Below are 81,497 nucleotides of genomic sequence, written 5' to 3' on the forward strand. Positions count from 1 at the left end.
TGCCGCGCACCGAGAGCTGGCGCAGTTGCGCAGCGCGCAGATGAGGCGGCAGCGGCGGGTTGGCATCGAAGGCCGGCGGGCGGTCGATCACGGTCTGGCCGTTGGCCAGATTGACGATGGCATCGGCCTTGATCACGCCGGCCGCTTCAGCCTGGCCGAAGATGCGCACCGACTGGCCCGGCTTGACCGCGTTCTGCAGCGTCTGCGACAGGTGCGGCGGGAACTTGATCACGGTGCGCTCGCCCACCATCAGGCCATCGACTTCGCCATAGGGATTGATCAGGAAGCGGCTTACGCGGCCCTCGGTGATGGGAGCCTGCGCGGTCATGGCGGCGTCATAGGTGGCGGGCGGGGCCGGCGGGGCCATCGGGCCGGCGACCGGCGCGGCACCCGGCGGAGGCAGAGCAGGCGGCAAGGCCTGGGCTTGCGCCGCCATCATCGAACCCAACAGGGCCAGGGCCGAGAGCGCGGCCAGCGAACGGGGGAGGAAGGTGGAACGGTTCATGACAACTCCTTTGAGGTGAGAGGGGTACACCCTCTTTTGCAAACCCCGTGCCTGCCACGAATCCCTTTTAAATCAATGACTTGCGAACTTCCCCTCAGGCACATGTGTCCGTTCCCGTGACACCTTGGCGTCCGCTGCCGGACACTCTCCGCGCCGCCGTCACATGTCTTCGCCCAGCACCGCCTGTCCCTGGCTGCTCAGCAACTGGCCGAAGCGCTCGCCTATCCATTGCGCGGTACTCCCCAGCGGGCGGCCCGGCAGCCATAGCATCTGCACCGACAGCAGCGGCAGGGCCAGCGCCGGACAGCGCAGCGGCACCAGTGCCTTGGCATGATCGAAATATTCGGCGACGTTGACCGGCAGGATGGCCCAGCCCAGGTTGTCGGCCACCATCTCGGCGATGCTGTAGTGATTGTCGGAGCGCCACAGCTTGGGGCTGTAGACCGGTTCTTCGACGCCATCGGCCTGCAGGATCAGTTGCCGGTATTGCGCCAGGTCGGTCTTGCGCAGGCGTTCGCGTGCGGCCAGCGGATGGCGCGGCGAGACGAAGATGCCTTGCGCCACCGAGCCGATGTGGCGCTGGTCGAAGCCGCTGGCCACGCGTCCCCGGTCGAAGTGAAAGCCGATGTCGGCGCGGCGCTGCTGCACGGCTGCCACCACTTCGGCCGGGGTGCCATCGAGCAAGGTCAGTTCCAGCGCCGGCGCGCGCGCCGACAATTCCCGCAGCAGCACGCGCAGGGCGGCATAGGGCAAGGCCTCGTCCAGCACCATGGTCAGGCAGGCTTGATCGCCCAGCGAAAAGGACCGGGCCCGTTCGTCCAGCGCATCGGCCTGGCGCAGCACCTCGCGCGCTTCCTGCAGCATGGCCGCGCCGACCTCGGTGAGGCCGGCCTTGTGGGCCGAACGGTCAAAGAGCGTGACGCCGAGATCGACTTCCAGCAGCGCGATGGCCGTACTGACCGCCGATTGGGCCCGGCCCAGGTGGCGTGCGGCGGCGCTGATGGAGCCCTGTTCGGCTGCAGCGACGAACTGGCGCAGTTGATCGAGATTCCATTGCATGTGGCACTCCATCTGAATTATCGATAGATATTATCTTTGTCGATCTGCCCTGACGGTGGATCATACTGGTTTTCCCACAAGGAGATTCCATGCAGAAATCACATGACCTCACCCGGACCGTGCGCCTGCGTCCGCTGGAGCGCGAAGACCTGCGCTTCGTCCATCACCTGAACAACAATGCGACGGTGATGCGCTACTGGTTCGAAGAACCTTATGAAACCTTCGCCGAACTCTCGGCCCTGTTCGAGGCGCACATCCACGAGCAGAACGAGCGCCGCTTCATCGTCGATGCCGATGGCGACAGCAGCGGCCTGGTGGAACTGGTGGAAATCAACACCGTCCACCGCAGTGCCGAATTCCAGATCATCATCGCGCCCGCCTGCCAGGGGCGCGGGCTGGCGGTGCAAGCCACGCGGCTCGCGCTGGACTATGGCTTTTCAGTGCTGAACCTGCACAAGATCTACCTCATCGTCGACCGCGAAAACGAGAAGGCCGTGCATGTCTACGCCAAGGCCGGCTTCCGGCAGGAGGGTGTGCTGAAGGAGGAATTCTTCATGAACGGCCAGTACCGCGACGTGATCCGCATGGGCATCTTCCAGCGCGATCACCTGGCCCGCATGCAGGCCGAACCGGCACAGCAACACGCCGCACCCGCCACCGTAGAGACGGCGGTGCATTGAACCGCGCGCACTGAACTCAATGAGTGCGTCGAATTGATTTATCCACAGGAGAATCCAGCATGTCCGCTTACCTGACCCTGGCGGTGGCCATCGTGGCCGAGGTGATTGCCACCACCGCCCTCAAATCCTCACAGGGATTCACACGGCTGTTGCCGGGCATCATCGTGGTGCTGGGCTATGGAGTGTCCTTCTATTGCCTGTCGCTGACCCTGCGCACCATGCCGACCAGCGTGGCCTATGCCATCTGGTCGGGCGTGGGGCTGGTGCTCATCACGCTGGCCGCCTGGCTGATCCATCAGCAACGGCTGGACTGGCCGGCCGTGGCCGGCATCGCGCTCATCGTCGCCGGCGTGATGGTGATCAACCTGTTCTCGTCCAGCGCGGCGCACTAGCGCGCATCAAGCGCCCATCAGGCGCGCACTTCGCGCCGCATCGATTGCGGTGCCACGCCAAAGCCGCGCAGGAAGACTTCGCGCATGTGGCGGCGATCCCGGAAACCGGTCTCGCGCGCCACCACTTCCAGCGGATGGCGGCTTTGCTCGATCATCAGCCGTGCCGCTTCCAGCCGCAGCCCCTCGATGGCCTTGGCCGGGGATTGCCCGGTCTCGGCCGTGAACACGCGGGTGAACTGGCGCGCACTCAGGTTGGCCTGCTCGGCCAGTTCCTCCACCGTCAGCGCGCGCTTGAGATGGCGGCGCGCATAGTTCAGTGCATCCTGGATGCGATCCGTCTTGGGGGCCAGCGCCAGCATTTCCGAATGCTGCGACTGGCCACCGGCGCGATGCTGGTGCATTACCAGCTTGTGCGCCACGCTGCGCGCCACTTCCTCGCCCAGGTCCTTGCCGACCATGGCCAGCGCCAGGTCCAGCCCGGCAGTCATGCCGGCCGAGGTCCACAGCGGGCCATCGACGATGTAGATGCGATCGTCTTCGATCTGGATGTCGGGAAAGCGCGCACGCATCGCCGCAGCAAACGCCCAGTGCGTGGTGGCGCGGCGGCGTGCCAGCAGCCCCGACTCGGCCAGTACGAAACCGCCGGTACAGATGCCGGCGATGCGCCTGGCCTTCTTTGCCGCCCGTTGCAGGAAGGCGCGCTCCTCCTGGCTCGCCGGCGACTCAAGCGGATTGCCCACCCCGCACACCACCCAGGTATCGATGGTGGCCGTGGCAGCCGCCCTGGTGGTGCTCACGCGCATGCCCAGGGATGACGTGATCTCGCCACCCGCGACCGAATAGTTGTGCATGCGGTAGAAGTCGTGGCCCACGACCTTGTTGGCATATTCAAAGACCGACTGGGTGGCCAGGCCCATGACCTGGAAACCTTCGGTGAGCAGGTAGCCGATGTGGTGCATGTCCGGACTCCGTGATGATGTCTCAAAACACTACCATATACGTCATTCAGGAAGTCCGCAAGCGGCCTAAGATGCACTCCATCGACAACCCACACCGAAGGAGAACAGCATGAACCAGCCGCACACCCAAGTCCGTCGTGGTACCGCCCTCGTCACCGGTGCCTCATCCGGCATCGGTGCCATCTACGCCGACCGTCTGGCCCGCCTGGGCTACGACCTGATCCTGGTGGCCCGCAACCGCGACCGCCTCAATACCCTGGCCGCGCGCATCACCACCGAAACCGCCCGTAACGTTGAAGTGCTGGAAGCCGATCTTGGCCAGGCTGCATCGCTGGCCCAGGTGGAAGAAAAGCTGCGCAGCGATGCCAGCATCACCCTGCTGGTCAACAACGCCGGCATCGGTACCCACACGCCGCTGCTGCAAAGCAAGGTCGAGCACATGACCGACATGATCGCGCTCAACGTCACCGCACCGACCCGCCTGACCTATGCCGCCGTGCCCGGTTTCGTGGCCCGTGGCCGGGGCGCCGTGATCAACATCTCCTCCATCGTGGCCGTGGCGCCGGAAGTGCTCAATGGCGTCTATGGCGGCAGCAAGGCCTTCGTGCTGGCCTTCTCGCAATCACTGCATCATGAACTGGCTACCCAGGGCGTGCAGGTCCAGGCCGTGCTGCCGGGTGCCACCGCCACCGATTTCTGGGCCATCGGCGGCCTGCCGGTGGAACACCTGGACCCGGCCATCGTGATGTCGGCCGAGCAGATGGTGGATGCGGCGCTGGTCGGCTTCCAGCGCGGCGAGCTGGTCACCATCCCCTCGCTGCATGACGAAACGGCCTGGACCCGTTTCGACAGCGCGCGCCAGCAGATGGCGACCCAGCTCTCTGCCAATACCCCGGCACCGCGCTATGCCGGTAGCGATCTCCACTGAGCAGCCCCCAAGGCCCCCGGTTCCTGCCTTTTTTGCCCTGATATGAAGCTTGCCGCCACGGCCCCCTGCGGGCGGGTGTGTGCGGCCTCACTCTACTGACCTAGTGAAGGAAAATCATGAAACTCACCGACAACACCCTCTTCATCACCGGTGGCACCTCCGGCATTGGCCGCGCACTGGCCGAAGCCTTCCACCGGCTGGGCAACCAGGTCATCATCGGCGGCCGCCGCAAGGCCCTGCTCGATGAAGTGACCGCCGCCAATCCCGGCATGCAGGCCATCGAGTTCGACGTCTCCAGCCTGGCCAGCATCGAGTCCGCCGCCGCCACGCTCAAGGCGCGCTTCCCCACGCTGAACGTGCTGATCAACAATGCCGGCATCATGCCCTTCGACGACGCCGGCGGCACCATCGACGACCAGGTCAGCCGCAGCATCCTCGACACCAACCTGCTCGGCCCGATCCGCCTGACGTCGGCCCTGATCGACCTGCTCAAGGCCCAGCCGCGCGCCACCATCATCCACAACACCTCGGTGCTGGCCTATGTACCGCTGGCGGTGACCGCCGTCTATTCGGCCAGCAAGGCGGCGCTGCATTCGTATGCGATGTCGCAGCGCTTCATGCTGCGCGACACCTCGGTGCGGGTGCAGGAGATCGCCCCGCCCTGGGTCGATACCGATCTGGTCAAGAAGAGCGGCGACCCGCGCGCCATGCCGCTGGAGGCCTTCGTCGCCGAGACCATGGCCAAGCTGGCCGGCGATGAGGAAGAGATCATCGTCGAGTCCGTCAAGCCGCTGCGTGACAACCCCGGTGCCAATGAACACGCGCTGGTCAACGGCTTCAATGCGGCGCTGATCGCCAATCCGATTCCGGTCTGATCGTCTTGCGGTGCGCTGTCATGCAGCGCACCGCACCGTAGCCATCGTCGAGGACAGCATGACATCCACTCCACTGGAGCCTGCGCCGGCTCCCTCTGCATCGCCTTCGCCGTCGGGCTCGCTGCTCACGGCGGGCTTCCTGGCCCTGGGCACCTTCGCCATCGGCACCGAAGGCTTCATGATCGCGCCCCTGCTGCCGCGCATGGCGGCCGATTTCGGCATGAGCGTGTCGACCGTGGCCAGCCTGGTGATCGTCTTCACGCTGGTGCTGGCGATCAGTTCACCCATCGCCACCGTCCTGTCGGCGCACATCAACCGCCGCCGCGTGCTGATGGGTGCAATGGGGGTCTTCACGGCGGCCAATCTGGTGGCGGCCCTCTCCAGCGGCTTTGGCGGTCTGCTGGCATCGCGCCTGCTGATGGCCGTGGCCGCCGGGCTCTACACACCCAATGCCAGTGCCCTGGCCGGGGCCATCGTCAAACCCGAACAGCGCGGACGGGCGCTGGCCATCGTCAGCGGCGGCATGACCATTGCCATCGCGCTGGGACTGCCACTGGGGTCGGTAGTCGGACATGCCTTTGGCTGGCGCGCCACGTTCGGGGCCGTGGCCGTGATGGGCGCGGTGGCGGTGGCCGGCATTTGGCTGGGGGTCGGGCGCGATGCCGGCGGGCAGATGCGGGTGGCCGGGCTGCGCGAGCGGCTGGCCGTGGTCGGGCAGCCGCTGATCCGGCGTCTGCTCGGGGTGACGCTGTTCTGGTCGGTCGGCGCGTATGCGGCCTATCCCTATGTGGCACCGTATCTGGCGCACACCCTGTCCTTCGCTGATCGCGGCATCGGCCTGACGGTCAGCCTGTGGGGCGCTGCGGCCGCCGCAGGCGTGACCGTGGGCGGCCATCTCAATGATCGCTTCGGCTCGCCGCGCGTGGTCAGGCTGTCGCTGCTGCTGCTGATGCTGGCCTTCTGGAGCTTGAGTGCGGCCACGCTGCTGTCGCCCCGGGCGGCACTGATCCCGGTGCTGGTAGCGGTGGTGGTTTGGGGCTTTGCGGTATGGGCCTTCTTCCCGGCGCAGATGGCACGGCTCATCGCCTCAGGCGCAGCGGCGCAGGCACCGGTGGCCTTGTCGCTCAACACCTCGACCATGTATCTCGGCTTTTCATTGGGCAGCGCGGCGGGCGCGGGCATTCTGGCACAGGGATGGATGGCTGGCATCGGCCTGTTCGCCGGCACCTGCGCACTGGCGGGCCTGCTGCTGGAGCAGCGCCTGCACCGGACCTAAGCGACTGCGCCGCCCTGCTCTTCCAGCTTGCGATACAACTGCTGCCGCGAAATGCCCAGCCGGCGGGCGGCTTCGGCACGATTGCCGTTGGCCGCTGCCAGCGCGCGCTGCAGCATCACGCGTTCGACCTGCGCTATGGCCACGGCCAGCTCGCCGTCCCAATCGATGGCGACGTCGCTGGCATTTTCCGTGACGCTGCGGTCGGCCAGGGCGATGTCTTCCGGTTCGATGCAGGCACCATGGCTCATCACCGCCGCGCGTTCCATGGTATTGCGCAACTCGCGCACATTGCCCGGCCAGGCGTGCTGCAACAGGCGACGCGCGGCGGCAGGACTGATGCGCTTGGGGGCATCGCCGCCCTGCTGGCGCAGGAAGTGTTCGGCAATGGCGAGGATATCGCCGGGACGCTCGCGCAGCGGCGGCACCTTGATCGGCAAGACCTGCAGGCGATACCACAGATCTTCGCGGAAACGTCCCTCGCTGATTTCCTCCGGCAGGTCGCGGTGCGTGGCGGCGATCACCCGCACGTCCACCTTGACCGCCTGCTGGCCGCCGACCGGCGTCAGTTCGCGTTCCTGCAGGACACGCAGGATCTTGGCCTGGGTCGGCAGGGCCATGTCGCCGATCTCATCCAGGAACAGGGTCCCGCCATGGGCCTCCTGGAAACGTCCCAGACGCGCGGCGGTGGCCCCGCTGAACGCGCCCTTGACGTGGCCGAACAGTTCGCTCTCGATCAGCTCCGCCGGAATGGCCGCGCAATTGATGGCCACGAAGGGACGTGCGGCACGCAAGCCATTGCGATGCAGGGCACGCGCCACCAGCTCCTTGCCGGTGCCGGTCTCGCCCAGGATCAGCACGGTGGCGTCGCTGGTGGCAGCGCGCCCGATCTGCTTGAAGACCTGGCGCATGGCTTCGCTGTCGCCGACCAGGGCATTGCGCTCGTCACCGGTTGCGCTCTGCGTGACGCTGGCGTCTTCGGTTGCGGCCGGGCTCTGGCGCAGTGCGCGCTCCAGCGTTTCCACCAGGGCCGCGCGCGGCACCGGCTTGGTCAGGTGATCGAAGGCCCCCAGGCGGATGGCTTCGATGGTGTTGTCGCCGCTGGCGTAGGCGGTCAGCATGATGCAGGGGATGGCGGCGATGGCCGGGGCGCGCTGCAGGAAGACCAGGCCGTCTTCCTCGGGCATGCGCAGATCGACGATGGCGGCATCGACCGCATGCGCGGCCAGCAGGGTCAGGCCGGCAGCCGTACTGCCGGCTTCAAGGACTTCGTGGCCGAGGTCGCCGACGGTCTCGGCCAGGCTGCCGCGAAAGGCAGCATCGTCATCGACGATCAGGATGCGCGCCATGGCAACTCCATTTCAAAACGGGCACCGCGTTCGCTCGCGGCCAGGTGGATGACGCCGCCATGCGCATGCACGATCTCGCGCACCAGCACCAGGCCCAGGCCGGTGCCGCCAGTACGCTGGCTGACGAAGGGGTCGAACAGACTATCACGCAATTCCGCCGGCACGCCCGGACCATCATCGGCCACCCACAGCAGCAGCCGCCCGTCCTCGCGCAAGCGCGCACCCAATGCGATGTGGCCGCCTGCGGTGCAATGCGCCAGGGCGTTGAGCAGCAGGTTGTCCACCGCGCGCGCCATCTGCACCGGGTCCAGTGCGCTGGTGGCAAGACTGCCGCCAAAGCTGGCGGCATCGATGGCCGGGGCCAAGCGCACCTGCTGGCGCTCGGCCAGTTCGGCATGGGCCTGGCAGCGGGCCTCGATCCAGCTGGCCAGATCGACGGCCTGGCGCTGCACCTGGAACGGTTGCGCCAGTGCCAGCAGGCTGGCCACCAGCGTATCGAGTCGCTCGGTCTGGCTGACCACCATTTCGAGCGCGCCGGTCACGCGCGTCTCGCGCACCTGGGCGGGGGCGGCCAGGGCATTCTCGGCTTTCATGCGCATGGCCCCGATGGGATTGCGGATTTCATGGGCCATGCCGGCCGCCACCCGGCCCAGCGTGGCCAGCCGTTCGGCGTGGGCCAGCTGGCTGGCCAGGCGTTCGGACTGGCTGCGCCAGCGCGTGAGCGTGGCCCCCAGCCACACCCCGCTGATGATGACGAAGGCCAGCAGCAAGGCGCTGGCCACCAGCAACTGGTTGAGCACGCTGGCGCTCATCACCGGCACGCGCTTGAGGGTCCACGCCGCCAGCGCCACCTTGCCCAGCGGCACCGGGCAGGCGGCGAACACCACCGCCTCGCGCAAGCCGGGCCGCACGTCGGTGACGGTCGTGCCGCCATCGAGGGCGCGCTGCGCAGTCGAGACGATGCGTTCCATTTCCGCTCCCGGCGGATCACGTTTGATTCCGCTGCCGTCATAGGTCGGGAAGGCATAGGCCACGACGTCGCGCTGGGGATGCCAGAAACCGCCCTCCACCCCGGCCTGATCGCGCAGGGACAAGTCGATCACCGCCTGCATGATGGAGCTGCCGGGCAGGCCATCGCCACCGGCCGCCGTGCGGGACGCGCCGCTGCCGGAAGAGAGCGCATGGGCCAGGCCCGCGCTCATGGTGGCGCAGCTGACGGCGGCCTGGCCGGTGGCCTGGCTGATCTGCGAAGACGCGCCCTGGCGGCTCAGCTGCAGCAGCAGGAAGGCGAGAATGAGAGCGATCAGGGCGATGAAGGCCCACAGGATGACGAGGTCGCGCTTGATGGTGTTCTTGATGTTCAGGGAGCCTCCGGGTGCGGCACAGATTCGGTTGACGACGCTCGCATTTGAACACGAAGCGGGCCACGCATTCTGCGATCAGACCGGCAGGGCTGCGCGGCGGTTCATCTTTTGTTGCAAGACAATCACGTTGCCGGCGATCAAGATGGAAGCGCTTTTTGCTTTATGCGTTAATTGCGCCTGGGGATTCGTGGGGGAACAAAAATCAAGCAGTTGAAGAAATACCTGGTCGTCGTATTGGGTATCGCCATGCTGATGGTGGTGGCCATGTGCGCCAGTACGCTTTATCAGAGCTATCGCCAGACTCGTCTTTCGGCGGTGGCCAACGCCGGCAACGTGACGCTGATCTCCCAGCGCGCCATTTCGCGCAACCTGGAGGTGCTGTCGCTGTCGCTGGATACGCTGGCCTACCGCTACCAGCATCCGCTGGGCGCACGCCGGCTGGAAGAGGCGCAGCGCTATGCCTATCTGTTCGGCAGCGCCGCCAGCGTCAGCCATATCGCAGTGATGGCCGTGATCGGCCCCAGAGGCGAGGTGCTGGCCAGTTCACGCCGCCGCCCGGGCGAACCCGCTCCCAACTATGGCGACCGTGCCTATTTCACCGCGCACCGCGATGCGGACAATGTCGGCCTGTATGTCTCGCGGCCGATCCAGGCCAGCTTGGGCAATGAGCTGCAGGTGGTGGTGCTGTCCAAGCGGCTGTTCAATGACGATGGCAGCTTTGGCGGTGTCGTCGTGATGGCGCTGGACCTGGCCTATTTCCGCGATCTGTTCGAGGGGCTGTCGCTGGGTGCCGATGGCGTCATCTCGCTGTATTCGGATGATGGTGTGGCCTACATGCGGGTGCCGTACCGGGACGACATCATCGGCCGCGATCTCAGTGGCAGTGCCAATTTTCAGCGCATCAAGAGTTCTCTCCAGCATGAGGAAGGCAGTTTCTTCGCGCGCGCCAACAGTGATGGCGTGGAGCGGCTCTATACCTTCCGGCGCATTCCCGACTCGCCGCTGATCGTCTTTGTCGGCTATTCGCAGGAGGCGATTTTCAAGAGCTGGCGCAAGACGCTCTATGCGGTGATCCTCTCGCTGTTCATCTTCACGCTGCTGCTGGCCTATCTGCTTTCGCACGTACGCCACGAGTTGCGCCGCCGCGTGAGCATCGAACGGCGGCTGGAAGAACTGGCCCTCACCGACGGCCTGACCGGCCTGCTCAACCGGCGCGCACTGGACGACGCCTTGCAGGCCACCTGGGAGCGCTGCCGGCGCAATCTCAATTCCACCTTCTCGGTGCTGTTCATCGATGTGGACTACTTCAAGCTCTACAACGACAGCTATGGCCACAAGCTGGGTGATGAGGTGCTGCGCGAAGTGGCGCAGGCCATCAACGAAAACCTGCCGCGCAATACTGACTGCGCCGGCCGTTACGGCGGCGAGGAATTCGTGGTGCTGCTGGAGCTGACCGAGGAACAGGGCGCGCTCCTGATGGCCCAGCGCCTGTGCGATGCGGTCTATAGCCGGCTGATCGTGCATGCTACCAGTCCCCTGCGCGTGGTCACCATCAGCGTGGGCGTGGCCACCCTGCAGCGCGGCCACCACCGCCGCGTGGAGGACGTGCTCAATGCCGCCGATGCCGCCCTGTACCGGGCCAAGCGGGATGGGAGAAATGCGGTGAGGGTCAGCGGGGTGGAGTGAGGCAAGCCGGACCCGGCTCAAACCAAAAAGGGCACCACTTCCATGGTGCCCTTCGTTCATCCGACACGGCAGTGACTGCCGCCTCCGGTCTTTCAAACGATCAGACCTCGCTCACATCCAGCGGCGCTTCGGTCTTCTCGATCACTTCTTCCTTGGTCACGCCGGAAGCCAGTTCGATCAGCTTCAGGCCGCCCGGGGTCACGTCGATCACGCCCAGGTCGGTGATGATGCGGTTGACCACGCCCACGCCGGTCAGCGGCAGGTTGCAGTCGTTCAGGATCTTCTTCGAGGTGCTGCCATCCTTGGCCTTGGCCACGTGCTCCATCAGCACCACCACGCGGCCCACGCCGGCCACCAGGTCCATCGCGCCGCCCATGCCCTTGACCATCTTGCCGGGGATCATCCAGTTGGCCAGGTCGCCCTTGGCCGAGACCTGCATCGCCCCCAGGATGGCGATGTTGATCTTGCCGCCGCGAATCATGCCGAAGGAGTCCGCCGAGCTGAAGAAGGACGAACCGGGAATGGTCGTCACGGTCTGCTTGCCGGCGTTGATCAGGTCAGGGTCGACCTGGTCTTCGGTGGGGAAGGGGCCGATGCCCAGCAAGCCGTTCTCGGATTGCAGCCACACTTCGATATCGTTCGGAACGTGGTTGGCTACCAGGGTCGGCAAGCCGATACCCAGGTTCACGTAGAAGCCGTCCTGCAGTTCCTTGGCTGCGCGCGCAGCCATTTCATCTCTGGTCCATGCCATTTTGTGTGTCTCCTTATGCGCGCACGGTGCGTTGTTCGATGCGCTTCTCGGGCGTGGCATTGACCACGATGCGATGCACGAAGATGCCGGGGGTGTGGATCTGGTCCGGGTCGAGCTGGCCAACTTCCACCAGTTCTTCCACTTCCACCACGGTGACCTTGCCGGCCATGGCGACGTTGGGGTTGAAGTTGCGCGCGGTCTTGTTGAAGACCAGGTTGCCGGCCTTGTCGGCCTTGTGCGCCTTCACCAGCGACACGTCGGCCACCAGCGAGCGTTCCATCACGTAGCGCTCGCCGTCGAACTCGCGCACTTCCTTGCCTTCGGCCACCAGCGTGCCCACACCGGTCTTGGTGAAGAACGCGGGGATGCCGGCGCCACCGGCGCGCAGCTTTTCGGCCAGGGTCCCTTGCGGGGTGAACTCCAGTTCCAGTTCGCCGGCCAGGTACTGGCGCTCGAACTCCTTGTTCTCGCCCACGTAGGAAGCGATCATCTTCTTGATCTGGCGGGTGGTCAGCAACTGACCCAGGCCGAAACCATCGACGCCGGCGTTGTTGGAAATGGCGGTCAGGTTCTGCACGCCCGAATCACGCAGGGCGGCGATCAACGCCTCGGGGATGCCACACAGGCCAAAGCCGCCGACCGCAATGGTCTGACCGTCCTTGACGATGTCTTTCAACGCGGTGGCCGCGTCTGGATACACTTTGTTCACGAGTCTCCTTTCGGCTCTTGTCTTGCGAGCAGGGTTGCAAGCGGGCCGGCGGACATGCCGGCTTCAACAGGGATGGGCGCAGGGGCTTCTCTTGCGCAACGTCCGCAGACGTCGCCGGGCCCCGTTCGGCTCCAAATAGCGCCAATTATCATAGGGCAGCTGAAATAGGCCATACAATACGGTAAAAATACCTGGCGCAATGCAGCATGGTACCGTCAGACAGACGGTCCCGCCAGTTGCGAGGGACCAGCCAACCATTGCAGCAACTCATGACCCAGCCACTCCCCATCGATTTCGAACAGGTTTTCATGCACGCGCCCATCGGCATGTGCGTCTCGCACAATCGCGTGATCCAGCAGGCCAACCTGGCCATGGCCGACATGTTCGGCTATGAGGTCGATGCGCTGCGCCAGACTTCCTTCCAGGAGATCTACCCCACCGCCGACGAATTCGAACGCACCGGCCTGCGCCTGGTGCCCATCCTCAACGAAAAAGGTTTTTATTCGGACGAGCGCATCATGAAGCGCTCCAACGATGAAATGTTCTGGTGCCACGTCACCGGCCATGCGCTCAACCGCGACAACCCGCACGCGGCCGGTATCTGGACCTTTGAGGATGTCAGTGCAAAACGTCCCATCGCGCCCGGCCTGACCCCGCGCGAACGCGAGATCGCCGCACTGCTGGTGGAAGGCAAGACCAGCAAGCTCATCGCCCGCCAGGTCGAACTGAGCCCGCGCACGGTGGAAATGCATCGCGCCCGCCTGATGCGCAAGTTCGCCGCTTCCACCTCCTCCGAACTGGTGCACAAGCTGCTGAGCATCACGCCCTGATCACCCTTGATCAGAACGGCAGGCCCGCAAAACGCTGCGCCAGGAAATCGAGCATCGTGCGCAAGGTCGCCGGCATGTGCTTGCGCGAGGCATAGACGCCATAGATGCCCAACTGCAAAGGCTCGTAATCGGGCAGCAATTGCACCAGCTGGCCGCTGGCTACCAGCGGCGCCACCGTATAGGCCGGCATGTGGCCGATGCCCACACCGGCCAGCACCGCCTGCAGCAACACCGTCACCTCATTGGCGCTGATCGTGCCGCCCACCGCCACGCTTTGCGTCTGCGTCTTCATCTTCGCGGCGGCAGCGCCCTTGCCCGCCCGGGCTTTTTTCTTTTTCGGATCGAACTGCCACAGGCTGCGCCCCACATAGGAATGCGTCAGGCAATTGTGCAAGGCCAGGTCTTCCACCTTGCGCGGCATGCCATGGCGCGCAAGGTAATCCGGCGTGGCGCAGATGACCGAGTGGCAGACCCCCAGCGGACGCGCAATCAGATTGGGTTCCAGCCGGTTGGTCATGCGGATGGCCAGGTCGATGCGTTCTTCCACCAGGTTCACGGTGCGGTCCAGCGCCAGCAGGTCCACTGCCACCCCCGGATAGCGGCGGCCATACTCGACCACGGCCTGGATCAGCTGGGTCTGCGCAAAGGAGGTACTGGTCGTGATGCGCAGGAGCCCGCGCGGCGTTTCATCGGGCGTATCGAGAACATGGCGCATGTCCTCGGAATACTCCAGCATCTGGCGGCAGCGCGGCAGCAATTCATTGCCGGCGGGGGTGAGCGAGAGCCGCCGCGTGGTCCGATGCAGCAGGCGCGCACCGACCCAGTCTTCCAGCTCGGCCACGTAGCGCGACACCACCGGCCGCGACAAATCCAGCTGCTCGGCCGCCGCCGACAGGCTGCCGCCATCCACCACCGTCACGAAAACCTGCATGGCCATCAGGCGATCCATCGGGGCCCCTTTTTCATTTGAACGATTTCAGAAACAAACTGTGATCGATTATGCTGTTTTTCGAAATCAAAAGCGATCCTATGATGGCGGCTCCTGACACCCATCCACCTCTTTCCGGAGTCGCCATGTTTTCCACCCGTCGCCTGCTGCGTCCCCTGCTGGCCATCGCTGTCACCGGCCTGCTGGCCTTCTCGGGCGCGGCCGTCCAGGCTGCCGCACCGCTCAAGCTCGACATCTACAATCCCGGCAAGGAAGCCATCTTCCCGGTCAGCTCGGTGCTGGTCACGGGTGAGCGCGAAGCGATCCTGGTCGATGCGCAATTCGGCCAGCGCGAAGCGCAGCAGGTCGTGGACAAGATCCGCGCCAGTGGCAAGAAGCTGACCACCATCTACATCAGCCACGGCGACCCGGATTACTACTTCGGCCTGGAAACCCTGCACGCCGCCTACCCGGACGCCAAGATCGCGGCCTCCGCGCCGACCGTGGAACACATCAAGGAAACGGCTGCCGGCAAGCTGGCCTACTGGGGCCCCAAGCTGGGTGACAACGCGCCCCGCGCCACCATCACGCCGGAAGTGCTCAAGGGCAAGACGCTGACGCTGGAAGGCCGCAAGCTGGAAATCGTCGGCCTGGACGGCCCGCAGCCGGATCGCAGCTTCGTCTGGATTCCCTCGCTCAAGGCCGTGGTTGGCGGCGTGGTGGTGGCCGGCAACATCCACGTATGGGTGGCCGATACGCAAAGCATGAAGTCGCGCCTGGACTGGCTCGGCACGCTGGGCCGCATCGAGAAGCTCAAGCCGGCCATCGTCGTGCCCGGCCACTATGCCGCCGGTGCGCCGCTGGATATCGCCTCGGTGCGTTTCACCCGCGACTACCTGAAGGCCTTCGACCAGGAAGCCGCCAAGGCCGCCGATGGCAATGCCCTGATCGCCACCATGAAGCAGCGTTATCCTGACCTGGGCGATACCAGCTCGCTGGAGCTGTCGGCCAAGGTCATCAAGGGTGAAATGAAGTGGCCCTGATCTGAACTGCATTGCATTGATACGAAGCTGTTTGTCTTCCCTCCCCACCCGAAAGGAAACATCATGAAAATCGCACTCATCGGCGCCTCCGGCAACGTCGGCACCCGCATCGTGGACGAAGCCCTGCGCCGCGGCCACAACCTCATCGCCATTGCCCGCGACGCCGGCAAGATCGCCCAGCGCACCGGCGTGACTGCCGTCTCGGCCGACGTCAAGGACGCAGCTGCCCTGGCCACCGCCATCAAGGGCGCGGACGTGGTCGTCTCCAGTGGCCGCTTTACTGCCTTCGGTGCGGACGACCTCCTGCCGGCCCTGAAGGCAGCCGGCGTCAAGCGCCTGGCCGTGGTGGGCGGTGCCGGCAGCCTGGAGATCGCACCGGGCAAGGCGCTCATCGATACCCCGGAATTCCCGGCTGAATACATGCCCGAGGCGTCCGGTGGCCGTGACTTCCTCAATGCCCTGCGTGAAGAGACCGAACTGGAATGGACCTTCCTGTCGCCCTCGGCGCTGTTCACTGCAGGCGAGCGCACCGGCCAGTTCCGCCTGGGCCAGGATGCACTGCTGGTCGGTGCCGATGGCAAGAGCTGGATCTCCTACGAGGACTACGCCGTGGCCCTGCTGGACGAGCTGGAACAGCCGAAGCACGTGCGTGCCCGTTTCACGGTAGGCTACTGATCCACTACGCTTGCCGGGCCTGACGGTGCAGAAAACGTCAGGCCCTGTGCCGATTCATTCAAGAGGAAATTGCATCATGACCACCCCCGCTGCCCCGCACGAGACCGTGCTTCACTACATCCACGATCCGCTGTGCGGCTGGTGCTACGGTGCCGCGCCGCTGGTGGCGGCGGCCCGCGCAGTGCTGCCGGTGCAGGCGCACGGCGGCGGCATGATGGCCGGCCGCAACCGTCGACGCGTGGATGCGCAACTGCGCGATTACGTGATGCCGCACGATCAGCGCATCGCGCAGATGACCGGACAGGCGTTTGGCGAACCCTACTTCAATGGCTTGCTGCGCGATACCGAAGCGGTCTTCGACTCGGCCCCGCCGATTGCGGCCGTGCTGGCGGTACAGGCGCTCAAGGGCGAGGCCGCAGGACTGGACATGCTGGCAGCGATCCAGCGTGCGCATTACCAGCAAGGGCGGCGCATCTCCGAAGTGGCGACGCTGACCGAACTGGCGCAGACGCTGGGCATCGAGCCCGCTGCCTTCACTGGCGAAATGCAGCGGATCGAACAGGAAGAGCTGGCCAATCATATCGAGGCCAGCCGTGAACTGCTCAACTATGTAGGCGGACGCGGCTTCCCGACCTTCGTGCTGCAGCGGGGCGATACGCTGGAAGTGCTCGATACCGGGCGCTGGCTGGGGCAGCCGGAAGAGTGGGCGAGTTATCTGCGTGAAGAAACGGCCTCGTCGGGCGCGGCCGTTGCGGCAGCCGACAACGGGCTGGCGCAATGTGATCTGCAGACCGGCCGCTGCGACTGACCCGGCGTTCGTCCAGTCCTCCGACAAAACCTGCCGCACGCAAGCCTGCGCGGCAGGCACCTTCTGTCTCTCCTCGCCCCCTCCTCTGGTTGCCGATCCGCCGTGTCACGGCGCAATCGCATCCTTCTTCTGCCCCCGTCCAATCTTGTCCTGGCACACATCCCTGCTTCACGCAGCCCATCCATTGGGCGGTTTTTCTGAAGACTGCCGTTAAGTTTTCGGTGCTAATCAAACAAGCGCGTTTGCTCTACAGTGTGCGGTTTTCCCGGGGAAGGCGGCCGGCCCGCCGGGAAAAGAACAGCATCCCTTGTCTTCATCCTTAGTTCACGGCGGGCGGCGTTCCCACAGGAATCGCCCAACTCCACTGAATCAAGATCCGCACTTCCCGACGTTGCCTGTGGCATCAGAACGCCACTTGGTCCACCCTTGCCTGCATCGGGGTGGCGTCGGGAACGTACTACGAATAACTGCAAGTGTTCACTGGAGTGTGTATGGATTTCACCCGTCTGACGGTTTCTTCGCGCCTCAAGTTCGGCTTTGGCGGCGTGCTCGTGCTGATGCTTCTGATCGTCGGCATCTCGCTGAAAAAACTGGATGATGTGAACCAGCAACTGCTGTCCATCACCGAAGTCAACAATGTGGAGATCCTCCATCTCTCGACCATGCGTGCTGCGGCCTATGAACAGTCGCTCGCCTCGCGCGGGATCGGCCTGGCGACGACTCCGGACGACCTGAAACTCAACGCCGACAACCTGCAGCGGCAGATGAGCGTCTATGTGCAAGCGGAGGCCGCACTGGCCAAGCTCTTTGCAGAACTGAAAGAAACCACCGAGACCGAAAAGAAATCCCTCGTTGCAATCCAGAAGATGAGCAAGGAAATCCTGCCCGTCGTCTCTGGCCTGGTTGAGTTGGCCAAGGCGCAAAGAACTGAAGAAATCAAACCTATCCTGGACGGTCCGCTGGGCAAGATGCAGGCAGAACGCCGCAAGGCGCTGGCCGAGCTGTCCGCGTTCGAGGACAAGCTCAACGACGATGCCAAGAACGAGGCGCTGGCCGTCTATGCGGCCGCGCGCAGGCTGTTGATCGCACTTGGTGTGCTGGCCCTGGCAAGCGGCATCGTGGCTGCCGTGCTCATCACCAGAAGCGTCCTGCGCCAGCTGGGTGGAGAACCGGCAGTGGCCTCGACGCTGGCGGCGCGGATCGCGCAAGGCGACCTGCGCAGCGAGGTGGATGCCGACAGCCGTCTTCCCAACAGCCTGATGATGTCGATGAAGAGCATGAACGCCGGCTTGCGCGAGATCGTGCGGGAAGTCCGCTCCGGCACGGATGCCATTGCAACGGCCAGCAGCCAGATCGCTGCGGGCAATCTCGACCTTTCCTCGCGCACCGAAGAGCAAGCCAGCTCGCTGGAAGAGACGGCCTCGGCGATGGAACAGCTGACGGCGACGGTGCAACAGAACGCCGACAGCGCCGGCGAAGCCAACCGGCTTGCCACCGCAGCCTCGGTGGTGGCCGCCGAGAGCGGACAGCTGGTCAAGGATGTGGTGATGACGATGGCGGCCATCGAGGACTCGTCCAAAAAGATCGTGGACATCATCAGCGTCATCGACGGCATTTCCTTCCAGACCAACATCCTTGCCCTGAATGCAGCCGTGGAAGCCGCGCGCGCGGGCGAGCAAGGTCGTGGCTTCGCGGTGGTGGCGTCGGAAGTGCGCAGCCTCGCGCAACGCAGTTCGTCGGCTGCCAAGGAGATCAAGACGCTCATCGACGACTCGGTGGACAAGGTCGCCAGCGGCAGTGCGCTGGTCAACCGGGCGGGAGAGAGCATGAGCAATGTTGTCTCCAGCGTCGACCGGGTGGTGTCAGTGATCGGGGCCATCAGCGATTCCAGCGCCGAGCAGAGCAAGGGGATCCACGAGATCAACCATGCGATCTCGCAAATGGATCAGGTCACGCAACAGAATGCGGCGCTGGTGGAACAGGCCGCAGCAGCGTCGCAGGCACTGCAGGCGCAGGCGCGGCGGCTCAGTGGTGTGGTGGAAGTGTTTGCGATTGCCTGATGGCCCCGACACCGCACCTGCGAAAAGAAATCGATCTGGCGGAAGCGTTCTTGCAGCACGCCTCCGCAGGACTCAGATGTGCGAAATCGCTGCCTTGGCTGTATGGCGCAAGATGTGAACCTTGCTCTGCGCGGCCCAATGCATCGCTTTTTCCTCTATGCCCGGGGTCACGAAAAAGAAGTGGCAAGTGTGGTCCCAGCCTTCGAGGAACGCGCACTCCAGCTCCGGCGACACGACATGCCACTCACGATGTCCCAACGACTTGGCCCCGTTCGGCCTGCAGTAGTTCGTCAGCGCATCGCTTGAGTTGAAGGTGCGAAAAACGAGCCTGTCCTTTTTCCGTCCCCGCAACGCGTACGACAGCACCTCCGTCTCGGCGATCATCCTCTTGCAGAAGCTTTCCATGAGCGTATCCCTGCGCTTGCGCTCGTCGGGAGAGACCGCCTCCAGCAATTGGCAAGCTTCTTCGGGCGAGAGCCAATGGTCGAAGACTGACACCGAGATCACCTGGACTTCCGGGCCTTTCTCGTTTTCATGAACGCGCGGCAACCACGCAAAACGGGCGGCCAGTTCCTGTTGGCGATGACGAGGAACATTAAGGAGGCGACGGTGAGACATCGGTTTTCCTGAACCGCGGATCAGGCCTCGCACGGTACGCCAAGCGCACGCAATGCAGCCCGTGTAGCAGTCACATCCACGTGATGAATACCGCGCCATCCCAGCGCCCGGCACCCATCGATATTCTTTTGCACATCATCGATGAAGACCAGCTCTTCGGGCTTGAGGCCCGGCAGGTGCCGTGCATAGCGCTCCAGCGCGATCTGGTAGATGCGCGGCTCGGGCTTGATGCAGCGCTCCTCGCCCGAGACCACGATATCGCGGAACAGCTGCATGAAATCGTGGTGGTCGCGCGCATGCGGATAGGTTTCCGACGACCAGTTGGTGAGGCCGAATACCGGCACCTGCTGCGCATGCAGTTCGCGCAAGAGCGCTACGCCCTCCGGCAACGGACCGCGCAGCATCTCGGTCCAGCGACCGTAGAAGGCACGGATCAGTGCTTCGTATTCGGGATGCTGCCGGACCAGATCCGCCGTCCCGTCCGCCAGCGTGCGGCCACCGTCCTGCTGTACGTTCCAGTCGGGCGAACAGATGTGCGTGAGGAAATGGTTGCGCTGCTGCTCGTCGGCGATCAGCTGCTGATACAGGTGCTGCGGGTTCCAGTCGAAGAGCACGCCGCCGAAATCGAAGACGACGGCGCGGATGGGGCTTGGTGCAGAAAACGTCATGGTGAAAATCCTTGGCAACGGCCGGAAATGTGATGTCAAAACTCCCCTGGAACCATCAGGTCTTCGGGCAAGGGGCCCGGTACGGCAGCCAGCAATTGCTTGGGAATGAATTCCACCAAGTGCCTTTCATCAGCGGCCAGACAATCGTAAGCAAGGATGAACTGCGCCACATGCGCAAGATAATCATGCACCAGCCCGCGATAAGGTTCGCTGACTCGCTCCGGTGTGCTCCTGCCGAGTTGCTCGTACGCCCGCTGCAGGAATAAAGGAATGACGCAGTAATTCTTGCTCAGGTAGAGTGCCGTGACCTGATTCACGTGGCACACCAGCGGGTACGTCGCGCTGGACATGCGGTAGCACTGATCGGGCACCAGGCGTGGCGAATTGAGATAGTGCTGAAACTGCTTGATCGTTCGGCGAGCCTCTTTGGCTCCTTCATTCAGCGTTGGCATGGGGCTGGGTCTGCGAAAATGGATGGCCGTCATCTTATCGAAAATCCCCGGCAAGGTAAGCACCGGCTTCCAAAACAGTTCTCACTGCGCCTGCAGTAGTGATGAATCAGCATCAGGACAGGGAGAGTGCCCGGGCAATGAAGGCTGCTTTGGCCTGCCGATAAGCCTGCATGGGTTGTCCATCCCACTGTCTCTTGAGCTGATTGTAATCAGCTCTGAGCACCGCATCTTGCCTGAGCAGACCGAGGAAGGCATCGAACATGTCGTAAGCGCTGTCGCGGACGATCAGTTGCAGCGCAAGATCCACGGAAGACGCCACTTTGTACCCCTGGATACAGTCGTCAGATAGCTGATCGGGATTGCGGGCGAAATGCTTGTCGAGCGTGGTCCTCGCCTCCTCGAACTTGTCCGCCGTCACCTTGACGGCAAAATCCAGATCCTGCTTTCCAATCACACCTGGCACCGCCGTACTGCCGACTTCTCGCACCTCGGCATCGGGGAGCCATTCCCGAAGCCAACGCACGATGCGCACGCGTTCGCGCCGCAGGCCGCGCAGGTCCGGGGCTTGAAGACGAAAGACAGCGTCCTCTTCGGCCGTGGCCCGCTCCTCCTGCACAAGATTGAATGCTTCGTCCAAAATCTGTATCGCAGCAAACCCTTCCGCCAGCAACGGCGGCTCGAAAAGATGGAAGACGTTGGCAATCGCGTCCTCCGGTATCACTTCGTCCTTGGGGCGATTCGCGTTGCGGGCCAGCGCAGTAGCCAGGCTGACGCGCACCCATACCGCCGAGACAGGTACGCCGGCCGCCTGCGCCACACCGATCACGCGCGCACGGCGCTGCGCGGTAGCAAACGTGGCGTCGACATGAATGCACTGCTGCGGCGATGCGAGCCGTCCGCCGACCCACGTTGATTTTCCCGAGCCCTGAACGCCCATCACCATGACGATCTCGCGGGATGCTGCCTTGAGCGACTCTGCCAGCTCGCTGTAAAGGCGCTCCCAGGCAGCGGCATTGCGTTCCATCGTGAAATGGCGCCCGGCCTCGGACTGCAGGTAATGATCGGGATTGAAGTGCCGCCGGTCCGCCGGATTGATCAGGGAATGCAAGACATGATCCCGCCATTGGCCATCAATCTTCAGATAGTCACGCGCATGCCCTTCCTGCTGGAATCCCAGGCGCTGCAGCAGGGCCTGACTGCGCCTGTTCTCGGTGCGCGTGTTGGCCATGATGCGATGCAGGCCAAGCTGCGAAAAGACATGGCCGATGGCCTGCGACAGGGCTTCCTGCATCAGGCCCCGGCCTTGCGCTGCGTGATCAAGCGAAAAGCCGAGATGGCAGGCCTGGAAGGGGCCGCGGACGATATTGGTGAATCCGCACTCGCCCACCATGGCACCGGTCGCGTTGTCGCGCAGGAGCAGGTGAAATGCATGTCCGGCGTCCATTGCGCAGGCCATGTCGTGGATGCGTCTTTCCATGCTGTCCAGGGTAAAGAAGCTGCCGGATTTTTCCGGCTCCCACGGTTTCAGGTGGAGTCTGTTGCGCACATAGTAGGCAAGCAATTCGGGCGCATCCTGATGCGACGGTGAACTCAGGGTCAGGCGAGATGTCCGGAGCATGATCGCGGTGTCCATTCAAGCCGTCTCCTGATCCGTGGCGCGCGCCTGCAACGCCTCCACCAAATAATCAATGAGCACCCGCATCTTGGGCGCGATATGGCGCGACGCCGGAAAGAGCAAATAGGCCACGCCCTGATAGTTGCTATCGACAGTCCACTCCGGCAAAAGGCGGACGACACGCCCGGCCGCCAGGGACTCCCTGGCCACGAAGTCCGGCACACACCCCACGCCCAAGCCGGCTTCAATGGCCGCCAGACGCATTTCGCTGTGATTGACCGCACATCGTCCAGTCACGATGATCTCTGCCGCCTGGGTGCCGGAAAGGAAGCGCCAGCGATTATCGCGTTCCTCCTCCCCCAGCGTGAGGCAACTATGGCTCATCAGGTCTTCCGGGTGATGGATCGCGCCACGGCTTGCAAGATAATCCGGGCTCGCCAGCAGGCACTGGCTGACCGGCAGCAATGGCCGCGCCACCATCCCTGGCGGCGGCGTATCGGTCAGGCGGATGACCAGGTCGACACCTTCACGCAGCGGATCGACCAGCCGGTCCACCACCATCAGGTGCACATCCACGTCCGGATAGCGGGCCAGGAATTGCAGCAGCACCGGCTGCAGCAGATGGCGTGAGACGGCCTTGGGGGCGCTCATCCTGACCAGCCCCCTGGGCGTGCCGGCATGGCCTTCGGCCGCCAGCATGGTGGCGCGTGCGGCGGCCACCATCTTGCGTCCGTGCTCCAGCACGTCCAGTCCGGCTTCGGTCAGGCGCAACTGGCGGGTGGTGCGCTGGAACAGCGCCACGCCCATCATCTTTTCCAGACGGGCCACCTGGCGGCTCACGGCCGAGGGCGTCATGCCCTGCAGACGGGCCGCTGCCGAAAAACTGCCGGCGTCCACCACTTGCACGAACGTGACCAGCTCATGCAGTACCTCGGCCAACTCATTTGTTCTCATGCGGCACAACTCCTGTTCTTCGTTCCTGGCTAGTCAGGTCTCATCGGTCCCAAGACAATACACCAGCTCCGCCCAACGCCACGATGAGACCTCATGAACAAGTCCTCCCTGCTGCACGCCCCCGCCCGGCCGGCAACCCTGCTGCGACTCAATCCTGTTGAATGGGCGCTGCTGCTGGTCGCCGTGATCTGGGGCGGAAGCTACAGCGCCGCGAAAATCGCCACGGAGCAATTGCCGGTGCTGCAGTTTCTGGTGCTGCGGTTTGGCCTGACGTTTCTCCTGCTGGCACCTGCCTTGCGCAGCATCACTTCCGTTCCCGCGTGGAAGAGATCGCTGGCGGGGGCGCTCGTGTTGGGTATGGTCCTGCTGGCCATCTTCATCTGCGAGACTGTCGGCGTCTCGTTGACGACGGCCTCCGATGCCGCCTTCCTGATCAGCCTGTGCGTCGTCTTCACACCATGGTGCGAGTGGCTGCTGCTGGGCCAGCGGCCCGAGCGTTCGGCGCTGATTGCGTACGCATTGTCGTTTGTGGGCGCTGCCTTGCTGGCATTCCAGGATGGCATCACGCTCTCGCACCTGAGCTGGGGCGACGCGCTGATGGTGCTGGCCGCACTGCTGCGCGGCGTGATGGTGTGCCTGACACGCCGCCAGGGCCTGCGATTCGGCTTGCCCGCACTCACGCTGACGGCGGTGCAGATGGGTGTCATGACGGCGGGATCACTGGTACTCATGGCGGTGCTGCCGGGTCAGCGCTGGATGCCCCTTCCGGCCAGCGCCTCCTTCTGGTGGGCGATGGCGTTTCTGGTCTTGCTGTGTACCATCGTGGCCTTCTTCGTACAGAACCATGCGGCCGCACGCACCAGTGCGTCACGGGTGGCCCTGCTGATGGGCAGCGAGCCGCTGTGGGGGGCGCTCATCGCGGTGGTGTGGATGAAGGAACAGATGTCCCTGCAGGGCTGGATGGGTGGCTTGCTGATCGTGGGGGCCACGGGGTGGGTGCTGCGGCCGCGTACCCATTCCACCTAGCGCAGCCTACAACCCCCGCAAAAAATCAAACAACTCCGGCACATCCGCATACCCCACATTGAAGCGGAAGCTGGTCTTGTGCGGTGCCGACAGGTGGAAGAAATCCCCCGGTGCCAGCCAGATGCCCTTCTGCCGCGCCCGGTCCGCGATCTCGCGCGCTGACAGTTCGCAGCCCTCGATGGTGGCCCAGCTGAACATGCCGCCGCGCGCCGCCGTGAAGGGCGTCAGGCCCACTTCAGTGAGCTTGGCGTTCAGGGTGGACTGTGCATTGAGCAGGGTCGCATTGAGCGTCTGCACATGGCGCCGGTGATGGCCTTCGGTGAGCACGTTGTGCACCAGCCGCTCGTTGATCTCCGAATTGGTCAGCGTCAGGACCATCTTGGTATGCACGATCTGCCGCGCCAGTTCACGCTGGCAGGCGATGTAGCCCACACGCAGCGAAGGGGCGATGGTCTTGGAATAACTGCCCACGTAGATCACCCGCTGCAGTCCATCCAGCGCAGCCAGCATGGGATCGGTGGCCTGCCCCAGTTCACGGAAGATGTCGTCCTCCACCACCCAGAAACCATAGCGCTCGGCCGTCTGCAGCACGCGCATGGCGCAGGCCGGCGTGTAGGACGTGCCGGTCGGGTTCTGCAGCACGCTGGTGGTGAAGAACATCTTGGGATGATGCTGGCGCGCCAGCGTCTCCAGCATGTCCGTGTCCACCCCGCCAGGCGTACGCGGCACGCCGATCACGTTCAAGCCCGCCAGACGCAGCATCGCAATCAGGTTGCAATAGCCGGGATCATCGATCATCACCGTATCGCCCGGCTGGGTCATGGTGCGAATGATCAAATCCAGCGCCTGCGTGGCGCCATGCGTGGTCAGCACCTGCTCGATGCCCAGCTCCAGCGCCCAGTGGCCAAGAAACTGCGTGATGAGCTGGCGCAGCGGGGCGTAGCCATAGGGATGACCATAGCCGACCTGCTGCGCACCGGGCGAGCGGATGATGCGGCGCTCGGCCTGGTGCAGGCCTTCGTCGTTGAGCCACTTGCCGGGCAGCCAGCCGCAGCCAGCCTTGATGGGCACGCGCTCATCGGCAAACATTTCCGAGAGCAGCCAGGCCGAGTCGATCACCGGCTCGGGCGGGACGAACACCGCACGCGCCCCGGATTGCCCGGGCCGCGCGGCCACGAAGAACCCCGCCCCGCGCCGGGCCTGCAGCATGCCGCGCGCCACCAGCTGCTCATAAGCCTCCACCACGGTGGAAGAGCCGATGTCGTGATGCTGCGCGAACTGGCGCACCGAGGGCAGGCGCTCGCCGGAGCGCAATTCGCCGGACTCGATCAGGCCAGCCAGGCCATCGGTCACCTGCTCCACCAAGCGGGCGGCTGTCTTGCGTTTCAAATCCAGTTGCAGTGGCGCGCTGGCGGGCTTGGCCATGTCGTTCTTTCTGAGAGTGTATCCGGCTGGCGAGTGACTGCATTGCTCCCGACAGCCAAAGTGTAAGCGGAAATACTAAACTGTATTGGTCACTGTAGTGCTGCTTGCAAATTCCCTGAATCAAGGCGAATCCCCTATGGGTACAGGGATACCCAAGAACTAGCCAGCGTGATCGAAGCACACGCTTCTCACCGGACGGAGCAATACAGTTTGCCCCACAGACCAATACAGTTTCCAGCGAAAATCAAAAGTGTAGCTAACAATACGGGCGCTGTCTGGCAATAATCAAGCACTCCCGATTTTTTCCAGAAATTTCCCTTTACACGGTGCCTGCCATGTCCAGCCAAGACCAAACGCATCCCTCCAGCCTGTCGGCCTACTGGATGCCCTTCACTGCCAACCGCAACTTCAAGGCCGCGCCGCGCATGCTGGTGTCCGCCGAAGGCATGCACTACCGCGACGATGCCGGCAACAGCATCTTGGACGGCACTGCGGGCCTGTGGTGCGTGCCGCTGGGCCACGCCCATCCCAAGATCGTGTCGGCCGTGCAGAAGTCCGTGGCCACGCTGGACTACGCGCCCTCCTTCCAGCTCGGCCACCCGAGCGCCTTCGAACTGGCCGAGCGCCTCAAGGCCTATACCGGCAACCGCTTCGCCAACGTGTTCTACACCGGCTCCGGCTCGGAAGCGGTGGATACGGCCCTCAAGATCGCCCTGGCCTATCATCGCGCCAAGGGCAACGCCACTCGCACCCGCCTGATCGGCCGCGAGCGCGGCTATCACGGCGTGGGCTTCGGCGGCATGTCGGTGGGCGGCATCGGCGGCAACCGCAAGACCTTCAGCACAGCATTGCTGCCGGGCGTGGACCACCTGCCGCATACCCACAACCTGGAAAAGAACGCCTTCACCAAGGGCGAGCCGGAATACGGCGCGCACCTGGCCGATGAGCTGGAACGCCTGGTCACCCTGCACGACGCCTCCAACATCGCCGCCGTGATCGTGGAACCGGTGGCCGGCTCCACCGGCGTGCTGATCCCGCCCAAGGGCTACCTGAAGCGCCTGCGCGAAATCTGCACCAAGCACGGCATCCTGTTGATCTTCGATGAAGTCATCACCGGCTTCGGCCGCCTGGGCACGCCCTTTGCGTCCGACTACTTCGATGTCGAACCGGATATCTTCACCACCGCCAAGGGCCTCACCAATGGCGTGGTGCCGATGGGCGCGGTGTTCGTGAAAAAGGAGATCCACGACGCCTTCATGAACGGTCCGGACGGCATCGAGCTCTTCCACGGCTACACCTACTCCGGCCACCCGCTGGCCTGCGCCGCCGGCCTGGCCTCGCTGGAAGTGTTCCAGACCGAAGGCGTGCTGGAGAATGCGCAAGCCGTGTCGGACTATTTCCAAGAAGCGGCGCATGCCCTGCGCGGCCTGCCGCATGTGATCGACGTGCGCACCATTGGCCTCATCGCCGGCATCGAGCTGTCCTCCATTCCCGGCCGCGTCGGTGCCCGCGCCTATGACGCCTTCGTGCGCGCCTTCAATGACGGCATCCTGATCCGCGTCACCGGCGACATCATCGCCCTGTCGCCGCCGCTGATCATCAACAAGCAGCAGATCGACGAACTGTTCGGCAAGCTGGCGGCCATCCTCAAGACCCTGGCCTGATCCCCTTCACCCAAGCAATGACGCAAGAAAGATTCATGGAAAAGATTGCACACTACATCGGCGGCAAGCGCGTCGATACCCAAAGCGGGCGCTACGCCGATGTCTTCAACCCGGCGCAGGGCGTGCCAGTGGCGCAGGTTGCGCTGGGCACGGCCGACGAGGTCGATGCGGCGGTGAAGGCCGGTGTGGCCGCCTTCCCGGCCTGGTCCAACACCCCGCCGCTGACCCGCGCCCGCGTGCTGTTCCGCTTCCTGCACCTGATCCAGCAGCGCGCCGACGACTTCGCCCGCATCATCGTGCGCGAGCACGGCAAGACCTTCTCGGATGCCCAGGGTGAAGTGGCGCGCGGCATCGAGATCGTCGAGTTCGCCGCCGGTATCCCGCAGATGCTCAAGGGGGAATACACCGACCAGATCGCCCGTGGCATCGATGCCTGGTCGATGCGCCAGGCGCTGGGCGTGGTGGCCGGCATCACGCCGTTCAACTTCCCGGCCATGGTGCCGATGTGGATGTTCCCCATCGCCATTGCCTGTGGCAACTGCTTCGTGTTGAAGCCCTCCGAGCGCGATCCCTCGGCTGCGCTGCTGATCGCCGACCTGCTGCAGGAAGCCGGCCTGCCCGATGGCGTCTTCAACGTCATCCAGGGCGACAAGGTGACCGTCGATGCCCTGCTCGATCATCCGCAGGTCAAGGCCATCAGCTTCGTCGGTTCGACCCCGATTGCCGAATACATCTATGCCCGTGGCTCGGCCAAGGGCAAGCGCGTGCAAGCCCTGGGCGGTGCCAAGAACCACATGGTGGTCATGCCCGACGCCGACATGCAGCTGGCCGTGGATGCCCTGATGGGCGCGGCTTACGGCTCGGCCGGCGAGCGCTGCATGGCGATCTCGGTGGCGGTGGCCGTGGGCAGCGCCGGTGATGAACTGGTGGCCGCACTGGCCGAGCGTGCGCGCAAGCTGAAGATCAACGAAGGCATGGCGGCCGGTGCCGAGATGGGTCCGGTGGTGACCGCGGCTGCCAAGGAACGCATCGAAGGCCTCATCGGCCGTGGTGTGGAAGAAGGCGCGACCCTGGTGGTGGATGGCCGTGGCTATCAGGTGCCTGGTTTCGAGAAGGGCTTCTTCGTCGGCGGCACGCTGCTCGACCATGTGACGCCCGAGATGACAGTGTACAAGGAAGAGATTTTCGGACCGGTGCTGTGCGTGCTGCGCTGCCCCGACATCGCCAGCGCAGTCGAACTGATCAATGCACATGAGTACGGCAACGGCGTGGCGGTCTATACCCGTGACGGCGGCGTGGCGCGCGAGTTCGTGCGCCAGATCGAAGTGGGCATGGTGGGGGTCAACGTGCCGCTGCCGGTGCCGATGGCCTTCAGCAGCTTCGGCGGCTGGAAGCGCAGTCTCTTCGGCGACCATCACATGTACGGACCGGAAGGCGTACGGTTCTACACCCGGGCCAAGGCGGTGATGCAGCGCTGGCCCAATACGGCCAGTGCCGGTGCGGAATTCGCGTTCCCGCAGATGAAATAAACAGGATCAACGGCATGAAATTTTCATGCCGTTTTTCTTTGGCGGGTGCGTATCATGAAGGGCCTGTCCCGCCCTGCCCAGACGGTGTTGGTGCAGAAAACGTCAGGCAAGGTGCAGAAACGATCAGCCATCCCCAGCCCGCAGGAAGTCAAATGCGGGCTTGCACCAAAAGCAGCAAACCTTAGAAAACCAGACCGTCGTGGACGACCGGTGGAGACACACCGGCAGCACGGGAGAACGGCAAACCACATTTGGAGACACGCTCTGCGGAGCGGCAGGAGGAGCCCCATGACGGCTCACGCCATGCGGCGCAAAGGCGCGCCGCAACAGCGCTTATGGCTTGTCACGTCCCGTATTGCAGCGACTGCGCAAGACGGTGCGACCCTGTTGACCCACCCTTTTCCGCCGGTTCGTGGCGGAGGATTCCACACGTCCATGCAAATCATCCCTGCCCGGCTTTCCTTAGTTTTTCGGGAAGCACGGGCATGGAACTTGCGTTGACGGGCAGTACTGCAGCATTGCGCAATTCCATGGATGTCATCTGTCAATCGTAAGCTTCGAGGGAGAAACAAGCATGATCAGCCGTCGCAATTTCCTGAAACTGTCCGCACTGGCCGCACCCGGCGCACTGAGCTACCACGATGTGTTTGCCCAGGCCGAGAGCATTGCCTTCGGCTGTCCGGTGCCGATGTCCGGCCCCTTCGCCGCCAACGGCAAGTTCGCCGACATGGGCATGAAGCTGGCCCTGCAGAAGTACGGCAAGGTACTGGGCAAGAGCACCAGCTACGTGACTCTGGACACCGAAGGCAAGCCCGCCACGGCGGTGCGCAAGATGCAGGAAACCATCGAGAAGGGCACGCGCTTCTTCGCCGGCGGCATCCTCTCCGGCGAAGCGCTGGCCATGGGCAAGGAAGCCGACAAGGCCGGCGCAGTCTTCATCACCACCGCAGGCGCCGACGAGATCACCGGCAGCGATTGCAACCGCGCCACCTTCCGCTGGTCGGTACCGACCTTCGGGGCCATCGAACAGACCGTGCGTCCGCTGCTGGAGAAGCTGCCCAATGCCAAGCGCTGGTACACCATCACGCCGCAATACGTGTTCGGCGAAGGCCTGCTGTCGGCGGCCAAGAACATCTTCAAGGAAAAGGGCATCGAACATGTGGGCAACAGCTACCACTCGCTGACCGAAAAGGAATTCTCCGGCTATCTCACCAATGCCATGGCGGCCAAGCCGGACGTGCTGCTGCTGCTCAACTTCGGTTCGCAATCCTCGGATACGCTGCGCCAGGCGGTCAGCTTCGGCATGAAGAACAACTGCACCATCCTCATGGCCTGGGCCTCGGGACTGGAACAGTTCGAGACCCTGGGGGCCGATATCTGCGATGGCGTCTACTTCGGCGCGCAGTACTGGCACGCCATCGATTCGCCCTTCAACAAGGAGTTCGTCAAGCTGGTCAACGACAATCTCAAGATCGATCCCAACTACAGCCTGGCCGGTTCCTACATCTGTACCAAGATCATCCTGGACGCCATCATCAAGGCCAACAGCACCGATCCCAAGGCGGTGATCGCGGCCATGGAAGGCATGAAGTACGAGGGCCTGACCGGCACCGAGGAAATCCGCAAGGGCGACCACCAGGTCATCAAGAACTACTACCTGCTCAAGGGCAAGGCCAAGGCGAAGATGGCCAACAAGAATGACTATGCCGACATCGTTTCCTCCGGCAAGTCCTTCCTGCCGCTGGAGAAGACGCAGTGCAAGCTGTGATGTGCCTGGCTTGAGGTTCAGGGCCTGTCCTCCGCTTGCGGGGACAGGCCGCATTTGCTGCATCATCGTCACGAGGTTCCATGAACATCTATCTGCTGCAGATCGCCAATGGCGTGGGCATCGGCATGCTCTACTTCCTGCTGGCAGTGGGCTTGTCGATCGTCTTCGGCCTGCTGCGCTTCGTCAATTTCTCGCATGGCGCCTTCTTCCTGCTGGGCGCCTATCTCTGTTACGAGGCCACCAGCCGCGGTCTGGATTTCTGGTGGTCGCTCTTCATTGCCCCCGCCGCCGTGGGCCTGTTCGCCTGGGTGGTGGAGCGCTTCGTGCTGCGCCACGTGTATGCCCTGCCGCATCACTTCCACATCCTCTTCACGGTCGGCATGGCGCTGGTGATCCAGGAAGCGGTGATCTCGGTCTGGGGACCGCTGGGCAACAATGTCTCGCCGCCGGATCTGCTGCAGGGCGTGGTGATGTGGGGCGGCTTCGTCTATCCCAAGTACCGCCTCTTCGTCATCGGCCTGACCGCCGTCATGGCGCTGCTCCTGTGGTGGGTGCTGGAAGGCACGCGCCTGGGCTCGATCGTGCGGGCCGGGTCGGAATCGACCGAAATGGTCAGCCTGCTGGGCCTGAACATCCAGCGCATCTTCAGCCTGGTCTTCGCCCTGGGGGCGGCCACCGCCGGACTGGCCGGGGCGCTGGCCGCACCGATACGCGGGGCTGATCCCTTCATGGGGGTCGAGGCCCTGGGCATCGCCTTCGTGGTGGTGGTGGTCGGCGGGCTGGGCAGCTTCTGGGGCGCGCTCATCGGCGGCATCCTGGTCGGCATCGTGCAGAGCGTGATGAGCACGGTCTGGTCCGAAGGGGCGCACCTGATGATCTACGTGGCCATGGCGGCGGTGATGCTGCTGCGTCCGAATGGCTTGCTGGGCCGGCCCGGCGCGGCCTGAAGCCGCATTACGTCACCTGACGCCACCTGACGTTTTCTGCACAGAGGCTTTCATGAAACAGATTGCGCATTTCCGTTACACCCTGCTGGCCGCCGCCGTGGTGCTGTTGCTGCCGCTGCTGCTGCCTTCCGGCACGCTGGCCACCGAAGTGCTGGTGTTCGCCCTGGCCGCGCTGGGCTGCAACCTGCTGCTGGGCTATACCGGCCTGATGTCCTTTGGCCAGGGCATCTTCTTTGGCGTGGGCAGCTATACCACCGGCGTGGTGCTGCTGCAGCTGAAACTCGCGCTGCTGCCCGCATTGGCCCTGGCGGCCGTGGGCGGCGCGCTGGTAGCGCTGCTGGTGGGCTGGTTCTCGATCCGCCAGCGCGGCACCTACTTCGTGATGCTCACGCTGGCCTTCGCCCAGATGTTTTATTTCCTCGCCTATACGTTGAAGGACGTGACCGGCGGCGACAACGGCCTGCTGGACATCCCGCGCCCGCCGCTATCGCTGTTCGGGATCACGCTGCTGCCGACCACTTCCTCGTGGCAGTACTACACGGTGGTGGCCATCCTGTTCGTGCTGGTGTTCTGGCTGCTGCAGCGCGTGGTCGATTCGGTGCTGGGCAAGACCCTGCTGGCGGTGCGCGAGAACGAAGCGCGCGCCTCGGCGCTGGGCTATGACGTACGGCTGCTGAAGCTGGCGGCCTTCGTCATCTCGGGCGCGGTCACTGGTCTGGCCGGTGGTCTGCACGCGATGATGACCGGCGTGGCACCGCTGTCCAACATCGAATATCACACCAGTGAAGCGATTCTCGTGATGACCGTCATCGGCGGCACCGGCAACCTGTTTGCCTCGGTGCTGGGCGCGAGCTTCTATGTGCTGGTGGGCAACTGGCTCTCCACGCTGTGGCCGCGCTGGCTGATGCTGCTGGGGCTGCTGTTGATTGCGGTCAGCCTCTACATGCAGAAGGGCCTGTTCGGCCTGGCCATGAAGTTGATCGATGCCGCGCGCGGCCGCAAGGATGACGCGCCACAGGCCGCCACCGTGAACAAGGAGAAGCACTCATGAGCCGCCCCATCCTGCAAGCGCTCAACGTCACCAAGCGCTACGGCAAGTTCACCGCCGTCAACGGCATCACGCTGGACATCGAGGCCGGCACCGTGCATTCGGTGATCGGTCCCAATGGCGCGGGCAAGACCACGCTGTTCCATACCCTGACCGGCACCACGCCCATCACCGAGGGCAGCATCCTGGTCGAGGGCGAGGAAGTGGCGCACCTGCCGGGCAATCGCCGGGTGCAGAAGGGATTGGCGCGCTCCTTCCAGGTGACCAGCCTGTTCCCCAACCTGAGCGTGCGCGAGAACCTGCGGCTGGCTGCGCAGGGCCGTTCCCCGCTGGCCGCACTCAATCCCTGGAAACGTGCCGAACAGTTCACTGCCGCATGCACACTGGCCGATGAGCTGGTGGCGCGCCTGTCCCTGCAGGCGGTGGCGGAGCGGGCCTGTGCAGAACTTTCACATGGACAGCAACGCAGGCTGGAGGTGGGCATGGCCATGGCCGGACGGCCCAAGGTGATCTTCCTGGACGAGCCGACCTCGGGCATGGGCATCGACGACATCGCCGAGATGAAACAGCTCATCCATGGACTGCGGCGCGACTATACGGTGGTGCTGATCGAACACAACATGGATATCGTGATGGATATCTCGGACCGCATCACGGTGATGCAGCTGGGCCAGATCCTGGCGCAGGGCAAGCCGGCCGAGATCCGCAGCGATGAACGCGTGCGCCGGGCCTATCTCGGCAGCATGATCACGGGAGGCAAAGCATGATCCTGCAAGTGGAAGACGTTCACGGCTACTATGGCAAGAGCCACATCCTGCAGGGCGTGTCGCTGCAGGTCGATGCCGGGGAAGTGGTGACCCTGCTGGGACGCAATGGCGCGGGCAAGACCACGACCTTGAAAAGCATCGTCGGCGTGGTGCCGCCGGCGCAGGGACGCGTGCTGTTTGAAGGCCAGGTCATCAGCGGCCTGCCCTCCTACAGGATCGCGGCCCGCGGCGTGTGCCTGGTGCCGGAGCATCGCGGCATCTTCAAGCTGCTGACCGTGGAAGAGAACCTGACCATGGCCGCGCGCAAGGAATCCGCATGGGGGCTGGACGAGGTCTACACCATCTTCCCGCGCCTGAAGGAGCGCCGCAGGAATGGCGGCGGCCAGCTCTCCGGCGGCGAGCAGCAGATGCTGGCCATTGCACGCGCGCTGATGACGCATCCGCGCGTGCTGATGCTGGACGAACCGGTCGAAGGCCTGGCCCCGGTAATCGTGGACGAGATCGTGGCGCAGCTGCGGCAGATCAAGGCGACCGGGATGTCCATCATCCTGGTGGAACAGAATCTGGAAGTGTGTACGCAACTGGCGGACCGGCATTACATCGTCGAACAGGGACGCATCGTCTACAGCGGCAGCAATGCCGCCTTCCTGGCCGATGATGGCGTGAAGGACCGTTATCTGGGCGTGAATCTGGCGGCATGATGGCTGCCGCGCACCAACCCGAACAAGGACTCGATATGGACATGAAAACACAAGCCTCCACCCTGCGCATCGACGGCACGCGCCTGTGGGATTCACTGATGGAACTGGCCCGCATCGGCGGCACCGCCAAGGGCGGCGTCTGCCGCCTGGCCCTGACCGACCTCGACAAGCAGGGCCGCGACCTGGTCACGTCATGGGCGCGCGCTGAAGGCATGAGCGTGGTGGTGGACCAGATCGGCAACATCTTCATGCGCCGCCCGGGCCGCAACAATGCGCTGCCGCCGGTGATGACGGGCTCGCACATCGATACGCAGCCCACTGGCGGCAAGTTCGACGGCAACTACGGCGTGCTCTCCGGCATCGAGGTGATCCGTACGCTGAACCAGCACAACATCCAGACCGAGGCTCCCATCGAAGTGGCGGTATGGACCAACGAAGAAGGCTCGCGCTTCGTGCCGGTGATGATGGGCTCGGGGGTCTTCTGCGGGGCCTTCACGCTGGAGCATGCCTACAACGCCACCGATATCGACGGCAAGAAGGTGCGCGACGAACTGGAACGCATCGGCTACATCGGTGAGCAGGTCTGCGGCGACCATCCCATCGGTGCGTATTACGAGGCGCACATCGAACAGGGACCGGTACTGGAAAATGCCGATACCGTCATCGGCGTGGTGCCGGCGGTGCTGGGGCTGTCGTGGTACGACTGTACGGTGACCGGTTTTGAATCGCATGCCGGGCCGACCCCGATGGAGATCCGCAAGGACGCGCTGCAGGTATCGACCACCATCATGCAGGAGGTGGTGGCCATCGCCAACCGCTATCCGCCTTACGGACGCGGCACGGTGGGCCAGGTGCAGGTGATGCCCAACAGCCGCAACGTGATTCCGGGGCAGGTGAAATTTTCCATCGACCTGCGCAACGTCAGCGAGGACTCGCTCACGCGCATGCATGAAGACCTGCTGGCCTACCTGGAAGCGATGCGCAAGAAGACCGGGCTGTCCATCGAACTGGAGCGGGTCTCGTACTTCCCGCCCTGCCCCTTCCATCCGGATTGCGTGGACAACGTGCGCGCGGCCTCGGCCGCACTGGGCTACAAGACCATGGACGTGGTCTCCGGCGCGGGGCACGACGCCATCTATGCAGCACGCCTGGCACCGGCAGGCATGATCTTCGTGCCCTGCAAGGATGGGGTCTCCCACAACGAGATCGAAGACGCCCGCCCCGAACACCTCGAAGCCGGCTGCAACGTGCTGTTGCAGGCCATGCTGGCCAGCGCGGGCGTGGTCGCCGACTGATCATTGCATGAATTTGGATTGATGCAAAAAACTGAACATGAAACCGAAAATCGTCATTGCACGCATGAATCACGAGACCAATACCTTCTCGCCGATTCCCACCCCCCTTGAAGCCTTCGCCCCGCAATGGGATGCCGAAGCGTATCGCGACCAGAAGGGTGCGCGCACCGCGATGGGCGCCTTCCTCGAACTGGCCGAACAGACCGGCACCGAGATCGTCACGCCGCTGGCTGCATGGGCCAATCCCAGTGCGGCGGTGGCGGCCGATGCCTACACGGTGATGTGCGACGCCATCGTGCGTGCCATTGAAGGTGGCTGCGATGCCATCCTGCTGGACCTGCATGGCGCCATGGTGGCCGAGAACGCCGAGGATGGCGAAGGCACGCTGCTCGAACGCATCCGCCGCATCGCGCCCGATACGCCCATGGCGGTGGCGCTGGACCTGCATGGCAACGTCACGCAGAAGATGGTCACGCATGCCGATGTGATCGTCAGCTTCAAGACCTATCCGCACATCGACATGTTCGAGACCGGCGAGCATGCCGGCCGCCTGCTGCTGGCACGGCTGCAGGGCAAGTCGCGGCCAACGATGGCCTGGCGCCAGGTACCGGTACTCTCGGCCACGCTGACCAGCAATACCTCGGCCTCGGCCATGCAGCGCGCTGTGGAAGCGGCCAAAGCCGCCGAGCAGGAAGCGGGCGTGCTGGCGGTGTCAGTGCTGGCGGGCTTCCCGCTGTCGGATTTCCGCGATGCGGGGATGTCCGTAGTGGTGGTGACCGAGAACGACACCGCACTGGCCGATGCCGTGGCCGAGCGCATCGCGCGGCAGATCTGGAATGAACGTGACGACTTCGTCTATGACAGCCTGCCGCTGGCCGAATCGCTGGCGCAGGCCCGTGCACTGAGCGAGGGACCGGGACAAGGGCCGGTGCTGCTGCTGGATCACAGCGACAACGTCATGTCGGGCGGTACTTGCAACACTATGGACGTGCTGGAAGCCGCTCTGCAGGCGGGTCTCACGGGCATTGCCGTTGGCCCGGTGAGCGACCCGGAAGCGGTGGCGCAGCTGGTGCAGGCCGGGGTGGGTGCGACCGTCACGCTGGCCGTGGGCAACAAGGTGGACCTGGCTGCGCAGGGCATCAGCAAGACGCCGCCGGTTTATACCGGAAAGGTATCGGCCATCAGCGATGGCCGTTTCACCGTCACCGGGCCGATCTACACCGGCTCGACCTTGCAGATGGGGCGCAGCGTGCTGCTGGACATCGGTGCAGCGCGCATCGTCATCACTGAAGAGCGGGTCGAACCGTATGACCTTGGCGTCTTCGCCAGCCTGGGCCTGGACCCGGCGCTGCAAGCCTTCCTGATCCTGAAGTCGCGCATGTATTGCCGTCCGGTCTTCGTGCCCATCAGCCGCGCGTTGGTAGAGTGCGACTCCGACAGCGGCGGCCCGACCAGCGCCAATTTCCGGCTGTTCCCGATCAAGAAGGTGCGCCGTCCGATCTATCCGCTGGATCCGGCCATGGACTGGTAACACGCACCGGGCTTGCGCTGCGGGCCGATGGGCTTTGCCGTAATACAACACCCCGGTATCGGGATATTCCCGAGTTGTGCCGTGCCGGGGAGGGCCTGTGTTAGCCTGCAAAGACAGCAAGGATGGGCTGCCCGTCCTTGCTGCCAGCGCCCGGCTCACGATCACAACAGAAAAACAGCACACCAGCCGCCGGTCGCATCACTCAATCAGGGGAGACGGAATGAAAAACCTCAAGATCGGCGTACGCCTGGCCATCGGCTTCATTGCCTTGCTGATGTTGATGGCCGTGATGGTCGGCCTGGGCGTGTGGCGACTGGGCAATATCGGGGACGCCACCGACGAGATGACCCAGATCGCGCTGAAGAAGGAACGCGATGCCGTACAGTGGCATGCGGCCATCAAGGAAAACGGCGTGCGCACCTTCGCCGTCATGAAGAGTGATGACGATGCCTTCCAGCAATACTTCCAGAAGCAGATCGATGCGCAATCGGCCAAGATCAGCCAGCTGCAAAAGCAGGTAGAGGCGGCCATCACCGATCCCGAGGAAAAGCGTCTCTTCGCGGAAGTCGGCAAGCTGCGTGCCGCCTATCGCGATACGCGGCAAAAGATCTTCGACATCAAGACCGCCGGCGACGATGCACGCGCCCGCGAGATGACCGATACCACGCTGGTGAAGATGATGGATGAGTACGCCGACAGCGTACTGCGCTACGCCGATTACCAGAAGAAGGTGATCGACCAGGCCGCCAGCGAGATCAACGGCGACTATCGTTCCGGCCGCAGCATGCTGCTGATGCTGGGTGCGCTGGAAATCGTGCTGGGCGCGGCACTGGCCTGGCTGCTCACGCGCAGCATCACGCGCCCGCTGAACCAGGCGGTGAGCATCGCAGAAACGGTGGCCGCAGGCGACCTCACCTCGCGCATCGAGGCCAATAGCCGCGACGAAACCGGCCAACTGCTGGCCGCGCTCAAGTCCATGAATGGCAACCTGCAGGACATCGTGGGGCGGGTGCGTTCCGGCACCGAGACCATCAACGTCGCCTCGCGCGAGATTGCCACCGGCAACCTCGACCTGTCGGCGCGCACGGAACAGCAGGCCGGTTCGCTCGAAGAAACCGCATCGGCCATGGAACAGCTCACCTCCACCGTCAAGCAGAACGCCGACAATGCGCGCCAGGCCAATGCGCTGGCCGCATCGGCCTCACAGGTGGCCAGCCAGGGTGGTGCGGTGGTGGAGCAGGTGGTGGCGACCATGGGCGAGATCCACGCTTCGTCGCAGAAGATCGCCGACATCATCGGCGTGATCGATGGCATCGCCTTCCAGACCAACATCCTCGCGCTCAATGCGGCAGTGGAAGCGGCGCGCGCCGGTGAGCAGGGACGCGGCTTCGCAGTGGTGGCCTCCGAAGTGCGCTCGCTGGCGCAGCGTTCAGCGTCGGCGGCCAAGGAGATCAAGCAGCTGATCGGGGATTCCGTGGAAAAGGTCGGCGATGGCAGCCGCCTGGTGGCGCAGGCTGGTGACACCATGCAGGAGGTGGTGCACAGCGTGGCGCGCGTGACCGAGATCGTGCGCGAGATCACGCTGGCCAGCCAGGAACAGAGCGATGGCATCGAACAGGTCAACCTGGCCATCACCCATATCGATGAAGCCACGCAGCAGAATGCGGCGCTGGTGGAAGAAGCGGCGGCGGCGGCACGCTCCATGCAGGATCAGGCGGCCTCGCTGACCGAAGCGGTCAGCGTGTTTCGTCTTGATACCGCCCTGGTAGCAGACGCGCCGCTGCGCCCTCAGTGATCGCTCAGCGCGGCACGTCGCCTTCGACAGTGGTGCGATAGAGCGTGCGGCGCAGGTGTTGCGGGGTAATCGCGGCGTAGTGCTGGGTGCTACGGTTGTCCCAGAACACCATGTCATGCGCCTGCCATTGGTGCGTGTAGACATTCTCCGGACGCGTGATGTGGGCGTGCAGTTCCTTGAGGAGCGCATCGCTTTCGTCACGCGGGATGCCGATGATGTGCGAGGTAAAGCCTTCGCTCACGAACAGGATCTTGCGGCCGCTTTCCGGATGGGTGATGACCACCGGATGCTCCACCGGCGGCACTTCATCGATCTGTTGCTGGGTCAGCGGCTGACGCCACGGCGAGAGCTTGCGCAGGCGCTCGTAGCGGTAGACGTAGGAGTGCACGGCGCGCTTGCCTTCGAGCTGGGTCTTGAGCGCTGCGGGCAGGCTGTCCCAGGCGGCAGCGGTATTGGCGTAGAGCGTATCACCGCGTTCAGCGGGCAATTCTTGCGAATGCAGCAGCGCACCCAGGCTGGGCTTGGGCATGTAGGACAGGTCCGAATGCCAGTCCGCGCCGGCATCGACCAGGCCGATGGGCTTGCCGTTCTCGACCACGTTGGAGACGATCAGGATCTCCGGATGCCCGGCCAGGTGGAAGCGGTTGAGCACGTGCACCTGCAGCGGACCAAAGCGGCGGCTGAAATCGATGTGCTGCTGCGGCGTGATGCGCTGCTCGCGGAACACCACCACGCCATGCTCGACCAGCGCGCCGCGAATGCGCGCCAGCTGTTGCGCCGAGACCGGCAGGTTCAGGTCCAGGCCAACGATTTCCGCGCCCAGCGGGGCGTCGAAAGGACGGATCTCGAAGTGTTGTTGCGTCTGCTGCGTGCGTTCCAGTGTGGCGACCGACATGGGGGCTCCTGTGTAGGCGGTGCCAGCCCGGCGCATGTCCGGCTGGCCAAACGCTTATTACACTCCCCCGGCTACCCCGGAACAAGGAAGAAGAATTCATATCCTTATGCGGCAATCGAGATAGGGACTGCCGCAACCCCTTTAAAATGGCGAGGATGAAACCGTCCGAGCCTTCTCCTTCACTTCACCCCGGAACCGCCCATTCTGCGGCCAGGTCCCTGCCGCCACGCCCCGACGTCAGCGGCCTGAGCGCGGAGGAAGCTGCGGCACGCAAGGCGGCGCGCGACCAGCGCGATGCCAAGGTGCGTGGCGTGAGTTCGGTGGCCGAGATGCGTGAGGCCATCCGTGCGGCGAGTGCGTCGTTGCCCGAGGTGCATGAGATCGCGCGCATCGGTCCGCAGAAGACGGCGGCCTTCCGTGAACGGGCGCGGGCGGGGTTGCCCTTCATCATGACGGGCATGGCCGGCCGCTGGCCGCTCTCGGCGATGTCGGTGCAAGCGCTGCGGGAACACTTCGGCCAGTTGCCGGTGCGGGCCCGCGTGGGCGACTACATCAACACTGCCTTTGCGCCGGACCGGGCCATGCAGGACATGACGCTGGTCGATTACCTGGAACAGGCGCTGGCCGATGAGAGCGGGCTGCCGCCCTATCTGGGCAACCTGGAATTGCGGGAATTGAATCGCCTGTGCCACTGGCCCAACTTCTTCGAGAAGATGGGACCACCGCGTTTCTGGATCGGGCCGGCCGGCTGCATCACGCCGCTGCATTGCGACTATGACGACAATGTCTTCGCGCAGGTATGGGGCAGCAAGCGCGTCTGGCTGGCACCGCCCCATCATGACCAGTATCTCTATCCGAAGGAGGCCAACGCCATCCTGTTCGGTTCTCCCTTCGACCCCGATCATCCGGACCTGGAGCGTTTTCCGCTGGCGCGCCAGGCGGCACTGGTGTGCTGCGAAGTGCAGCCGGGAGAGATGCTCTACATCCCGGCGGGTTGGTATCACCAGGTCAGCTCATTGACCTTCTCGCTGTCGAGCAATCGCTGGGCACGGGGGCGGCCATTGGTGTTGGCCGCATAAGAAAAAACCCCGCGTCCGTTGCGGGACGCAGGGTTCATTGCGCTGCTGCTTTATCAGGCAAGGGCCTTGTATCAGCCCGCCAGCTTCTTGCGCAGCAGTTCCGTCAATTGCGCCGGATTGGCCTTGCCGCGCGTGGCCTTCATGGCCTGGCCGATCAGGGCGTTGATGGCCTGTTCCTTGCCGGCGCGGAATTCCGCCACCGACTTTTCATTGGCAGCCAGCACCTGGTCCACGATGGCTTCCAGCGCACCGCTGTCCGAAATCTGCTTCAGGCCCTTGGCTTCGATGATGTCATCGGCCAGCGAATCCTTGTCGGACCTGGCTTCCCACATGCCCGCAAAGACTTCCTTGGCGATCTTGTTGGAGATGGTGCCATCGGCGATGCGCTTCAACAGCAGCGCCAGTTGTGCGGCCTTCACGGGCGCATCGGCGATGTCGGTGTCTTCGCGATTGAGCGTGGAGGCCACGTCACCCATGAGCCAGTTGGCGGCCGGCTTGGCCTGGTCCTTGCCCGCGGCAGCCACCACAGCTTCGAAGTAGGAGGCCATGCCCTTGGATTGCGTAAGCACCATGGCATCGTATTCCGGCAGCGCATACTCGGCCACGAAGCGCTCGCGCATCGCGGCGGGCAGCTCGGGCATGGTGGTCCTGACGCGCTCGATCCACTCCTGCGAGATGGCCAGCGGCGGCAGGTCGGGGTCGGGGAAGTAACGGTAATCCTGCGCGTCTTCCTTGCTGCGCATGGAACGGGTTTCCTTCTTGTCCGGATCGTAGAGGCGGGTTTCCTGGACCACGGTGCCACCGTCCTCGATCAGCTCGATCTGGCGGCGCACTTCGTAGTTGATGGCCTCTTCCAGGAAGCGGAAGGAGTTCAGGTTCTTGATCTCGCAACGGGTGCCGAATTTCTCCTGGCCGACCGGACGCACCGAGACGTTGGCGTCGCAGCGGAAGGAACCTTCCTGCATGTTGCCGTCGCAGATGCCCAGCCACACCACCAGCGAATGCAGGGCCTTGGCGTAGCCGACGGCTTCGGCGGCGCTGCGCATCTCGGGTTCGGTGACGATTTCCAGCAAGGGTGTACCGGCGCGGTTCAAGTCGATGCCGGTCATGCCCTGGTAGTCTTCGTGCAGGGACTTGCCGGCGTCTTCTTCGAGGTGGGCGCGGGTCAGGTTGATGGTCTTGATCTCGGTCTTGCCGTCCTTCTCCACGGCGAAGGACATGGTGCCGCCTTGCACCACGGGGATCTCGAACTGGCTGATCTGGTAGCCCTTGGGCAGGTCAGGATAGAAGTAATTCTTGCGCGCGAACACCGAGCGCGGCGCGATGGTGGCGCCGATGGCCAGACCGAACTGGATCGCACGTTCCACCGCGCCCTTGTTGAGCACCGGCAGCACGCCCGGCAAGGCCAGGTCCACCGGGCTGGCCTGGGTGTTGGGCTCGGCACCGAAGCGGGTCGAGCTGCCGCTGAAGATCTTGGATTGGGTCGAAAGCTGCGTGTGCGTTTCGAGGCCGATGACGACTTCCCACTGCATGATGTTGTCCTTGCGAATGCTGTTGTAGTTGACGAGAGCCAGCGATCAGGCCGGTTCGCGCAGGTGCCAGTCGGTGGCCTGCTGGAACTGGTGCGCCACGTTCAAGAGGCGCGCTTCGTCGAAATAATTGCCGATGATCTGCAGGCCGACCGGACGCTTGCCGTTCTTCTCGCCCTGTCCGAATCCGCAAGGAATGGACATGCCCGGCAAACCGGCCAGGCTGGTGGAGAGCGTGAAGATGTCGGCCAGGTAGTTGGCCACCGGATCGTCGGTCTTGTCGCCCAGGTCCCAGGCGACGGTGGGCGAGACCGGGCCCATGATGACGTCGCACTGGCGGTTCTCGCCAGCCAGCGCGCGCTGGAAGTCCTCGGCGATCAGGCGGCGGATCTTCTGGGCCTGCAGGTAGTAGGCGTCGTAGTAGCCATGCGAGAGTACGTAGGAACCCACCAGGATGCGGCGCTTGACCTCGTCGCCAAAGCCTTCGGCGCGCGACTTCTTGTACATGTCGGCCAGGTCCTTGTAGTCCGCCGCACGGTGGCCGTAGCGCACGCCATCGAAACGCGACAGGTTCGACGAGGCTTCGGCCGGGGCGATCACGTAATACACGGGGATCGACAGCTCGGTCTTGGGCAGCGAGATCTCGACCAGGGTCGCACCGAGCTTCTCGAACTCGGCCAGGGCAGCGCGCACGGCCGCTTCCACGTCAGCGGCCAGGCCGGCACCGAAGAATTCCTTGGGCACGCCGATGCGCAGGCCTTGCAGGCTCTGGTTCAGCGAGCGGGTGAAATCTTCCTTGGGGCGTTGCAGGCTGGTGGAGTCGCGTTCATCGAAGCCGGTCATGGCGTTCAACAGCAGGCCGCAGTCTTCGGCCGTCTTGGCGATCGGGCCGCCCTGGTCCAGCGAGGAGGCGAAGGCGATCATGCCGTAGCGCGACACGCTGCCATAGGTCGGCTTGATGCCGGTGACGCCGCACAGCGAGGCCGGCTGGCGGATCGAGCCGCCGGTGTCGGTGGCGGTAGCGGCCGGCGCCAGGCGCGCGGCCACGGCAGCGGCCGAGCCGCCGGAGGAGCCGCCGGGGATGGCGGTTTTGTCCCAGGGGTTCTTGACCGCACCGTAGAACGAGTTCTCGTTGCTGGAGCCCATGGCGAACTCGTCACAGTTGAGCTTGCCCAAGGTGACGGTACCGGCCGCGTTGAACTGCTCCACCACGGTGGCATCGAAGGGGCTCACATAGTCATGCAACATGCGCGAGCCCGCTGTGGTGCGCCAGTTGCGGGTGACGAAGATGTCCTTATGTGCAATGGGCACGCCGGTCAAAGGACCGGCATCATTGCCTGCCAGGCGCACGTCGGCAGCCTTGGCCTGCGCCAGGGTCAGATCGCGGTCCACATGCAGGAAGGCATTGAGGTCGCTGGCCGCGATGCGGTCCAGGAACAGGGTCGCCAGTTCAGTGGCGGAAATCTTGCGCGCTTGCAGTTGCGCGGACAGTTCTTTGAGGGTGAGCTTGTGCATGGAGTCGGTTACGCTGCGGTCTTGCGGGCCGGCTGGGCCGGAAGCGGACGGTGGCTGGCGCGAAGCGCCGGATTCATTCAATGACCTTGGGCACCAGGTACAGGCCATCCTGGGTGGCCGGGGCCGGTTGCTGGTAGTCCTCGCGGCGATTGGATTCGGTCACGGCATCTTCGCGCAGGCGCAGTGCCAGCGCGGGTTCGATGGCGGCGATGGGGTGCGACAGCGGTTCCACGCCGGAGGTGTCGATGGCCCGCATCTGTTCCACCAGGGCGAAGATGCCATTGAGCTTGTCCAGGGTGGCATCGGCCTCGGCCGGGGTCAGCTCCAGTTGGGACAGTTTGGCGATGCGTTGGACGTCGGAAAGGACTAGAGACATGGTCGAAAGGACGCGCAGGGCGCGCCGCGTGATGTTGAAATTGGAAGACCCGTAGCCGCTGCGGCCGCAAGGCGTTTTCCGCAGCCTCGTTGCCGGGGGCAAGTTCGCTTGCGCGGCAGGTCGGCCAGGTCATGGCGTGGTGGGCGTAAAAAACGGCAAACCCGCGCCAGATGGCGGCCGGAAGGTCCCGGAATGCTGACATTTTTGGCAAACCGGCTTGCTGGTTTCTCGAGAATTATAAGGTAGAATGTCGGATTAATGCCTTGCAGGCGCCTGATTTTCGCGTCGCCGCAGCATGAACGGACACCTCCCCCTATCAAAAAGCTAGGCGCCCCCTCGCGGGCGCATCAGGACAACTCATGTTTGGATTTCTCCGCAGTTACTTCTCCAACGATCTGGCGATCGACCTCGGCACCGCGAACACGCTGATCTACGCGCGCGGCCATGGCATCGTGCTGGACGAGCCGTCGGTGGTGGCGATCCGCCAGCAAGGCGGCCCCAACGGCAAGAAGACCATCCAGGCGGTCGGCAAGGAAGCAAAGCAGATGCTGGGCAAGGTGCCCGGCAACATCGAGGCGATCCGCCCGATGAAGGATGGCGTGATCGCCGATTTCACCGTCACCGAGCAGATGTTGAAGCAATTCATCCGCATGGTGCATGACTCCAAGCTGTTCCGCCCCTCCCCGCGCATCATCATCTGCGTCCCCTGCGGTTCGACCCAGGTGGAACGCCGCGCCATCCGCGAATCCGCACTGGGCGCGGGCGCATCCCAGGTCTACCTGATCGAGGAACCGATGGCCGCCGCCATCGGCTCGGGCCTGCCGGTCTCCGACGCAACCGGCTCGATGGTGGTCGACATCGGCGGCGGCACCACCGAAGTGGGCATCATCTCGCTGGGCGGCATGGTCTACAAGGGTTCGGTGCGCGTGGGCGGCGACAAGTTCGACGAAGCCATCGTCAACTACATCCGCCGCAACTACGGCATGCTCATCGGCGAACAGACCGCCGAAGCGATCAAGAAGGAAATCGGCTCGGCCTTCCCCGGCTCGGAAGTCAAGGAAATGGAAGTCAAGGGCCGCAACCTGTCCGAAGGCATCCCGCGTTCCTTCACCATCTCCAGCAATGAAATCCTGGAAGCCCTGACCGATCCGCTGAACAACATCGTCTCGGCCGTCAAGAACGCGCTGGAACAGACCCCGCCGGAACTGGGTGCCGACATCGCCGAAAAGGGCATGATGCTGACCGGTGGCGGTGCGCTGCTGCGCGACCTGGACCGCCTGCTGATGGAAGAAACCGGCCTGCCGGTGATCGTGGCCGAAGATCCGCTGACCTGCGTGGTGCGCGGCTCGGGCATGGCGCTGGACCGCATGGACAAGCTGGGTTCGATCTTCTCGGCCGAATAAGCCGGCCGGAAGTCGCAGAACAGCCACAGCAGAAAGTACAGCAGCATCAAAGTACATGGGCCTGCCGGACAGCAGGCCCGGGCAGCAAGCATGAACCGGCAGCGATGTACTGCCGGATGAGTGGGGAACCGAACCGTTCGATATGACGCCGTTCACACCGACCAGCCACAGGATGCGCACCCCGCGTGCGCACCCGATGCAGCGTCGGCGGGTGCGGGGTCGCCAGAGCGCCTCGGCTCCCCTTTTTGTTACCGTTTTCGACGCAGGAAGTGAGTTATCCGCCTGCAGCCGGTCATCTGGTGTGACCCTGCAGTCGGCCTGACGCCATGGAAATCCCACCACTCTTCAAGCAGGGCGCTTCGGCCCGGGTGCGCGTGACCGTCTTTGCATTGATCTCGGTCGTGATGCTGGTGGTCGACGCCCGCATGCACGTGCTGGGCACGCTGCGCCAGGCGCTGGGCACGGCCCTCTATCCGTTCCAGACGGTGGCCATGGTGCCGCGCGACGCCTTCACCAATTCGTCCGAATACTTCTCTTCGCTGGCCTCGCTGCAGAAGGAAAACCGCGAGCTGCGCCAGCAGCAGATCGTCAACGCCCAGCTGATGCAGCAGGAACGCCTGCTGGCGGCCGAGAACGTGCAGCTGCGCAAGCTGCTGGACATGCAGCAGAAGGTGCCGGTCAAGTCCATCGTCGGCGAGATCCTCTACGATGCGCGCGATCCCTTCACCCGCAAGATCATCCTCAATCGCGGCTCGCAACAGGGCGTCACGGCCGGCCAGCCGGTCATCGACGAGGTCGGCATCGTGGGCCAGGTGACGCGGGTATTCCCGTTCTCCTCCGAAGTGACGCTGCTGACCGACAAGGACCAGGCCATCCCGGTGCAGGTACTGCGCAACGGCCTGCGCAGCGTGGCCTACGGCCGCGGCCAGACCGGCGCGCTGGACCTGCGCTTCATGCCGGCCAATGCCGATATCCAGAAGGGCGACGTGCTGGTGACCTCGGGCATCGACGGGGTCTATCCGCCGGGCCTGTCGGTGGCCAGCGTGGCGCTGGTGGAAACCCGTTCGGCGGACTCCTTCGCCCGCATCGTATGCCGTCCGCTGGCCGGCATCGACCGTCATCGCCAGCTGCTGATCCTGCTGGTGGAACAGAACCTGCCGCCGCGTCCGGAGCCGGACGTGATCGATGAAAAATCGGCCAAGCTCTTCAAGCGCCGCCTGCGTGACAGCACCCGCGACAACAGCGCCGAAGACGCCAACGCCACGCCCAAGGACAAGCCCGCCGAGGACCGGAAAGGGGCCGCCAACGTGACGCCGCCGGCCAAGCCAGCGGCAGCGGCGGCTCCGGCCACCCCGGCTGCTGCTGCAGCCACCGCCAAACCGGCCGCCAAGGAATCCGCACGATGAACAACCAATACATCCTCCTGCCGGCCAGCCCGCTGTTCATCGCCTTCAGCCTGATCGTGGCGTTCGTGCTGAACCTGATGCCCTGGGGGCAGATGGTCGGCGTGCCCGACTTCGTGGCGCTGGCGCTGGTGTTCTGGAACATCCACCAGCCGCGCAAGGTCGGCATCAGCGTGGCCTTCATGATGGGCCTGCTGATGGATGTGAACGAAGCCACGCTGCTGGGCGAGAACGCGCTGGCCTACACCCTGCTGTCGTATTTCGCCATCATGATCCACCGCCGCGTGCTGTGGTTCCCGCTGCGCACCCAGGCGCTGCACGTGCTGCCGCTGATGCTGCTGGCGCAGGCGGTGCAACTGGTGATCCAGCTGCTGGTGACGGGCAAGTCGCCTGACTGGTTCTATTTCAGCGAGAGCCTGGTCTCGGCCCTGCTGTGGCCGGTGGTAAGCGTCCTGCTGCTGGCGCCGCAGCGTCGCGCGGTGGACCGCGACGAGAACCGCCCCATCTGAGGGGCCAGGTGCAAGCAGCATGACCGAATTCAAGAATACCGCGCATGAGCTGAGACTGTTCCGGATGCGCCTGCTGGCCGCGAGCGTCCTGGTACTAGTGTGCTTCAGCCTGCTGCTGGCCCGTTTTTTGTGGCTGCAAGTGGTGCGCCACGACGCCTACGCCGCCCAGGCCGAGGAAAACCGCATCTCGGTGGTGCCCATCGTGCCCAACCGCGGCCTGATCCTGGACCGCAACGGCGTAGTGCTGGCGCGCAACTATTCGGCCTACACGCTGGAAATCACGCCCTCCAAGATCAAGACCAACATCGATGACCTCATCGATGAGCTGGGCACCATCGTGGAAATCCAGCAGCGCGACCGCCGCCGCTTCCGCCGCCTGCAGGAAGAATCCAAGAACTTCGAGAGCGTGCCCATCCGCACCCGCCTCACCGATGAGGAAGTGGCCAAGTTCACCGCCCAGCGCTATCGCTTCCCCGGCGTGGAAGTGCAGGCCCGCCTGTTCCGACAGTATCCCTACGGCAAGACCGCCGCGCACGTGATCGGCTACATCGGCCGCATCAGCCAGCGCGATGCCGAACGCATTGCCGACTCCGACGACGAAGCCAACTACAACGGCACCGACTACATCGGCAAGGAAGGCCTGGAAAAGAGCTACGAAAGCCAGCTGCACGGCACCACGGGCTACGAGGAAGTGGAAATCTCGGCCAGCGGACGCGCCGTGCGCTCGCTCTCGCGCACCCCGGCCACGCCCGGCAAGAACCTGATCCTGTCCATCGACATCGAGCTGCAGAAGGTGGTCGAAGAAGCCTTCGGCGACCAGAAGGGCGCGCTGGTGGCGATCAACCCGGCCACCGGCGACATCCTGGCCTATGTCTCCCAGCCCTCTTACGACCCCAACCTGTTCGTCGAAGGCATCGACCAGCAGAGCTGGGATGAGTTGAACAAGTCGCCCGACCGTCCGCTGCTGAACCGCCCGCTGTCGGGCCTCTATTCGCCTGGTTCGACCTACAAGCCCTTCATGGCGCTGGCCGCGCTGGAACTGGGCAAGCGCCGCCCGCAGGATGCCATCCGCGATCCGGGCTTCTTCGTGCTGGGCAATCACCGCTTCCGCGACGACAAGGAAGGTGGCCACGGCGTGGTGGACATGTACCGCTCCATCGCCATCTCCTGCGACACCTATTACTACATGCTGGCCAATGACATGGGGGTCAATGCCATCCATGACTTCATGAAGCCCTTCGGTTTCGGCCAGATCACCGGTATCGACCTGGAGCACGAGAAGCGCGGCATCCTGCCCTCTACCGAGTGGAAGCGCACCGCCTTCCGCAAACCCGAGCAGAAACGCTGGATCGCCGGTGACACCGTCTCGCTGGGCATCGGGCAGGGCTACAACAGCTTCACCCCGCTGCAACTGGCGCAGGCGACCTCCATCCTGGCCAACAATGGCGTGGTGATGAAGCCGCACCTGGTCAAGATCCTCGAGGACGGGGTGTCCCACGAGCGCACAGAGACCGTGCCCAAGGAAAGCTATCGCATCCCGCTGAAGCAGGAAAACATCGACTTCATCAAGCGCGCCATGGTGGGCGTGGTCAAGGAAGGCACGGGCGCAGCCGCCTTCCGGGGCGCGCCCTACGAGTCGGGCGGCAAGACCGGTACGGCGCAGGTGGTCAACATCGCCAAGAACCAGAAGTATGATTCCAAGAAGCTTTCGCGCATCTACCACGACAACGGCCTCTACATCGGCTTTGCGCCGGCCGACGCGCCGCGCATCGCCATTGCGGCCGTCGTCGAGAACGGTGGCTGGGGCGCCGGCGTGGCCGCCCCGCTGGTACGCAAGGCCATGGATTACTTCATGCTGGGCAAGCGCCCCAATGAGCCGATCAAGTCGGTCGCGCCCGAGGCGGTGAGCCCGGATACCCCGGTCGAAGGTCCCACCTCCGAAGACGCCGGCAGCAGCAACACGCCGACGGTCCAGCCGGATGTGCAGGAATGAGGTCTGACATCGCAACGAGCAGTACACACGAGGAGCCGGCATGAGCCTGCAACGTCCGCCCCTGTGGCAAATCATCAAGCCGCACCTGACGGTGTTCGACGGCGCGCTGTCGCTGATCGTGTTCCTGATCCTGTCGGTGGGCATCGTCACCCTCTATTCGGCTGGCATGAACTTCCCCGGCCGGGTGGAAGACCAGCTGCGCAACATCCTGGTGGCCTTCATCGTCATGTGGGTAGCCGCCAACGTCTCGCCCCAGCTGCTGCTGCGGCTGGCCGTGCCGGTCTATACGGTGGGGGTGACGCTGCTCATCGCGGTGGCGCTGTTCGGCATCATCAAGAAGGGCTCGCGCCGCTGGCTCAACATCGGCATGGTGGTGCAGCCTTCCGAGATCATGAAGATCGCCATGCCGCTGATGCTGGCCTGGTACTTCCAGAAGCGCGAAGGCATGCTGCGCTGGGATGCCTTCCTGGTGGCGGCGATCCTGCTGCTGATCCCGGGCTTTCTGATCATCCGCCAGCCTGACCTGGGCACCGGTCTGCTGGTGCTGGCGGCCGGCTTCTACGTCATCTTCTTTGCCGGCCTGCCCTGGAAGATCCTGCTGGGACTCTTCGTGGCAGGCGCGGCCAGCCTGCCGGTGGTGTGGTCCTTCATGCACGATTACCAGCGCCAGCGCGTCATGATGCTCATCGACCCGACCTCCGATCCGCTGGGCAAGGGCTTCCACATCATCCAGTCCACCATTGCCATCGGCTCCGGGGGCGTCACGGGCAAAGGCTGGCTCATGGGCACCCAGACGCACCTGGAATTCATCCCCGAACGCACCACCGACTTCATCTTCTCGGTCTATTCGGAGGAGTTCGGACTGATCGGCAACTGCGTGCTGCTGCTGCTGTACCTGCTCCTGATCGGGCGCGGCCTGATGATCACGGCCAATGCGCCCACGCTGTTCACGCGTCTGTTGGGCGGGGCGATCACGATGATCTTCTTCACCTATGCCTTCGTGAACATGGGCATGGTCAGCGGCATCCTGCCGGTGGTGGGCGTTCCGCTTCCCTTCATGAGCTATGGCGGCACCGCGCTGGTCACGCTGGGCTTGGGCGCAGGCATCCTGATGAGCATCCAGCGCCATCGCAAACTGGTTCAAAGCTGATCCGGACGCGCACCTTTCTTGTTGCAGGAATGGCAAGTTTGCGAGGATTCGTGAACTTGCTGTACTGACGAGTTGTCAGCCTCGGTGCATTGCAGTCTGGTATCGTTGCGAACATTCCGGCCGGGACCCGCAAGCACCAGGCCCCGCGCATCGACTGTTGACCAAGGACAGCCCATGGAAACACCCACTCTAGACCATCACCACCCGCGCGCCTCACTGGGCCGCGCGCTGCGCTGGGGCACGCTGCTGCTGCCCTTGCTGCTGGCCGCTTGCGGCACCACCCAGCAGGCCCCGCGCCAGACCGCCCAGGCACCGGCCACCCCCACCAAGTCCGCCGGTACCCGGCCCTCCAACGTCCCGGCGCTGCCGGCGGCGGGTTCGGGGCGCGGCGGCTACTACAAGGATGACGGCCCGGGCGATCACATCCCCGATGGCCTCCTGGACGTGGCCGATGCCGAACCCCAGGTGGAACCAGTCTCCAAGGCCGCCAGCCGGCCTTATGCGGTGTTCGGCAAGACCTACGTGCCGATCACGGACAACAACCAGCCCTTCATCCAGCGCGGCGTGGGCAGCTGGTATGGCAAGAAATTCCATGGCCAGAAGACCTCTTCGGGCGAACTCTACGACATGTACAAGATGACGGCCGCGCATCCCACGCTGCCCATCCCGTCCTACGCCCGGGTGACCAACCTGAAGACCGGCAAGCAGGTCATCGTGCGCATCAATGACCGCGGGCCCTTCCACTCCAGCCGCATCATTGACCTCTCCTACACGGCCGCGCTCAAGCTCGGCTATCTGGGGACCGGCAGCAGCGAGCTGGAAGTCGAGCGCATCCTGCCGGAAGAAGCCCAGCGCATGGCCGATGCACGCCGCAATGGCGGCGGCACCACGCTGGCGGCGGCCGATCCGATCAACCGGGCTGCCGATACCGGTGCCGGTGGCCAGGGTGTCTCCACCGGACCGGTGGAAATCAATACGGTCAGCGCGCAAAGCCTGCCGCCGCAGCCGACCGTGGCCGCCGTGCAGCCCATCAACGCCAGCACCAGCAGCGCCGCCGGTGGCGCGGGCATGGCCGGGGGCGGCGGCATCATCAATGCCGTGGCCAGCGGCTCGGCCCCTTCGCCGGCCATGCCGCAAGCGGTGCCGCTGACGGCCGGGTATTACCTGCAGTTCGGTGCCTACTCGCAGGAAGCCAATGCCCTGGTGGCGCGCGACAAGCTGCTGCCCAGCCTCTCCGGCATCGTCGACAGCATGCAGGCGGTGCAGGTCAACGGCCTCTATCGCCTCTATGCCGGCCCCTACCCGACCCGCCCGGCAGCGCAGAATGCGGCCATGCTGGTGCGCCAGCGCAGTGCCGGCACGCCGTTCATCGTGGAGCGTTGAGCCGACTTCGGTTTTTGGGAATTTTCTTCACCCGCCCTGCAGAGGCATTTCAACGCAGGGCGGCGTGGCGGGCGATGCAGGGGTGGCCCCGCAAAAAACTTCATTTGATCGCCCGAACGGGCTGAACCGGGGGCCTGTGCGGCTTCAGGCGTCCTCGTCCTCTTGCGCGCCTTGGCGGATCTGCAGGGCGCGTTCATACAAGGCATTCTTTTTCTGGCCGGTGATCTGCGCGGCCAATGCCGCCGCCTGCTTGACCGGCAACTCTTCCAGCAGGATGCGCAAGACGCGCTCGCCCTCGGCATCTTCCCCCTCGACCGGCTGCGCCCCTTCCAGCAAGACCACGAATTCACCGCGCTGGCGGTTGGCATCCTGCTCCAGCCAGGCCACGGCCTCGCCCAGCGGGCAGCGGTGGATGTGCTCGAAGAGTTTGGTCAGCTCGCGCGCCAGCACCACCTGGCGGGTGGGGCCGAAGACCTGCAGCATGGACTGCACGGTCTCGACGATGCGGTGCGGGGCTTCATAGAACACCAGCGCGGCCTGCAGCGCGGCCAGTTCCTGCAAGGCGGTCTCACGCTGGCGGGTCTTGGCTGGCAGGAAGCCGACGAAGTGGAAGCGGGCATCGGTCAGGCCGGAGGCCGACAAGGCAGTCACCGCCGCCGAGGCACCGGGCAAGGCGATGACCTGGAACCCTGCGGCGCGCACGGCGTCCACTACACGGGCGCCGGGGTCGGAGATGGCCGGGGTACCGGCGTCCGAGACCAGGGCCACGCGCTGGCCGGCCTGCAGGCGTTCGATGATCTTGGCGGCGGCTTCGCGCTCATTGTGTTCGTGGGTTGCCAGCAACTGCCTGGAAAGGCCATAACGCTGCAGCAACTGGCTGGTATTGCGGGTATCCTCGCAGGCCACCGCGTCAGCAATGGCCAGCACATGCAGGCCGCGCAGGGTGATGTCGCAGACGTTTCCGATGGGCGTGGCCAGCACATATAATGCCGACACCGGATAGCTTTGCTGGGCGGCATCCTGCAGGATGGAGGCGGCGACGCTGGAATTCTGATTCATTGGAGGGGGCGGGATGTTCACAAGTTGGAAGAAAATGACCGCGCAAGCGGCCCTGCTGGCAGGCATGCTGGCACCATGGATGATGCCGGCTGGCGCCGCAGCAGCCGACAGTGTACCTCTGCTGGCCCAGGCTGCCACGCCTGGTGCTGCCGACCCCGCCCCGCTGGCCCTGCCGCCGGGCACCTCCCCGGAGATGGAATCAGCCGCCATCGGCGCACCCGCTGTGCCGCCACCCCCAGCTACCCCGACACCCGTGCGCGTGGCCCTGCTGCTGCCCTCGCGCAGCGGTGCCTTCGGCGCGGCTTCCGATGCCGTGCGCACGGGCTTCCTGACCGCCTATTCGCGCCAGAAGGAAAACATCCAGCTGGCCATCGTCGAAACCGGCGACTCGGCCCCCGACATGCAGCGTGCCTATGACGACGCATCCGCCAAGTTCGACATCGTGGTCGGCCCGCTCTCGCGCAGCGCCGTCACCGCCGTGGCGCAGAGCGGGCGCGTGAGCAAACCCACGGTGGCGCTGGCGCAGCCCGACATGAATGGCGAAACCGAATTGCAGTTGCCACCGCAGATGCTGGCCGTGGGCCTGTCCATCGACGAGGAAGCGCGCCAGGTCGCCAACTGGGTCGAGAAGGAAAAGGCCCCCGGCAAGATTTTCGCCATCTCCACCGGCACCGCCTGGCAGAAGCGCGCCGCCCGCTCCTTCCAGCTGCGCGCGCGCCAGCTCGGCCTGCAGGTGGAAACACTGGAACTGAGCACGCCCTCCAACGCCCTCTCCGCGCCCGGCCTGGCGCAACTGGCCAAGCGCGTGGAGCAGGAAAAGCCGGCCCTGATCTTCGTCGCCCTGGATGCGGCGCAGACCGTGCAACTGCGCAGCGCCGTCGGCAACGAGCTGCCGCTGTACGGCACTTCGCAGATCAATCCCTTCACCCTCAAGCGCGACAACCCGAATGACAAGCTGCCCGAACTCGATGGCGTGCGCTTGATCGACATCCCCTGGCAGCTGCAGCCGGACAACGTGGCCGTGGCCCGCTACCCGCGCCCGGCCGTCAATGACAACGAGCGTCCCAACCCCGACCTGGCGCGCCTGTACGCGCTGGGCATCGATGCCTATCGGGTGGCCTGGGGCATCGCCCAGAAGCAATCCGGCTTCGACATCGACGGCGTCACCGGCCGGCTGAACGTGAACATGGTCAGCGGCGGCACCACCTTCTTCCAGCGCCAGGAAACCCAGGCCGTCTACCAGGATGGCTGGCCGGTGCCGATGGCCGACCAGTACTGAGGCCATCATGGCGCCAGGCAGCCCGCTGCGGCGCACGGCGCGCCAGCGTACCGGGGACGATGGCGAAGACCGGGCGCTGGCCTACCTGCAGGCGCAGGGCCTGCAGCTGGTGCTGCGCAATTTCCGCTGCAAGGGTGGCGAGATCGACCTGATCCTGCGTGAGGGCAGCACCATCGTCTTCGTGGAAGTACGCGCCCGCGCCAGCAGCGCCTTCGGTGGCGCGGCCGCCAGCGTCACGCCGGCCAAGCAGCGGCGCCTGCTGGTCGCCGCCCAGGTCTGGCTGCAAGGACAAGCGCGCCTGCCGGCCTGCCGCTTCGACGTGGTGACGGTGGAAGGCGGCCGGTTGCAGTGGCTGCGCAACGCCATCGAGGCTTGAACAGCGGCCGTTTTGGCGCGACAACGGGCCGCTGGCGTATCATGTGCGACCGGATTCCGGAAACTTCTCTTTACGAATTGCCCGGACTTGGCCGCGTTCAAGTCCTCTATAATCGCAGGCACTATGACAAATCCCCGCATCCTCGCCCATTTCCAGGAAAGCGCCGACCTGAAGATGAAGGCCGCCAGTGTTCTGGCCCAACCGATCGAACAGGCGATTGAACTAATGTTCACTGCACTGTCGAATGGCAACAAGATTCTTGCCTGTGGCAATGGCGGATCGGCTGCCGACAGCCAGCACTTCGCCGCCGAACTGGTCGGCCGCTTCGAACGTGAGCGCCTGCCGCTGCCGGCCCTGGCGCTGACCACCGATACGTCCATCCTCACCGCCGTCGGCAACGACTACAGCTACCAGGAAATCTTCTCGAAGCAAGTCCAGGCCTTCGGCCAGGCCGGCGACATCCTGCTGGCCTTCTCGACCTCGGGCAATTCGGGCAACATCCTGGCCGCCATCGAAGTGGCGCACGAACGCGACATGCGCGTGGTGGCCCTGACCGGCAAGGGTGGCGGCAAGATCGGCAAGATCCTGACCGACGCCGATGTGCATATCTGTGTGCCGCATGAACGCACCGCGCGCATCCAGGAAGTGCATCTGGTGTCGCTGCACTGCATTTGCGACGGTATCGACGTCGCGCTTTTTGGAGATGATGCGAATGAATGATGCACGATCCTTGTTGACCCGCCTGCGCCGCCCGCTGGCGGCCGTGGCCCTCGGCGGCATGGTGGCCCTGAGCCTGCAGGGCTGTTTTGCGGTGTTTGCCGGCGGTGCGCTGGCCACCACCTTCGCCGCCACCGACCGCCGCACCCTGGGCGCGCAGACGGAAGACAAGTCCATCGTGGTCAAGGGCGAAGCCCGCATTCCCGAAGTGGTAGCTTCCGGCTCCCACGTCAACGTGACGGCCTTCAACCGCAAGGTGCTGCTCTCGGGCGAAGTGCCGGACGAAGCCTCCAAGGCCGCCGCCGAGCGTGAAACCAAGGCCATCCAGAACGTCGACACGGTGTACAACGAACTGGAAGTGGGCCCGTCGTCCAGCTTCGGTTCGCGCTCCAGCGATGCGCTCATCACCAGCAAGGTCCTGGCCAGCCTGGTAGACGACAAGACGCTGTACTCCAGCGCCTTCAAGATCACCACCGAGCGCGGCATCGTCTACATGCTGGGCCGCGTGACCCAGCGTGAAGGCCAGCGTGCGGCGCAGATCGCCAGCGGCGTCTCCGGTGTGAACAAGGTCGTGACCCTGTTCGAATACATCACCGAGGACGAACTGAAGGACTACCAGCGCAAGCCGGCCAGCGAGAACAAGGCCACCAGCTGATGGCAGCTGCGTAGCTGATGCAGGTCAAACCGCCGGCGAGTCCGGCGGTTTTCACGTGCAGGGGCCGCCCGCAGGATTCTGCGGCGAGGTCTATAATGCTTCAGTTCAACGAGACTGCCGTATGCAGTGGCAGGCCTCTTCCCGCAGTCCGGATCCGGAGTTTCCCATGCAAGCACAGGCCAACGCGCCCAAGAGCGGTCTCATGATCAAGCTGGCAGCCGTCCTGGTGGTGGCCGCTGTCGCCGCCTTCGCCTATTTCAAGGTCAATGCCGGCAATGCCGCGCCCGACGTCACCTTCACCAAGCTCGATGGCCAGCAAGTTGCGCTGAAAGACCTGCGCGGCAAGGTGGTCATGGTCAATTTCTGGGCCACCAGCTGCACCACCTGCGTGGGCGAAATGCCGCAAATGATCGACACCTACAACAAGTTCAAGGACCGTGGCCTGGACTTCGTGGCCGTCGCCATGAGCTATGACCCGCCCAACTACGTGCTGAACTACACCGAAACCCGCAAGCTGCCCTTCAAGGTCGCGCTGGACCCGCAGGACACGCTGGCCAAGGCCTTCGGCGACGTCAAGCTGACCCCGACCACCTTCGTCATCGGCAAGGATGGCAACATCATCAAGCGCTATGTCGGTGAGCCGCAGTTCGCCGAACTGCACCAGTTGCTGGAAAAGGCGCTGGCTGCCTGAGCCCACATTGCTCGCCCCTCCCCCCTTGAAAGCCGGCTTGATGTCGGCTTTTTCATTTCCGATTGCAGGATGACAACTGCACGGAACATCCCCGTGCTTGCCGTAGTCCAAGATATTCATATTGTCGTCATGACAAGCGCTCGCGTGCCTCTGCCGACACCTTCACAACAAAGGAGGCTGACATGAAATTCCGGACCATTTTCCTCATCGTGCTGCTGGCGCTGGTCGCCATCTTCGCCGCCGTCAACTGGACGGCCTTTACGGCCACGACCACGCTCTCGCTGATCTACACCGAATTCCAGGCACCGCTGGGCGCGGTGATGCTGGGCGTGGTGGTGGTGCTGACGGCCTTCTTCCTGCTCTACATCCTGGCCCTGCAGACCAGCGTGATGCTGGAAAGCCGCCGCCTGACCAAGCAGCTGGAAGCCCAGCGCGCCCTGGCCGACCAGGCCGAGCATTCGCGCTTCAATGACCTGCGCGGCTACCTGAAGACCGAGCTGGAACAGCTGCAGCGCCGCCAGACCGAACAGCAAACCCTGCTGGCACAGCGCCTGGATGCCTTGCAGCGTGACATCCACCAGCGCGTGGAACAGACCGAGAACGCGGTCGCGGCCCAGGTCGGGGAGCTCGATGACCGCCTGCAGCGCCAGCGCGTGACCACCGTGCCTCAGAATTTGGCATAAACCTTCCAACGCGCACGCAAAAAAGGCTGGAACCTCGCGGATCCAGCCTTTTTCTTCATTTAATGCCTTTTAGCGGCATTTCCAGGGCACTTAGACGCCGTAACGGGTCCGATACGCTGCCACCGCATCCTTGTACTGGCTCAGGCGGGCATCGCCGCCGTTGGAGATGTACTCGAAGAGGTCATTGAGGTTGCCGATGGAAATGACCGGCATGTCGTACTCGCGCGCCACTTCCTGCACCGCCGACAGTTCGGAGAGGGCGCCATCCTTGCCCGAGCGCTCCATGCGGTCCAGTGCGATCAGCACGGCGCAGGGGGTGGCACCGGCGGCGCGGATCATGTCCACCGACTCGCGCACCGAGGTGCCGGCCGAGATGACGTCATCAATGATGACGACCTTGCCCTGCAGCTTGGCACCGACGATGGTGCCGCCTTCGCCGTGGTCCTTGGCTTCCTTGCGGTTGAAGGCGAAGGGGACATTGCGGCCCATGCCGGCCAGCGCCACCGCGGTGGCCGAGGCCAGGGTGATGCCCTTGTAGGCGGGGCCGAACAGCATGTCATATTCCACGCCCGAATCCTGCAGGGTCTGGGCGTAGAAGCGGGCCACCTGGGCCAGAGTGGCGCCCTCGCTGAAGAGGCCGGCGTTGAAGAAGTAAGGCGAGGTACGGCCCGCCTTGGTGACGAATTCGCCAAAGCGCAGCACGCCGGCCGATACCGCGAATTCGATGAATTCCTGTCTCAAGTTGCTCACAATGCATTTCCCGGGAAGAGTCAAAACGGAAGGTGCGGACCGCGCCCGCTTGCCGCCAGGCAAGGCAGCACGGTGGCAAACCCTTCATCAGGCCGCCATTTTAAATGATTCATCCTATCGGTTATGCTACCGGCCTGATTGAACACACTTCTGCAGCAAGCAAACAGGACATCCATGCCAAAAATCGTCTCCGCCAACCTCAACGGAATCCGTTCGGCCGCCAAGAAGGGCTTCTTCGAGTGGCTGCAAAAGGAAGCGCCGGACTTCGTCTGCGTGCAGGAACTGAAGGCCCAGGCGGCCGACATGACCGAAGACTTCCTGGCCCCGGCCGGCTATGTCGGCCATTTCCACTATGCCCAGAAGAAGGGCTACTCGGGCGTGGGCGTCTACAGCCGCCGCCAGCCGGATTCGGTGCGCATCGGCTTCGGCAATACCGAATTCGATGACGAAGGCCGCTATGTCGAATGCGACTACGGCGACCTGACCGTGATCTCGCTCTATGCGCCCTCGGGTTCCTCCAGCGAGGAACGCCAGGAAGCCAAGTTCCGCTTCATGGAAGCCTTCCTGCCGCACCTGATGGAACTGGAAAAGAGCGGCCGCGAAGTGGTCATCTGCGGCGACTGGAACATCGCCCACAAGGAAATCGACCTCAAGAACTGGAAGAGCAACCAGAAGAATTCGGGCTTCTTGCCGGAAGAACGCGCCTGGATGACGCGCATCTTCGACCAGCTGGGGCTGGTGGACGTGTATCGCCGCCTGCATCCGGAAACCACCGGCGAAGCCTACACCTGGTGGAGCAATCGCGGCCAGGCCTGGGCCAACAACGTGGGGTGGCGTATTGATTACCACGTCTCCACGCCGGGCATTGCGGCCAAGGCGGTCAGTGCGGCGATCTACAAGGAACAGCGCTTTTCGGATCACGCGCCGTTGACGGTGGTGTACAGCGACTAAGCAGCCGCCGAACCAGATCGGCCTCGCCAACAAAAAGCCCTCGCACCGTGAAGTGCGAGGGCTTTGTCGTTTCTGGCCGCCCGAGAATCAGGCGTCCGGAGCCGCAGCCTTCTTCGGCGTCGCCTTGCGCAGGGCCGGCTTCTTGGCCGCTGCCGCCTTGGTCTTGGTGGCCGTGGTCTTGGCCGCCGTCTTCTTGGCGGCCGGCTTGGCTACTGCCTCGTCGGCACCGTCATCGGCGTCCGCTGCTGCAGCCTTGCCCTTGGCGGGAGCTTTGGCCTTGCGTTCCTCGAACTCGAAGCTGATCTTGCCATCCTTGCCCCGCACCAGGAAGGCCTTGAAGGGCCGCCGCGTGCGCTGCGAGATGAAGCCCGGCAGCAGGTCGGTCTTGCCGTCGTTGAGGAGCTTGGCCATCTGCTCCGGCAGGATCTCCTGCTGCAGGATGATGCGGCTGCTGCGGAAGTCGCAGGCCTTGGGCTTGGCCACGGTCTTCTCGCAGACATAGGCCAGGCCCATTTCGTAGACGCCGCTGCCGCACTTGGGGCAGGCGCCCAGCGGGGTCTGTTCGCTGAAGTCCACCGGCTCGCCGCCTTCGCCATCGGCCTGGTCCTGGCCGAAGTCGAATTCCAGCTTGAAGTTCTTGATCTCTTCGTCGCGCGAAATCTTCAGGATGGCCGCAAACGGACGGCCCATCTTGGAGCGGAAGCCCTGCAGCGGACCGATGGTGCGGTTCTGCAGCAGCTCTTCCACTTCGGCGATTTCGAACTGGCGGCCACCGGGTACCTTGCTCATCGAGAATTCGCACTTGGTGCAGGCGAAGCGACGGTAATTTTCCTTCACCACGCCACCGCAGTTGGGGCAAGGCGTCTGCAGGGTCGCGTAGTCGCCGGGGATGGTGTCGTTGTCGTATTCCTTGGCGCGCTTGACGATGATCTGGGTCATCTGCGCGATCTCGCGCATGAACTCGTCACGGCTGATCTTGCCGCGCTCCATCTGGGCCAGCTTGTGCTCCCACTCGCCGGTCAGTTCGGGTTCGGTCAGTTCATCCACACCCAGGCCATGCAGCAGCGTCATCAGCTGGAAGGCCTTGGCGGTGGGCATCATTTCGCGGCCTTCGCGCAGCAGGTACTTTTCGTTCAGCAGGCCTTCGATGATGGCCGCGCGCGTGGCTGGTGTGCCCAGGCCCTTGCCGGCCATGGCTTCGCGCAGCTCATCCGAATCCACCAGCTTGCCTGCGCCTTCCATGGCCGACAGCAGCGTGGCTTCGGTGTAGCGGGCGGGCGGCTTGGTGACCAGGCCGTTGGCGGTGACCTTGTCGGTCTTGACCTTCTCGCCCGGGGCCACGGCCACCAGGTTGCCGCCGCCTTCCTTGTCCTTGTCGTCTTCCTCGACCTGCTTGCCGTAGATGGCCAGCCAGCCGGGGTTGATCATGACTTTGCCTTCGCTCTTGAACTGGTGGCCCGACACTTCCGTGAAGCGGGTGGTCACCTGGAATTCGGCCGGCGGGAAGAACACCGCCATGAAGCGGCGCGTCACCAGGTCGTAGAGCTTCTGTTCCGGCTCCGACAGGTTCTTGGGCACCTGGGTGGTCGGGATGATGGCGAAGTGGTCGCTGATCTTGGTGTTGTCGAAGATGCGCTTGTTGGGCTTGACCCAGCCTTGCTTCAAGATCTGCTTGGAGAACTGGTGGTAGTTGTTGTTCTCCGCCAGCGCCTCCATGGTGTCCTTGACCGTGTTGATGTAGTCCTCGGGCAGGTGGCGCGAGTCGGTACGCGGATAGGTCAGCACCTTGTGCTTTTCATACAGCGCCTGGGCCAGGCCCAGGGTGTTCTTGGCCGAGAAGCCGAAGCGCGAGTTGGCCTCGCGCTGCAGGCTGGTCAGGTCGAACAGGCCCGGCGACATCTGCGTGGTCGGCTTGGATTCCTCGGTGACATTGCCCGGCTTGTCGCGGCAGGCGGCCACGATGGAATCCGCTGCGGCTTTGCTCCACAGGCGCTCGGGACGCTTCTCGGGATCGGCTTCATCCTTCTTGTGGCCCTTGTCCAGCCAGCGGCCCTTGTAGATGCCGGCAGCGCAGACGAATTCGGCGTGCACTTCCCAGTAGTCACGCGGGATGAACTTCTTGATCTTCTCTTCACGCTCGACCACGATGGACAGGGTCGGCGTCTGCACGCGGCCCACGGTGGTCAGATAGAAGCCGCCCTCCTTGGAATTGAAGGCGGTCATGGCGCGGGTGCCGTTGATGCCGATCAGCCAGTCGGCTTCGCTGCGGCAGCGCGCGGCATTGGCCAGCGGGAGCATTTCTTCATCATCGCGCAGATGGGCGAAGCCCTCGCGGATGGCGCCGGGCGTCATCGATTGCAGCCACAGGCGCTTCACCGGCTGCTTGGCCTTGGTGTATTGCGCGATCAGGCGGAAGATCAGTTCACCTTCGCGGCCCGCGTCACATGCGTTGATGAGGGTGGTGACATCCTTGCGTTTGATGAGCTTGGAGAGCACCTTCAGGCGCGACTCGGTCTTGGCAATCGGATTGAGCGCAAAGTGCGGCGGAATCATCGGCAGGTGGGTAAAACTCCACTTGCCGCGCTTGACGTCGTATTCCTCGGGAACTGCGATTTCCAGCAGGTGACCGACGGCCGAGGACAGGATGTACTCGTCGGATTCGAAATACTCATCGTGCTTGGTGAAGCCGCCGAGCGTCTTCGCGATGTCGTTCGCGACAGAGGGCTTCTCGGCAATGATGAGGGTCTTGCTCATAGGTATGGGTCTCGGTGGTGAGAGGTCAGTTGCTGGTGTGCTGCGGGAGTTTCATCAGCCTCACGTGGGGCCGGACTGCTCCGAAACAACACCATGCCATCCCAGGCGGTCAACGATAGGCGGCGGCAAGCTACGCAAGTGGCCGGCGTTTCATTGCCTGTGGACAACGGAATTTTTATATAGTAGCCAATATCGGGCCAATGCGGGGGAATGATAAGCGTGATGCAAATGAAACGGCAAGCACAAGGGCTTGCCGTTTCGGTGATTCATGCGCTTTCGGCGGCTTTTATGTTCATTCATGCCGAATTGGCTTGAAATGAAGCAACAGCGCCGGGATGCGGCGTCAGCACGTTGTCAGCAAGGCTCCCTCCCAGCCCTGTCGCTCGTGCCAGGCCGGTGCGTTCAGTGCAGCAGGCGCGGTTCGGTATCGTCTTCGTCGAGGAACAGCTCCTCGAACATCAGGCCGTCCGGTTCCTTGCCCTGGCTCCACAGCACCATCAATACGATGACCTTGAGTTTTTCCAGGGTGATCGGCGCTTCACCGGCGGCCAGGGCGCGCTCGATGACGATCTCGCGCTGGATCGGGTCCAGCATCTTGGCCGATTCGAGGAACTGGATGAAACCGATGGCTTCCACGCCCAGAATGTCACTTTCCTGGGTCGCATAGATGCGCGTACCGAAGGAAAAGGCGGTCTGTCGGGGATAGTTGTCGGCGAATTCGTGATTGGCGACTTCAAGATCAGTCAGCCATCCGAGTGCCTGGGAGATTTCATCTTCTTCGAAACCGATCGCGGACAACTTTTTGACGAGCGCCTCGGGTTCGGGGCAGGCATCAGGGCGATAGTAGGTTTCGTACAGGTAAACGAGGACATCAAACATGTTCGTACTCTATCGCGAAGGTTATGAATGTACAAGTCAGCCAAGTCCAGTATGGCAGGATTTGCGGCGCTGCGGGGATAATTTCTTCACACGATGCGGCGATAACGTGCACCCGGCAGCAGCTCCAGCCAACCCTGCAGTTCCAAGGTTAGCAAACTCCCTGCCAGGCCCGCTGCATCAAGGCCGCAGCGCAACGCGAGGGTATCGGCATCGACCGGGTCATGGCCCAGGCTCTGCAATAACTGTTGGCTTGCCGCATCGAGCTCATCCATGGCGCGCGATGAAGTTGCCTGCACGACAGCTTGCTGCTTCGGCAACGTGGACCAGCCAGGCAGCTCATCGAAAATATCCTGCGTGGTCTCGACCAGCTTGGCCCCTTGCCGGATCAGTTGATGGCAACCCTTGGACAGCGGCGCGTGGATCGACCCCGGAATGGCAAACACATCCCGCCCCTGCTCGGCCGCCATGCGCGCGGTGATGAGCGAACCCGACCGGGCCGCCGCTTCCACCACCAGCACGGCGCGCGACAAGCCCGAGATCAGGCGGTTGCGGCGCGGAAAGTTGGCTGAAAGCGGCGGCGTGCCCAGTGCATATTCGCTGACGATGCAGCCGCCCTCGGCGATGCGTTGTGCCAGCGCGCGATTGCGCTGGGGATAATCCAGATCGATGCCGGTACCGATGACGGCCACCGTCGAGCCCGGCCCGGCCAATCCCCCCGCATGCGCGGCCGCATCGATACCCAGCGCCAACCCGGAGACGATGGTGATGCCCGCACGGCTGAGCTCCTCCGAAAACCGGCCCGCATGCTGCACGCCCTGGGCCGTGGCATTGCGGCTGCCGACCACCGCCAGCGCATTGCCCGCCAGCAGCGCCGGATTGCCGCGCACGTACAGCAGCAAGGGCGGATCGGCAATCTGCAGCAAGCCCGGCGGATAGCTTGCATCGGCCAGCGTGAGGACGGATTGCCCCGGCACCTGCGCCCAGGCCAGCGTGGCGGCGATGCGCTCGCGCTGCTGTGCGGTCGGTGCGCACACCAGGCGAGCCGCCACCGCCGCTGGCACCACCGCCCGCAAGGCCTCCTGATCGGCCTGCCAGATACCCTGCGGCAAACCGAACACCGCCAGCAGCCGGCGCGCCAGCACCGGTCCGATGCCCTCGGTCATGGCCAAGCGCAGCCAGGCAGTCAGTTCTGTGGCCGGATCGGCAATAGTGTCGTGGAAAGGCTCTTGCATGAAGATATATGAAGTGTTGTACATCGGCCGCCCGCTCAAGGCCGTGCGGCGCGGCTCTCCGGGCGGGCCTGTGGCGGGCTGTGATACACTTTTCCAAAAAACGGGAATCTCCTGGCCGCCGCGCCACGCCGCACAGGCCTGCCAGGACCGGCATTGTGCGGTGGCCGTGCTTGAAGCGTCGCGCTTCGGCCGCATTTACATGACAAATCCCGAAATGAATTTCCCGCACGCTCGCAAAATGACGAGATCCGGCCCGAACCAGGTCCCCCGAGACCGAACCCCAAGCTTACCGAGAACACACGTATGGCCCTGCTGAACATCCTCCGTTATCCCGATCCGCGCCTGCACAAGGTTGCCGTCCCCGTGACCGTCTTCGACGAGCGCATCAAGAAGCTGGTGGCCGACATGGCCGAGACCATGTATGCCGCCCCCGGCGTGGGCCTGGCGGCCAGCCAGGTGGATGTGCATGAGCAGGTGGTGGTCATTGACGTCTCCGATGAAGGCAAGAACCTGCAGGTCTTCATCAACCCCGAGATCCTCTGGGCCAGCGAAGAGAAGCGCGTCTATGACGAAGGCTGCCTGTCGGTGCCCGGCATCTACGACGGCGTGGAACGTCCGGCCCGCGTGAAGGTGCGCGCTTTTGATGCCGACGGCAAGGCCTTCGAGGTCGATGCCGATGAGCTCTTGGCCGTGTGCATCCAGCATGAGATGGATCACCTGAAGGGCAAGGTCTTCGTCGAATACCTGTCGCCCCTGAAGCGCAACCGCATCAAGACCAAGCTGCAGAAGGAAGAGCGCGAGATGAAGAAGAAGGCGGGCTAGGACTTGCTAGCACGCCTAATGCAATGCATCGGCGCAGACGCCGGCCGGGTGAGTGCCCGGTCGGCGTTTTTTTTGCCGGTTGACCAATGAACGAATAAAACCAGGAGTTGGCCATGCTGGCCGGAAGACCACACCATTTCGCATTCTGGTATGACGTAGCAGAGAGCACCGGCAGCTTTTGCTACGGCCCCTTCAATATTTTCCTCAACGGGAAGTTATTGCTGAGCGCCAGCGAAAGCAACTTCACGCTCAATGTCATCGCCTCCGACCTGAGGCGCTGCTACGACAGCCTCGGCAAGCTCGATGAGCTGCCGCCGGACTTTGATCCCTGCGCAGTCTTTGAGCGTGCACTGCACACCAACGGCTATCATTCCTACTCAGATCCCGTGTTTCCATCTCACTGGTTTTCCGAGACCGATGAGAGAATCTCGGCGCTCCTCGATCTGTTTATCGAAATAGAAGATAGTCGCCGGACGATCCCTCCCTACGGAGTAGAGCTATCCATGTATTCGGAAATCAGTGACACAGGCTGGCGATTTTTCCTGTTTTCCCAGGGAGGCAATGACATGCTGCTTTGCTCGAACGATTTGGGGACAACGGTGCTTTGCCATGCGTTTCCCGAGGGCGAGGTGAAAAGGGCGGTCGAGCAATTCCTGACCGTAGAGCATCTTCCTTACGATGTGTCTGCCGAGTGAATTTCACAGGGATGCAACGGCATTGCGAAACGTCGTACTGATTGCTTCAGACAAGTAATCCCCCGGTCCCACTCCAGATCAAGGTGCAATATTGAAAAACACATCAAGAGCGACCGTCTATTTCAATGGCGACTTGTATCAGTTCATCACGATGTCGCAAGGGATGCTCGATTTTGCCGACCCCGACGTCTCACCTCAGATATTGATGCCAACGGCCACCGCTGCCGAGCTCGGCAGCGCGCTGCGACTGGCCTTGTCCAGGAGCAGACACGTCTCGGCGCCTGAATTTCAGGAAATCCTCAAATCAGGCATCGTGCAAAAAAATGCCAAAGAACGGCAAGCATTGCTCATGCAGCAATATGGCTACAAGAATCGCAAGGCCATGATGAGAAAGATGGCGTGCTGCTGGATTACGGCAAACAGTGGCAACATCGAGATCAAACCCACGCACCACAAGAATATCGATGGCTATTCAGGCATCAGCAACGATGGCCCCGAGATCCTTTATGTCGATACCAACAGTATCGATGCAGAACTGGGCGCAGCGTTGATGGAAGGCTTCTCCCGCTGCACCAGTGCTGTGCCTTGAAAAGCTCACACCGCCACAAACCGATACACCCCATCCTCCCCCAGCAAGCGCTTGACCGCACCGTCATACCAGAGCTTGTGCAAGTGCGCCACCGCCTCCCCCAGTGCAAAGGACAGCTGATGCGTATCCAGCGGCCGCTTGAACATCACCGGCAGGATATCCACGCCCGTCTGCGGTGTGGCACAGGCCGCCAGCACTTCGGCCAGACGCTCGCGGTGATGGTCGTTCAACTGCTGGATACGGGTATGCAAGCCACGGAAGGGCTTGCCATGCGAAGGCAGCACCAGCACATCGCCCGGCAGGTGCGCGTATTTCGCCAGCGAATCCAGATACTGCTGCACCGGATTGCTCTCCGGCTCGATCGCAAACACCGATACATTGGTGGAGATGCGCGGCAAGACCATGTCCCCCGAAATGAGCACATTCAGCGCCGCGCAATACAGGGAAACGTGCTCCGGCGAATGACCGAATCCGGTAATGATTTCCCAGTCGCGTCCGCCGATGCGCACCGCGTGGCCATCCTGCATGCGGTGATACGCGTGCGGCACCGCCGGCACCAGGTCCTGGTAATACGTATTGCGCCCCTGCAGCGTCGCCACCGTCTCGGGATCCGCCAGGCCATGCCGCTGGAAATGCGGCGTGGCCGCCGTGCCCTCGGCCCCCGGCAAGGCCGCCGACATCACGCGCGCAAAAGCGTAATCACCGGTACTCATCCACAGCGGTGCCTGCCAGCGCCGGCACAGCCAGTCGGCCAGGCCTACGTGATCGGGATGGCAATGCGTGACCAGCACGCGCAGGATGGGCAAGCCATCGAGTTCTTCAGTGAAGATGCGCTCCCAGGCCGCGCGCGTATCGTCGGTGGCGATGCCGCAATCGACCACGGTCCAGCCGCGCTGGCGGCCTTGCGGGGTGTCGAGCTCGTCTTGCAGCAACCACAGGTTGATGTGATTCAGCGCAAAGGGCAGCCCCATGCGCAGCCAGCGCACGCCCGGTGCCACCTCCATGGTGTGGCCGGTGTCGGGCAGGGTGTCGCCGAAGGCGTAGTCGAGCTGGGATTCAAGAGCGTTCATCAGTAAGCCTGGCGATCATCAAGAGGGAGGTCAAAGGCGTCGCACCAGCCCTGCATTTTTTGCTGGACGACAGGGCACAATATACTTTACGTTAACGTAAAGTGCCAGACCAACCCAATCCATCCCGTCCATGCCTACCTACACCATCACCGAACTGGCGGAAGAATTCGCGATCACGCCGCGCGCGATCCGGTTCTACGAAGACCACGGCATCCTCAATCCCAAGCGCGAGGGGGTGGGCGGTCGGCATCGCGTCTATCCGGCGCGCGAACGCACGCGCCTGAAGCTCACGCTGCGCGGCAAGCGCCTGGGCTTTACGCTGGCCGAGATCAAGGACCTCATCGACATGTACGAGTCGCCCAAGGATACGCAGCCGCAGCTGCAGCGCTTCCTGGGCCTGTTGCAACAGCATCGCGAAAAACTGGAGCAGCAGCGCGAAGACCTCGAACTGACCCTCTCCGAAATCGCCGCCCACGAAGAGGAATGCCGGCAACTGCTGGCCGATGCCAAACCGAAGAGCAAACGCAAGGCGGTGGCGGCCTGACGCAAACGGCATTTGCCGCCGTACAGACCGCCGTCATTGACGTTAACGTCAAGCAACAGCAAACGTTCTACACCACAACAAGAAACACCAAACACCCAACGAGGAGACACCCATGATCCACCTGCCCGGCCTCAATTTCGACCATGGCGAAGACATCGCCGCCCTGCGTGAAGCGGTTGCCGCCTTCGCCCAAACGGAGATCGCCCCGCGCGCGGCCGAGATCGACCGCAGCGATCAGTTCCCCATGGACCTGTGGAAGAAGCTGGGCGACCTGGGTGTGCTGGGCATCACCGTCGGCGAGGAATACGGCGGGGCCGGACTGGGCTACCTGGCGCACATCATCGCGATGGAAGAAATCTCGCGCGCCTCGGCTTCGGTGGGCCTGTCCTACGGTGCGCACTCCAACCTGTGCGTGAACCAGATCAAGCGCAACGGCAATGAAGAGCAGAAGCGCAAATACCTGCCCAAGCTGATCTCGGGCGACTTCATCGGCGCGCTGGCCATGTCCGAACCCAATGCCGGTTCGGATGTGGTGAGCATGAAACTGCGCGCCGACAAGAAGGGCGACCGCTATGTGCTCAACGGCAGCAAGATGTGGATCACCAATGGCCCCGATGCCGACGTGCTGGTGGTCTATGCCAAGACCGATCTCGACGCCGGTGCGCGCGGCATGACCGCCTTCCTGGTAGAGAAAGGATATAAAGGATTTTCCGTCGCGCAGAAACTGGACAAGCTCGGCATGCGCGGTTCCCACACCGGTGAACTGGTGTTCCAGGATTGCGAAGTCCCCGAAGAAAACGTATTGGGCGGCGTCGGCCGTGGCGTCAATGTGCTGATGTCGGGCCTGGACTTCGAGCGCAGCGTGCTCTCCGGCGGCCCGCTGGGCATCATGCAGGCCTGCATGGATGTGGTGGTGCCTTACGTGCATGATCGCAAACAGTTCGGCCAGGCCATCGGCGAATTCCAGCTCATGCAGGGCAAGCTGGCCGACATGTATTCCACCATGATGGCCTGCAAGGCCTACGTCTATGCGGTCGGCCAGGCCTGTGACCGCGCCGACAGCGCCGACAAGGTGCGCGCCCTGCGCAAGGATGCCGCCGGTGCCATCCTCTACTCGGCCGAGAAGGCCACCTGGATGGCGGGTGAAGCAATCCAGTCGCTGGGCGGCAATGGCTACATCAACGAATATCCCGTGGGCCGCCTGTGGCGCGATGCCAAGCTCTACGAGATCGGTGCCGGCACCAGCGAGATCCGTCGCATGCTGATCGGCCGCGAACTGTTTGCCGATACGCTGTAAGCGCCCTCTTTTCAAACTTAAAACACAACGGACATCATGAGCACCCCCATCGATTTCTACTTCGACTTCAGCTCGCCCTACGGCTACTTCGCTGCGGTCGAGATCGACAAGCTGGCCGCGAAATACGGCCGCACCGTCAACTGGCATCCCATCCTGCTGGGCCCCATCTTCAAGGCATTGGGGACCAATTCGCTGGCCAACATTCCGGTCAAGGGCGACTACTCGCGTCACGACATGGAGCGCACCGCGCGCTTCCACAATATCTTTTACAAAGCCCCGAGCCAGTTCCCCATCGGCACGCAAGTCGCCGCACGCGCCACGCTGTGGGTGCAGCAGACCCAGCCGGCCAAGGCAGTGGACCTGATCAAGACCTTGTACAGCGCCTACTTCACCGAAGACATCGACATCAGCGTGCCCGAAAACGTGCTGCGCATCGCCGCCGACACCGACATCGACCGCGCCACGCTGGAAGCGGCGCTGGGCACGCCCGAACTGAAGGAGCAACTGCGCGCAGCCACCGAAGCGGCCGGCAAGGCCGGCGTGTTCGGCTCGCCCTTCATGATCGTCGATGGCGAACAATTCTGGGGCTTCGACCGCTTCACCCAGCTGGAAGCCTTCCTCAAGAACGGAAAGATCTGATGAGCACCAAGAAAGACAAGTCCGGCCCCTGCCCCTGCGGCCAGCCCAGCTTCGAGAAATGCTGTGGCCGCTTCATCACCGGCGGCCAGGTGCCGGCCACGGCCGAGCTGCTGATGCGCTCGCGCTATACCGCCTTCGCCCTGCGCGACGAAGCCTACCTGCGCGCGACCTGGTTCCCGGACACCTTGCCGGAAGAAGAACTGACCAGCGAAACCGACGTCAAGTGGATCGGCCTGGACATCAAGAAACACCAGCACGCCAGCGGCAGCGATGAAGCGACCGTCAAATTCGTGGCGCGCTTCAAGGTGGGCGGCAAGGCGCACCGCCTGCACGAGATCAGCAACTTCGTGCGCCAGCCTGACGACAGCGGCCAGGCCCGCTGGTATTACGTGGATGGGCGCTTCCCGGAGGACTGACGTTTTCTGCACCATGCCCCGCTGCGCCAGCACCGGTGCGGCCGACAGCACAACAAGAAACTGAACAGAGAGACCAAACCATGCCGCAGATTGAAAGCAAGCTCAACCCGCGCAGCGAGGAATTCCAGCACAACCGCGATGCCATGCAGCGCATCGTCGACGACCTGCGCCAGAAGGTGGCCGCCATTGCCGAAGGCGGCGGCCAGGCCGCGCGTGACAAGCACGTGGCACGCGGCAAGCTGCTGCCGCGCGACCGGGTGCAGATGCTGCTGGACCCCGGCACGCCCTTCCTGGAATTCTCGCAGCTGGCCGCCTACGGCATGTACCGCGAGAAAGACCGCGAAGGCAACCTGAAAGATGCCGCCCCCTCGGCCGGCATCATCACCGGCATCGGCCGCGTGGCCGAGCAGGAGTGCGTGATCGTCTGCAACGATGCCACCGTCAAGGGCGGCACCTACTATCCGATGACGGCCAAGAAGCACCTGCGCGCGCAGGAGATCGCCGAATTCAATCACCTGCCCTGCATCTATCTGGTCGACAGCGGCGGCGCCAACCTGCCCAACCAGGATGAGGTCTTCCCCGACCGCGACCACTTCGGCCGCATCTTCTACAACCAGGCCAACCTGTCGGCCAAGGGCATTCCGCAGATTGCCGTGGTGATGGGCTCCTGCACCGCAGGCGGCGCGTATGTGCCGGCCATGAGCGATGAATCCATCATCGTCAAGGAGCAGGCCACCATCTTCCTGGCCGGGCCACCGCTGGTCAAAGCGGCCACCGGTGAAGTGGTGACGGCTGAAGAACTGGGCGGCGGCGATGTCCATACGCGCCTCTCGGGCGTGGCCGATCACCTGGCCCAGGACGATACCCATGCGCTGGCCATCGCGCGCAACATCGTCAGTCACCTCAACCGCCGCAAGCCGCAGCAGCTGGCGCTACGCGAGAGTGTCGAACCCAAGTATCCGGCGCAGGAACTGTATGGCGTGATCCCGACCGATACGCGCAAGCCCTTCGATGTGCGCGAGGTCATCGCCCGCATCGTCGACGGCAGCGAGTTCGATGAATTCAAGGCGCGCTACGGCACCACGCTGGTGTGCGGTTTCGCGCACCTGCACGGCATGCCGGTGGGCATCATCGCCAACAACGGCATCCTGTTTTCGGAGGCGGCCGAGAAGGGCACGCACTTCATCGAACTGTGCTGCCAGCGCAAGATCCCGCTGATCTTCCTGCAGAACATCACCGGCTTCATGGTCGGCAAGAAGGCCGAGAACGAGGGCATTGCACGCCATGGTGCAAAAATGGTCACGGCCGTCTCCACCGCCAAAGTGCCCAAGCTCACCGTCATCATCGGCGGCAGTTTCGGTGCGGGCAACTATGGCATGTGCGGCCGCGCCTTTTCGCCGCGCTTCCTGTGGATGTGGCCCAATGCGCGCATCTCGGTGATGGGTGGCGAGCAGGCCGCCAGCGTCCTGGCCACCGTCAAGCGCGACGGCATCGAAACGCGCGGCGGCAGCTGGAGTGCAGAAGAGGAAGCCGCCTTCAAGGAGCCCATCCGCGCCCAATATGAAACCCAGGGCCATCCGTATTACGCCTCGGCGCGCCTGTGGGACGACGGCGTGATCGATCCTGCCGATACCCGCCAGGTATTGGCGCTGGGACTGTCGGCCGCCCTGAACGCCCCCATCGAAGAGACCCGATTCGGCGTCTTCCGCATCTGAAGCGCGCCACCGAGGAGACACCATGTTCACCAAGATCCTGATCGCCAATCGCGGCGAAATCGCCTGCCGCGTGGCCGCCACGGCCCGCCGCCTGGGTATCGCCACCGTGGCCGTCTATTCCGACGCCGATGCGCAGGCCAAGCACGTGGCCGCCTGCGACGAGAGCGTGCACCTGGGCCCGGCGCCGGCCAAGGAAAGCTATCTCTGCGCCGACAAGATCATCGCCGCCGCACTCGCCACGGGTGCGCAGGCGATTCACCCCGGCTACGGTTTCCTGTCGGAGAACGCCGGATTCGCCCAGGCCTGTGCCGATGCCGGCCTGGTCTTCATCGGCCCGCCAGCCTCGGCCATCGATGCCATGGGCTCCAAATCCGCTGCCAAGGCCTTGATGGAAAAGGCCGCCGTGCCGCTGGTACCGGGCTATCACGGCGAGCGCCAGGAGAGCGATTTTTTACGCGTGGAAGCAGACCGCATCGGCTACCCGGTGCTGCTCAAGGCCAGCGCCGGTGGCGGTGGCAAGGGCATGCGCGTGGTCGAACGCAGTGAAGATTTTGAAGCGGCACTGGCCTCCTGCAAGCGCGAGGCGATCTCCAGCTTTGGCGATGACCGCGTGCTGGTGGAGAAATACCTGACCCGTCCGCGCCATATCGAAATCCAGGTGTTTGCCGATGGCCATGGCAATTGCGTCTATCTCTTCGAGCGCGACTGCTCGGTGCAGCGCCGCCACCAGAAGGTGCTGGAAGAAGCCCCTGCCCCCGGCATGAGCTGCGGCCGCCGTGCCGCCATGGGTGAGGCGGCCGTCGCGGCTGCCCGTGCGGTTGGCTACGTCGGTGCCGGCACGGTGGAATTCATCGCCAACCAGGATGGCAGTTTCTACTTCATGGAGATGAATACGCGCCTGCAGGTCGAGCACCCCGTCACGGAAATGATTACCGGACTGGACCTGGTGGAGTGGCAATTGCGCGTGGCCTCGGGCGAACCGCTGCCGCTGAAGCAGGAGCAGTTGCACATCCAGGGCCATGCCATCGAGGCGCGCATCTATGCGGAGAATCCCGAGAAAGGCTTCCTCCCCTCCATCGGCACGCTCACCCGCATGCGCAGCGCTCCTGCGGTGGAATTCACGCTGGCCGCACCCGGTGCCACGCAACCGGCGCCCGTGCGCATCGACGCCGGCGTGCGCGAGGGCGACGCCATCTCGCCCTTCTATGATCCGATGATCGCCAAACTCATCGTCTGGGGTGCGGACCGTGATGCCGCGCTGCGCAACATGGCGCGTGCGCTGGCGCAATACCAGGTGGTCGGACTGGCGACCAACATCGGTTTCCTGCAGCGGCTGATTGCAGGCCAGGCATTTGCGACGGCCGATCTCGATACCGGCCTGATCGAACGCCATCGCGATTCACTCTTCCCTTCCCCGGTTGCGCCCACGGCCGACACGCTGGCGCTGGCCACCGCTGCCCTGCTGCAACAGGAGCAGCGCCATCAGGACAGCCGCGATCCCTGGGCCCAGACCAGCGGCTGGCGTCTCAATACCCGCCTGCAGCGCAGCCTGAATTTCGAAGATGACTCAGGCAATAGTGAAGTCCGGATCGACTACACGGGCGACGGTCGGCAATGGCAATTGCAGATCGGCGGCAACACGCACACGCTGGCCCTGCATACAGTCAACACCGACAGCGTGCGCATTGCCCTGGACGGCCGTACCCTGCAAGCCGACGTGGTGTGGGAAGGCGAAGAGCTGTACCTCTTCGATGGCCGCAGCCAGCACTGCCTGCGCCTACTCGACCCGATGGCCCACGCCGGCCACGCCGAGGCCGAGGGCGGACGCTTGACTGCGCCCATGCCCGGCAAGATCGTCGCGCTGCTGGTGGACCAGGGCGCGAGCGTCACGCAGGGTACGCCGTTGCTCATCATGGAAGCCATGAAGATGGAACACACCATCGCCGCGCCCTCGGCCGGCACCGTGGAAGCGCTGCGCTATGCGGTCGGCGACCAGGTGGCCGAAGGGGCGCAGCTGCTGGACTTCAAGGCCGCGTGAGCAGCGCACCGTGAACACTTCCGCACTGCGCCTGCCACCCTCGCTGCACGTGCTGGAGCGGGGCTGGCTGTCGTCCAACAACGTGCTGCTGTTCGGCCGCGATGAAGTCGCCATGATCGACAGCGGCTACGTTGCCCATGCCGAACAGACGCAGACGCTGGTGCGCCACGTCCTGCACCAGCGTGGACGTGAGCGGCTCGATGTGCTGCTCAATACCCATCTGCATTCGGACCACTGCGGCGGTAATGCCGCCCTGCACGCCGCCTATGGCTGCCGCATCGCCATCCCGGCTGCCGAGGATGACAAGGTGCGCCACTGGGACGAATACGCCCTGAGCTACCGCGCCACCGGCCAGCGCTGCCCGCGCTTTGTGCATGAGCAGCTGATCCGCAGCGGCGACGTGCTGCGCCTGGGTGATCTCGACTGGACCGCTCTGGCCGCGCCGGGACATGACCCGCATGCGCTGCTGCTGTATTGCGCGCAGGAGGGTGTGCTGATCTCGGCGGATGCCTTGTGGCGCAATGGATTCGGGATCATCTTCCCGGAGCTGGACGGCGAATCCGGTTTCGAAGAGGCGCGCGCCACGCTGGAGCTGATCCGCAGCCTCGATGTGCGCACCGTGATTCCCGGCCATGGCGCGCCTTTCACCGAGGTGGATGATGCGCTGGAAAAGGCCTTCTCGCGGCTCGATTATCTGCAGGCCAATCCGCTGCGCAATGCGCACAATGGCATCAAGGTCCTGGTGAAATTCCTGCTGCTCGAACGCGGCCGTATTGCACTGGCGGAATTGCCGACGATGATGCGGGAGATCCCCTTGTTGCGCATCACCAATGCGCGCTTCCTGCAGATGGACGATGCGGCCCTGGCCGACTGGTGCGTAGCGCAACTGAAGAAGGCGGGCGCGGCGGCCAGCGATGGCATGTTCCTGCTGGATCGCTGAATGCGGGCTTGCGCGGCAGAGGGGGCGGGGGTGCTGTTATCATTTCCGGCTTGTCCTGCTGCCGGCCTTGCGCCTCCTTGTCAAACGCCATGAACGCCATGAACGAACCTGCTGCCGCCCTGCCCTCTTCCGCCCAACGTGTTGCCGACCTGCTGGCGGCGATGGGCCATGACAAACCGGTCACGATGCTGCCCTCGACCGGCCGCACCTCTGCCGAAGCCGCTGCGGCCGTGGGCTGCAGCGTGGCCGAGATTGCCAAGTCCATCATCTTCCGCCGAGTCTCTGACGGTGCGCCGGTGCTGGTCATTGCCAGCGGTGCCAACCGGGTGGACGAAGCCAAGGTCACCGCCCTGACCGGTCCGCTCGGCAAGGCCGATGCCAAGTTCGTGCGCGACACGACCGGTTATGCCATCGGCGGCGTCTGCCCCATCGGCCACGTGGTCAAGCCGGTGATGCTGATCGACCGTGACCTGTTCAACTTTGACAGTGTCTGGGCGGCGGCCGGCCATCCGCATGCCGTTTTCAACCTCACGGCCGCGCAGCTGGAGAAGATGACCGGCGGCACGGTGGCCGATGTGCGGCTCGATGCTGCGCCAGCGGCCAGCTGAGCTGTTCTACAGCCATCCACGCAATACAACAACCCCAACGGAGACCCGCATGATGAGCCTGCCCAAGAAAGTGAAGATCGTTGAAGTCGGACCGCGCGACGGTTTGCAGAACGAGAAGGAAACCATTTCCGCCGAGGTCAAGATCGAGCTGGTGAACCGGCTTTCGGCGGCGGGGTTTCAGAATGTGGAGGCGGCTTCTTTCGTCTCGCCCAAGTGGGTGCCGCAGATGGCCACTTCCAGCGAGGTGATGCATGGCATCACGCGCAAGCCGGGCGTGGTGTATTCGGCGCTGGTGCCCAACATGAAGGGCTTCGAGGCGGCGCTGGAGGCGGAGGTGGATGAGGTGGTGATTTTCGGTGCGGCCTCGGAGGCGTTCTCGCAGAAGAACATCAATTGCTCCATTGCCGAATCCATCGAACGTTTTGCCGAAGTGGCCAAGGCCGCCAAGGACCACCGCAAGCGCCTGCGTGCGGCGGTGAGTTGCGCGTTCGGATGTCCGTACCAGGGTGAGGTGCCGCTGGACGCGGTGGCCGACGTGGTGCGGCGTTTCCGCGAGCTGGGCTGTGACGAGATCGACATCGCCGACACCATCGGCGTGGCCACGCCGGGCAAGGTGCGGCCGGTGATGGAGACGGCGATCCGTGAATTCCATATCGAAGGTTTGTCGGGTCACTTCCACGATACCTATGGGCAGGCGCTGGCCAATATCTATGCCAGTCTGCAGACGGGCATCAGCATCTATCACGCGTCGGTGGCGGGGCTGGGGGGATGTCCGTATGCCAAGGGCGCGACCGGCAATGTGGCGACCGAGGATGTGCTGTACATGATGAACGGGCTCGGGATCGAGACCGGGATTGATCTGGATGCGGTGGCCGAGGCAGGACAGTTCATCTCGCAGCAGCTGGGGCGCAAGTCGGTGAGCAGGGTGGGGAATGCGTTGGCGGCTAAGCGGGTGGGGTGAGACGGGGCGCTGGTCTTGCTGCGCCTCGTTGTTCCAGCACAAGCATTCAAAAATCCGGGAAGTGCATCGCGTGGATCTCTAATTCACTTTCCAATGGGATAGCAGCGTGCCCGTTCTTGATATCGTATAAAAATTGGGTGGGCGGACTGATGCGCAAGCGGCGCACGTAATGGGCCATCGTGTCTTGCCACGCCCATTTTCCGTTCGTCCTCAGAGACAGGGTACCTGCCACCTCGTCTGAATTCACGCAGGACATGACCATTCCCGGGGAAGCAATCCAGACGGGGCAGCCATCAAGATAGTCCGCTACCTTCATCGCATCGGACGGCGAGAGAATGTCGTGTGGCACTTCCCGCAGCGATGGAAATTCCTCTCCGCAGTGCTCTTTCCAAAGTCCGAAACATTGGGACTTTTCCATGTGTCGCTTTCGAGTTTATGTTGGGGCGTTAGTGGCTCGTCACCAGATGTTCTGGAAATCTGTAGTCATCAGGGATCTCTGGCCAAGCAAATCTTTTATCGAAAATGCTGACCTTATCAGCATCAGCCTTGATATCTCCGAATAACTCCGAGGTTGATCTGGCATGAGTACCAACATCCTTGAGGGCCACGAAAGCGGCCAAAGGGTCACTGTTATGAGTAGCAATACGGTGGACCTCCAAGCAGAGGAAGAGCTGGTCAAGATATCGCTCCAGACGATCACCCTGGGAGGAGTTGTAGTCAATACGCCATTCGAAAGGATCATTTTCATCCTTCGCTTTAGCCATTTCTTCTCGCGTGTCGCCTATGCTTTCAGCCAATTCGATGAACGTCTTGCTGATTGCGTCGATTCGATCCTTTCCCATCACTACAATTTCTCCTGTCGCGCCTTTCGATAACAGCAGTCCGTCGCGACCAGCAGTGTCATCAGGACCATTCACGCGCTTCATTGTGTCAGCTCCGGCCGCCAACAAATACTGAGGTATCTGATATCCCTCCGGGATAGAGGGCCAGAAAAATCTTTTATCTCCGTACAGAACCTTATCGACATCGTTCATGATCTCTTCGAAAACATCCTGCAATGTAAGCGCATGGAGCCCAGCTCGCATCAGCGCGCAATAGGCAGTCAAGTCATCACCGGAGAGCCTTGCTCTATTAGAAAACTCAAATAAAGAAGTCAGCGCTTGCAAGTTCTTACAGAACTCCAAGCTTAAGGATGCGTCGTGATTAATTGACCAGTGGCATCATCTGACCAATAGTCCGAAGAAAAATCGCGATCAATATATTCATCGTACAGTCTGTACATTTTCAAAATCCTTTAGGGTCCGTACAACCTTTTCCCGCATGGATAGACAGCTGTTACGTTATTCCCAACTTCTATTACCTCAACTAGAGCCGCAGGATCAACCGGCGCACCCCGCTGACTTTCAATCTGGTTTTTGTAGATCATGAAATGCCAAGTCCATCATTCAGATGAGCTTGAGAATCTTGAGATCATGGAGAAACGTTTCTGCTTCATCGGCAGGAATGTTATCAAGAAGACTTTCCAGATCGTGCTCGACAAGCTTATCAACAATTATCTGCCGAGTACGATGGTGCCATTCTGAATGCCATCCCCCGGCCAGAACCAAAAGAATGACTCGCCACATTAGGTCTTCGATAGGGCGCTGGAAGCCGTCTTCAAAATCGTAATCAATGTATCCGATCACTTCCAGATGGGACATGCCCATGGTGATTCCGCGATCTCTACAAAAATCAAAGTAACTGTTTAACGCCCATTCCTTGAGTGTCTGATAGGTCACCCGCTCTTCGCTTTGATATGCCGCCATTTCATGGCCCTTTTTTTGCGGGTTGATCTCCGCCCAGCAGCACCATTTCCTTGCAGCTGAAGCTATCCGTCTGATCGATGTTGCTGCCATTGTTACTTCACTTGATCAAAACCAACTCAAACTCGATTTCGGCATCATAAAAGTTAGATACAAAATCTCTGGCAATTGATACCGATTTTTCCTTGAAATTTATTTGATCGAGATTCATCAATTCAGAAAAATCCACGATGGCATCCATATTGGGAACTCTAGAATTTCCTAATAAATTGAAACCTTCCATTCCAAGAATGCCGAAACCATTCTGTTCACAATAATTTATTAACGTAATGCAGTCATTTTTATTAAACAACGGCACGTTTCCAATCCATCTCGTAGGTAATCCAATTTCATCCAGCGAAATGTCGTAATAATTATTTACTCTTACCATGGCGATTTCCATGAAGGATCATTTCTATCTGAGACTTGAACAATGTGACCGGTCCTATCATTCCTTACAACATATGAACCGTCTTTTGCAATATAACCGGTAGCAGGGTCATTGAGTCTAGTGCCGGTTACCGGATCAAATCGAGTATCTTTGGTTCTTACCATTTTTGAGGGGTTGCTGATGGTTGAATTTATCTCAACCTCCGTCCAGCCACGGCCAACCATCTGCTTAGCAATTTTGGGTTCTATCAGGATTGGAACGCTATTAGCTACAGAGTTCGTAGAAAAAGGAGATCCTGCATTCGATTTCTGTTCAATTTCATTAGCTCTAAGCGTAGATACATCAATACCTTTCCTTGCTCTACCAATAGCCGCCGATGCTCCTACTCCTCCCATAGAAGTGATTGCATCTGCAAAAGCCCGGTCACGTTCCTGCGAAGTCCATTGACTCATCGGAACTGCCGCCCTGAATTGTCGATTCGCCTCCTGCAGAGCAGAGTGCATCAGCTGGATTTGTTGACCATTTGAAAAATACTCGGCTCTTTCCTCTTCATTAAGTTTGCCCTGATACAGCCTTCGCTCAAGATCTATTTGTCGCGCGAGTGCCACCTGAATATCTTTTTCGACTTCACCCTTATTCTCACGACAGCTCTCTGCATCAGAAAGATTTCTTAAATCATGCGAGAACGTACCTGCAATGATCTGTTCTTGGTTTTGACTTTGGCCAGATGATCGGTTGCACGGCGCAAATCTTAACAGCGGATAATTCCCGACAATCCCGCGATTGAAAGGCACAATGCAAATCGAAAAGACAGCAAAAAATCCCCGACACAGCGAGGATTTTGTCCACTCAAAGCGAGAAAGTCACATCACGATTCTCTGATACTGCTACAAGGAGGAATTCGCGAAACTTCGTTATCTCTGATAGCAATAACTTTCTCGACACTCTCGCCTTAATGGGCTCGTGCTCCGATGTCCACCGATATATGAATTCAACGTTATCTATGTCCAGACTCTGCAAAGCTCTCGCTTTTTCATCGAGAGATTCAATTACTGCCTTCACTATCCCAAGGTCAGCCTCGTCCTCTTCGAACTGATCAAACATAGTGCCATGTTTGGCGTTGAAGTCTGACCAGAATCTCAGCGAGAACAACCACTCCGATAACGGTCCTGACAAGCGCAATGCGATTGCCCCTTCATCCATCGACACCATTGATTCCTGCATTCGCATAGCATTTCCCCTTAATTGACGGGATCAGTATTACTGAAGTGAGTTAGGCCATTTCGCACGCCAGACGGGACACCTGTTTGCGTTGTTCTATTCGGACCAATAAGTGGTACGTTATTCGGAATAATTTTGCCACTCTGATCAAGATACTGGCCGGCAGCATTTTGAATGCGATAGTAATTTCCTGCGTTATCGTACACCACAGACTTGCCGGTAGTTGGATTTGTATAGATCGTTTTTCCTGAGGCGGTGTACGTCACTTGCGGATTAGGTCCTGCGATTTTTTGAACCGTTTCACTCAACGATCCACTTGACCAGTTTCCGCTATTCGCTGTCGCTCTCGCTGCCCCTTGAGGATTGTAAACAGGGGAGGCGGATGCACCATTTACGGACCTCGACTCTACCGAATTTGCCGCAGCAGAATTTGCGGCGCTTGTGGAGTTGCTCCCGGATTTTATAAGTCCTGTCTCTTCTGCAGTCTCGCTACCAGGATCAGCCGTTTGCACGCTTGCAGAAAAGACTTTACTATTTGTCCCGCTCATTTTTCTGGTGGGCGGAGATGCGCCCGCGCCAACCTTATAAGGCTGCACCGCTACTGCACTTGATTCAGACGAATTGCTACTCGTACCAAATAACGGAGAAATCCCCGCTCTTGGCAAGATGAACGACGACCCAATCTGTGCCAACTGCCCCACCGCAATCGTCAGGTCATCCCGGGTATCCGCACCGGCACCCCCTACGACAGAACCCAGATAGGTGCCAGTGGCGAAAGAACTATTGGCTATCGAATCAACAACCGAGAGGAAGCGCGACAACTGCATACCAACTGGCGTCAGGCTCTCATAAGGCGTTATGTTCGGATATATTCCCGCCTTCGCTCTCGCTTCATCAAAGACAAGTTCGTTGGTACTCCTATTTCGGTACCAGTAGTCCCGCCATTTGAAGTTCTTGCTCGCATAGTCACCACGGTCAGAACTGGAACCCGCGTAAGGGAAGCCATATGTCGGACTGCTGCCATTCTGAACAAGCTGCTGCTTAGCTTCTTCGCCATTCTGCTTGGCATACCAAGCTAAATAGATCTCCAGATTCTGCTGATCGTGCTTGGTCAAAGGTTGCCCAGAACGATACTTGTTGAGCAGGCCATCACTGATCTGATCACCGATCTCCAGCAAAGCGAGCTGTTGTGCCTCATCCTTCGTCAGCGTCATCTTGCTCTGCGCCTTCTGACGCAAAGCATTCAATCTCGCTCTGTCGGCGTGACCGAGGAAATTATTGACAACCTCGTTATAAGCCGCAGCCCCGCCCGGCGTCCCGCCGACTGCCGCGCCCACCAAGGTACTCGACAACCCCGTCAACACCTTCGCCAGTTCAGCCTCCACACCAGCCTTATTCAGGGCTGCAGCCACATTAGGTGCGGCTAACGTACCCGCTCCCGCACCAGCTGCACCGGCGAGACCACCAGTAAGTCCACCTACAACGGTGTGCGCCAAAGCTCGCATGCTTCCACCTGGCCCCCACTTGGTTTCCAACGCACTGGCCTGATCATTGAGCTGTGTTGCCACAGCGGGATCAGTTGCGGCATTGGCCTGTTTGCGCAAGTCTTCTGCCTTCTTCTGCTGTTGCTCAGCGTAGTCCCCAATCAGCTTGGAAGCCTGCTGCCCAAACGCCTGCGTAATCTTTGCCTGCGCTTCCACATCCTCACGCAGTTGATTGCCGTCCCAGTTCTTCGTCAGGCTATTGCTGCTGTCCTTGCCGGTACGCACTGA

The 81,497-nt window shown here is 62.9% G+C and carries 77 protein-coding genes and 2 pseudogenes (1 of these 79 cut by a window edge); 49 read left to right on the forward strand and 30 right to left on the reverse strand.

All coding sequences use genetic code 11. From position 1 onward, the window contains the following. A protein-coding gene (locus MKD49_RS15295) for a hypothetical protein (RefSeq protein ID WP_252696708.1) crosses the window boundary here: on the reverse strand, positions 1-505 show its 5' portion. Its footprint begins 230 nt before the window's first position; the window shows 505 of its 735 coding nt (coding positions 1-505); its start codon is at positions 503-505; the stop codon falls past the left edge of the window. A 159-nt stretch (positions 506-664) separates the two neighbouring features. Beyond that, positions 665-1,564, reverse strand: coding sequence for a LysR family transcriptional regulator (locus MKD49_RS15300; protein WP_252696709.1), 900 nt, complete (start codon positions 1,562-1,564; stop codon positions 665-667). Positions 1,565-1,653: 89 nt separating this feature from the next. On the opposite strand from MKD49_RS15300, the gene speG reads away from it, so the two are divergent. Together speG and MKD49_RS15310 are read left to right on the forward strand one after the other, a co-directional pair. Next, positions 1,654-2,244 (forward strand): spermidine N1-acetyltransferase, encoded by a 591-nt coding sequence (speG, locus tag MKD49_RS15305; protein WP_252696710.1) that lies wholly within the window; start codon positions 1,654-1,656, stop codon positions 2,242-2,244. Positions 2,245-2,303: 59 nt separating this feature from the next. Next, a complete protein-coding gene (locus tag MKD49_RS15310) occupies positions 2,304-2,636 on the forward strand; it encodes a multidrug efflux SMR transporter (protein WP_121041199.1) in 333 nt (110 codons plus the stop codon). Positions 2,637-2,653: 17 nt separating this feature from the next. Here MKD49_RS15310 and MKD49_RS15315 read toward each other — a convergent pair whose 3' ends face one another. Next, positions 2,654-3,595, reverse strand: coding sequence for a GlxA family transcriptional regulator (locus MKD49_RS15315; protein WP_039783025.1), 942 nt, complete (start codon positions 3,593-3,595; stop codon positions 2,654-2,656). Between the two features lie 109 nt (positions 3,596-3,704). On the opposite strand from MKD49_RS15315, the gene MKD49_RS15320 reads away from it, so the two are divergent. The 3 genes from MKD49_RS15320 to MKD49_RS15330 all read left to right on the forward strand — a co-directional run bounded on the left by MKD49_RS15320 (position 3,705) and on the right by MKD49_RS15330 (position 6,674). Continuing rightward, positions 3,705-4,523, forward strand: coding sequence for an SDR family oxidoreductase (locus MKD49_RS15320; RefSeq protein ID WP_252696711.1), 819 nt, complete (start codon positions 3,705-3,707; stop codon positions 4,521-4,523). Positions 4,524-4,639: 116 nt separating this feature from the next. Next, positions 4,640-5,398, forward strand: a complete 759-nt coding sequence (locus MKD49_RS15325) for an SDR family oxidoreductase (protein ID WP_252696712.1) — start codon at positions 4,640-4,642, stop codon at positions 5,396-5,398. A gap of 58 nt (positions 5,399-5,456) precedes the next feature. Further along, positions 5,457-6,674, forward strand: a complete 1,218-nt coding sequence (locus tag MKD49_RS15330; protein ID WP_204726789.1) for an MFS transporter — start codon at positions 5,457-5,459, stop codon at positions 6,672-6,674. Here the strand turns inward: MKD49_RS15330 and MKD49_RS15335 are convergent. Beyond that, positions 6,671-8,020: a sigma-54 dependent transcriptional regulator gene (locus MKD49_RS15335; RefSeq protein WP_252696713.1), complete on the reverse strand. Its 1,350-nt coding sequence runs from the start codon at positions 8,018-8,020 to the stop codon at positions 6,671-6,673. The genes MKD49_RS15330 and MKD49_RS15335 overlap by 4 nt on opposite strands. Continuing rightward, positions 8,005-9,222 (reverse strand): PAS domain-containing sensor histidine kinase, encoded by a 1,218-nt coding sequence (locus MKD49_RS15340; protein ID WP_252696714.1) that lies wholly within the window; start codon positions 9,220-9,222, stop codon positions 8,005-8,007. Before MKD49_RS15340 ends, MKD49_RS15335 begins: the two co-directional genes overlap by 16 nt. Between MKD49_RS15340 and MKD49_RS15345 the strand changes: the two genes are divergently transcribed. Then, the gene (locus MKD49_RS15345) at positions 9,202-9,432 is read left to right on the forward strand and encodes a hypothetical protein (protein ID WP_252696715.1); all 231 of its coding nucleotides are present in this window, start codon (positions 9,202-9,204) and stop codon (positions 9,430-9,432) included. The two genes, MKD49_RS15340 and MKD49_RS15345, sit on opposite strands and share 21 nt — an antisense overlap. Before the next feature lie 123 nt (positions 9,433-9,555). Next, the gene (locus MKD49_RS15350) at positions 9,556-11,070 is read left to right on the forward strand and encodes a sensor domain-containing diguanylate cyclase (protein WP_209569531.1); all 1,515 of its coding nucleotides are present in this window, start codon (positions 9,556-9,558) and stop codon (positions 11,068-11,070) included. Positions 11,071-11,170: 100 nt separating this feature from the next. Here the strand turns inward: MKD49_RS15350 and MKD49_RS15355 are convergent, their stop codons facing one another. After that, a complete protein-coding gene (locus MKD49_RS15355; RefSeq protein WP_034340601.1) occupies positions 11,171-11,821 on the reverse strand; it encodes a 3-oxoacid CoA-transferase subunit B in 651 nt (216 codons plus the stop codon). 13 nt (positions 11,822-11,834) lie between these two features. Continuing rightward, complete coding sequence (locus tag MKD49_RS15360) at positions 11,835-12,530, reverse strand: CoA transferase subunit A (protein WP_013236556.1); 696 nt, start codon at positions 12,528-12,530, stop codon at positions 11,835-11,837. A gap of 269 nt (positions 12,531-12,799) precedes the next feature. Here MKD49_RS15360 and MKD49_RS15365 point away from each other — a divergent pair, with 269 nt between their 5' ends. Then, a complete protein-coding gene (locus MKD49_RS15365) occupies positions 12,800-13,360 on the forward strand; it encodes a PAS and helix-turn-helix domain-containing protein (RefSeq protein WP_034340603.1) in 561 nt (186 codons plus the stop codon). Positions 13,361-13,370: 10 nt separating this feature from the next. Here the strand turns inward: MKD49_RS15365 and MKD49_RS15370 are convergent, their stop codons facing one another. Beyond that, a complete protein-coding gene (locus MKD49_RS15370) occupies positions 13,371-14,309 on the reverse strand; it encodes a LysR family transcriptional regulator (protein WP_039783005.1) in 939 nt (312 codons plus the stop codon). Between the two features lie 125 nt (positions 14,310-14,434). Between MKD49_RS15370 and MKD49_RS15375 the strand changes: the two genes are divergently transcribed. From MKD49_RS15375 to MKD49_RS15390, 4 genes are all read left to right on the forward strand, one after another. Next, positions 14,435-15,331: an MBL fold metallo-hydrolase gene (locus MKD49_RS15375; protein WP_252696716.1), complete on the forward strand. Its 897-nt coding sequence runs from the start codon at positions 14,435-14,437 to the stop codon at positions 15,329-15,331. Positions 15,332-15,394: 63 nt separating this feature from the next. Continuing rightward, positions 15,395-16,006, forward strand: a complete 612-nt coding sequence (locus MKD49_RS15380; RefSeq protein ID WP_252696717.1) for an NAD(P)-dependent oxidoreductase — start codon at positions 15,395-15,397, stop codon at positions 16,004-16,006. Positions 16,007-16,082: 76 nt separating this feature from the next. Next, on the forward strand, positions 16,083-16,814 hold the full coding sequence (locus MKD49_RS15385) for a DsbA family protein (protein WP_252696718.1): 732 nt from the start codon (positions 16,083-16,085) through the stop codon (positions 16,812-16,814). Between the two features lie 491 nt (positions 16,815-17,305). Continuing rightward, entirely contained in the window at positions 17,306-18,874 is a 1,569-nt protein-coding gene (locus MKD49_RS15390; protein ID WP_252696719.1) for a methyl-accepting chemotaxis protein, read from the forward strand. A 72-nt stretch (positions 18,875-18,946) separates the two neighbouring features. Here MKD49_RS15390 and MKD49_RS15395 read toward each other — a convergent pair whose 3' ends face one another. The 5 genes from MKD49_RS15395 to MKD49_RS15415 form a co-directional block, all read right to left on the reverse strand. Further along, on the reverse strand, positions 18,947-19,492 hold the full coding sequence (locus tag MKD49_RS15395; protein WP_252696720.1) for a hypothetical protein: 546 nt from the start codon (positions 19,490-19,492) through the stop codon (positions 18,947-18,949). A gap of 20 nt (positions 19,493-19,512) precedes the next feature. Beyond that, positions 19,513-20,160 carry an HAD family phosphatase gene (locus MKD49_RS15400; protein WP_252696721.1) on the reverse strand — a complete coding sequence of 216 codons (648 nt, stop codon included), beginning with the start codon at positions 20,158-20,160 and terminating at the stop codon, positions 19,513-19,515. Between the two features lie 35 nt (positions 20,161-20,195). Beyond that, the gene (locus MKD49_RS15405; protein WP_039782993.1) at positions 20,196-20,612 is read right to left on the reverse strand and encodes a hypothetical protein; all 417 of its coding nucleotides are present in this window, start codon (positions 20,610-20,612) and stop codon (positions 20,196-20,198) included. A gap of 112 nt (positions 20,613-20,724) precedes the next feature. Continuing rightward, the gene (locus tag MKD49_RS15410; RefSeq protein WP_252696722.1) at positions 20,725-22,245 is read right to left on the reverse strand and encodes a GNAT family N-acetyltransferase; all 1,521 of its coding nucleotides are present in this window, start codon (positions 22,243-22,245) and stop codon (positions 20,725-20,727) included. Next, positions 22,246-23,181 carry a LysR family transcriptional regulator gene (locus MKD49_RS15415; protein ID WP_205703730.1) on the reverse strand — a complete coding sequence of 312 codons (936 nt, stop codon included), beginning with the start codon at positions 23,179-23,181 and terminating at the stop codon, positions 22,246-22,248. A gap of 93 nt (positions 23,182-23,274) precedes the next feature. Between MKD49_RS15415 and MKD49_RS15420 the strand changes: the two genes are divergently transcribed. Beyond that, positions 23,275-24,207 (forward strand): DMT family transporter, encoded by a 933-nt coding sequence (locus tag MKD49_RS15420; protein ID WP_252696723.1) that lies wholly within the window; start codon positions 23,275-23,277, stop codon positions 24,205-24,207. Positions 24,208-24,213: 6 nt separating this feature from the next. Here MKD49_RS15420 and MKD49_RS15425 read toward each other — a convergent pair whose 3' ends face one another. Then, positions 24,214-25,632 (reverse strand): PLP-dependent aminotransferase family protein, encoded by a 1,419-nt coding sequence (locus MKD49_RS15425; RefSeq protein WP_252696724.1) that lies wholly within the window; start codon positions 25,630-25,632, stop codon positions 24,214-24,216. Positions 25,633-25,967: 335 nt separating this feature from the next. On the opposite strand from MKD49_RS15425, the gene MKD49_RS15430 reads away from it, so the two are divergent. The 10 genes and pseudogenes from MKD49_RS15430 to MKD49_RS15475 all read left to right on the forward strand — a co-directional run bounded on the left by MKD49_RS15430 (position 25,968) and on the right by MKD49_RS15475 (position 38,718). Further along, positions 25,968-27,296: an aspartate aminotransferase family protein gene (locus MKD49_RS15430; protein WP_204726776.1), complete on the forward strand. Its 1,329-nt coding sequence runs from the start codon at positions 25,968-25,970 to the stop codon at positions 27,294-27,296. A gap of 35 nt (positions 27,297-27,331) precedes the next feature. Continuing rightward, complete coding sequence (locus tag MKD49_RS15435; protein WP_209583551.1) at positions 27,332-28,825, forward strand: CoA-acylating methylmalonate-semialdehyde dehydrogenase; 1,494 nt, start codon at positions 27,332-27,334, stop codon at positions 28,823-28,825. A 574-nt stretch (positions 28,826-29,399) separates the two neighbouring features. Next, positions 29,400-30,593, forward strand: coding sequence for an ABC transporter substrate-binding protein (locus tag MKD49_RS15440; RefSeq protein ID WP_121041230.1), 1,194 nt, complete (start codon positions 29,400-29,402; stop codon positions 30,591-30,593). Between the two features lie 80 nt (positions 30,594-30,673). Continuing rightward, the gene (locus MKD49_RS15445) at positions 30,674-31,540 is read left to right on the forward strand and encodes a branched-chain amino acid ABC transporter permease (protein ID WP_034340650.1); all 867 of its coding nucleotides are present in this window, start codon (positions 30,674-30,676) and stop codon (positions 31,538-31,540) included. Between the two features lie 52 nt (positions 31,541-31,592). After that, the gene (locus MKD49_RS15450) at positions 31,593-32,591 is read left to right on the forward strand and encodes a branched-chain amino acid ABC transporter permease (protein WP_252696725.1); all 999 of its coding nucleotides are present in this window, start codon (positions 31,593-31,595) and stop codon (positions 32,589-32,591) included. Next, complete coding sequence (locus MKD49_RS15455; RefSeq protein ID WP_121041236.1) at positions 32,588-33,355, forward strand: ABC transporter ATP-binding protein; 768 nt, start codon at positions 32,588-32,590, stop codon at positions 33,353-33,355. The genes MKD49_RS15450 and MKD49_RS15455 overlap by 4 nt, the downstream gene beginning before the upstream one ends. Further along, positions 33,352-34,056 carry an ABC transporter ATP-binding protein gene (locus tag MKD49_RS15460; RefSeq protein ID WP_252696726.1) on the forward strand — a complete coding sequence of 235 codons (705 nt, stop codon included), beginning with the start codon at positions 33,352-33,354 and terminating at the stop codon, positions 34,054-34,056. Before MKD49_RS15455 ends, MKD49_RS15460 begins: the two co-directional genes overlap by 4 nt. A gap of 35 nt (positions 34,057-34,091) precedes the next feature. Then, on the forward strand, positions 34,092-35,351 hold the full coding sequence (locus MKD49_RS15465; protein WP_252696727.1) for a Zn-dependent hydrolase: 1,260 nt from the start codon (positions 34,092-34,094) through the stop codon (positions 35,349-35,351). Positions 35,352-35,388: 37 nt separating this feature from the next. Further along, positions 35,389-36,882, forward strand: a complete 1,494-nt coding sequence (locus MKD49_RS15470; protein ID WP_252696728.1) for a M81 family metallopeptidase — start codon at positions 35,389-35,391, stop codon at positions 36,880-36,882. Positions 36,883-37,102: 220 nt separating this feature from the next. Further along, positions 37,103-38,718 (forward strand): annotated as a pseudogene (locus tag MKD49_RS15475) (methyl-accepting chemotaxis protein). Here MKD49_RS15475 and MKD49_RS15480 read toward each other — a convergent pair. Continuing rightward, a complete protein-coding gene (locus MKD49_RS15480; protein WP_252696730.1) occupies positions 38,682-39,572 on the reverse strand; it encodes a TauD/TfdA family dioxygenase in 891 nt (296 codons plus the stop codon). The pseudogene MKD49_RS15475 and the gene MKD49_RS15480 sit on opposite strands and share 37 nt — an antisense overlap. A 155-nt stretch (positions 39,573-39,727) precedes the next feature. Between MKD49_RS15480 and MKD49_RS15485 the strand changes: the two genes are divergently transcribed. Further along, positions 39,728-40,651: a cupin-like domain-containing protein gene (locus MKD49_RS15485; protein WP_252696731.1), complete on the forward strand. Its 924-nt coding sequence runs from the start codon at positions 39,728-39,730 to the stop codon at positions 40,649-40,651. Between the two features lie 71 nt (positions 40,652-40,722). Here the strand turns inward: MKD49_RS15485 and gatB are convergent, their stop codons facing one another. The 3 genes from gatB to gatC form a co-directional block, all read right to left on the reverse strand. Continuing rightward, positions 40,723-42,183, reverse strand: a complete 1,461-nt coding sequence (gatB, locus tag MKD49_RS15490) for an Asp-tRNA(Asn)/Glu-tRNA(Gln) amidotransferase subunit GatB (protein ID WP_121041248.1) — start codon at positions 42,181-42,183, stop codon at positions 40,723-40,725. 45 nt (positions 42,184-42,228) lie between these two features. Continuing rightward, on the reverse strand, positions 42,229-43,695 hold the full coding sequence (gene gatA, locus MKD49_RS15495) for an Asp-tRNA(Asn)/Glu-tRNA(Gln) amidotransferase subunit GatA (RefSeq protein WP_252696732.1): 1,467 nt from the start codon (positions 43,693-43,695) through the stop codon (positions 42,229-42,231). A 73-nt stretch (positions 43,696-43,768) separates the two neighbouring features. Continuing rightward, a complete protein-coding gene (gene gatC / locus MKD49_RS15500) occupies positions 43,769-44,071 on the reverse strand; it encodes an Asp-tRNA(Asn)/Glu-tRNA(Gln) amidotransferase subunit GatC (protein ID WP_134134198.1) in 303 nt (100 codons plus the stop codon). Positions 44,072-44,430: 359 nt separating this feature from the next. Between gatC and MKD49_RS15505 the strand changes: the two genes are divergently transcribed. The 6 genes from MKD49_RS15505 to MKD49_RS15530 all read left to right on the forward strand — a co-directional run bounded on the left by MKD49_RS15505 (position 44,431) and on the right by MKD49_RS15530 (position 51,912). Continuing rightward, positions 44,431-45,474 carry a rod shape-determining protein gene (locus MKD49_RS15505; RefSeq protein WP_006465688.1) on the forward strand — a complete coding sequence of 348 codons (1,044 nt, stop codon included), beginning with the start codon at positions 44,431-44,433 and terminating at the stop codon, positions 45,472-45,474. 326 nt (positions 45,475-45,800) lie between these two features. Next, on the forward strand, positions 45,801-46,880 hold the full coding sequence (gene mreC / locus MKD49_RS15510; protein ID WP_121041251.1) for a rod shape-determining protein MreC: 1,080 nt from the start codon (positions 45,801-45,803) through the stop codon (positions 46,878-46,880). Further along, positions 46,877-47,386, forward strand: a complete 510-nt coding sequence (gene mreD, locus MKD49_RS15515) for a rod shape-determining protein MreD (RefSeq protein ID WP_034340686.1) — start codon at positions 46,877-46,879, stop codon at positions 47,384-47,386. Before mreC ends, mreD begins: the two co-directional genes overlap by 4 nt. Before the next feature lie 19 nt (positions 47,387-47,405). Beyond that, on the forward strand, positions 47,406-49,379 hold the full coding sequence (mrdA, locus tag MKD49_RS15520; RefSeq protein WP_252696733.1) for a penicillin-binding protein 2: 1,974 nt from the start codon (positions 47,406-47,408) through the stop codon (positions 49,377-49,379). Positions 49,380-49,419: 40 nt separating this feature from the next. Next, on the forward strand, positions 49,420-50,529 hold the full coding sequence (gene rodA / locus MKD49_RS15525; protein WP_252696734.1) for a rod shape-determining protein RodA: 1,110 nt from the start codon (positions 49,420-49,422) through the stop codon (positions 50,527-50,529). A gap of 174 nt (positions 50,530-50,703) precedes the next feature. Then, the gene (locus MKD49_RS15530; RefSeq protein WP_252696735.1) at positions 50,704-51,912 is read left to right on the forward strand and encodes a septal ring lytic transglycosylase RlpA family protein; all 1,209 of its coding nucleotides are present in this window, start codon (positions 50,704-50,706) and stop codon (positions 51,910-51,912) included. Between the two features lie 144 nt (positions 51,913-52,056). Here the strand turns inward: MKD49_RS15530 and rsmI are convergent, their stop codons facing one another. Then, a complete protein-coding gene (rsmI, locus tag MKD49_RS15535; protein WP_252696736.1) occupies positions 52,057-52,971 on the reverse strand; it encodes a 16S rRNA (cytidine(1402)-2'-O)-methyltransferase in 915 nt (304 codons plus the stop codon). A gap of 13 nt (positions 52,972-52,984) precedes the next feature. On the opposite strand from rsmI, the gene MKD49_RS15540 reads away from it, so the two are divergent. The 6 genes from MKD49_RS15540 (at position 52,985) to MKD49_RS15565 (ending at position 57,372) form a co-directional block, all read left to right on the forward strand. Then, entirely contained in the window at positions 52,985-54,250 is a 1,266-nt protein-coding gene (locus MKD49_RS15540) for a penicillin-binding protein activator (RefSeq protein ID WP_252696737.1), read from the forward strand. Positions 54,251-54,257: 7 nt separating this feature from the next. Beyond that, positions 54,258-54,626 carry a YraN family protein gene (locus MKD49_RS15545; protein ID WP_252696738.1) on the forward strand — a complete coding sequence of 123 codons (369 nt, stop codon included), beginning with the start codon at positions 54,258-54,260 and terminating at the stop codon, positions 54,624-54,626. 123 nt (positions 54,627-54,749) lie between these two features. Beyond that, positions 54,750-55,346, forward strand: coding sequence for a phosphoheptose isomerase (locus MKD49_RS15550; RefSeq protein ID WP_039782952.1), 597 nt, complete (start codon positions 54,750-54,752; stop codon positions 55,344-55,346). Beyond that, the gene (locus tag MKD49_RS15555) at positions 55,339-55,998 is read left to right on the forward strand and encodes a BON domain-containing protein (RefSeq protein WP_121041260.1); all 660 of its coding nucleotides are present in this window, start codon (positions 55,339-55,341) and stop codon (positions 55,996-55,998) included. The genes MKD49_RS15550 and MKD49_RS15555 overlap by 8 nt, the downstream gene beginning before the upstream one ends. 166 nt (positions 55,999-56,164) lie before the next feature. Then, positions 56,165-56,689, forward strand: a complete 525-nt coding sequence (locus tag MKD49_RS15560) for a peroxiredoxin (protein ID WP_034340016.1) — start codon at positions 56,165-56,167, stop codon at positions 56,687-56,689. Positions 56,690-56,871: 182 nt separating this feature from the next. Beyond that, complete coding sequence (locus MKD49_RS15565; protein WP_034340000.1) at positions 56,872-57,372, forward strand: signal transduction histidine kinase; 501 nt, start codon at positions 56,872-56,874, stop codon at positions 57,370-57,372. A gap of 90 nt (positions 57,373-57,462) precedes the next feature. Here the strand turns inward: MKD49_RS15565 and pyrE are convergent, their stop codons facing one another. Beyond that, a complete protein-coding gene (gene pyrE / locus MKD49_RS15570) occupies positions 57,463-58,122 on the reverse strand; it encodes an orotate phosphoribosyltransferase (RefSeq protein WP_008333588.1) in 660 nt (219 codons plus the stop codon). 174 nt (positions 58,123-58,296) lie between these two features. Here pyrE and MKD49_RS15575 point away from each other — a divergent pair, with 174 nt between their 5' ends. Further along, the gene (locus MKD49_RS15575; RefSeq protein WP_039790188.1) at positions 58,297-59,073 is read left to right on the forward strand and encodes an exodeoxyribonuclease III; all 777 of its coding nucleotides are present in this window, start codon (positions 58,297-58,299) and stop codon (positions 59,071-59,073) included. 87 nt (positions 59,074-59,160) lie between these two features. On the opposite strand, the gene MKD49_RS15580 is transcribed toward MKD49_RS15575, so the two are convergent. The 3 genes from MKD49_RS15580 to dprA form a co-directional block, all read right to left on the reverse strand. Further along, complete coding sequence (locus MKD49_RS15580) at positions 59,161-61,827, reverse strand: DNA topoisomerase III (RefSeq protein ID WP_252696739.1); 2,667 nt, start codon at positions 61,825-61,827, stop codon at positions 59,161-59,163. 402 nt (positions 61,828-62,229) lie between these two features. Further along, entirely contained in the window at positions 62,230-62,706 is a 477-nt protein-coding gene (locus tag MKD49_RS15585; RefSeq protein ID WP_034339991.1) for a DUF494 family protein, read from the reverse strand. Positions 62,707-62,792: 86 nt separating this feature from the next. Continuing rightward, positions 62,793-63,938 carry a DNA-processing protein DprA gene (gene dprA / locus MKD49_RS15590; protein WP_252696740.1) on the reverse strand — a complete coding sequence of 382 codons (1,146 nt, stop codon included), beginning with the start codon at positions 63,936-63,938 and terminating at the stop codon, positions 62,793-62,795. A 303-nt stretch (positions 63,939-64,241) separates the two neighbouring features. Between dprA and def the strand changes: the two genes are divergently transcribed. The 3 genes from def to MKD49_RS15605 all read left to right on the forward strand — a co-directional run bounded on the left by def (position 64,242) and on the right by MKD49_RS15605 (position 66,044). Continuing rightward, the gene (def, locus tag MKD49_RS15595) at positions 64,242-64,760 is read left to right on the forward strand and encodes a peptide deformylase (RefSeq protein ID WP_039790192.1); all 519 of its coding nucleotides are present in this window, start codon (positions 64,242-64,244) and stop codon (positions 64,758-64,760) included. 113 nt (positions 64,761-64,873) lie between these two features. Then, complete coding sequence (locus MKD49_RS15600) at positions 64,874-65,455, forward strand: Imm42 family immunity protein (protein ID WP_121041267.1); 582 nt, start codon at positions 64,874-64,876, stop codon at positions 65,453-65,455. 91 nt (positions 65,456-65,546) lie between these two features. Beyond that, the gene (locus MKD49_RS15605; RefSeq protein WP_252696741.1) at positions 65,547-66,044 is read left to right on the forward strand and encodes a contact-dependent growth inhibition system immunity protein; all 498 of its coding nucleotides are present in this window, start codon (positions 65,547-65,549) and stop codon (positions 66,042-66,044) included. A 5-nt stretch (positions 66,045-66,049) separates the two neighbouring features. Here MKD49_RS15605 and MKD49_RS15610 read toward each other — a convergent pair whose 3' ends face one another. Next, on the reverse strand, positions 66,050-67,114 hold the full coding sequence (locus MKD49_RS15610) for an MBL fold metallo-hydrolase (protein WP_252696742.1): 1,065 nt from the start codon (positions 67,112-67,114) through the stop codon (positions 66,050-66,052). A gap of 130 nt (positions 67,115-67,244) precedes the next feature. On the opposite strand from MKD49_RS15610, the gene MKD49_RS15615 reads away from it, so the two are divergent. From MKD49_RS15615 to MKD49_RS15655, 9 genes are all read left to right on the forward strand, one after another. Continuing rightward, positions 67,245-67,658: a MerR family DNA-binding transcriptional regulator gene (locus MKD49_RS15615; protein WP_008333608.1), complete on the forward strand. Its 414-nt coding sequence runs from the start codon at positions 67,245-67,247 to the stop codon at positions 67,656-67,658. Between the two features lie 112 nt (positions 67,659-67,770). Further along, positions 67,771-68,955 (forward strand): isovaleryl-CoA dehydrogenase, encoded by a 1,185-nt coding sequence (locus MKD49_RS15620; protein ID WP_039790199.1) that lies wholly within the window; start codon positions 67,771-67,773, stop codon positions 68,953-68,955. A 36-nt stretch (positions 68,956-68,991) separates the two neighbouring features. Further along, positions 68,992-69,594, forward strand: a complete 603-nt coding sequence (locus MKD49_RS15625) for a 2-hydroxychromene-2-carboxylate isomerase (protein ID WP_252696743.1) — start codon at positions 68,992-68,994, stop codon at positions 69,592-69,594. Continuing rightward, positions 69,594-70,010: a YchJ family protein gene (locus MKD49_RS15630; RefSeq protein ID WP_252696744.1), complete on the forward strand. Its 417-nt coding sequence runs from the start codon at positions 69,594-69,596 to the stop codon at positions 70,008-70,010. Before MKD49_RS15625 ends, MKD49_RS15630 begins: the two co-directional genes overlap by 1 nt. A gap of 80 nt (positions 70,011-70,090) precedes the next feature. After that, positions 70,091-71,725, forward strand: coding sequence for a carboxyl transferase domain-containing protein (locus MKD49_RS15635; RefSeq protein WP_252696745.1), 1,635 nt, complete (start codon positions 70,091-70,093; stop codon positions 71,723-71,725). A 22-nt stretch (positions 71,726-71,747) separates the two neighbouring features. Beyond that, complete coding sequence (locus MKD49_RS15640) at positions 71,748-73,763, forward strand: acetyl/propionyl/methylcrotonyl-CoA carboxylase subunit alpha (protein ID WP_252696746.1); 2,016 nt, start codon at positions 71,748-71,750, stop codon at positions 73,761-73,763. Between the two features lie 10 nt (positions 73,764-73,773). After that, on the forward strand, positions 73,774-74,703 hold the full coding sequence (locus MKD49_RS15645; protein ID WP_252696747.1) for an MBL fold metallo-hydrolase: 930 nt from the start codon (positions 73,774-73,776) through the stop codon (positions 74,701-74,703). A 98-nt stretch (positions 74,704-74,801) separates the two neighbouring features. Beyond that, on the forward strand, positions 74,802-75,311 hold the full coding sequence (locus MKD49_RS15650) for a YbaK/EbsC family protein (protein WP_134134214.1): 510 nt from the start codon (positions 74,802-74,804) through the stop codon (positions 75,309-75,311). 52 nt (positions 75,312-75,363) lie between these two features. Continuing rightward, positions 75,364-76,272 (forward strand): hydroxymethylglutaryl-CoA lyase, encoded by a 909-nt coding sequence (locus MKD49_RS15655; protein ID WP_252696765.1) that lies wholly within the window; start codon positions 75,364-75,366, stop codon positions 76,270-76,272. 46 nt (positions 76,273-76,318) lie between these two features. Here MKD49_RS15655 and MKD49_RS15660 read toward each other — a convergent pair whose 3' ends face one another. The 6 genes and pseudogenes from MKD49_RS15660 to MKD49_RS15685 form a co-directional block, all read right to left on the reverse strand. Further along, a complete protein-coding gene (locus MKD49_RS15660) occupies positions 76,319-76,690 on the reverse strand; it encodes a hypothetical protein (protein WP_134134215.1) in 372 nt (123 codons plus the stop codon). Positions 76,691-76,718: 28 nt separating this feature from the next. Next, positions 76,719-77,438, reverse strand: a complete 720-nt coding sequence (locus tag MKD49_RS15665; protein WP_252696748.1) for a hypothetical protein — start codon at positions 77,436-77,438, stop codon at positions 76,719-76,721. Between the two features lie 279 nt (positions 77,439-77,717). Continuing rightward, the gene (locus MKD49_RS15670) at positions 77,718-78,167 is read right to left on the reverse strand and encodes a hypothetical protein (RefSeq protein ID WP_252696749.1); all 450 of its coding nucleotides are present in this window, start codon (positions 78,165-78,167) and stop codon (positions 77,718-77,720) included. 7 nt (positions 78,168-78,174) lie between these two features. Then, positions 78,175-78,516, reverse strand: coding sequence for a hypothetical protein (locus MKD49_RS15675; protein WP_252696750.1), 342 nt, complete (start codon positions 78,514-78,516; stop codon positions 78,175-78,177). Next, on the reverse strand, positions 78,498-79,298 hold the full coding sequence (locus MKD49_RS26595; RefSeq protein WP_252696751.1) for a colicin E5-related ribonuclease: 801 nt from the start codon (positions 79,296-79,298) through the stop codon (positions 78,498-78,500). Before MKD49_RS26595 ends, MKD49_RS15675 begins: the two co-directional genes overlap by 19 nt. 447 nt (positions 79,299-79,745) lie before the next feature. Next, positions 79,746-81,497: pseudogene (locus MKD49_RS15685) on the reverse strand (hypothetical protein); the annotation flags it as partial.

The organism is Herbaspirillum sp. WGmk3 (assembly GCF_023952535.1).
GTDB classification, from domain to species: Bacteria; Pseudomonadota; Gammaproteobacteria; order Burkholderiales; family Burkholderiaceae_D; genus Herbaspirillum; species Herbaspirillum huttiense.

Coding starts and splice junctions, on each gene's coding strand:
- MKD49_RS15300 (WP_252696709.1), bottom strand. CDS start 1,564: ATGCAATGGAATCTCGATCAACTGCGCCAGTTCGTCGCTGCAGCCGAA.
- speG (WP_252696710.1), top strand. CDS start 1,654: ATGCAGAAATCACATGACCTCACCCGGACCGTGCGCCTGCGTCCGCTG.
- MKD49_RS15310 (WP_121041199.1), top strand. CDS start 2,304: ATGTCCGCTTACCTGACCCTGGCGGTGGCCATCGTGGCCGAGGTGATT.
- MKD49_RS15315 (WP_039783025.1), bottom strand. CDS start 3,595: ATGCACCACATCGGCTACCTGCTCACCGAAGGTTTCCAGGTCATGGGC.
- MKD49_RS15320 (WP_252696711.1), top strand. CDS start 3,705: ATGAACCAGCCGCACACCCAAGTCCGTCGTGGTACCGCCCTCGTCACC.
- MKD49_RS15325 (WP_252696712.1), top strand. CDS start 4,640: ATGAAACTCACCGACAACACCCTCTTCATCACCGGTGGCACCTCCGGC.
- MKD49_RS15330 (WP_204726789.1), top strand. CDS start 5,457: ATGACATCCACTCCACTGGAGCCTGCGCCGGCTCCCTCTGCATCGCCT.
- MKD49_RS15335 (WP_252696713.1), bottom strand. CDS start 8,020: ATGGCGCGCATCCTGATCGTCGATGACGATGCTGCCTTTCGCGGCAGC.
- MKD49_RS15345 (WP_252696715.1), top strand. CDS start 9,202: ATGGGCCAGGCCCGCGCTCATGGTGGCGCAGCTGACGGCGGCCTGGCC.
- MKD49_RS15340 (WP_252696714.1), bottom strand. CDS start 9,222: ATGAGCGCGGGCCTGGCCCATGCGCTCTCTTCCGGCAGCGGCGCGTCC.
- MKD49_RS15355 (WP_034340601.1), bottom strand. CDS start 11,821: ATGGCATGGACCAGAGATGAAATGGCTGCGCGCGCAGCCAAGGAACTG.
- MKD49_RS15365 (WP_034340603.1), top strand. CDS start 12,800: ATGACCCAGCCACTCCCCATCGATTTCGAACAGGTTTTCATGCACGCG.
- MKD49_RS15370 (WP_039783005.1), bottom strand. CDS start 14,309: ATGGATCGCCTGATGGCCATGCAGGTTTTCGTGACGGTGGTGGATGGC.
- MKD49_RS15375 (WP_252696716.1), top strand. CDS start 14,435: ATGTTTTCCACCCGTCGCCTGCTGCGTCCCCTGCTGGCCATCGCTGTC.
- MKD49_RS15380 (WP_252696717.1), top strand. CDS start 15,395: ATGAAAATCGCACTCATCGGCGCCTCCGGCAACGTCGGCACCCGCATC.
- MKD49_RS15385 (WP_252696718.1), top strand. CDS start 16,083: ATGACCACCCCCGCTGCCCCGCACGAGACCGTGCTTCACTACATCCAC.
- MKD49_RS15390 (WP_252696719.1), top strand. CDS start 17,306: ATGGATTTCACCCGTCTGACGGTTTCTTCGCGCCTCAAGTTCGGCTTT.
- MKD49_RS15395 (WP_252696720.1), bottom strand. CDS start 19,492: ATGTCTCACCGTCGCCTCCTTAATGTTCCTCGTCATCGCCAACAGGAA.
- MKD49_RS15400 (WP_252696721.1), bottom strand. CDS start 20,160: ATGACGTTTTCTGCACCAAGCCCCATCCGCGCCGTCGTCTTCGATTTC.
- MKD49_RS15405 (WP_039782993.1), bottom strand. CDS start 20,612: ATGCCAACGCTGAATGAAGGAGCCAAAGAGGCTCGCCGAACGATCAAG.
- MKD49_RS15410 (WP_252696722.1), bottom strand. CDS start 22,245: ATGGACACCGCGATCATGCTCCGGACATCTCGCCTGACCCTGAGTTCA.
- MKD49_RS15415 (WP_205703730.1), bottom strand. CDS start 23,181: ATGAGAACAAATGAGTTGGCCGAGGTACTGCATGAGCTGGTCACGTTC.
- MKD49_RS15420 (WP_252696723.1), top strand. CDS start 23,275: ATGAACAAGTCCTCCCTGCTGCACGCCCCCGCCCGGCCGGCAACCCTG.
- MKD49_RS15425 (WP_252696724.1), bottom strand. CDS start 25,632: ATGGCCAAGCCCGCCAGCGCGCCACTGCAACTGGATTTGAAACGCAAG.
- MKD49_RS15430 (WP_204726776.1), top strand. CDS start 25,968: ATGTCCAGCCAAGACCAAACGCATCCCTCCAGCCTGTCGGCCTACTGG.
- MKD49_RS15435 (WP_209583551.1), top strand. CDS start 27,332: ATGGAAAAGATTGCACACTACATCGGCGGCAAGCGCGTCGATACCCAA.
- MKD49_RS15440 (WP_121041230.1), top strand. CDS start 29,400: ATGATCAGCCGTCGCAATTTCCTGAAACTGTCCGCACTGGCCGCACCC.
- MKD49_RS15445 (WP_034340650.1), top strand. CDS start 30,674: ATGAACATCTATCTGCTGCAGATCGCCAATGGCGTGGGCATCGGCATG.
- MKD49_RS15450 (WP_252696725.1), top strand. CDS start 31,593: ATGAAACAGATTGCGCATTTCCGTTACACCCTGCTGGCCGCCGCCGTG.
- MKD49_RS15455 (WP_121041236.1), top strand. CDS start 32,588: ATGAGCCGCCCCATCCTGCAAGCGCTCAACGTCACCAAGCGCTACGGC.
- MKD49_RS15460 (WP_252696726.1), top strand. CDS start 33,352: ATGATCCTGCAAGTGGAAGACGTTCACGGCTACTATGGCAAGAGCCAC.
- MKD49_RS15465 (WP_252696727.1), top strand. CDS start 34,092: ATGGACATGAAAACACAAGCCTCCACCCTGCGCATCGACGGCACGCGC.
- MKD49_RS15470 (WP_252696728.1), top strand. CDS start 35,389: ATGAAACCGAAAATCGTCATTGCACGCATGAATCACGAGACCAATACC.
- MKD49_RS15480 (WP_252696730.1), bottom strand. CDS start 39,572: ATGTCGGTCGCCACACTGGAACGCACGCAGCAGACGCAACAACACTTC.
- MKD49_RS15485 (WP_252696731.1), top strand. CDS start 39,728: ATGAAACCGTCCGAGCCTTCTCCTTCACTTCACCCCGGAACCGCCCAT.
- gatB (WP_121041248.1), bottom strand. CDS start 42,183: ATGCAGTGGGAAGTCGTCATCGGCCTCGAAACGCACACGCAGCTTTCG.
- gatA (WP_252696732.1), bottom strand. CDS start 43,695: ATGCACAAGCTCACCCTCAAAGAACTGTCCGCGCAACTGCAAGCGCGC.
- gatC (WP_134134198.1), bottom strand. CDS start 44,071: ATGTCTCTAGTCCTTTCCGACGTCCAACGCATCGCCAAACTGTCCCAA.
- MKD49_RS15505 (WP_006465688.1), top strand. CDS start 44,431: ATGTTTGGATTTCTCCGCAGTTACTTCTCCAACGATCTGGCGATCGAC.
- mreC (WP_121041251.1), top strand. CDS start 45,801: ATGGAAATCCCACCACTCTTCAAGCAGGGCGCTTCGGCCCGGGTGCGC.
- mreD (WP_034340686.1), top strand. CDS start 46,877: ATGAACAACCAATACATCCTCCTGCCGGCCAGCCCGCTGTTCATCGCC.
- mrdA (WP_252696733.1), top strand. CDS start 47,406: ATGACCGAATTCAAGAATACCGCGCATGAGCTGAGACTGTTCCGGATG.
- rodA (WP_252696734.1), top strand. CDS start 49,420: ATGAGCCTGCAACGTCCGCCCCTGTGGCAAATCATCAAGCCGCACCTG.
- MKD49_RS15530 (WP_252696735.1), top strand. CDS start 50,704: ATGGAAACACCCACTCTAGACCATCACCACCCGCGCGCCTCACTGGGC.
- rsmI (WP_252696736.1), bottom strand. CDS start 52,971: ATGAATCAGAATTCCAGCGTCGCCGCCTCCATCCTGCAGGATGCCGCC.
- MKD49_RS15540 (WP_252696737.1), top strand. CDS start 52,985: ATGTTCACAAGTTGGAAGAAAATGACCGCGCAAGCGGCCCTGCTGGCA.
- MKD49_RS15545 (WP_252696738.1), top strand. CDS start 54,258: ATGGCGCCAGGCAGCCCGCTGCGGCGCACGGCGCGCCAGCGTACCGGG.
- MKD49_RS15550 (WP_039782952.1), top strand. CDS start 54,750: ATGACAAATCCCCGCATCCTCGCCCATTTCCAGGAAAGCGCCGACCTG.
- MKD49_RS15555 (WP_121041260.1), top strand. CDS start 55,339: ATGAATGATGCACGATCCTTGTTGACCCGCCTGCGCCGCCCGCTGGCG.
- MKD49_RS15560 (WP_034340016.1), top strand. CDS start 56,165: ATGCAAGCACAGGCCAACGCGCCCAAGAGCGGTCTCATGATCAAGCTG.
- MKD49_RS15565 (WP_034340000.1), top strand. CDS start 56,872: ATGAAATTCCGGACCATTTTCCTCATCGTGCTGCTGGCGCTGGTCGCC.
- MKD49_RS15575 (WP_039790188.1), top strand. CDS start 58,297: ATGCCAAAAATCGTCTCCGCCAACCTCAACGGAATCCGTTCGGCCGCC.
- MKD49_RS15580 (WP_252696739.1), bottom strand. CDS start 61,827: ATGAGCAAGACCCTCATCATTGCCGAGAAGCCCTCTGTCGCGAACGAC.
- MKD49_RS15585 (WP_034339991.1), bottom strand. CDS start 62,706: ATGTTTGATGTCCTCGTTTACCTGTACGAAACCTACTATCGCCCTGAT.
- dprA (WP_252696740.1), bottom strand. CDS start 63,938: ATGCAAGAGCCTTTCCACGACACTATTGCCGATCCGGCCACAGAACTG.
- def (WP_039790192.1), top strand. CDS start 64,242: ATGGCCCTGCTGAACATCCTCCGTTATCCCGATCCGCGCCTGCACAAG.
- MKD49_RS15600 (WP_121041267.1), top strand. CDS start 64,874: ATGCTGGCCGGAAGACCACACCATTTCGCATTCTGGTATGACGTAGCA.
- MKD49_RS15610 (WP_252696742.1), bottom strand. CDS start 67,114: ATGAACGCTCTTGAATCCCAGCTCGACTACGCCTTCGGCGACACCCTG.
- MKD49_RS15615 (WP_008333608.1), top strand. CDS start 67,245: ATGCCTACCTACACCATCACCGAACTGGCGGAAGAATTCGCGATCACG.
- MKD49_RS15620 (WP_039790199.1), top strand. CDS start 67,771: ATGATCCACCTGCCCGGCCTCAATTTCGACCATGGCGAAGACATCGCC.
- MKD49_RS15625 (WP_252696743.1), top strand. CDS start 68,992: ATGAGCACCCCCATCGATTTCTACTTCGACTTCAGCTCGCCCTACGGC.
- MKD49_RS15630 (WP_252696744.1), top strand. CDS start 69,594: ATGAGCACCAAGAAAGACAAGTCCGGCCCCTGCCCCTGCGGCCAGCCC.
- MKD49_RS15635 (WP_252696745.1), top strand. CDS start 70,091: ATGCCGCAGATTGAAAGCAAGCTCAACCCGCGCAGCGAGGAATTCCAG.
- MKD49_RS15640 (WP_252696746.1), top strand. CDS start 71,748: ATGTTCACCAAGATCCTGATCGCCAATCGCGGCGAAATCGCCTGCCGC.
- MKD49_RS15650 (WP_134134214.1), top strand. CDS start 74,802: ATGAACGAACCTGCTGCCGCCCTGCCCTCTTCCGCCCAACGTGTTGCC.
- MKD49_RS15655 (WP_252696765.1), top strand. CDS start 75,364: ATGAGCCTGCCCAAGAAAGTGAAGATCGTTGAAGTCGGACCGCGCGAC.
- MKD49_RS15660 (WP_134134215.1), bottom strand. CDS start 76,690: ATGGAAAAGTCCCAATGTTTCGGACTTTGGAAAGAGCACTGCGGAGAG.
- MKD49_RS15670 (WP_252696749.1), bottom strand. CDS start 78,167: ATGGCAGCAACATCGATCAGACGGATAGCTTCAGCTGCAAGGAAATGG.
- MKD49_RS15675 (WP_252696750.1), bottom strand. CDS start 78,516: ATGGAAATCGCCATGGTAAGAGTAAATAATTATTACGACATTTCGCTG.